This is a genomic window from Marinobacter sp. BW6 (genome assembly GCF_008107725.1).
In the GTDB taxonomy this organism is placed as follows: Bacteria; Pseudomonadota; Gammaproteobacteria; order Pseudomonadales; family Oleiphilaceae; genus Marinobacter.
Window position 1 is genome coordinate 166,527 of the sequence record NZ_VIRN01000037.1, and the last position, 115,343, is coordinate 281,869.

The following is a 115,343-nucleotide window of genomic DNA, read 5'->3' on the forward strand; positions in this document are numbered from 1 at the left end:
TCACCACCAGGGCCGCCACCACGAAAGTAACGATCTTGGCTAAAAACAAACCGTATTCTGTCAGGAACTCCAAAGTGCTTCTCCAACTGGATGTATAAAGGCAAAAGTGTAACTTACCGAATTTAGGGTGATAAGGAGAGGAAAAAAATTAAAACAAGCGTTCGATCAACCTTGACAGAAACGACCACTCACCATAAAGTCGGATTGCGAGGTCGGCTCTACCCGGGCACCCGATCAGGCTCGTGCAGCCAGGGACATCAAGCCGTCGTGATCATGACTAGACAACCACCAAAAGGGTAAAACAATGTCTGTAGCTCAGGTATTTGAACAACTCGAACAGAATTTCAACGCAGACGCAGCTCAAGGCCTGGACCTGGTATTCCAGTTCGACATCGAAGACGACAAGACCTATCACCTTGTCATCAATGACGGCACCTGCAAGAAGCACGAAGGCGCGCATGACGATCCTTCTGTTACCCTGATCATGAACTCCGAAACCCTGCAGGGCATCGTCTCCGGCGAGACGGACGGCATGCAGGCATTCATGGCAGGTCAGCTGCGCGCCGAAGGCGACATGATGCTGGCAACCAAGCTGGGCGAACTGTTCAAGATGGGCTGACTGCCCCCCGCCAAGCGTGATAAAAAACCTGCGTTTCGACGCAGGTTTTTTTATGCCGCACGATTCTACTGATTCCAGAACTCGACAGCCGCCCTCGCCTGTTCATTAACCGGAACGGCCGCCAGACCCGAGGAAGAGAGCTTTATATCGAAAACAGCCCCATCCCGCATGGGCATAAAGGTCATGTTCCCGTCCACGGCCTCCAAAAACGGCAGGTTGAACTCCTGATCGAACTGCCAGAGATCGGGCCAGATGCCTTCGGAAAGCCCAATGGTCGTTCTCGGCGCGGACCGCTCCTGCTCCAGGGAAGTGTAACGTCCGCTCAATTGTTCCAGCCGGTATCCGGGCAAAATATCAAGCCATCGAAATGGCCCGGAAAACCGAAGAATCCTGGCGTCGAGCTGCCACTGATCGCCTTGCAGTGTCCTTACTGTGGACACGCCCGCTTGGCTCTCGAGAGTAACCTGCCAGATCTGCTCAGCCTGTCGCTGCGTGGAGATGGTTGCAACGGTCTTCATGCCAACCAGCGATTGGTAGCTGGTGAGATTGACCGCGATAACGAGGACGTACAGGCCGGCCAGAATAACGCCAAACACCAACGTTCCTTTCAGCCAGGTAAGCAACCACCCGGGATGCCTGAAAAACAGCAGGCCCGCGATAACCATTACGACGCCTGCAGCGGCCAGTACAATGGTAGCGAGCGTATGGGACATGAAACTACAAACCTACATCGTCCAGCGACGATTCAGCCAATTTCAAAAGGTCTACGTTACGGTCTTCACTCTTGCCGATACTCTCGATGTAGTATTCCAGCGAGGTGAGCGCGTCGGCGAGTGCTTCAAGTACCTGGACTGCAGGCGCCTCCTTGGCATCCAGCAAACGCTCCTGGATGGAGGCTGCCACGCGTTCAAGAACTCCTGCCGCCGCCGGGTCGTTGACCATTTGCAGGCCACCCCAGATGCTGTGCAGGGTTGCTGGCAGGTTCGCCAGGTGAAGTTTGTCGTAGTCGGACTCTATGAAGGCGGTAATCGCACGTTTTGCCAGGGTGAGCGCACCACGGGCTTCATCAGCAACGACATAGAGCGCCTCGCGGAGATACACAGACTCCTCCCGCTTCCGCTCACCGCCAGCCAGGGCGTCGGTTTCCGACGTGATGCCTCGGGTCACAATCTGCATCACGGCATCTTCAATGCCGAGCACGGAATCAGCCAGACGATATAGCTCCTCATCACCGGGCAGCCGAGACTCTTCTTCCCATCCTCGCAGTTTACTCGCCTCTTCGCGCGAAATACCCGCCAGCTTGTTCAGGTCCAGCATGACAAGCGTATTGGCCAGACGCTCCAGGGCATCAGCGATGGAAGACAGCTCGGCTAAATCCGGCTCGATACCGCGTTCAATAATGTCCAGCTTGTCTTTCAACTGGTTCAGCTCATCCTGCAGGGCTTCTGACAGGGATTTGAGAACATCGCTGCCTGGGCCATATAGCCTGCGCGCATGAGCCTCAAGCATGGAATCCGGGAAAACGGCCGGAGCGAGATGATAAGCGGATAGCACCCGGGTCACTTCAGGGTTGGCGGAACCACTGCGGTACAGCAAGTAGACAAGATCCCGGATCAGCGAATCCGGCGCGTCTTTGCCGGTGGCCACCTTGCCCACGTAAACCACTTCCCGCGCGTATTTCTCAATCCGCATGAACATGCGCTTGCGGGCCTTGGTAAAGGCCATGGCACGATCAAGCATGGTGTCCGCAACAATGCCAACGAGACACCACATCTGCCCCATAGGCGCCCCCTGGCACAGACGTGAAAACCCCCGAGCGGCACGCCCAATCAACTTCTTGTTCACCACATCGTTGCGATCGCGCAGCATGCCAAGGAGCGCAACCTGAAAGGTCAGACGCATGCGGCGAGCCATGATTTCGTAATCAGCTTCGTTGCCTTCAAAGGCCTGCAAAGTCAGCCCGGCACAGAAATCGGGGCGTTCCTTGACATCGACATCGAAAAAACAGGATTCGGGATAGGGTTTCTCCCGCCGGGCCTCTCTAAGATCATTGATAACAGGAAGCAGAAGCTCGGGATGGTCTTCCCGTTGCTGGTGGTAATACTCTACATACCTGCGGAGGATAAACAGCGCACTGTTGAGCGTGGTTAAGAGGATGTTCTTGTCGTCATTGGCGCCAACGGGTACGTCGTTGGCCATGGTGACCGCCTCCTGGCACAGCAGGGTACCGCCCCGAAGCTCCACCAGGATGAAAATGCCCCGCAACTGGTTGATGAAATCAACACAGTTCTGGAGATCCTCTCCCCTTTCGCGGTTTTCCTGAAAGCGTTCAAGGCTGGATTCTGCCTGCTTGATCGTCTGTTCTATTTCACTTTTGACCAGATCAAACGACTGCGATTTCGTCGCGAGAGACGACTGAACCATAAACGCTTCCCGTTAATGTTGCGGAGACTACCGCATCCTCTTTGGTGGTCACTGGTCTGGCAATAGCGGACCAGGCCTTTTTGTTCTGAGCCGGTTAACCCCTTTTCCGGCCAAAGCAAGTTCGCAAAAAACTGGCGAACTAATCATTACTTATAACATAAAACTCAAGTACCTCAAGAAAGGCCGAATGTAACATTTGGTACAGGCCGACCCAGTTCTCATTTCACTGTCTGGAGTTTTCCCCACACGGTTTCGCCTGCCTGTTTTTCCAAAAGGGACATGAACTCATCGTGGGCGTCTTTCTCTGCGCTGGAAGCGCGGACCACCGAGAGCGGTGCCCTGTCAGCGGGAAGCCTCCTGATTCCGCCATTGCCGCCACCATTCTCGGATCCGGCATCCAGTGACAGCGCGGTCTGGCCACCGGTTAGCAGCAGATATACGTCGGCCAGGATTTCCGCATCGAGTAAAGCGCCGTGGAGGTCGCGGTTGCTGTTATCGACACCGTAGCGTTTACAGAGCGCGTCCAGGTTGTTCTTCTGGCCTGGGTGGCGGGCCCTTGCAATTGCGAGGGAGTCGACAACCCCGCAGTGGTCCGCGGTTTTCCGTATCGGTTTCAGACGGGCAAATTCCGAGTCCATAAAGCCGACGTCGAACGCGGCATTATGGATAACCAGCTCGGCTCCCTTGATGAACTCGAAGAACTCGTCGGCGATCTCGGCAAAACGGGGTTTGTCAGCCAGGAATTCATTGGTGATCCCGTGAATGGTGATCGCCTCGGCCTCGACCTCACGGTCCGGATTAATGTACACGTGATAGTTGCGCCCGGTGAGTTGGCGCTCCATCAGCTCAACACAGCCTATCTCGATGATCCGATGACCTTCGGCGGGGTCAATGCCCGTGGTTTCTGTATCCAGTACGATCTGTCTCATTACCTGTACCTGATTATCTGCATTTATGCGTTGGAAAGCTCTTCGACACCGCGGTTGGCGAGTTCATCGGCCAACTCATTGTCGGGAACGCCGGAATGCCCCTTTACCCAATGCCAATTGATCTTGTGCCGGGCCACTTCCGAATCGAGCTCGCGCCAGAGATCTTCGTTCTTGACTGGCTTTTTCGCGGAGGTTTTCCAGCCATTGCGTTTCCAGCCCGCCATCCATTCAATAATGCCTTTACGCACGTATTGCGAATCCGTAAACAGCTCCACCTCGCAGGGCCGTTTCAGGGCCTCGAGGCCCCGGATGGCCGCCATGAGCTCCATGCGGTTGTTGGTGGTCTTTGCCTCGCCGCCGTGCAGGGTTTTGCGGTTGTCGCCATAGCGCAAAACCACGCCCCAGCCTCCCGGACCGGGGTTGCCCTTACAGGCGCCATCAGTATAAAGGGTTACCTTACCGGCCATTCAGTCTCCTGGTTCGGTTATCAATGATTCATTTAAGCTTGTTTCCTGGCAAGCCACTCCGGGTGCAGCCCCGAGAGGCGCCAACAGTGCCAGTCCCAGGCAGGGCAATGACCTTGCTTTGTCGCCAGACCGGTCGTCTTGGCAGCCGGGCATGCACGCGTTTTTTGGCAAGGATACAGTAATAGGCCCCTACTGGAAGGAGTCGGTTTCCGGACAGGCGGTTGTCAATCCGGCTCACGGGTTTGCGTCCTGCGCGCTGCAGTGGCGTTCTGAAAAACCGGGTAATGGACGACTCGACATTAAAACCCAACAGGTGAAGCCAGTCTTCCATTCGCCCCCGCAACAAGAAACGGCCGCCCCAGGGGCCTTCGCTACTCCTGGAGATCAGTTTTCGCGCTCCCCAGAGGCTGAGCGGGTTAAAGCCAAACAACGCCATGGTGCCCTCGCCCCGGAGCACCCGCGCAGCCTCCCGGATCACCTGGTGCGGATAGGGCGAGAAGTCGGCGGTATGGTGCAGCACGACGAGATCCATGGAATCACCGGGAAATGCCAGTTCGTCCGCATCGCAAATAGCGACACCGTCAGGTATCTGGGGATACCATCGCGGCGCTGTCATGATCTTCTGGGAAAAATCCGTGCCGGTGGCAAGTGGCAGCCGATGACTGATGCCCACCTGTAACTGCCTGGCACCTGTCAGGCGCTGGAGCTCGGCATCCACAAAGCGTCTCTGGTCCGCCAGGAGTGCCCGGCCCAGCGGGGTCTGGAACCAGCGCTCAAAGCTTTCATGTCGGGTGGAATAATCAACTGCGTCGGATTCGCTCACCAATGCGCCACTCCCGGAGGCCCTAACCTGTGGTTGGGGCCATGTATTTAATGCTCTATCATATCAGTCACATTCGACAAGCACATGTGGGGCCCTATGCTGACCATTTCTGCCATACCCGCCTTCAGTGACAACTATATCTGGTGCCTTTCCGACACCGCCAGCGATAAAGCGCTGATCGTGGATCCGGGCCAGGCCCAGCCGGTTCTGGACCACCTGGCCGAGAACAGCCTGACTCTCGATACCATCCTGGTGACCCATCACCACCCGGATCATGTTGGTGGCGTCAAAGAGCTTGTTTCCCGTTTTCCCGAATGCCGTGTGACCGGGCCCGCTGATTCACCCTATAAAGGTAGCACCAACCTTGTGCACCCCGGCGACGAGGTCATCTGGGAAGACATTACCTTCCAGGTTCTTGGCGTACCCGGTCACACCCTGGACCACATTGCCTACTTCACCGATGTCGAAGTTCAGGGCCGCCCGGTTCTGTTCTGCGGCGACACCCTGTTTGTTTGTGGTTGCGGCCGCCTGTTCGAAGGTTCTCCTGAGCAGATGCGCCAATCTCTCCAGACGCTGAGGGCGCTGCCAGGCAAAACCGCCGTTTATTGCGCCCACGAATACACCCTCGCGAATCTCCGTTTCGCCCGCAGCTGGCTGCCTGAGGATGAGGGGCTAAAGGAATTCGAGCACCAGTGTCAGGCCGCCCGCAATGAAGGAAAGCCAACCGTGCCTTCCGTACTTGAAAACGAGAAGCGACTGAATCCGTTCCTGCGCTGGGATGACCCCACGGTGGTGGATTCCGCCCGTGCCTATTGCGCCAGCCACGGGTTGCCAGCGGATTCGGATAACGCCATCTTTGCAGCTATCCGCCACGGCAAGGATAACTTCTGACGCCCGGCAATACGCACTTAACAAATCCTCTCAGAGCCGTAACGAGAGGTTTCTTGACCCTTTTGAAAGCGGTCCCATAGAATCATTTCAACTTTGTGACCGTAAATTGTTCAATGTGCCGGGTTTTCAGACTCTGAGTCCGGCCTCAACCAGTAACCGGATGCCCTTATGTCGGTCAGACGATTGTCGTTGTTGTTTTTCGCCGGAGCCCTCGCGAGCGGCTGTAGTAGCCTGATCAGCCAGGGCGACGAAAGCCCGCTGAACACTCAGGAAGTCACCGTTGCCGCCGGCGATGAAGGCCTGAAGAAAGCGGTTGAGACCGGAGAGAACGGCGATGCTGCCCGCAACGAGCCACTGGACGAGGCCATTGCACCGGAATTGAAAGATGCCGCGAGGGATGCCCGTGAAAAGCTCGACAATCCGGTTCAGACCCCCCCTGAGCCGGAAGTGGTTGAGCAAGATCTGTGGGCTCGACTGCGTTCAGGGTTTGTGCTCGACCATGATATCGACAACGAACGCGTCCGGGACCAGCTAAACTGGTATGCCCGTCACCCGGGCTATATCGACCGGGTGGTGGAGCGTGGTAGCCGCTACCTTCATTACATTGTTAACGAGACCGAAAAGCGCGGCCTGCCGGCTGAATACGCCCTGCTACCGATTGTTGAAAGCGCGTTTGATCCCTTCGCCTATTCTCATGGCCGGGCTGCAGGCCTCTGGCAGTTTATCCCTTCCACCGGAAAGTACTTCGGCCTGACCCAAAGCTGGTGGCACGATGATCGTCGGGACGTCATCGCCGCCACCGACGCGGCTTTGACTTATCTTGATCGCCTGGCCAACCGATTTGACGGCGACCATACCCTGGCTCTGGCAGCCTACAACAGTGGTGGGGGCACCGTTTCCAGCGCGATGCGCCGCAACCGTAACAGCAACAAGCCGACAGACTTCTGGTCGCTTCATCTGCCCCGGGAAACCCGCCATTACGTCCCCAAACTGATCGCGCTGGCGAAAATATTCGACGATCCCGAGGCCTATGGCATCAAACTGCCATCACTGAAAGACGAACCCTACTTCGAGGTGGTTGATACCGGCTCCCAGCTGGATCTTGCTCAGGCGGCAGAGCTGGCCGGTGTGGATGTGGATGAGATCTACCTGCTCAATCCCTCCTACAACCGGTGGGCAACCTCACCGGAAGGTCCTCATCGGTTGCTCGTGCCGATTCAGAACGCCGAGTCCTTCCGCACGGCGCTGGCGCAAATTCCTGCCGATCAACGGGTTTCATGGCACAACTACAAGGTTAAATCCGGCGACAGCCTCAATTCGATTTCTCGGAAATTTGCCACAACACCATCAGTACTCCAGCAGGTGAACAACCTGAACAGCGATCTGATACGGGTTGGCCAACGCCTGATGATTCCTTCCGCCTCCAAGGGCAGTGACGCCTATGCCCTGAGCGCCTCCCAGCGGCTCGAGCGTAAACAGGAGCGTAAACGGGACGGGAACAAGGTTCGCTACACGGTTCGCAAAGGCGATACGTTCTGGGACATTGCGCGCGAGCATCGGGTTTCCGTGCGTCAAGTGGCTGCCTGGAATGGTATGGCACCCGGCGACCCACTGATACCAGGCAAAGAGCTGGTTATCTGGTCCAAAACCAGTCAACCAACGGTGATGGCAGCCAACAGCGGCCGTGGCAAGGCGATGGTTCGAAAAGTCGGCTACCGGGTACGCAAAGGCGACTCGCTGGCCCGGATTGCCAGCCGGTTTTCTGTGAATGTGCGGGACATCGCAAGCTGGAACGATCTGAATACCGCCCGTTATCTGCAACCCGGGCAAAGTCTGGTACTCTACGTTGATATCCGAAACAGTCCCTGACGTGCGAGACTCATGACAAGAACACGGAAAGCCTCATCCCTTACGTCGTTTTTTTCAGCCCTGGCGCTCATCGCCACACCGCTTATCTCTCCGTTTTCCGTCGCCGAGGAGGCAATGCCAGCACATGGCGTTGCCATGCACGGCGAAACCAAATACCCCGCCGGGTTCAGCCACTTCGATTACGTTAATCCAGACGCCCCAAAAGGCGGAACCCTGAAAATGGCCGTTGTCGCCAACGGCTTCGATTCCTTCAATCCTTTTGATATCCGGGGCGTGGCTGCAGCAGGAATCAGCAACTATCTGTATGACACCTTGCTGGAATCCTCCGACGATGAGCCCTTTTCAGCCTACGGCCTGATTGCCGAATCCCTGGAGACTCCTGAAGATCGAAGCTATGTGGTTTTCAATATCCGGGAGCAGGCGCGGTTCCACGACGGTGAAGCCATTACCGCTGAAGACGTAAAGTTCTCCTTCGACACCCTTACTACCCAGGGGCACCCCTTCTTCCGGAACTACTACGCTGACGTCAAATCGGTGACCATAGAGGGCCCTCGGCGGGTACGTTTTGACTTCAAGGAAACCAGCAATCGGGAGCTACCGCTGATCCTTGGCCAAATGCCCATTTTGCCCCAGCACTACTGGGCTGATCGGGAGTTTGGCAAGAATGGCCTCAACCCACCGTTGGGCAATGGCCCTTACCGTATTGGTGACTTCGAAGCCGGTCGATCGATTACCTACGAACGCGTTGAAGACTATTGGGCTAAGGACCTTGGCGTTCGGAACGGACGGTTCAATTTCGACCAGATTACTTACGACTATTACACCGATGACACCGTGGCGCTGGAAGGCTTCAAGGCCGGCAGTTTTGATTTTCGGTTGGAGTCTTCCGCCAAGAACTGGGCCACGGCCTACACCGGGGAACGGTTCGAAAACGGCACGATTATCAAGGAAGCCATCGAGCACCACCGTCCTTCAGGCATGCAGGGTTTTGCCTTCAACACCCGCAGGAAGGTGTTTTCCGACCCGCTGGTTCGTGAAGCGCTGGCCTATGGTTTCGACTTCCAGTGGGCCAACAAGAACCTCTTTTTCGACCAGTACACCCGCACTGACAGCTACTTCGCAAACAGCGACCTGGCTTCCTCTGGTCTTCCGACCGGCCGTGAACTGGACATACTCGAACCTTACCGGGATCAGCTACCCGATGATGTGTTTACCCAGGAGTACCAGCCACCCACCACAGAAGGACAGCAGGGCCTGCGCGAGAACCTGAGAACCGCTATGGAGCTGCTCAAGTCCGCTGGATATGTCATTCGAGATGGCAAGATGGTACACGGCGAAACTGGCGAACCACTGGCGTTCGAGATCCTGCTGTTCCAGAAGAGCTTCGAGCGTGTGGTTCTGCCCTTCAAGAACAACCTCGGCCGTCTCGGTATCGATGTGACCGTACGCCTCGTGGACAGCAACCAGTACATCCAGCGCCTGAGGGAATTCGATTTCGACATGATCACCCAGGTGTTCGGCCAGTCGGATTCGCCGGGCAATGAACAGCGGGAATACTGGCATTCATCCACCGTGGATGCCAAAGGCTCGCGGAACTACATGGGCGTGAGCAATCCGGTGATCGACGAGCTTGTGAACATGGTAATTCAGGCTCCAAACCGTGAGGAACTGGTTTACCGGGTTCGGGCATTGGACCGGGTTCTGCTGCACCACCACTATGTGATTCCACACTGGCATCTGAGAAGCGACCGCGTCGCCTACTGGAACCATCTGCAACGTCCGGCCGAGACGCCCAAGAACGGCATCGACCTGGACAACTGGTGGGCGAAGCCCTGAGGAACACGCCGCTAAATGGGCATCTATATACTCAGGCGTCTGGCGCTGATCATTCCCACGCTGATCGGAATCATGCTGCTCAACTTTGTCATCGTGCAGGCAGCCCCTGGCGGGCCGGTTGAGCAGCTGATTGCGGAGATGGAAGGCCACGGCGGCAGTGCCCTGGCCCGGGCTTCTGGCGGCGGTACCGGCGGCGAGGTAGCGGATTCCTCCGGGGACACGCGCGGTTCCCGCGGTATTCCCGATGAGCTCCTGAAGGAAATCGAAGTCATGTACGGCTTCGACAAACCGCCCCATGAGCGCTTCTTCAAGATGCTGGGCGATTACGCCACCTTCAACTTCGGCGATTCCTTCTTCCGGGAAAAAAGCGTTATCGACCTGATTCTCGACAAAATGCCCGTATCCATCTCGCTGGGCCTCTGGTCGACACTGATCATCTATTTTATTTCCATCCCCCTGGGCATCCGAAAAGCCGTGACCGATGGCTCTCGCTTCGATGTCTGGACCAGCTCCGCCATTGTGGTGGGCTATGCCATACCGGGCTTCCTGTTCGCCATACTGCTGATCGTGCTGTTTGCCGGCGGCAGTTATTTTGACTGGTTCCCGCTTCGCGGTCTGACTTCATCGAATTTCGACGAACTCACCTGGTATCAGCAAATCGGCGACTACTTCTGGCATCTGGCTTTGCCGGTCACCGCCAATGTCATCGGCGGGTTCGCCACTTTGACATTGCTGACCAAGAACTCGTTCCTGGACGAGATCGGTAAACAGTACGTGGTGACCGCTCGCGCCAAGGGGCTGGACCAGAAAGAAGTGCTATATGGCCACGTTTTCCGTAATGCCATGCTGATCGTAATTGCCAGTCTGCCAGGTGTTCTGGTCGCTCTGTTCTTCACCGGCTCACTGCTCATTGAAGTCATCTTTTCCCTGGACGGGCTTGGATTGTTGGGCTTTGAGGCTGCCCTGAACCGCGATTATCCGGTGATCTTCGGCACCCTGTACATATTCACCCTGATGGGACTTATCCTGAAGCTGATCAGCGACATCACCTATGTCCTGGTCGATCCACGGATCGATTTTGAAAGCCGGGAGGGTGCGTGAATTTCCGATCCCTCACCCCGATCCAGCAGAGGCGTCTGCGAAACTTCCGGAAAAACCGCCGGGGTTTCTGGTCATTGTGGATTTTTCTGGCCCTGTTCGGCCTTTCGTTAGCGGCAGAACTGATTGCCAACAATTCCCCACTGGTCGTGTCCTACAAAAGTGACCTGTATTTCCCGGTTGTCCAGTCGGTCCCGGAAGAAACCTTTGGCGGTTTCCTGCCCACCGAAGCGGATTATCGGGACCCTTTTATCGCTGATGAGATCAGGGCCAACGGCTGGATGATCTGGCCACCTATCCGATTCAGCTACAACACCATCAACTACGATCTTGATGTGCCCTCACCAGCGCCACCGAGCGCCGAAAACTGGCTGGGGACCGACGATCAGGGCCGGGATGTTGCCGCGCGGGTGATTTATGGTTTCCGTATATCGGTGCTGTTTGGCCTTACCCTGACCATTGCCAGCTGCATTGTTGGCGTCGTTGTGGGTGCCATCCAGGGTTTCTACGGCGGCAAAATCGACTTGCTCGGCCAACGCTTTATCGAGATCTGGTCCGGGCTGCCAGTGCTGTACCTGCTGATCATTCTTTCCAGTATTGTCCAACCCAACTTCTGGTGGCTGCTGGGCATCATGCTACTGTTCAGTTGGATGGGTCTGGTAGATGTGGTCCGGGCAGAATTCCTGCGAGCTCGTAACTTTGAGTATGTGAAAGCCGCGAGGGCTCTCGGGCTGGATAATCGAAAAATCATGTTTCGGCATATCCTGCCCAATGCCATGGTGGCCACCCTCACCTTTCTGCCGTTCATCCTCACGGGCGCAATTACGGGCCTGACTTCCCTGGATTTCCTCGGCTTTGGTCTCCCTTCCGGGTCACCATCGCTGGGTGAGCTGATTGCCCAGGGCAAGGCCAATTTGCATGCGCCCTGGCTCGGCATTTCCGCCTTTGTATCGCTGTCGCTCATGCTCACACTGCTGGTATTTGTGGGCGAAGCCGTACGCGACGCCTTTGATCCGAGGAAGAGCTGATATGAACCAACTGCTTCAGATCTCCGACCTCTCCATATGTTTCGATCAAGGGCCCGCAGCGGTTGACCTACTCTCACTGTCTGTTCGCGAAGGCGAGACTCTGGCCCTTGTCGGCGAAAGTGGCTCCGGAAAATCCATTTCCGCGCTTTCGATCCTGCGCCTTCTGGATGCCCGCCACGTCACTTACCCCAGCGGACAGATCCGGTACCGCGGTGAAGACCTGCTAGCCGCCACCGAGAAACGAATGCGCCAGATCCGGGGCCGTGAAATCGGCATGATCTTTCAGGAGCCGATGACCTCCCTGAACCCGTTGCACACGGTGGAAAAGCAGATTGGCGAGACCCTGGAACTGCACAAGGGGATGCGGGGCCCGCAAGCCAGGCAACGGTGTTTGGAGCTGCTGGATCTGGTCGGCATACAGAACCCGGAAACCAAGCTGGGCGCTTATCCCCACCAATTGTCGGGCGGACAGAAACAACGAGTGATGATCGCCATGGCCCTGGCCAACGAGCCAGACCTGCTGATCGCGGATGAGCCCACAACGGCGCTGGACGTCACTGTTCAGAAACAGGTTCTGGAGTTGCTCCGCGATCTCCAGAAGAAGCTGGGCATGGCCATCCTGTTGATCACTCATGACCTGACCATTGTGCGTCGCTATGCGGACCGTGTGGCGGTGATGGAGCACGGAAAGCTCGTGGAAGAAGCCGATACCGACACCCTGTTCGCCAGCCCACAACACGCTTACACCAGAAAGCTACTGGATGCCGAACCTCCGGAAGCGCCCCTGGCCCTCGGAAAACGGGCGGAGCCATTGCTCGCGGTTGAACAGCTGAACGTGCGGTTTCCCATCCGCAAGAGTCTTCTGGGCAAGGTGAAAGAATCCTTTCATGCCGTGCAGAGCGCGGACTTCCAACTCAACCGGGGGGAAACACTCGGCATCGTCGGGGAAAGCGGTAGCGGCAAGACCACTATTGGCCATGCTCTACTCAAGCTGACTGCCAGCACCGGCAGCATACGCCTCGCCGGAGAAGAGCTGGCGTTTCTGAATCAGAAGGAATTCAGACCCTGGCGACGGCGAGTCCAGATTGTCTTCCAGGATCCGTTCGGGAGCCTTAGCCCGCGAATGTCCATTGCGGAAATTGTCCGGGAGGGTCTGGAAATCCATGACTCGGATAACGCCGCCGAACATGACCAGAAGGTGATTCGTGCGCTAACCGATGTTGGTCTGGATCCGGAGGCGCGCCACCGATATCCCCACGAATTTTCCGGCGGCCAGCGCCAGCGCATCGCCATCGCGCGGGCCCTGGTTCTGCAGCCCGATCTGATCATACTGGACGAACCCACCTCAGCTCTGGACCGCACCGTTCAGAAACAGGTCATTGAACTGTTGAGGGATATCCAGACCCGTTATGGTCTAAGCTATATCTTTATTAGCCATGATCTTGCCGTTGTTCGCGCCCTGAGCCATAAACTACTGGTGCTTCAGCATGGCCGGATCGTGGAGTACGGTGACGCGGCTGAAATCTTCCATGCACCACGGGCGGACTACACCCGTGAGCTGCTGAATGCTGCGTTCTTTTACCAAAACACAACTACGACTATTTGAGCGTTACCCCTGCCAGAGCACTCAGGGATAATGCACCCAAATCAGGAACACAGGGAGAACGACCCATGGGAATCCTCAGTGGCAAGAAAGCACTGATCGTTGGCGTAGCCAGCAAACTGTCCATCGCTTACGGCATCGCCGAGGCATTCGCCCGCGAAGGCGCCGAACTGGCGTTTACCTACCAGAACGAAAAGCTTCAGCCACGGGTTGAAAAGTTCGCCGAACAGTGGGGTAGCAAGCTGACCTTCCCGTGCGACGTCGCGAGCGATGAAGAAATTGAAAACGTCTTCAAGGAGCTGGGAAAGCACTGGGATAACATCGACATTATTGTCCATGCAGTTGGCTACGCCCCGGGTCACGAACTTGACGGCAATTATGTGGACGTTACCACCCGTGACGGCTTCCGCATTGCCCACGATATCAGCTCCTACAGCTTTGTTGCCCTGGCCAAGGGAGCACGGGGCATGATGCATGAAGGCAGCTCTTTGATTACCCTGAGCTACCTGGGTGCCGAGAAGGTTCTGCAGAACTACAACGTGATGGGCCTGGCCAAGGCTTCCCTGGAAGCCAACGTTCGCTACATGGCTGCCAGCCTGGGCCGTGACGGCATTCGTGTGAACGGTATTTCGGCAGGCCCGATCAAGACTCTTGCCGCTTCTGGCATAAAGAGCTTCCGGAAGATGCTGGCTGAAAACGCCAGGCGAGCACCGCTGCGTCGAAACGTCACCATCGACGAGGTGGGCAATGCAGCCGCATTCCTCGGCTCTAATCTATCCTCCGGTATTACCGGCGAGATCATGTACGTCGACGGCGGCTTCAACATCACCGGCATGGGTGAACTGGAAGAGTAAGTCTTACCCGATTCCGAAAACAAAAGAGCCGGCGCTATGCCGGCTCTTTTCGTTGGATTGCACCGAAAACATTCAATCCTGGGCCATCGCCGAGGCCACAGCCTCCATCCACTCAACGTAGGCGGTTTCATCGGACTCGATGATTCGCGCCCCTACCAGAAAGCTCGACTCGTTGGGTCGGCACCAGACCACTTCAACGATTAGACTGAACGGTTCCGCATGGTTGCCAAGCAAGACGCTCGCCGGCAGCAGGGCCCCCAGGGAAAGAGGCTCGTCAGCGGTCAGGCAAAGACCACTGGCGGAAATATCGCGAATACCGCAGATAAGCTCCCGCTCCTCGGCCCCGGCTTCTTCCGGCAAGCCGGACTCGAGCTCGAGTATCGCCCTGGCCCGGGCCGTAAGGCGGTAATCGGCCCGATTGTCCTGATCAACGGGCGGTTCATTCCGGGTTCCAAAGCTATAGTCGTTATCTGCCATTGTTGTTTTTCCTGCTTCGGCAATATCAGTTGCGGCCTACGCGGATTCGGCCAACGACCCTGCTGAGGGTGTCGTCGAATTCTGCAGAGGTTCCCAGAACCCGGACCCGCCCTTCGACAATCCCCTCAACCAGGGCGTCCTCAAGGAATTCGCGGCGGTTCAGGCCCAAACGGTCCACAAACACCAGCTTTCTGGACGCATTGATGCGCACGGCCAGTTTCAGACGGGCCGGTTCATCAGACGTTTCATCGGGTTCAACGACAATCCAGCCACCAAGCTTGATGGCATCCACCTGTTTCTCGGCCAGCAGCGTTCTTTCCTTCCGGATCCGTTCCTTTTCAGCCTGTTCATCGGCTAGACGTTGCTCTTCATCGGCTTGCCTCTGGCGCTCAAGCTCGGCTTCACGCTCCGCTTCCTCGGCCCTGCGCCGTTCTTCCGCGACTTCTTTTTCCCGCCTCAATTCCTCGGCGCGTAGCCTGGCAGCTTCCGCCGCCTGTTCCCTCTGCCGACGCTGCTTCTCGCAGACACGAGCAAGCAGTTCCACGGTTTCTGCCAACACCGTTCCGAACGGCGTGAGCTGCGGCAATGGCCGGATCTGCTCCTGCTCAAGTGCCCTCTGAAACTCGCCCCAGGTCTGCAGCCCCAGTTTTACACCGGCGCCGTTGGTCCAGAGGATTTCTGCCGATTCCGGCAAGAACGCATAGAAGTAACGGCGCTGCTCTCCGACACCCTCGCCCTCGACAAACCATTGCCCCTCATACGGTTCAAAAGCTTCTGCAGCGGGCACTTCGAAGCTGAGCCAAGTGCTGTCCCAGTGGAAGCTCCCCGCCGCAGGCAGAGCCTTCACAAGATCCGGCGCCTCTCCTCTTAGCCTGGAAACCATAGCGGATTCGATCCCAGACAGGGACTCCGCAGGCAGTGACTCATTAAAAACCCGTTTCCAAACATCAAGGATGCGATCACCGATCTGTTCGCCCACGTGATAGAGCCGGTTACGGTCCTTGTCGGAAAGCGACGGATCACCAATCCAGACCAGCCATTCCAGCAACTTGCTGCCATGTCGCAGATTCTCTCCCTCGAGACCGGAATCCCAGATCGACTGTTTCAGCAGACCCTGCCAGTGATCAAGGATAAAGCGGACAATCGGAAGCGGCAGCTTGCGCCCCTGGAGAGCCCGACCGATCAATGCCCGGGAAGACTGCTCTGCCTTGCGCTGTTTTGCAGCGCCCTGCTCGGTTTCCAGCAGCCGTTGGCGGAGCTTTCCAACCTGGGCATTCCTCTTCCCGGCGTCTTCCTGCCAGCGATGACAAAATTCGTTCACCGGCTCCGTCTTGCCGGATTCAAAACTTGCGGAAACGGCGATAACCAGCGAATCCAGCTGATCCATCAGAACCTTGGCGGAACGGCCTCCGGAATCACTCCAGCCGCGCCACTCCTGAAGGCTGTCCAGCCACTCCAGTAGCGCCTTGCTGAAGGCTTTCTTGCCCTCCAGATTCATGCGCCAGGCCAGGTAGAAACGCAGCCTGGCCACACGGCGCGCCAGGCTTGGGTGGAGGCCGCTGGTTTTCAGGAAAACATCCATGATGCGGTCGGCCACATAGGCCGCATTTACCTGGCGGGCTGACCACTCCAGATGGACAGAGCGGATTACATGGGTGACGCGTTCGTCGCGCTGTTCGGACCAACAGGAGATAAGCAGCGGGCGCCAGTCGCTGACAGCGTCCGCTTCGAGCTTGCCCGCCGGGTATGGGAGGTCTGGGACGCGGATGCCGGACAGAACATCGTCAATCTTGCCTGAAACCGCTGCAACGGAAGGCACATGCTTCGGTCTCTGCCTGTTTTGCGACATCCGTTCCCCGTACTTAAGAAGCGTTGAAAAGGCCCTGTAAATAACGCAGTATAACCAACTCGCCGGGGTTTACCGCAACCGTGCACCGGCGTTATTCGCGTTAATCTGCAACCTTGTTGGCATAATGAATAGTCCATCAGGGCTGCAACGATCAGAATCGGGGAAGCAGAACAACATGTCGGGCAACAAACTAGAGAATCTGAATGTGGCGAGCCAGGAAGCACTGATCACTCCTGAAGCGCTGAAAAAGGAGATGCCACTCTCCGACAAGGCCGCAGAAACCGTCTCAAAGGGCCGCCAGGCCATCTATGACATCATGGATGGCAAAGACCACCGGCTGTTTGTCGTGGTTGGTCCCTGCTCCATTCACGATGTCGAAGCTGCCAGGGATTACGCAGCGCGTCTCAAGAAGCTTGCCGATGAAGTCAGCGATACGTTGCTGATCGTTATGCGCGTCTATTTCGAGAAGCCCCGCACAACAGTCGGATGGAAAGGTCTGATCAACGATCCGCACCTGAACGACACCTTTGATATTGAACAGGGGCTTCACATTGGTCGTCGCCTGCTGCTTGATATCAACGAGCTTGGCCTGCCCGCAGCTACCGAAGCACTGGACCCGATTTCTCCGCAGTATCTTCAGGACACTATTGCCTGGTCTGCCATCGGCGCCCGTACCACTGAATCCCAGACACACCGGGAAATGAGTAGCGGCCTGTCCATGGCGATCGGTTTCAAGAACGGCACCGACGGCAGTCTTGACGTCGCGGTCAACGCCATGAAATCCGTGTCCCATCCCCACAGCTTTTTGGGTATCGACCAGCAAGGCCAGGTCGCGATTATCCGCACCAAGGGTAATAACTATGGACACGTTGTTCTGCGCGGCGGGGGTGGCAAACCCAACTACGATTCTGTGAGTGTTGCACTGTGTGAACAGGCTCTGGAAAAAGCCGGCCTGAGCAAGTCGATGATGATCGACTGCAGCCACGCCAACTCCAGCAAGGATCCGGCCATTCAGCCGCTGGTCATGCAGGATGTTACCCACCAGATCCTGGAAGGTAATACGTCAATCCAGAGCCTGATGGTGGAGAGCAACATTAACTGGGGTAACCAGTCCATCCCTGAGAATCTGGCAGATCTCAAGTACGGTGTATCGGTGACGGACGCCTGTATCGACTGGCCAACCACGGAAAAGGCAATCCGGGATATGCGCGACAAACTCAAGGACGTACTGCCCAAGCGCAAGATCGGCTGATCAAGGGCAGATATAAAACGGGGAGCCTCAGCTCCCCGTTGTCATAACCCCACCTACCCAGTCCAGCCTTTCCCTAAGGGCCACCACGTGTCCGATAATGACCAACGTTGGCGGCTGGACGGCTTCGGCTTCTACCCTTTCGACAATGTTGCAGAGATTACCTGTTACCACACGCTGATCCCTTGTTGTTCCCTTCGAGACCAACGCCACAGGCATTTCCTGAGACATACCGTGGGCGACCAGCTGCCGGCAGATAATCGGCAGGCCCACCAACCCCATGTAGAACACCAGGGTCTGATTGTTCTGGACGAAGTCTTTCCAGGGCAGATCGCAGGTATCATTCTTGAGATGGCCAGTCACAAGCCTTACAGACTGGGCGTGATCCCGGTGGGTCAGCGGTATACCGGCGTAAGAGGCACAGCCGGAGGCGGCGGTTATCCCCGGCACGACCTGAAACCGGACGCCAGCATCGGCCAGGGTTTCAATCTCTTCCCCACCACGACCGAATATAAACGGATCTCCGCCTTTAAGACGGACAACCTTCCTGCCCTGCCTGGCCAGATCCACCAATCGCTGGTTGATCTGATCCTGAGGCAAGGTGTGGTTGGCCCGCTGCTTGCCAACGTGAATCATTTCCGCGGTGTCCGGGATCATAGCCAGTATTTCCGGCGAAACCAGACGATCGTAGAGCACGACCTCGGCGGATGTAATCAGCCTCCAGGCCTTGAGTGTCAGCAGTTCAGGATCACCCGGCCCGGCCCCGACAAGGGCCACCTCGCCCGAAGATGTGTTCGGGTTCGAGGTAACCGGGTTAACCCTGTACCTTACCGGTGCAGGGGTTGCACCAACGCCCTTTCCTTGTGCGGTTTTTTGCTGATCACTCATTGGATTCTGTCGACGCCTCCCATATACGGCTTGAGAACCTCCGGTACCACAATGCTGCCGTCTGCCTGCTGGTAATTCTCCATGACCGCAATCAATGCGCGACCAACGGCAAGACCCGATCCGTTCAGGGTGTGGACCGGTTCGGGCTTTCCGGTTTCCGGGTTACGCCAACGGGCATGCATGCGGCGTGCCTGGAAATCACGGGTGTTGGAGCAGGAAGAAATCTCACGGAATTTGTCCTGCCCTGGCAACCAGACCTCCAGATCGTAGGTCTTGGCCGCGGAAAAGCCCATGTCGCCCCCACAGAGTGCAACCACGCGATAAGGCAGTTCCAACAACTGAAGTACCTTTTCGGCATGGCCGGTCAGGGCTTCAAGGGCGGCGTCTGAATCGCCGGGACGAACCACCTGCACCAGCTCCACCTTGTCGAACTGATGCTGACGGATCATGCCGCGAGTATCCCGGCCGTAGGAGCCCGCTTCACTGCGGAAGCATGGAGTGTGGCAGACCATCTGCAAGGGCAGCTCAGCGGCATCAAGGATCGAATCCGATACCAGGTTAGTGGCGGGAACTTCCGCAGTGGGAATCAGGTACAGCGGATGCTCGCCTTCCGTTTTGAACAGGTCTTCCTCAAACTTCGGCAGTTGGCCGGTTCCGTAAAGGCTATCGGCATTAACCAGATATGGTACGTAGGTCTCCAGGTAGCCATGTTCCTGTGTGTGCAGATCCAGCATGAACTGGGCCAGAGCCCTGTGCAGCCGTGCCACCGGGCCACGCATGACGGCAAAGCGCGAATGGGCCAGGCGGGTCGCAGTCTCGAAGTCCAGGCCTTTCAGACTCTCACCCAGGGCAACGTGGTCCCTGGGCTCGAAATCAAAGCTCTTGGGCGTACCCCAGGTGCGAATCTGAACGTTATCGTCTTCACTCTCGCCGGCTGGTACATCTTCATCCGGGAGATTCGGGATACCGGCCAGGAAGGCGTTGAGCTCCTCCTGGAGAGTGCGGAGCTCGTCTTCGGCTTCGGACTTCTGTTTCTTCAGGTCCTCCACCTCGTCCAGCAGCGGCTGGATATCCTCACCGGCGGCTTTGGCCTTACCGATGGACTTGGACCGCTTGTTCTGCTCGCTCTGTAGATTTTCCGTGCGCACCTGAAGGGCGCGGCGACGTTCCTCAAGCTGCTCGAAGGTGGCGGTATCGAATTCGAAATTCTTGATGGCCAGCCGACGGGCGATCTCTTCTGTCTGGGTGCGGACACGTTTGGGATCGAGCATGATTATCCTGAATCTTCCGGTTAGCGATGTTTTGAATGACTGGCCATTATACCTGCACTGACGCTCGTGGCTACCGCAGCTATAGGCTCAGGTGTAGCGTTTGCGGGGGCTTTCAGCGTTGAGGGAATCCAGACGCTGGCGTTTTTCGGACAGTTTGATCTCAAGCCCTCGGTTGGCGGGCTCATAATAGCGGCGCTGATGAATGGCCTCGGGAAGGTAGGACTCGCCGGCAGCAAACGCTTCGGGTTCATCATGGGCGTACCGATAGGTATCCCCGTGGCCCATACTCTTCATCAGCTTGGTCGGCGCATTACGCAGGTGCACCGGGACTTCGTAATCCGGGTCCTGACGAATGTCAGCCATGCAACGATTGAAGGCGTTATAAACAGCATTGCTCTTGGGGGATAGGGCCAGATAAGTCACCGCCTGTGCCAGGGCCAGCTCGCCCTCCGGAGACCCGAGGCGTTCCTGCGCGTCCCAGGCATCCATGCTGAGTTGTAGCGCCCGGGGATCCGCATTACCGATGTCCTCACTAGCTATCCGCACCAGACGGCGGGCAACGTAGAGCGGATCACAGCCGCCATCGAGCATCCGGCACAGCCAATACAGCGAGCCGTCCGGATCTGAGCCACGAACGGATTTGTGCAGGGCCGATATCTGGTCGTAAAACACATCACCGCCCTTGTCGAAGCGGCGCAGGCTGGTCTGCATGACCTGCTCAAGCTGATCGGCCGTGACACGGTCTACCCCGGACTCATCCGGCTCCGCCAGATCGGCGGCGACTTCGAGGATATTCAGCGCGCGACGCGCATCGCCACCTGACGCAGCGGCCATCAGGGTCAACACATCGTCATGGACCAGCAAGCGGCCGCCAAATCCTTCATCAGCTATCAACGCGCGGTGTAACAGACGAAGAATGTCTTCTTCTTCGAGATTCTTGAGGACGTAGACCCGAGTTCGGGACAACAACGCACTGTTCAGCTCAAAGGAAGGGTTTTCGGTGGTAGCCCCCACGAAAATGAAGGTGCCGTCTTCGATATGGGGAAGGAACGCGTCTTGCTGGCTTTTGTTGAAGCGATGCACTTCATCCACAAACAGCAGTGTGTCCCGGCCCTGAGACTGCTTCCGATTGCGGGCCCGTTCCACAACCGCCCGAATCTCTTTCACACCGCTCAATACGGCAGAGACAGTTTCGAAGCTGAGGTCGCTGACGTTGGCCAGCAGCTGGGCGAAGGTGGTTTTGCCAACTCCGGGAGGGCCCCAGAGGATCATGGAGTGAAGCTGACCCTGCTCAACCGCTCGTCGCAACGGTTTTCCGGGCCCGACCAGGTGGGCCTGGCCAACATAGTCATCCAGGCTTGCCGGCCGCATTCTTGCGGCCAGCGGCCGGAAACCAGCGGATTCCGCGAACAGGCTGTCCTGCATCAGGCCCCGTCCCGGATAATATCCACACCCTCCGGATAGTCGAGAGTGAATGCACCGGCTTCAACCGGCTCGTTAAGCCTGATCCGGTCAAAACTCAGTACACTCAGTTGCGCGAGGGAATCCTGCATGCGCATCTCCTGTAGCTCACCCTTGTAAAAGGTTAGCCTGAGGGACGTAAACAGAGAATCCGGGCTTCGTGGCTCGAGCGTGAATTCGCGGGTGTCGTCCCCAATCTGACGCCCGGAAACCTCGTAGGTCTCTTCTAGATTATCCACCTCACCACTGAGCAAGAGTGCCGGGGTGGATTGGACGCGATCATCAAGGTTGTGAATAGTGACCTGCTCCAGGTCCGGGTCGTAGACTTCAACCGTCTCGCCATCACTTACGATAAACTGCGACAGGGGCGCGCTGGTTTCCCAGTAAAACAGTCCCGGACGCTTGGCCTTCAAAGAGCCTCGGGTTTCCTGAACCTTGTTGCCATTCTCGTTGACGACAATCTGGATAAAATCCGCCTGATAGGATTCGTAACTTTGCAGCAACGAAGCCAGCTCGTCCGCACCCGTGCCCTCTTCGCCGGCAGTCGCCGCGCTGACAAAGAGCGTTGCCATCAGCAGTGTCGCCAGGCATTTCAGCAAAGCATGTCGCATTTTTCGTTACTCCTAATCTCTGGGTGGCGGCGGCGCCAGAACTTCACGGGCACCGTTGTGGCCTGCGGCGCTTACCACGCCGGACGCTTCCATGGCATCAACCAGGTTTGCCGCCCGGTTGTACCCGATCTTGAATTTTCGCTGTACTGACGAAATCGAAACGCGACGGCCCTCAGTGACGAACGCAACCGCCTCGTCGTAGAGCGCATCACCTTCGCTATCTCCCCCCCCTTCCGACAGGTTGGGCACCCCGGGCAGACTCTCGCCTTCGGCGCCGTTGAGAACATCGTCCACATAAACGGGTTCGCCCCGGGCTTTCCAGGCACTGACCACGCGATGGACCTCATCGTCATCCACAAACGCACCATGCACCCGAACCGGCAGCCCCGACCCCGGCGGCAGGTAGAGCATGTCACCATGCCCCAGGAGCTGCTCAGCTCCGCCCTGATCCAGTACCGTACGCGAATCGATCTTGGACGAGACCTGGAACGACATCCGGGTGGGAATGTTGGCCTTGATCAGGCCGGTTATCACATCCACCGAGGGCCGCTGGGTAGCAAGGATCAAGTGAATACCCGCCGCACGCGCTTTCTGGGCAATCCGGGCAATCAGCTCCTCGACCTTTTTGCCGACGATCATCATCATGTCGGCAAATTCGTCGATCACCACCACGATGAAGGGCAAGGTGTCGAGCTCCGGCCGTTCCTGCTCGTCGTTGGCAAGATACTCATCCGGCTTCCAGAACGGGTCCAGCAGTGGCTCACCAGCAGCCGCAGCGTCTTTGATCTTGCGGTTGTAGCCGGCGAGGTTTCTCACCCCGAGGCTGGCCATGAGTTTGTACCGGCGTTCCATTTCAGCCACACACCAACGAAGGGCATTGGCCGCTTCTTTCATATCGGTGACTACAGGCGCCAACAGGTGCGGGATACCATCATAGATGCTCAGTTCCAGCATCTTGGGATCTACCATGATGAAGCGGACCTCTTCCGGACCCGCTTTCAGCAGCATGCTGAGCAGCATGGCATTAACGCCGACGGATTTACCGGAACCAGTGGTGCCCGCGACCAGCAGGTGCGGCATCTTGGAGAGATTTGCAACCATCGGGTTGCCACCAATATCGTTGCCGAGTGCCAGTGTCAGCGGTGAGCTGGACTCCTGGAAAACCCGCGCGCCGAGCACTTCGCTGAGCCGGACCATTTCCCGTTCTTCGTTCGGAATCTCGATACCGACCACGGACTTGCCTGGGATCACCTCGACAACGCGAACACTCAGTACCGCCAGTGAGCGGGCCAGATCCTTTGCGAGATTGGAAATCTTGCTTACCTTCACCCCCGGGGCCGGCTTGATCTCGAACCGGGTAATGACCGGGCCGGGGTTAACCTCGACAACTTCCACGGATACGCCGAAATCTCCAAGCTTTTCTTCAAGCAGCCGTGACATATGTTCCAGGGATTCTTCGGAATAGCCTCTTTCTTTATGTTCCTCAGGCGGATCCAGCAGAGAAATCGGCGGAATCGGGCTCTCAATATCTTCCAGCAACGAAGACTGCTTGTTGCCCTTGTCTTTCGCCTGGGACGGCTCTTCATTTTTCTTGAAGGGTGAAATCTTCAGCGACCGTCCGGCTGGCTGAGGAGATGGTTCGGGCTTGGTGGGTTTCCCGTTACCGACAGGCGCCTCATCCCGTGAACTGAAGCTTTCGAGCCTCGCTGGTTCCGGGTCAACCTCGGCAGAGAGACCATCCAGTGCGGGCTCTTTTCGAGCGGAGTCTCGCTTTGGAGCGGCCTTCTGGGCCTTCGGCTTCTTCGGACCGAAACCGGGGATCCTCTGCCACCAACGCGGTTTGTTAGGATCGGTTTTTTTCCGTGAGTTGTCCTCGGCCGCCACGCGATCCTTGACCACCGGGGGCTCAGCTTTGGGCTCGGGCTTTTCCGGCTTCGGTTTGTCCGGCTTCGGCTTACCTTTGAACAGGCTCTTGATGGCGAGACCGGTTCTGAGGGTCAAACCACCCACCTGATCCATCAGCCAGAACCAGGAAAGTCCGGTGGTAACGGTCAGTGCGAAGAGGAAGATGGCGATCAGCAAAAGCGTCGTTGCTGGCAGGTTGAAAAACCGCACCATGGCGTCGGCCACGGCTGTTCCCAGTACACCACCTGAGGAGGCCCCGAGACCAAATACGGAATAGAGCGACAACAGGCTGGTTGCAGATAGAAGGATCAGTAGGAAGCCGCCAAACCGCATCATGAACAGGGGCCAGTGCAAATCCAGGGAATCGTTACGCCGACGGATGAGCATCAGCGCGTAGCCGGCGATCATTACGGGGAACAAATAGGCAACGTGGCCAAAGAAATCCATTAACAGACTGGCCAGCCAGGCACCGGTGCGGCCAGCATAGTTCTGCACGCTGGTGTCATGGCCAATGCTGGCCCAGCCCGGGTCCGAAGGGCTGAAGGTGACCAGTGCCATGGAAAGGTATATACACAGGGCTATTAACGCGATAACGGCGCCTTCACGGGCGCCCTGAGTTGCCAGGCGGCGAAAGCGCAGCTGCTTCTCGGTCAGTTCCTGTGGTGCTCTCTTCGCTTTTGCAGATTCGGCCATGAATGCTCAGACGTTATCGGTGCTTGCGTTCCGAAGCGCCTGAAAGCCCCTTTCCAGATCGGTTTTCAGGTCTTCAACAGCTTCGATTCCCACGGAAATCCTGATCAGGTTTTCCGTAATCCCGGCCCGCGCCTTATCCTCCGGGGACAAGCGCCCGTGAGTCGTCGTGGCCGGGTGTGTGATCGTGGTTTTAACGTCACCCAGGTTTGCGGTGATAGAGATCATCCGGGTGCCATCAATAAAGCACCAGGCCTCCTCACGCGCGCCCTTGAGCTGGAACGACAGCACACCACCAAATCCGGTTTGCTGTTTTTTCGCCAGCTCATGTTGGGGGTGACTCTGGAGCCCTGCATAGAAGACACGGTCGACCGCCGGTTGCTGCTCCAGCCACAGGGCCAACTCTAACGCATTGTCACAATGGGCGCGCATACGAATTGGTAAGGTTTCCAATCCCTTCTGGAACACCCAGGCGTTAAAGGGGCTCATGGTAGGACCGGCAGAGCGCAGGAAACCAAAGACCTCTTCCATCATCTTTTCGGACCCGACCACAACGCCGCCCACGCAGCGACCCTGACCGTCCAGGTATTTGGTGGCCGAGTGAATCACGATATCCGCGCCCTGCTCCAACGGGCGTTGAAGTACAGGGGTACAGAAACAATTATCAACCACGAACAGCGCGTCATTATCACGGGCCAGCTGTCCCAGAGCCGCCATATCCGCCACTTCACAGAGGGGATTGGAGGGAGTTTCAATGAACAGCATCCGGGTTTCAGGGCGCACCGACGCCTGCCATTCTTCCATATCGGTCAGGCTGACAAACGTGGTTTCCACTCCGAATCGGGCCATGTATTTCTGGAACAACACGTTGGTGGTGCCAAACACACCACGTGAGCAGATCACATGATCGCCGCTCTGCAGCAGCGCCATGCAGGTACTCAGAATCGCAGACATGCCGGACGCGGTAGCAACAGCCCGCTCTCCACCTTCCATAGCTGCAATCCGGCCTTCAAACGCCTGAACTGTCGGATTGGTAAACCGGGAGTAGATGTTGCCGGGCTCTTCGCCGCCAAATCGCGCCGCCGCCTGCGCCGCGCTGCCATAAACAAAGCTGGACGTGGGAAATATGGCGTCGCTGTGCTCGAGCTGCCCGGTGCGGATCTGCCCTGCCCTCACGGCCAGGGTATCCACGGACATCCCATCCAGATCGGATTCCGGGATCCAGACAGTTTCTTCGCGGCGAAAAGTCATCTACATCTCCTGCCTGAAAGCGGCGTTCAGTCTTCGTCGTTATGCAAGTCAATAATACCGTTGTCCCCGTCGGCGCCGCTGGCACCCTCGGATCGCTTTTCGTCGTTGCGCAAACCGTCGATGCGGCTCAGATACGCTTCATCGATATCACCGGTCACGTAGTTGCCGGTAAAGACCGAGCACTCCCAACCCTCAACGTCATCGTTCACGTCACTGACGCAGGTTATCAGGTCCTCCAGGTCCTGATAGAGCAGCCAGTCGGCACCGATCAGTTCCCGGATTTCCTCTACGGTGCGGCCATGGGCAATCAGCTCACTGGCGGAAGGCATGTCGATCCCATAAACGTTCGGGTAGCGCACGGGGGGCGCCGCGGACGCGAAATAGACCTTGCGGGCGCCGGCATCCCGGGCCATCTGGACAATTTCCTTGCAGGTGGTACCTCGAACGATGGAATCGTCCACCAGCATCACATTTTTACCCCGGAACTCCAGATCGATCGGGTTTAGCTTCTGACGGACCGATTTCTTGCGCATCTTCTGGCCGGGCATGATAAATGTCCGACCGATGTAACGGTTTTTGATGAACCCTTCACGGAACTTCACGCCGAGACGGTGCGCCATCTGCATGGCTGAGGTCCGACTGGTATCGGGAATCGGCATGACCACGTCGATATCGTGATCCGGTGTCTCACGGAGTACTTTCTCTGCCAGGGTTTCCCCCATGCGCAAGCGAGCCTTGTAAACAGACACCTTGTCAATAATGGAGTCAGGCCGGGCAAAATACACGTGTTCGAAAATGCACGGATAGAGATGCGGCTGTTCGGCACACTGACGGGTATACAGGGTACCGTCAGTTTCGATATAGACCGCCTCCCCTGGCGCAATGTCGCGCACCAAGGTGTAGCCCGCCGCGTTCAGGGCGACGCTTTCGGAGGCAATCATGTATTCCTTGCGGCCATTTTCGTCCGTGCGCTCGCCGTAGCAGGCCGGCCGGATACCATTCGGATCCCGGAAGCCGACAATGCCGTAACCGGTAATCATGGCAATAACGGCATAGGCACCGCGACAGCGTTTGTGGACCGCGCTGACCGCCGAGAAAATCTCGTTCTTGGTCGGATCCAGCTTACCGAGTTTCTGCAGCTCGTGGGCAAACACGTTCAACAGAACTTCCGAGTCGGAGTTGGTATTGATATGGCGCAGATCGGTCCGGAAAAGGTCCTTGCTCAGATCATCGGCATTGGTCAGGTTGCCGTTGTGGGCCAGGGTGATGCCGTACGGGCTATTCACATAAAACGGCTGGGCTTCGGCGGAGCTGGAACTGCCCGCTGTCGGATAGCGAACGTGGCCTATGCCGACGTTACCCACCAACCGACGCATGTGCCGGGTGTGGAATACATCCCTTACCAGTCCGTTGTCTTTGCGCAGAAAAAACCGCTCATCCTGAAATGTAACAATGCCCGCCGCGTCCTGGCCCCGGTGCTGAAGTACAGTCAGCGCATCATAGAGCGACTGATTGACGTTGGAAGTACTGACGATGCCGACAATGCCACACATGGATAAGAGTATCTCCGAGTGTTAAAACTGAATGTTAGCGGGACACGGACGCGGGTTCCACGCCTTCCTGCTCTGTAACGGAATCCGGTTCCTGCGCATTATCGGGCGCAGGTCCCAGAAAACGCGCAAATTCATCGCCCAGGGTCCGTCTGGACCAGTCTTCCACCACGGCCAGGCGATCAATAATAATTGAAGTGCGCCACCAGGTATCCTGGGCCAGCGGCGTGTAGCGGGTAAACGCAATGGCCACAATCACAACCACCACACCGCGCAGAAGCCCGAACCCCATACCAAGCACTCTATCGGTGGCCGACAGGCCCGTGGCCCGAATCAGATGTCCGATCATATTATTGATGATGGCACCAACGATGAGCGTTCCGAAGAAGAGTATGGCAAACGCAGCAATAAGCCGGACAAGAGGTGTTTCAACCGTACTTTCCAGCAGAGACTGCATCTGGGGATGGAAGGTTCTGGCCAGGATGAACGCCCCCACCCAGGTCACCAGAGACAAGGCCTCTCTTACAAAGCCCCGCTTCAGACTGATGAGGGTGGAAACTGTAATGAGGGCGATAATGACCCAGTCAATCCAGATCAGCGCTTCCATTGAAAACCCGGTGGAGAAAAGGAAGCGCGAATTCTATCAGGAAACCCCGGCTCGCCAAACCGCCAGACCCACATAAACCGGATCCCGACCGCTATTTTTCGCCGGAGGTGACCAGACTGTTCAGGCCAAAGGCGTCATCCAGGGCTCTCTTGGCGGTTTCGGCTTCCGATTTGGACACAAAAGGCCCGCTGAAGACACGGGTCAATGTGGTGTCGCCACGGACAACCTCCTGCAGATGGGAGCCATAGCCTTTCTCTCGTACCTGATCCCTGAGGCGGCGAGCGTTATCGGAATTGCCGAAGCTCCCCAGCTGGACTACCCAGGCGCCTTCCAGGGAACGTTCATATTCCGCGGCTTCCGTGGGCGAACTCTCTGAGGCTTGATCTTCAGTTTCCGCTGGAGCACTGGCTCGTTCTTCAGAAGAGCCCGCCGACGACTGCTCGGCATCGGACAACGGCTCTGCCACCTCGGGCGTTGCAGCCTCGCCCGGGGACTCCTCAAGAATGCGATAGCCCGGGGAATCAGCACCATCTTCGCTCATCGCTGGCGCTGTAGCATTGCTATCGCTGGACTCGAGCCCGTAAGACGGCGCGGGCGCCAATTCGGATTCGGGCGCTTCCACTTCGGGGAACGGTGGCTCCTCCGGGATCTTGATGGTTGTGGAGGTGCGCTCGGAATGAGGCTCATCGAAGAGCATGGGAACAAAGATAACCGCCAGGGAGACAAGGACCAGCGCCCCGATTATTCTCTGTTTCAGTCCATCCACGTTGCTAGGCTCCCAACTGTTGTGACTGCGCCCCGAGGGGCACCTATGCGCAGATACTAACTGCCCGGAAGCCGGAACTCAAAGTGCTACCCGCCGCCATGGACAAAGTTTAAGGCAGCCTGACTAGCTTCCGGCTGATTTTTCCGCAAGCAGAATTGCCCGACCCTCGGCGACAGTGAAGAAGGAACCGAAAACAACCACAATGTCGCTGGGCTCTGCCGCCGACAACGCCGAATTGAGCGCCTCCTTTACAGACTCGAAAGCGGGCGCGTTAGCGACGCCGACATCGGCCAGTCTTGTCTGCAAATCATGACCAGACAGCCCCCTCGGCACCTTGAGACTGGCCAGATACCAGGCATCAACCACATCGAACATTGCTCTGCCAACTCCTTCTACATCCTTGTCTGCCAAAGCACCGTATACCGCATGTATCCGACTGTCAGAGGACGTGAGGCTGCTCAGCTGCCCGGCTAACCACCCGGCCGCATGGGGATTATGACCAACATCCACAAAAATGTCCGGGGAGGTCCCAAGGCGCTCAAAACGGCCAGGAACGCTCAGGCCTGCAAGCACCTGTTCAATAGCGGAAACCGATAAGTCTGGTTCAAGTTGGCGTACAGCTACAACGGCCGCCGCAATGCTTTTGACCGGCAACGGCCCGGCAGGCAAACGAATTGTCTGATCGTGATAGCTCAGCCGTACGGTGGAAGCACCAGAGGCCGACTGCGGCTCTGCCATCAACGCATAGTCCCGCCCAACCATGGCCATCTGGACTTTCTGGGCGGCCGCCTGCTGAAGCACTGAGCGTGGTGGATCATCGTCCGCATAGACCGCCGGGATACCCGGTCTGAGGATCCCGGCCTTCTCAAAACCGATGACTTCCCGGTTATCGCCGAGGAAGGCAACATGGTCGATGTCCACCGATGTCAATATGGCCAAATCCGCATCCAGGACATTCACCGCATCCAGACGCCCACCAAGACCGACTTCCAGGATCCAGTCGTCCAGATCAGCGTCGGCGAAGGCCACAAAAGCTGCCAGGGTTCCGAATTCGAAATAGGTGAGCGAGACATCGCCACGGGCGGCCTCAACTGCTTCGAACGCCCTCACGAGCGCGTCGTCGGAAATATCCTCGCCATTCAGCCGCACACGCTCGTTATAACGCTGGAGATGCGGTGAGGTATAGGCTCCAGTTCGGCGACCAGCGGCGCACAAAAGCGCTTCTGCAGCGCCGACAGCACTACCCTTGCCATTAGTACCTGCCACCGTGATGATGCGGGCGCCCGGTTTTCGCCGGAAAAGCCGGCGCAAAACCACGAGTACCCGATCCAGGCCGAGGTCAATCTCTTTGGGGTGTATCGCTTCCAGGTAGGCAAGCCACTGATCGACAGTGGCGCCAGCCCCCGGCGAAGCCGGAGACTGGTCAGAACGATTACTCTGCGGGGGCATCGATTTCAGGCTTTTCCGAAACTTCAAACTCGATGGGCTCTTCGGTTCCTGGACGTTCGTGGCCGGTGAACTTGGCGAGCACATGCGCAATACGCTCACGCATCTGGTGGCGATGGAGAATCATGTCGATGGCGCCATGCTCCAGCAGGAACTCACTACGTTGGAACCCTTCTGGCAGCTTTTCGCGGACCGTCTGTTCGATGACCCGGGGACCGGCAAAACCAATCAATGCGTTCGGTTCGGCAATGTTGAGATCACCCAGCATGGCCAGACTGGCCGAAACGCCACCGAACACGGGGTCGGTCATTACCGAGATATAGGGAATCCCCTCAAGCTTCATTCGCTCAAGTACTGCAGCCGTCTTCGACATCTGCATCAGTGACAGGATCGCTTCCTGCATCCGGGCGCCACCACTGGCGGAAAAACAGACCAGGGGAATTCGCTCCTTGAGAGCGACATTGGCAGCCTGGACAAATTTTTCGCCGACAACCTGACCCATGGAGCCGCCCAGGAAGCCGAATTCAAAGGCACAGGCAACAAGAGGAACGCCAAGTGTTGTACCTTTCATCGCCACCAAAGCGTCTTTCTCACCCGTACCTTTCTGGGCCTGGGAAAGGCGATCCTTGTAGCGTTTGCTGTCCTTGAACTTCAGACGATCCCAGGGTTCCAGCTCGGCCGAGATTTCTTCCCGATCCTCTGGATCGAGGAAAACATCCAGACGCCGGCGGGCCGTGACCCTCAGGTGATGATTGCATTTGGGGCAAACATCCAGGTTTTTTTCAAGTTCCGGCTTGTAGAGAAAGGCTCCGCATTTGGGGCATTTCTTCCATAACCCCTCGGGCACACCGGTTCTCTGCTTGGATTCCGAGCGAATCTTGCTCGGCATGATCTTGTCCAGCCAGTTACTCATGGTCTCATCCTGTCCTTTGACGCCTGTTTGCCCTCCTCCCCTTCATCAGGAGGCGAGACTGTCCAGTGCTTCACGCATCGGGTGGAGCAGATCCGTCAACGCCCGTTTAAGCTGGTCGGTATCTGCCTGATTTCTGGCTATTGTATCGACCAGGACGCTGCCAACAATTACACCATCGGATACCCGACCCACCGCTGCAGCAGTTTCCGCATCTCGAATGCCAAAACCAACTCCGACGGGAAGCGCCGTCAGCTCGTGAATATGGCCCACCTTGGCGGCAACCTCGTCCACGTTGATGGAGGCGGATCCTGTCACACCCTTGATAGAAACATAGTACACATAACCGGAAGAGTGCTGACTGATTGCCCTGATCCGGTCATCGGTGGTGGTTGGCGACAACAGAAAGATGGCGTCGAGATCACGCTCGGTAAACAGCGGAGCAACCTCGTCGGCCTCTTCTGGCGGCAGGTCCACGGTCAGGATGCCGTCCACACCAGCATCCTTGGCGGCGTCGGCAAAACGCTCGTAACCCATGGCCTCCATAGGGTTCAGGTACCCCATCAAAACCACGGGGGTATTGTCGTCTGATTTCCGGAACTCCTTAACCATGCCAATCACCTGGCGCAGAGAGGTGCCGTGGACCAGAGCCCTCTCACAAGCCAGCTGGATAACCGGACCGTCTGCCATCGGATCAGAGAACGGCACACCCAGCTCAATGATATCGGCACCCGCTTCCACAAGCGTGTGCATCAGGTCTACCGTGACATCTGGATGGGGGTCACCGGCGGTAATATAGGGTATAAGCGCCTTGCGACCTTGTCCTTTCAGGGCCTTGAGGGCCCCTTCAATTCGGCTCATGCCTGCTCCTGTTGATTCTTCAGATCTCGATGCCTTCAAGCTTGGCAACTGTGTTGATGTCCTTGTCGCCACGCCCGGAAACGTTGATAACGACGGTCTGGTCTTTATCCATGGTTGCCGCCAGTTTGATGGCATAAGCAACTGCATGAGCGGTTTCCAGGGCGGGCATAATGCCCTCCACCCGGGTCAGCTTCCGAAATCCTTCCATGGCTTCATCGTCAGTCACGGACACGTAGTGCGCCCGGCCAATATCTTTCAACCAACTGTGCTCGGGTCCCACACCCGGATAATCCAGGCCGGCACTCACCGAATGGGTGGCCGCGATCTGGCCATTCTCGTCTTCCATCAGATAGGTGCGGTTGCCATGGAGGACCCCCGGACGTCCGGCACACAGTGGCGCCGCGTGTTTGCCGGTATCGATACCCAGACCACCCGCTTCAACACCGTAGAGCTCTACTGACTCATCAGCCAGGAACGGATAGAACATGCCGATGGCATTGGAACCGCCACCCACACAGGCCACCAACGCATCAGGCAATTTGCCGGTTTTTTCCAGAGCCTGGCGGCGGGTTTCTCGCCCGATCACGGACTGGAAATCCCGCACCAGCAGCGGGTATGGATGCGGGCCGGCAACGGTACCAATGATATAAAAGGTGTCGTCTACATTCGCCACCCAGTCACGCATAGCGTCGTTCATGGCATCTTTAAGGGTCTTGGTGCCCCCCTGGACCGCATGCACCGTTGCACCCAGGAGCTTCATGCGGAATACGTTCAGAGACTGGCGCTGAACATCCTCAGCACCCATAAACACATGGCACTCAAGCCCTAAACGCGCACATACAGTGGCAGTGGCAACACCGTGCTGGCCGGCACCGGTTTCGGCAATAATCCGCTTCTTGCCGAGGAAGCTGGCAAGCAAGGCCTGACCGATCGTATTGTTCACCTTGTGAGCGCCGGTGTGGCAGAGATCCTCACGCTTGAGCCAGATCTGTGCGCCGCCAGTTTCACGGCTCAGACGCTCGGCAAAATACAACGGCGTTGGCCGACCAACGTAATCCGCCAGTTCCTTATCAAACCGCGCCTGGAATTCCGGATCTTTCTTCAGACGGGCGTACTCTTTCTCGAGAGTCATCAGGGAATCCATCAGAGTCTCGGAAACAAACCGCCCACCAAAGGCCCCGAAGTGACCCCGCGCGTCCGGCAGTGCGCTCAGCATTTCTTCAGTCAGTTTTACAGACACGGTGAACCTCTTTAATGAAATGAGAAATTTTCTGGATGTCCTTAATGCCTTTGCCCTGCTCCACACCGCCACTGACATCCACAGCCCAGGGTTTCACCTGCTTCACAGCGGCAAACACGTTATCAGATGACAACCCGCCGGCCAATATAATCGGGAGCGGCCGATGGTCGGGGATAAGATCCCAGTTGAAGGACTTTCCGGTACCTCCATACCGTTCCGGATCCCAGGCATCGACCAACAGACCGGATGCATCCCGGAACTCCTCAAACGCGGCTTCAATCTGCCCTGCCTCCCGGACCCGAATGGCCTTGATCCAACGTCGCCCAAAACCGGCACAGAAATCGGCCGACTCGTCGCCGTGGAACTGCAGCAAATCCAGAGGCACCCTCTCCAGAACCGCCTGAACATCCTCGTGACTCGGGTTAACAAACAACCCGACGACCGTTACGAACGCCGGAACGCGGTTAGCCAATTCCACCGCCCGAGCAACGGACACAGATCGAGGACTGGGCTCATAGAACACAAGACCGAGGGCGTCGGCCCCGCATTGAATTGCCCCGTCGATATCCTCGGGACGGGTAAGACCGCAAATCTTAACCCTTGCGCTCATTGGCTCGGAACCCGCTGTTTGACATGGATGTGTGTTGGTGTGAGCGGACTGTTTTCCGCCCGGCTGAACCACGGCCGTAGAAAGCCCGGGCCACATTCGGCTGCGGGAATCCCGAATTCGTCCGGATAGCCCACATCGACCAGATACAAGCCGTGGGGAGGCGCGGTTACACCTGCAACCGTTCGATCTCTGGCGACCAGTATCTCATGAATCCATTCCGGTCGCTGCTTTCCCGAACCGACCGCCATAAGGGCACCGGCGATATTCCGGACCATGTGATGCAAAAACGCATTGGCCTGCACGTCTATTACGACAAAATCCCGCTTCCGGGTTACCGAAATCCGCTCGAGAAACCGAATGGGCGTTCGGGATTGGCAGCCGGCAGCCCGAAACGAAGAAAAATCGTGCTCCCCGGCCAGCACCTGAGCCGCCTGATGCATGCGCTCTGCATCCAGAGGGCGAAACGTCCAGCTTACCTGGCCTCTTTGAATGCCGGGGCGCACGGGGTGGTTGTAGATGATGTAACGATAACGTCGGTAGGTCGCGGAAAATCGAGCGTGAAAATCGCCAATGCCATTCCCTGCCCAATGCACAGAAATGTCTTCGGGCAAGGCAGTGTTGATACCCATCACCCAGGAGCGAAGATTCCGGACAGACGGGGTGTCAAAATGAGCGATCTGATAACTGGCATGAACTCCGGCATCGGTTCGCCCGGCACACACCAAGTCAACCGGATGATCCGCAACCCTTGCCACCGCACGGGTCAGTTCTGCTTCAACCGAGCGGACGCCGGATTTCTGAAGCTGCCAGCCATGGAAGCCGCGACCATCATACTCAAAGGCGAGCGCGACGCGGCCAGACCCTATGGCGTTATCCGTGGTGAGTTGCTGGGTTTCGAGAAACAAGTGCGAATCCGGAAAGAATGGCCCTATAAAAGCAAAGCGCCGGCTTGATGCCGGGATTTCACCCGGCGGCCGGCGCTCGCTACCTGTCAGACCCGATTATAACGGATCAGGACAGATTTTTAAGGAGGTCCTGCGCCTCCGATTTCTGATCTTCGTTTCCTTCCAGTGCGACTTCCTCCAGGATGTCACGGGCTCCGTCGGAATCCCCCATCTCAATGTAAGCCCGAGCAAGATCAAGCTTCGTCGCGGCTTCATCGGTTCCGGCCAGGAAATCGAAGTCATCTTCATCACCGAGTTCATTTTCATCGATATCAGCGATCTGCGACTTATCCGACTTGTCGGAGACCTCATCGGAGGCAACTGGTAAATCGAGATCGTTTTCCGACGTTTCTGACTCTTCCAGCCCGTCGGTCACGCCCTGCTGCTCGAGCTCCTCAGCGTCTTCAACAGTTTGCTCAGGATCAGCTTCTTCCGCATCACCCTCACCGAGCGTGTCTTCAAGACCGAGCTCTTCGTCAAGCGATGATTCTTCGGTCTCTTCAGGGTTGGCTGAATCGGCAGAGTCGGAAAACTCCTCCATCAAAGCCAGATCCTCGTCGGAGACATCGAGTTCCAGATCGTCCAGCGAGGACTCTTCAATCTCGCTACCACCCAGCTCGTCGTCTTCGCCGGCTACCTTGTCCAGTTCGGCATCGAGTTCATCCAGGAAGGACTCATCCAGGGAATCCAGGTCGGCGTCGGTTTCGGCATCCGCCCCGGACCGCTCTTCCGATGGCGATTCCTGCTCAGACGGTGCCTGCTCATCCGCAAGATCATCTTCCGCAAGATCACCCTCTTCCAGATCAAGGTTCAGATCGTCTTCGGATTCGTCGAGCCCCTTCTCATCGCTGGATGGTTTTTCAGAATCCTCCTCGAACTCCGAAGACAGGTCCCAATCACCGGACTCTTCCAGCTCCGAGACGTCTTCAGTCGCAGGTTTCTCTTCATCGGATTCCAGCTCAAGGCCTGACAGGTCGTATTCGATCATGTCGTCCGAGCTTTCCTCTTTTCCGCCCTCTGGCTCGTCATCTACCGAAGACGTCGAAGGCTCTCGATCTTCCAATTCATCAAGCTCGAAATCGGAAAGATCCGTCTCTGACAGGTCCGAATCAAAGTCCCCAAACTCATTCTCGGCGGGCTCTTCCTGCTCGGAATCGAACTGATCGGCCAGAAGCTCTTCGGATTCCGGTTTATCCTGCTTGTCAGTTGGCTCGTCGCCGGCGTCTTCGGAATCATAAGAGGATGCAAAGGAGTCTGAACGCAACTGTGATTCGAGATCATCAATGCTGGGCATAGACTCTGCCTCTTCCAACCTTGCGCGCAGCTCGTTCGCGGTTGTCAGCGCGTCTTCATCCTCAAGAGCCTCGATTTCACCAAATTGTTTCTCAAACGAGTCGCGATCCTGATTATCCGCGTAAACACCGAGCAATTTCAGTCGCAGATCGCTGCGGCTTGGCTCCCGAGAGATTGCGGTTTCCAGAGTTTGCGCGGCCTGATCGTGACGACCGTAGGCGATGTAGGTGTCGGCCTCTTCCAGAGCATCGCCCGCAGCCGATTCCTGATCTTCCTCGTCCAGGCTCAGATCAAACGAGTCTGTTCCTTCATCGGTCTCACTGTTGAGCTGCTCATAGAACGCCTTTTCCCGATTTGCATTGCGGCGGGCAAGCAAGAGAAGCAACAACAGAAGGACAACCAAACCACCACCGAGGGCAATCTGATACATAGGGTTACCGGTGATGGCGTCGATGACGTTACCCGGGAAACCCTTATCGGCTGCAGGTGCCGGCTTGGGAGCCGATTCCTCAGCCTGGCTTGGCTCCGATGCCGCTGGCGCTGGGGCTGCCGCCTTCTCACCAGCCTCGGCAGCGTCCGAACCGGCCGGTTCCTCCGCTGTTGGCACGCCGGATTCCTCAGGTGCTCCACCGGCATCGGTGGAAGCCTGCTCATCAGCCGCCTGACCAGAATCGGCCATTTCGTCAGTCTCATCGACCATGGTCTCAGACTCGGCCATGTCGGTGGATTCGGCTGAAGCTTCAGGATCCTCTGCGCCCGCCTCCACCATGTCACCATCGACGGCTACGACAGCTTCACCTTCAGCTGCTTCACCTTCAGCAGCTTCGTCTGCGGTCGCAGTTTCTTCCGATGCCATATTGGCAACTTCGCCATCCACAGGCGCAGCCTGCTCTGCCGATTCGTCACCTGTTGCCTGCTGCATTTCGGCAAGCTGTGTGTTCTTCAGCTCAAGCAATCGCTGCAGGGTCTGCACCTGATCCTGCAAATCTTCTACGCGACTGTTCAGCTCATCATTTTCGCGACGCGAGCTTTCAAGCTCTTCCATGGCGACCGCTGTGCCGGCATCAACACCGCCCGGCAGTTCACTATCACCACCCGCAGAGCCAGTTTCGCTGGACTCACTGCCGGTCTCGTCAGATACCACCAGCTTCAGCTCATCACCGCCAGTAGCCGCAGATTCCTGGGTCGCCGGCTCAGGCTCCCTGGCAGCTGTCGCGTCGACAGTACGCTGAGGAGACTGGAATTCCTGATTCTGCTGGGCAACCAAACGGGTAGCCTCTGCACGAGTGCGGCTCTGGATCTGATCGAGAGACGGGACCCGCAGAACTTCACCACGCTTCAGGCGGTTGATGTTGTTACCAATAAACGCGTTCGGATTCAGGTCCTGGATTGCCAGCATGACCTGTTGCATCGAGACACTGCTGTCGGGACGTACCCGTGACGCAATGGTCCACAAAGTATCTGAAGCCCCGGTGGGACCGAAGGTTTCAGCCTGATATCCGGTATTGAGGGACCGCTCAGCCTGGGCCTGCCGACGCGAAGACTCTGCACTGCGGGAAGTTGGAGGCTGACTGGTTGATTGGGTGGTGGAAACCGTCGGAGCACTGACCTGTTCCTGAACACCAGACTCTTCCGCGTAAACGGGCGGATCAACAAGCACGGCGTATTCCCGCATCAACCGGCCACTTGGCCAGGTCAACTCGAGCAGGAAGTTGAGGTACGGCTCCCTGAGTGGTTCACGCGAGGAAACATTGACAATGAGACGGCCGTCATTGCCGGTAACCACCTGGAACCTGAGCTTGCTGAGAAACTGGTTACGATCCAGCCCCACCCGCTCATATGACTGTTCCGAGGCAATGTTGACGAACACGTCCGCTGGATTGACGCCACGGCTTTGGGGCAGAACAATCTCTGCGTCCAGTGGCTCATTCAGATAGGACTGAAGTTCAATTTCACCCAGCCCCAGGGCCTGTGCGACGCCGGATCCGAGCCCTCCCGCCAGAGCCAGGGCAACCGCAAGCTTGCGTACCTTCATGCTTTTTCCTTTCCAGTCTCCGTTATTCGTTACTGCTCTCTTTCAAACAGAATCGGACGAGGTTGGATGACTTCCGTCTGGATAATTCTAGTTATTATGTGTTCTTTTTAATTTTCAGTCCGGCAAGTATTGTTGATAAAACCTCTTTTATCAATCAATCAGCCGCAATCCTTGGACCATTTTTTTATCTATCGCGCGGAACTGCCTAGCGCTCTTGAAAATAACAGGGGCGGAGACTGAAATCAGCCTCCGCCCCCTTACCGGTTTACCGAAACCGGACACAGTTGGCATTTATTGCCTCTGTGTAACAATTTTTAACGCTCCTGAAGGATCCGGAGCATACGGCGCAGTGGCTCGGCGGCACCCCACAGCAGCTGATCGCCCACAGTAAACGCGGAAATATATTCCGGCCCCATGGTCAGCTTCCGGATACGGCCAATCGGCACGCTCAATGTGCCAGTCACCTTCGCAGGGGTCAGTTCCTCAATGCTTGCATCGCGGTCATTGGGGATTACCTTCACCCAGTCATTGGCCTTGGCCAGGATCGCCTCGATTTCCGATACCGGCAGATCCTTCTTGAGCTTGATGGTGAGAGCCTGACTGTGTGAGCGCATGGCGCCGATCCGCACACAGATACCGTCGATCGGAATCGGGTTATCGGAGCGACCAAGAATCTTGTTGGTCTCAACACCCGCCTTCCACTCTTCCTTGCTCATGCCGTTATCGAGCTGCTTGTCGATGAACGGGATAAGACTGCCGGCCAGGGGCACCTGGAAGTGCTCGGTCGGGAAACCATCCGAACGCATGGTTTCGGTTACCTTTCGATCGATTTCCAGAATCGCGGAGGAGGGATCGTCCAGCTCGGTCTTGACGCTCTTGTTCAGATCGCCCATCTGGTTCAACAGCTCGCGCATGTTCTGAGCCCCAGAACCGGAAGCCGCCTGATAGGTCATGGGTGACACCCACTCGATCAGATCCTGTTCCAGCAGACCACCAAGCGCAAGCATCATCAGGCTCACGGTGCAGTTGCCACCGATGTAATCCTTGACGCCTTTCTCAAGCGCAGCATCAATCACGTTGCGGTTGACCGGATCCAGAACAATCACGGAGTGGTCTACCATCCGCAGCGTGGACGCTGCATCGATCCAGTAGCCTTCCCAGCCCGCGTCCCGGAGCTTCTGATAAACCGCACCTGTGTAATCGCCACCCTGACAGGTCACGATTACATCCATGGTTTTCAGAATCTCGACGTCAAACGCGTCCTGCAGAGGCGGAACGTCGTCTTTTCCCACGTCCGGCGCAGGCTTGCCAGCCTGGGATGTGGTGAAAAACACAGGTTCGATATCGGCGAAATCGTTTTCTTCACGCATGCGCTGCATGAGGACCGAGCCCACCATGCCACGCCAACCTACAAGTCCAACTCGCTTCATGTGCGATCTTTAGACCTCGTTTTATGCCCGCCCTCTACCTTTATCGCTGGCAGGGACAGGATGGATGATCCCGCGGCAACTGCGTCGCGTTGCCGTCGGGTCTCAAATTCGCTGGTCAGGGCCTGACGATTAAAGCGCAGCCAGAACCGCCTCACCCATTTCCCGGGTGGAAACTTTCTTTGCGCCCTCAGACATGATATCTGCTGTTCGCAGCCCCTGATCCAGGACCTTGCTGACCGCCGCTTCAATGGCTTCGGCGGCTTTTTCCTCATTCAGACTGTACCGCAGCATCATGGCGGCACTGAGAATGGTGGCCAGCGGATTGGCAATGCCCTGCCCGGCAATATCCGGCGCAGACCCGTGGCAGGGCTCATACATGCCCCGCTTTTCCGAGTTCAGCGAAGCCGATGGCAACATGCCAATGGAGCCGGTGAGCATAGCCGCTTCGTCCGAAAGAATATCACCAAACATGTTGCCAGTCACAATCACGTCAAACTGCTTGGGTGCACGGACCAGCTGCATGGCGGCATTGTCCACGTACATATGGGACAACTCCACATCGGGATATTCCCGGCGCAGATCGTTCATAATTTCCCGCCACAGAACAGTCACTTCCAGCACATTGGCCTTGTCCACTGAGCACAACTTCTTGCCCCGCTGCTGGGCGGCCTCAAAAGCGACCCGACCAATTCGACGAATTTCCGATTCGGTATAAGCGTAGGTGTTGTAACCCTGTCGCTCCCCGCTCTCCAGTTCTCGCACACCGCGCGGCTGACCAAAATAGATGCCGCCAGTCAGTTCACGGACAATCATGATATCCAGCCCGGAAACAACTTCCGGCTTCAGGGAAGAGGCGGAGGCCAGTTGCGGGTACAGAATTGCCGGGCGCAGGTTGGCGAACAATTCAAGGTTGGAGCGCAGCCCAAGCAACCCTTTCTCCGGGCGCTTTGCCATGGGCAGGCTGTCCCACTGAGGACCGCCAACGGCCCCCAGCAGAATTGCATCGGCCTTGGTCGCCTTCTCAAGAGTTTCATCCGGGAGCGGCGTGTCAGCTTCATCAATCGCCGCGCCGCCCACGAGGCCGGACTCGAAACTCAGGTCGAGATTGAACTTATCGTTGATCTTGCGAAGCACTTTTTCCGCTTCAGCGACGATTTCCGGGCCGATACCGTCGCCGGGAAGCATCAGGATTGTTCTGGACATGTTGTTTCCTTAATTCCATTCCTTTGCGTCGGATTAGCGCCAGCGTAATCCGACACCAAAATCAGCTACCAGCGCCAAACAACCAGGGTGCGGTCTTTCGGCGGCTTTCTTCGTAGGCGGTGATCAACTCCGCGTCTTCCAGAGTGACCCCGATATCGTCCAGGCCGTTCAGCAAACAATGACGACGGAAATCGTCCACCTCGAAGGTGAAAGTGTCACCAGACGGTGTGGTCACGGTTTTGGCTTCCAGATCCACTGCTAACTGATAGCCTTCCGCCTGGTCCACTTCCTGGAACAATCGGTCGACAATATCCTCTGGAAGAACAATGGGTAACAAGCCATTCTTAAAGCAGTTGTTATAGAAAATATCGGCGAAACTCGGGGCGATAATCACCCGGAACCCGAAATCCTCCAGCGCCCAGGGCGCGTGCTCCCGGCTTGACCCGCAGCCAAAATTACGACGCGCCAAGAGTACACTGGCGTTCTTGTACCGATCCTGATTCAGGACAAAATCCGGATTTATCGGCCGACTGGAGCAATCCTGATCGGGTTTGCCTTCGTCCGTATAACGCAGTTCATCAAACAGGTTTGGTCCAAAGCCGGTCCGTTTGATGGACTTCAGAAACTGTTTGGGAATAATCATGTCCGTATCCACGTTGGAACGGTCCATGGGGGCGACAACGCCCTGGTGTTGCGTAAATGCGCGCATGGTTCTCTCCTGTGGATCAGTTCATCAGCTCACGGACATCAACGAAATGGCCTGTTACCGCGGCAGCGGCCGCCATGGCCGGGCTTACCAGGTGAGTGCGCCCACCAAAGCCCTGCCGACCCTCGAAGTTCCGGTTTGAGGTGGAAGCACAATGCTCACCCTGGCCCAGCTTGTCGGCGTTCATCGCCAGACACATGGAGCAGCCCGGATCACGCCATTCCAGACCGGCTTCGATAAAGATCTTGTCCAGGCCTTCCTGCTCTGCCTGGATTTTGACCAGCCCGGAACCCGGCACTACCATCGCCTGTTTCAGGATCGGCGATACCTTTCGCCCTTTCACCACGGCAGCCGCCTCACGCAGATCCTCGATACGGCTGTTGGTACATGAGCCAATAAACACCCGGTCCAGCTTGATATCGGTAATCGCCATGTTCGGCTGCAAACCCATGTACTTCAGAGCGCGAACAATGCCCTCACGTTTGATGGGATCAGCTTCCTGCTCGGGGTCGGGCACCTTGCCATCGATTCCTGCAACCATCTCCGGTGACGTACCCCAACTAACCTGAGGCTGGATTTCCGAGCCTTCCAGCTCTACAACCTTATCGAAGACGGCATCGCTATCGCTGTGCAGGGTCCGCCAGTAGTCAACCGCAGCGTCCCACTGCTCACCCTTGGGGCCGAACGGACGATTGCGAACATATTCGATGGTGGTGTCATCAACTGCCACCATACCAACCCGCGCACCAGCCTCGATGGACATATTGCAGATGGTCATACGCCCTTCCATGCTCAAGCCCTGGATGGCTTCGCCGCCAAACTCAATGGCGTGCCCGGTGCCACCGGCAGTCCCGATCTTGCCAATGATGGCCAGCACAACATCCTTACCGGTAACGCCTGGACCGAGCTTGCCGTTCACCTTCACCAGCATGTTTTTCATTTTCTTCTGAACCAGGCACTGGGTCGCGAGCACATGTTCCACTTCGCTGGTGCCAATACCGTGAGCGAGGCAGCCAAAGGCACCGTGAGTAGAGGTGTGGGAATCCCCACAAACAATGCTCATGCCCGGCAGCGTCGCGCCCTGCTCAGGCCCGATCACGTGCACGATGCCCTGGCGTTGATCCTTGATCTTGAACTCAAGAATCCCGAACTCATCGCAGTTCTTGTCCAGTGTTTCCACCTGGATCCGGGAAACCGGGTCAACAATGCCTTCAACACCCCGGTCACGGTCCGTGGTGGGAACGTTATGGTCCGGCGTCGCAATATTCGCATCGATGCGCCAGGGCTTACGCCCAGCCAGACGCAGGCCTTCAAATGCCTGGGGCGATGTCACTTCGTGCAGCAACTGGCGATCAATGTAAATCAGCGCGGAGCCGTCATCGCGCTGCTTGACGAGATGATCGTCCCACAATTTGTCGTATAAGGTTTTGCCCGCCATGGTTCTCTCTCACTCTCTGGGGGTTTCTGGTTTTCACGTTTGATACAGCTATTTTACCGCCTGCGACCGGATAACCTCAATTCATGTTTTTTATCTTTGGCATCCGTTTTGGTTATACTTTGGTGAAGGTCCCGGGTTGGGAGAGCACTTTCAAAACACGCCGACAAGCACATCCATGTGGGCTCGAATCGGGCCATCCCTGGCCCTCTACGGTTTTGAAAGTGCTCTCCCAACCCGCTCCCCAGACAATTGAGCAGCCCTCAATGCTGCCCGGGGCGCCTGGAGGGCCGAACCTCCCAAAACCGTGGAGCGCCAGGGATGGCGCGACCGAGCCCTACAGGGATGTATTTACGGGCGTGTTTTGGGAGGTTTGGCCCTCCAGGCACCCTGCACCCAAGTTCCAGGGCAAAGAGAATCATTCTGTGGACACAAACGCATTAAAAGCTTTTCTGACCATTGTCGACCAGGGCTCCTTTTCAGAAGCCGCGGAAACTCTGCATCTGACGCAGCCGGCCATCTCGAAGCGCCTGGCCGCCCTGGAAAACCAGCTTGGCACCAGCCTGATCGACCGGAGCCACCGCCAGATTCGCCTGACCGATGCCGGCAGCCGTCTACTGCCACATGCGCGCAGAATCCTGGATGAAATCCACAATGCCCGAGTGGCGTTGTCGCCGGACTCCGGGCAAGTCGAAGGCGAGCTTCAAATTATCGCCAGCCACCACATAGGCCTGCACCATTTGCCGAATTGGCTGAGGCGGTTCAAAAGGGAATACCCTCAGGTGTCCATCAACCTTCAGTTCATGGATTCAGACGCCGCATACGAACAGATGCGCAAACGGAACGCGGAGTTGGCATTCGTGACACTGAGTGACAGCATGGAACCGAGCTTTAATGTTTTCGCCCAATGGCCGGACCAGATGGTGTTTGTGGCCGGCGCGGAACATCCTCTGGCGTCCCTGGAGCATCCTGCGTTACCAGATCTCGCGGACCACCCCGCCCTGCTTCCGGATACCACCACCGCGACATACCGGGTTGTAAGCCGACTGTTCTTGGAAGCGAATCTGCACCTGAATCCACAAATGCCGACCAACTATCTGGAAACCATCAAAATGATGACCAGTGTGGGCCTGGGCTGGAGTGTCCTGCCCCTGCGCATGATTGACGACAGCCTGAGGGTGCTGGATGTGGGCAAGCCGGTTACTCGGGTGCTCGGTGGGATCGGACTATCCGGGCGGCAGCTCAGCAACGCGGCCAAAGCCCTGCTCACCATCGTGCAGGAACAAGAAGTCGCCTGAGCTTTAACCCTCGCTATGCGCTGGCGGCGGCCTAAGCCCCCGCCAGGTGACCACGATTGCGACGGCCATGGCGGCAGCACCACCCCAGAAAGCCGCCGAAGTGCTGAAACCATCCACCAGAAAGCCCGACAACCAGGCCCCCAGCGCACCGCCAGCGCCGAAGGTAAGACCGCTGTATAGGGCCTGACCCTGACCATGATGGTGTTTGCCAAAAAAGCCCTGAATGTACTGGACGGAGATAGCGTGCAGCGCACCGTAAGATGCCGCGTGAAGAAGCTGCGCAAACAGCAGAACGGCGACAATATCCGTCAGTTCTGCAATCAGTACCCAACGGATCATAGTGAGCATAAGCGCGCCAATTGCAATCTGGCGGACCGTGAAATTACGCGTTAACCGGTGCATCACCAGAAACAGTGCGATCTCAGCAAACACGCCCAGCGACCACAGCAGGCCAATCGACAGTTTGCTGTACCCATGCTGCTCCAGATGGATACTGAAGAACGTGTAATAGGCCCCGTGCGAAACCTGAAGCAGGAAATTCATCAGAAAGAACGTCACCACCGCCGGGTGCGTGACAATGGCCTTCAAACTGCCCTTCGGCGCCGTCGGCTTTCGCTCTCCTCGCTCCGCAGGTACCAGAAACGCTGATACGGCGATGCCCGCAAATACCGGCAACAACAACCAGGGCAGATTCTGAATCGGTACCAGCTCCAGCAAACCGCCCACCAGCGCTACCGCCCCGATAAACCCCACAGAGCCCCAGAGCCGGACCCGGCCGTATTTCTCCTTCTGCTCGCCCAGGGTACGGAGCGTGATTACCTCATAAAGCGGCAGAATTGCATTCCAGAAAAATGTAAATGCCAGCATTACCAACAGCAGGCCATAAAACCCCGGCTCCATGAATACGCTGGCAAAAAACAGGGACCCCGTAATGGCGCCAAACCGCACCAGACGAACCCGCTGGCCGGTTTTGTCCCCTAACCAGCCCCATACGCTTGGAGCAACAATTTTGGTGAGCTGGATCGTCGCCATCAGCGTGGCTATCTGAAGGTAGGAAAAGCCCTGGCCTTCGAGGTAAAGAGACCAGTACGGCAGGAGCCCACCGAGGAGGGCGAAGAACCAGAAATAGAGGTTGGAGAGTCGCCAGTAGATAACAAGACCTCATTCATAGGTATCAGAGAAGCCGGGTTGTTTATTGACAGTCACTGAGTGTTGTCGGATTACGCCTTTGGCTAATCCGACCTACAGGGCTGCAACCGAACCTTCAGAGCCGAACAGGAGGGCATCGCTAGAGTCTGGCTGTTGTGGTGGGGCTTGCTGACCAAAAATGTGAAGCGCCAGGGATGGCGCGACCAAGCCCTACAAGGACGTATTCACGGGCGTTTTTTGGGCGGTAAGCCCCACCACAACAGCTCCACCAAGGCTGAAAACAAGTATCAGAGCTGACCAATCACCGGTGTGGACACAGAAACATCGGCATTCTGCCCACGATGCCGCAGATAATGGTCCATCAACACAATAGCCATCATCGCCTCTGCAATTGGCGTCGCCCGAATCCCGACACAGGGATCGTGCCGCCCCGTGGTAATCACTTCGCAGGGATCGCCGTTCACATCGATGCTTCGGCCCGGCAACCGCAAACTTGAGGTGGGCTTCAACGCAATACTGGCAACAATCGGCTGCCCTGACGAAATGCCACCCAACACACCACCCGCATTGTTCGAGAGGAAACCCTCCGGTGTCATTTCATCCCGGTGCTCTGTGCCCTTCTGATCGACACAATCAAATCCGGCGCCAATCTCGACACCCTTGACGGCATTGATACTCATAAGCGCGTGAGCCAGATCTGCATCCAGGCGATCAAAGATCGGCTCGCCCAGCCCAGGCGGTACACCGTCAGCAACCACGTTAATCCGAGCACCGATGGAATCACCCTCCTTTCGGAGTGCATCCATATAGGCTTCCATCTCGGCAACCTTGTCCGCATCCGGGCAGAAAAACGGGTTCTGGTGAACCTGATCCCAGTCCAACTTTTCAGCCTTGATCGGACCGAGCTGGGACAGGTACCCGCGAATCCGGATGCCCAGGCGTTGCTCAAGGAATTTTCTCGCAACCGCACCGGCGGCAACCCGCATCGCAGTTTCCCGCGCAGAGGAGCGACCGCCACCCCGATAATCCCGGACGCCGTACTTGTGCATGTAGGTGTAATCGGCGTGAGCCGGTCGGAACTGTTCGGAGATCTTGGAATAATCCTTGGAGCGCTGATCGGTGTTCTCGATCAGCAGCCCAATCGGTGTGCCTGTGGTCTTGCCTTCAAAAACACCGGACAGGATTCTTACCTCGTCGGCTTCGCGGCGCTGGGTCGTATGCCGGGAGGTGCCCGGTTTACGGCGATCCAGATCCCGCTGCATGTCGGCTTCAGACAGCTCAAGCCCTGGGGGACAGCCATCAATGATGCAACCCAGCGCAGCCCCGTGACTTTCGCCAAATGAGGTAACCGTAAACAGTTTTCCGAAAGAGTTTCCCGACATAATTCAGTATCTTGTTCAGCTTTTTTAAGAATTCAGATTAAACGGAAGCCTGCCACTGACGCAGGTCCGGTTCGGTAATCAGAAAGACGCCATCGCCACCATTTTCGAATTCCAACCACGTCAGCGGCAGATCCGGATAGGCTTCATCCATTGCAACCCAGCTGTTACCAACCTCTACGACCAGAAGCCCACCAGGGGTGAGATGATCAGCCGCACTCGCAATAATCCTGTGGACGATGTCCAGACCGTCTTTTCCAGCGGCCAGACCGAGTTCCGGTTCGTGGCGGTATTCGTCCGGCATGCTGGAAAGATCTTCCGCATCCACATAAGGCGGATTGCTCACGATAACATCGTAGCGGCCTTCAATATTTTGAAAGACATCCGATTGTACGGTATGAACCCGCCCGCGGACTGCGTGCAACTCGATATTCGATTCAGCAACCTCCAGAGCATCCGCAGAGATGTCCGAGAGGTCCACCTCCGCCTCAGTAAACACAGACGCGGCGCCAATACCAATACAACCGCTTCCGGTACAGAGATCGAGGATGCGCTCTACCGGCTTGTCACCCAGCCACGGCTGAAAGCCATTCTCGATCAGCTCGCCAATGGGAGAGCGCGGCACAAGCACACGCTCGTCCACGTGGAATGGCATCCCCATGAACCAAGCTTCACCCAACAGATAAGCCAGGGGTACCCGTTCGTCCACGCGCCGGCGGATTCTTTCAATAACCAACTCCCGCTCCTGCCGGGTGAGACGGGCATCCAGGAATAGGGTGTTGTTTTCCAGAGGAAGGTTCAGACTTCGCATGACCAGCTGCACCGCTTCATCCCAGACGTTGTCCGTGCCGTGGCCGAAAAACAGTGGCGAAGCGGCAAACTGCGATGAGGCGAAACGGAGGTAATCCCTAACACTGAGAAGGTCGTCAATAGGGCTGGTCACAAACGTAAATCCTGTGCGAGAGCGTGTCAGCGCAGGATTATACGCTGTTTATCCACTCGACTGCAGCCCACAGACTTCAGATGCCGCCAAATCCCTCAGATCGCCAGCGGGCCGGAACTGTTACGGCTTTCCTCAAACCGGTCCAGGGCAGCTTCCATCCGCTCCCTGCCTAGCTGAATGAGTTCGGGCGCCTTGTGGTAATCGTAACTCCGACAGGCATTCTTGGGCACATTGACCAGCAAATCCGGCGGGTACCCGGCAATCTTGTACTGCACAAGCGCACTCTGCATGGTTTCGATGGTAAGGTTCATTACATCGAATTTTCCGATACCAAGCTTGTCCCAGTCGATGGTTTCGTGCTCTTCCTGATTTTTCTTGTCGGCCGGCTTTTTCTCGGCGTGCTTCTGATGCTCTTTCTTGTGCATAGCCCGGCTGATTTTTTCTTCCGGGCTGTCTCCATTATCCGGTTTTCGTGCCGTCAGTGATTTCAGGGCGTCCCAATCGAACCAGCGCGACGCTTTCTCGCGGATCGTATCAACCCATTCGTCCATGTCAGTGTTTTCGTCGTCACCCAGAGAGAAGGCAGCATCCTGAATACGTCGCCTTCGGTCATCCTCACCACTGAGGTTAACCGCGACAATCATGTCAGCGTGGGAAGAAATGGTCGGGATAATCGGTAGCGGGTTGAGCAAGGCACCATCTACCAGAACCCGACCATTGAGAACCAGCGGGGTTACAACGCTTGGGATCGCCACCGAGGCGCGGATGGCCTGGTCCAGTGGACCTTCCTGGAACCAGATTTCCTTGTGGGCGAGCAGATCGGTGGCCACGGCAGTATATGCAATAGGCAGGTTTTCGATCCGGGTATCTCCCAGCATCTCCCTGACCACCGAAAAGATCTTCTCGCCGCGGATGGCTCCAACCGAATTGAAGGTAACATCCAGCAGTTTCAGGACATCAAACTGGCCCAGTCCGGTGACCCAGTCCTTGTAATCCTGCATCTTGCCGGCCCCAAACATGCCGCCAATCAGCGCCCCCATGGAGCAGCCAGAGATGGCAACAATGTCGTAGCCCCGCTCGACCAGCACTTCAATCGCGCCAATATGGGCATACCCCCTGGCTCCGCCGCTACCAAGCGTCAGCGCGACGGTCTTCCGTGGCTTTTTCCGGTTACCCCCTTCTTGCGGGTTTGCCGCTGCATGCGTGGCGGAAACATCCGAACTTCTAAGGACCGTGGACAACTTATCCCGGGGCTCGTTCTCGGGGGGCTTGTCTTTTTGATCCTTATCATCGTCCTTTGATGTGCCCATATTCATTACCTCGAAATCACTACCACTTCGACCCGGTCGCCTTGCCTGTCTGGATCACCGAAGACGCCTGCCGGTCCAACCACAATAATTTTCTGCTGGTCAGGTGAAACTCCGGTTTTGGACAATACCTCTGACAGTGACTCCGCAGCCCGGCGAGCGCGTTCCATTGCGCCACTGAAGGATTCGTCGGTCTGGAGTACAGAGTAGCCTACCAGGGCAACCACCGTGCCCTCTTCACGAGCCAGATCGCTAACCCGTCTACGATCCGTCGCCTGCCAGTCAAACCGGTAGGTTACCCCGCCTTGCCAGGGAACAATGATCGGCCCCTCAACTCGATTGGCCACAGTACCAAACCCCGGAATCGTCGCCCCGGATTCGACCCGCAGGTGCTCCACCCAGACATATTCCCGGAGATTTCCGCGTGTCACCGTGTAAATCAGGGTCAGCCAGCGAGAGCCATCCTCAGCAACGGTTCCGGCAACCAGATAATCCTGTGTCGCATCGCGACCATAAAGAACAGCCTGATTGAAAATCTGGTTTGCCCAAACGTTGCTTCTCCCACACCGGATACTGGAGCATTCGAAGAGAATCTGGGCATTCCTCTGGCGCAACAAACCACGGTAGTGGTCCCGCGCCTCTTCTCGGCTGGAGTCCTGGGCAATCCGATACAGCCGCCCTTCGCCATTCACGGGTAAGCGAGCCCGAGATTCGGAGCGGATTTCGTTATTAACCTCCCGCACGGGGCTGAACAGCACGAGGTGCCCGGAAGAACGAATTGAAACCGTGTCTTCGAGCGTCGATTGCTCGAACGCTGCGGGCACATCCTCTGGAGCAGATTGCACCACCGACGTAAACGCCAATAAGCCGAGGGTCGGGATCAAGAAACGTGTGAACAGTGATTTCAGCAAGCGATTACTCTTTTTCCAGGAATTGTCTAATGGCTGTAACAACCGGCCGGGTCTCTCCATCAAGATGGCAATGGTGACCGCCCGGTACTTTCACAATCTGGAGGTTGGCGATAGCTTCTGCCCGTCTATCCAGATCCTTTCTGTACGACAAAAGACCCTGATCGGCTCTGACAAAAAGTACACGGGTTTCGATAGCGGCGAGAGACGCCAACACCTGCTCTTCGGTCATCATCAGCGGTGACGGGTGCCGCAGCCGGGGATCGGTCTGCCAGACAAAGCCATCCCCCTGAGGCTTCATATTGCGTGGAATAAGCGTCAGCGCTGCTTCAGGGCTGAGCGGGCTCAGTCCGCCCTCTCGCGCCTTGGCTGCAGTGGGTATGTCCGGATAGACAACTTGACGACCGGAGCCGGCAATGCGTTTTTTAATGGCCTTTCGAAGCTGGGGAATGGTTTCCTTGACCGGACGACTCAGGGCGCCCAGGCTGTCGATCATCACCAGATTTCGAATTCGCTCAGGAAAAGCCGCCGCGTAGAGGGCGCCGACAATACCCCCGAGCGAGTGGCCTACCAGATTAATCCTGCCATCCGGCGTTTCCTGGAAATAGCGCTCAACCAGCTCGGCCAAGTCCGCAACATAATCCATTAAAAGATAGCTCTGGCCCTCGGGTCGATGGCCGGAGTGGCCATGGCCAGCAAAATCCAGTGCATAAACGGGCCCCAGAGGCGTCAGTTCCGGTGCCAGCCTTACAAACGTCAGGCTATTATCAAGCCAGCCATGCAGCATGATGATCGGAGTGTTGTCCTGGCTACCAGAAGCCGCTGGCCAACTGAGTCCGGCCAGGGTGATGTGGCGGAGCTTCCAATCGGACTCCCGGAATGACGGCGCGGCCCCATCGATGCCACCGCCTTCTATCCCACTCCCTGAAGCCTCCGTAGGCATCGACATATCGTTCATCCAGGCTCCACCTTCACATGGTGTGGGTTGGGCGATCGGAACTCAGCGAGCCTGCCAGGTAGGATTCAATCTTGGTACGTGCGGTTTCATCGTCACCATTGAACTGGACGCCGATACCCGCTGCGCGGTTGCCTTGAGCACCCTTGGGTGTTATCCATATCACCTTGCCGGCAACCGGAATCTTCTCCGGTTCGTCCATCAGGTTAAGAAGCAGGAAAACCTCGTCGCCCAGTTGGTACTGTTTCTGCGTCGGGATGAACAGGCCACCCTGGCGGATATAAGGCATGTATGCAGCGTAGAGCACTGCTTTGTCCTTGATTGTCAGGGTGAGTATGCCACTGCGCGCACCAAATCCTGGCCCCATAACTGACACCTTTCTCTTAGATCGTTTTGAACGTTTTTCGGGATCTGAAAATCCCTTTCATTCCGGAATCATAGCAGCTGTTGGCACCAAAGGCTCAATCCCGCGGGCAACGGCCACCTATGCCGCCGGACGTTTGACTGGCATCAGCTTTTGCCAGGCGATCAGAAGCCGACTCGCCTCCAGCTCCGGACTGGCATTGTAAACGCCCGCTGCCCTTGAATCCTTTACCATATCGAGCAGTTCATGGGCCCGCCAGGCGGGGGTGGTTCTGGCCAGGAAACCGAGCATATCCGAGGCTTCGGTGTCCTGGGCATTGCCGCCCGCTATCAGGCGCGCCAGATCCGCCGCCCAGGTTTCAAACAACCAAAGGGTATCTTCCAAACCTATCGACTTGAACGCCTTGGCGGCTTCACCCACCGGAATTCTGGATTTCATGAATTCCTTGAAGCGCTCCAGAGCCGTATCCCGCAGACCGATAAAGTCGCCGGTTGCATAGTCCAGAGCCAGCCTCGGCGCGTTCCCTGCCAGCATCAAGGCTTTGGCCAGAACATCCGCAGACGGTTGCGCGTCTTCGGGAAGATCCCGAACACGACTCGTGAGCCACTGATTGGCCTCGTTGTTGGCGGGCACCGGAACAGTCAATGTCTGGCAGCGGGACCGAATGGTGGGCAGGACCGGACGCCCGCTTTCCTGTAACAGGATCAGGGTTACATCGGCCAGCGGCTCTTCCAGAGTCTTGAGCAACGCATTCGCCGCATTGATATTCAATTGATCCGCACGGTCAATGATCGCCACCTTGTGGTGTGCCACCTGCGGAGAAGCCACAGCGAAAGACGATAGCGCCCTCACCTGATCAACCTTAACCATGCGAGATTTTTCCGGCGAATAAACCCGGATATCGGGGTGGCTGGCAGCCGCCAGGAGTTCGCACTGCTTACAATGGCCACAGGCGATTGGCTGGCCAGAATCCCGGTTCAGACGATTATCACACAGCAACAATCCGCCGACTGCCTCCGCCCAGGCACGCTTACCCACACCACGCTCCCCCGCAAGGATAAGGGCGTGCGGGAGCCTGTCTTCTGCTACCCGGCTCTGGACGGTTTGCCAGGCGCGGCTGAGCCAGGGCATATCTTGGGCAATATCAGTCACTGGATTTTCCTGTCCGGGTCCTGGATCTTCGCATTTGGCGCTTCCGTAGTTGACGCTTCATAGTGGCGAGCAGGCGGCGCATTCGCTTCACCTGTTCACCGCCTTCTTCGTCTTGACCAGCGCTATAGTAATGGCTGTTAACCATACGGGCAAAAAGCCTGGCCGAATCTGCAGCATCCGGTTCCGCTTTCGCCAGGCGTGACGCCAGCACCGAAGGCGTTTCACCATGACGCACAGGCACCCCGGCACTGGCACACAGCCGGTGCCAGGTATCCACCACTCTCCGGAACGCGTCTCGCCTTTCTCCCCGCCGCATCTGGAAGGCGGAAATCAGCCCGGCAATCAGTAAGCCGGCACCAACGATACCAGCTGTCATGTACCCCAGCTCACGCATGCCGAAACCACCGGGCAGCCTGGACATCAGATCCATCTGACTCTGACCCTGGTAGCCCACGACCCAACGCTGCCACTGGTAATTGATGCGATCCAACTGGAGGCTGGCCCATTGCACAAGGGGCACATCGGCATAACGCTGCGGCGAGGCCCAGTTGTTCTCCAGAAAGGATCCCTCCTCGGCCACTGCGTCTCTGAGCCCTGACTCAATCCGGTCCGGCGCGATGGCCGCCGTGGGATCGATCCTCACCCACCCTCGCCCATCAATATAGGCTTCTACCCACGCATGGGCGTCATACTGGCGCACGATCAGGTAATCGCCCCCTGCACCGCTTTCTCCACCCTGGTAGCCGACCACGACCCGCGAGGGAATACCGGCAGCCCGTAAAACGAACGTGGTTGCACCCGCGTAGTGGGCGCAGAAACCGCGTTTTGCGTCGAACAACAGGGAATCAATGCCATCATCGGGCATGGCCGGCGGCCTGAGCGTGTAGAAATATTCCTGCTCGCGAAATCGCTCTAACAGCGTCCGAATTACCTGTTCGTCGCCCATGGTGCGGCGAAGCTCCCGGGCCAACTCCCGGGCTCTCGGGTTGCCTTCCCGGGGCAACTGCAGGTACCTCCGCAATTCAGCGGGGCTTTGTCTTTCAGCGGCTAAGGCCGCTTCCTCCAGCGCCAATCTATAACGCACAGGGCTGTCAGCCGGACGGCGAAAACGGAAAAGGTCGGCACTGTCTTCGAATACGTTATCCGAAACTGCCCTGGAGTTCTCAAGCGCGAACGCCCAGCGCTGATCGGTTGGCTCCAGAAGGATGTCGTACTGATTCGGTTCGAGCTCTCCTATGCCTCCGTCAACCGCAACCCGGCCCAGAGCGCGAAAACCCTCTCGCTGACCCTGGCGCCAGGTTTCCCCATCCAGATAGTCGAGAATCAGGCCTCGCCAATACCGGTCACGATAGGCAGGCATCTCGCCTCCGAACGTTACCCGGAAGGCTCGCTCACTGCTTTGGGCAAGATTGGAAATGTCGCCGGGCCTCATGGTGTCGCTGATGCCCGTACGAGCCTCACCTGATACCAGCGGCACGCTCCACAGAGGCGACATCCGCGGGAAAAACACAAACAGCAGGACCACAATCGGCAATGTCTTCAGAAACATCCAACCCAGTCTGCGCCAGCCAGACGCCATTCCCCCGGGTAAATCAGGCGCGTTCAGCACCTGCAAACCCACCAGCAGTAAAGCTATGCCGGTGAAGTTGACCAGTGCCCAGAGAATTTCCTGGTGAAACAGGAAATTCACAGAGGCCAGATAGACAAGGATAAAGAAAAGGACATAGAAATCCCTGACTGACCGGGTTTCCAGCCATTTCAGACCCACCGCCAGCACGAAAAACGAGGCGGCGGTGTCCACCGTAAACCGCCCCTGAACCGTTGCGACATAAACACCAATCAGCACCAGCATGATCCCGGTGCGTAACAAGCGGCCCGGAAGCCTTACCCGCCCGTACTGCGCCAGCCATCGCCATGCGGCCAACACCGCACAGGCGGCGATCAGCCACAGGGGCAGACGGTCCCACTGGGGCGACAGTAACAGGGCAAAACTGGCAATCAGCCAGAGCAAAGCTCGGGAAGGCAGATTGGTCGTTGTTCCTTCGTCCGACTCATTGCCTCTAAGGCGGTCCATTAAACTCAAACCTGCCCCTCCGCAACCCGCGTGGAGTTTGCCTCTCTTGGTTTCTTTCGCGTTCCATGGGGCTCCGCCATCGCATCCCGCGGCCGTTCCTCTCCCCAGGTTGCCAATACCCGGAGGCACCGGGCCGCATGGGCCGGACCGGAATCAGGCTCGATGATCTGCCCGGGAAGATTCAATCCAAAGCGCACTCCGCTGCGGCCGCGTTCGTTCACCAGGAACGCCAGGTAACTCAGCCGCAATTCATGATCCGCGCCCGGATAGGCATTAAAATCCAGCCAGTAGGGACTGCCCTGCTCACCCTCCCAGTCCGCAACCACCATTTGCCCGGTTCGTGCAAATCGCTTCCAGAGAACACGTTGGCTTAAGTCGCCTTCCCGCCACGGCCGGATATCAGCGTGATCATTGCCTTCAACGGATCTTGCATCTGCGGATTCTTCACCGTCCTCGACAGTGCTGAACGCTTCAGGTGCAGGGACCGGCCTTGGGAAGACCACACCGGCTGACACCGGCCGAACCCAGGACCAGGCTTTCAGGAGGCCGAACGGAAAACGGGTTTCAATACGGACCCGATCCGGGCGCAAATAGCCGCGATGAGCAGAATGAACCGGAAGCGTGACATCCAGCGCCTGGCCCGAATGGACGTGCACCGGTGCAAGACCCGATTCTTCGCAGGAAAGGAGGATGGCAATGGCGTCATCCCGGCCTGCCTTCAGACGAAATCGGAAGGGAACATCATCACCGGCAAAGCCCTCTCCCGGCTGAACCAGCGTGAGTTCAAGGCCAGACAGATTTCGATGAGTCTGGTGCATCGCTCCAACAAACACCGCCCCTAGCAGAAAGGTACTCAGGTAAATCAGACTGTTCTGATAATTGATGCCGGTAAGAAGCATGATGACGAGTAACAGCCCGAATACAACGCCAGCGCCGGTCGGCAGAATGAAAATATTCTTCTGACTGAAGACCTGGAGATCGGATCGTGGAATCCGTCGATTAATCCAGCGCCGCCATCGGTTTCTGACCGGATTTTTCATAGTGTCACTGAGGCCCTGCAACGCCAAAAAAGTTCATGGTATTCGAGCATGATTTTGCTGTGATTAGTAACAGTACCGAAAAATCAAAGATTCTGATCACAATCCCGGATCTTCAAGCTTGAATTCCTGTCCTACAAACCGAATACTCGGCTCAGGGAGCGTATTTTTTAAACAACAAGGGTCCAGATTATGAAACGCCGACACCTGCTCACCAGCGCCATCAGCAGTCTTGTTGTTGCTTTACCTGCCTATGCTGGCGTTCAGACCATGACCTCAGACGAAATGGTGGAAACCTACGTTAAGGATTCCGCCGTTATTGTTGTGCCCAAAGAGCGTAAGAAATCCGACGCCGACCGGCAACGCATCCTGCGCTCCCTCACCATATCCCCAGGCGAACCGGTGCTGACCGAAGCGGAAGAAGAAGCCTACCGGGATGCCCTGCAAAGGTACGTTGATGAAGGCAAGACCGATGCTTTGGAAAACGCAGAAGAAGAATTTCTACGGCGCGCCCTGCTGCTGCCCCAGGAAGAAATCGCCCGGGCACAGCCGCCAGCTGAGTTTACCCCAACGATTCCACCGATAATCTTCGGACAGCAGGCACAGATTCCGGAAGAGCCTTTTACACAGACGTTTCTTAACGATCAACTGGGGATTGGGTTTGACGGGCAAAATCTGAATTTCAGCATTGGCAATCCGCCGGGGATTGATCAGATACAGGTTCCACAGGCGATTAATGAAGGGCCGGTTACTCTGACGCCGCGACCTGGTGGCGGGTTTGATCTTTCTATTGCGGTACCGGATCAATAGCGCAGAATTCGTTGATCATATTTGAAAACGGCAGCCAGGATTGGCTGCCGTTTTTTATTGGCGTGAGTTTTCCTCTAACCAATAAAAACGCCCCGCGGAGCGGGGCGTTTCACCAACTTCGGTTTCAGGCCAACTTACTGGTGACCGTAAACACGCATGGTGGTGTTGGTAACGGCGAGGTTGTCCATGCGGAAGGAACCGATAGACTCACCACCGATCTCAACAGCGCCGACACCAATGTCAGCTACGAACTGTGGAATGGTGATTTCGAGAGCATCGCCACCAGTTGCGGCAGATGTTCCTTTGCCAACAGTAATCTGAGCTTGCGCAAAAAGTCCTGCAGGTGTCGGAGCGCCACCACCAGCGGTCTCTTCGTAGAATGCAGCACCCATTACTGTCAAATCACGAACATTTACACCAAGGAAGTCAACATCCATATCCATATCAGTCACGTTGAAGCCAACGTTCATGATCAGGTTATCAGTTGCAGTGTCGACGCGGATGTTAAGCAATCCGAGGTTACCCTCAATACCAATGTTGCTGGCCAACAGAGTAGTATCGCCAGAGCCATCAGTAGCGTTGAGTGAGGCGGAACCCACACCAACGGCGTAGTCAATCGGCGCGCCCGAGATGCTATGAACGTCGATGAACGCATCACCATCCGCTTCCACATCGATGTCGATCTGGAGATCATCCAGAAGACCGGCAACTCCAGTAACGTTGCCATCTACGTCACGCTCAACAGATCCGCCACCAATGTAGATGTCGGAAACTGAGAGGTAACCTTCGTCGGTGTAACGGAATTCGCCGATGCTGACTTCGGTTTCCAGTTCGATGGTCACACCAGCCTGACCGGTCACGTTGCCCATTGCACTGTCGTCCAGTGCCTTCAGGTCAGCGTGAGCTGCAAACGGAGCTGCAGCAACGGCAGTAGCCAGTGCGAGTTTCTTCAGGCCTTTCATAACGTTCTCCTTTACGGAACAAATTGTTTTTATTTCCATGCATGCAGACTGTTTGGTTTACTTTTGTATCTGCACGGCTACAGAGTACTTCAGAGGTAACAAAATGTTCCGTGACCACCTTCACAGTAAACAATAATTAGATTGTCGGACATTAACTTGTTTACTCTGCGGCTTCTTCATCAACGTTTATGTTAAAGATTTGCCTCTTCATATCCACGACGACTTGGTCGCCAAATCTAGCCTTGCCTTCCGTGATTGTGAATGGCACCAGTTGGGCTAGAGTTGGACCGAAAATATGCTCCATCTCGACAACCAGCACCTTTTCGGCATTCGCCTCTTTATTAGGATTGTCAGCCGTGTAGAAAATGGCAGTTGCACCAATCTTCCCTTTCTTCACGAGAGCGATAAGAGAACGACGCAGCACTTCAAGAGCAACATCGGCAGGCATTTCCTCGGCCTGCTTGATACGGATCGCCTTGGTCTTGTCGCCGGTATCCGTCACCACAGCAAACGGCTTTACGCCACCAGACAGTACAATTCGGTCTGAGAGGTTCTCGACGCCTTTTTGATACATTCGCTCAAACTGTTTCTGCACCATCTGTTTGACCTCATCCTCGGTGGCACCTCCACTCTGCGCATACAACTCTCCCAAAGGCAGAATCAGAAAGATCAGAAACATTGTGGCCCGCACTGCCCTCGAAGTATTTTTCATTAGCTTTCTCCCGTCTCATTCAAGGTTCGCCATCGGCTCATAACAGCAAACTCCTGATTTTTTTGTATTAAGAATGGCCGCCAAACTCAGTTAGAATATCGGCTAGCGCCCCAAATTGGCGCCCAACTGGAACAGCCCCTCATTAGAGCAGCGGCTCAGCAAACGCGACAACGCCCGTTTTGTGTGCTGTTTATCATTTCTCGAAGAATCCGGAGGGACCTTGAACCCGGCAACCACGCGTGAACTCAATCAGGATGGCTACCATCGCCTGCTAAGCCATGCCTGCCGGGAAGCGGATTTCGCCTATATCGGGAGTGTCGGTCACGGCCCCGCCCGAGGAGTCTTCAGCGGTTTTTCTGCCAGAGCTCTTGCCACCGAAGTACTGCAATACCCTGTGCCTCCGGATTTCTGCTCCGATCAGCTTGCCCAGAGCATGGAAAGCCTCGTCCGTCAGTACCAGATCGAACAGGAGCCCAACCCGGAATGCCTGTCCGGCGGGTGGATTGGATTCCTTGATTATGAGCTCGGGTATGTCAGGGAAAGCCGTCTCAGGGAGCTCTGCCCATCTGGGGATGCTCCCCTTATGTCTGCAGGATTCTATCTTTGGACGGCCACTCATAATCGCAAGACAGATGAATATTGGCTCTGGATTCATCCGCAGTGCCCTGGTGAGACACGGAATCTACTGGAGCAGTGGCTGGGCTCGGACGAGCCAGCGGCCACTACCGGATGGTCTATGGCTTCCCGATTTCAGCCCAGGCAAACACCGAGTGCCTTCAGGGCCAGCGTAGAAAGGGTTCGCCAATACATTGAGGCCGGAGATTGTTATCAGGCGAACCTCTCACAGGAATTTTCTGGCCATTTCAAAGGTGATCCCTGGCAAGCATTCCAGGCGCTTTCGGATGCGAACCCTACTCCCTATAGCGGCTTCATCCGCGCCGGCGAGGCATCCATTCTGTCAGTTTCCCCCGAGCGATTTCTAGAGATACACAACCGAACTGTCACCACCAGCCCTATTAAGGGCACGCGGCCAAGAGGTGGCACCCCGGAAAGCGATTCAGCCTATGCCTCTGAACTGGAGGGCTCCGAAAAGGACCTCGCCGAAAACCTGATGATCGTCGACCTGCTCCGCAACGATCTGAGCCTGAACGCCAGAACCGGCAGTGTGAAAGTCGACAAGCTTTTTGCACTGGAATCCTATCGCAACGTCCATCATCTGGTAAGCCATATCCGCGCCGAACTGGCAGACGATGTCACCCCAATGAAAGCTCTGTTCGACGCCTTCCCAGGAGGCTCGATCACTGGCGCGCCCAAGATCCGGGCAATGGAAATCATCCGGGAGCTTGAGCCCCACTGGCGTGGCCCTTACTGCGGCTCTATTTTCTATCGCGGACTGGATGGCACGCTGGACAGCAATATCGCGATTCGAACCATGCTCTGTGATGACCAGGGCACCATACGTTGCTGGGGCGGTGGCGGTATTGTTGCGGATTCAGATCCCGAAGCTGAGTATCAGGAGACGCTCGCGAAAGTCGGGCCTTTGATGCGGTTTCTGGAAGAGTTGGTTATTTAGTGAAGTGAACACAGGGTCAGATGAAGTTTTCATCTGACCCCATTTCAGCTACTCAGGCGTTGTGGATCGCGCTGGCCTTGAGAAACTCCTGCCTGAGATCCTCGAAGTTGTGCACCGCAGGGAACTGCGGGAACTCGTCAATCACGTTCTGTGGAGCGTGGAACAGTATGCCGGCTTCGGCCTGTCCCAGCATGGTGGTGTCGTTGTAGGAATCACCGGCCGCAATCACCCGGTAATTCAGCAACTGAAATGCCCTCACGGACTGGCGCTTGGGGTCGCGCTGGCGCAGCAGGTAATTGGTGATCTGGCCGTCGTCTGCGACTTCCAGCTTATGACAAAGCAACGCGGGGTAACCCAGTTTCTTCATCAGGGGCATGGCGAATTCATAGAAGGTGTCGGACAGAATCACCACCTGAAAACGCTCGCGCAGCCAATCCAGGAACTCCCGCGCGCCGGGCAGCGGGTCCAGCTCCCCAATCACTTCCTGAATCTGGGGCAACCCATAGCCGTGCTGATCCAGCAGCTTCAGGCGCTGCTTCATCAACACGTCGTAATCCGGAATATCGCGGGTGGTAGCCTTGAGCTCTTCAATGCCAGTCTTTTCAGCGAACGCGATCCAGATTTCCGGGATCAATACTCCTTCAAGGTCAAGGCATGCCAGTTCCACAACGATCTCCTGCTTCAATTGGTTAAGGGCGACTACGGTTTGTCCGTCTGCCTCTATTCGCAGCGTATGATAAGAAAAACCGGGCGGGATTGCATCGTAGAAGTGTAAAGCCAGGCCCTTAAACGCGGAATAACCATATAGATTGTCATTCCTTTAGGGTATGAGGCATTTAATGGTAGCCTTTTCGCTCAGTTATATCCTCTTGCACACTCAGATAAGGCAATGCCGGGCCATGACCGATATTCAAACCCTGCGGGAAGAGCTCGAAGGCCAGAGCCCCCGTTCGATTCTCAAAGCCGCACTCAAACAGTACGACAACATCGCCATTTCCTTCAGTGGCGCTGAGGATGTTGTGCTGATTGAAATGGCACACAAACTGACCGACAACCTCAAGGTTTTTACCCTGGATACAGCCCGTCTTCACCCGGAAACCTACGAGTTTGTGGAGCGGGTGCGCAAGCATTACGGAATCGAGATCGAGGTTCTTTTTCCAGACGCCCAGGAAGTTCAGGATCTGGTGAACAAAAAGGGCCTGTTCAGTTTCTATGAGAATGGGCACGGTGAGTGTTGCGGCATTCGCAAGGTCAATCCCCTTCGCCGTAAGCTGGCGACGGTTGACGCCTGGATTACCGGCCAGCGAAAGGATCAGAGCCCTGGCACACGCAACGATGTACCGGTTGTTCAGGAAGACACCGCCTTCTCAACCGATGACAAAACACTGGTGAAGTTCAATCCGCTGGCGAACTGGACATCAAAAGAGGTATGGGATTACATCCGGATGTCCGAGGCGCCCTACAACGAGCTGCATGAGAAAGGTTTCGTAAGCATCGGTTGCCAGCCCTGCACCCGTCCTGTATTGCCTGGGCAGCACGAGCGGGAGGGTCGCTGGTGGTGGGAAGAAGCCACGCAGAAAGAATGCGGTCTTCATGCCGGCAACCTTATCGCCCGGGAGTAACCCGGGCCCATTCCGCCCGCTCACCTTTTAGTGAGTGGGAAGCTCGACATCCCTGAACAGTTCTTCGATTTCAGACCGGCTGCCCTGGTGGGACACGGCCTCGTCCACCTTTTCCTTGGTGAGATGGGGCGCAAAGCGATGAATGAATTCATACATATAGCCCCTCAGGAAAGTGCCCTTCCGGAAACCGATTCGCGTGACACTGGGACGAAACAACTTGCGAGCATCAAGCGCGACCAGATCCGTGTCGGTTTTGGGATCGAATGCCATACTGGCTACAATTCCGACGCCAAGACCCAGCCTTACGTACGTTTTGATAACGTCCGCGTCCGCTGCCGTGAATACCACCTTGGGTGTGAGCCCCTGGGATTGGAAGGCCTCATCAAGTTTTGAGCGTCCGGTAAAGCCGAACACGTAGGTGACCAGCGGGTATTCCGCCAGCTCCGGTAACGTCAGTTCCGGTAGTTTGGCCAGGGGATGATCCTTTGGCACGATGACACTACGGTTCCACTTGTAACAAGGCATCATGATCAGATCGTTAAACAGCTCCATTCCCTCGGTCGCAATAGCAAAATCTACCGCTCCACTGGCTGCCATCTCGGAGATCTGCATGGGTGTGCCCTGATGCATGTGCAAGGAGACGTCGGGGTACTCCTCAATGAAGCCACTGATAATCGGCGGCAAGGCATAACGGGCCTGGGTGTGGGTGGTGGCAATACTCAGATCACCCTTGCGCTGGTTGCTGAATTCCTGGGCGATTTTCTTGATGCCCTCAACCCGCCGCAGGATCTCTCCCGCCTCCCGGATAATGATTTCACCGCCCGGTGTGATGCGGGTGAGATGCTTGCCGCTGCGGGCAAACACTTCCAGCCCCAGTTCGTCCTCCAGCAGGCGGATCTGTTTGGAGATACCCGGCTGTGACGTAAACAGACTTTGAGCGGTTGCTGACACATTCAGATCGTGATGCGCAACTTCCCAGATATAGCGCAACTGTTGTAGTTTCATTGAATCTGCTGCTCCCTGGAGATCGAAGGACCCTGTCGAAGAATACGCATAAAAATACAGGTTTTCATTCTTTTTTAATATAGGCAACTACTTTCACACAGTTTAGACCAAAATTGCATTTACGCAGCCCTGATAAAACCCTGGAGTGATTAAAGTGGCGCCGTAGCCCTTGACTTGGCCATTACAAAGGACACAATCCTTAGTGCCCTGTCTGGGCAATTCACCATTCGAGCTTTCAGGGAATCCATGCTTCTCACCACCAAGTTTCTCAGGCCAACGTCAGACTCGCGCGCGGTCAAACGTGATCGGTTGAGCGCCCTGCTTGAGCCCCAAAGCCCCAAAAGGCTGAACCTGGTGGTTGCCCCAGCGGGATTCGGGAAAACGACGTTGGTGGCCCAATGGTGTTCACGGGTTTCCTCACCCACCGCCTGGCTCTCCCTGGATGAACACGACGATGAACCTAGGCGATTCTGGCAGTACGTTATCGGCGCCTTCGAACAGGCCGGGCTGGCCGGTGCAACTGACGTGCGCAAACAACTGGCCAACCAATCCGACGAAACGTTTACCGAAGCCATCACCGGCCTGATCAACACCCTGGCTCAGGATGGCAGTCCCTGGTCGTTAGTGCTGGATGATTTTCACTTCATCGGAAACCCGGCCATCCATAGGCAGTTCGCCTATTTCATCGACTACCTGCCGCCGGGTGTCCTGATCACCCTGGCGTCCCGAACGGAGCCCCCGCTCCCACTGGCACGCTGGCGGGTCCGCCGCTGGGTTCAGGACATCCACCCTGGCCTGCTGGCCTTTTCCGAAGACGAATGCCGGCAGTTTTTCCGCGACACCATGGGGCTGGCTATCACAGACGACGACGTCCAGGCCATTTTCCGGAAAACCGAAGGCTGGGTGGCCGCTATGCAACTCTCGGCACTCTCCGGGAACGACGCTTCCACAAGCGGAAACCAGCTAAATCTGGACGAACGCCATATCAGCGATTATGTCCTCAGCGAAGTGCTCGAACAGCAACCTCGGGATATTGCCGACTTCCTGCTTGAGACTGCCTGCTGCCCCCGCCTCTGCGCGTCCCTTTGCGACTCGATCCGGGCGACCAGCGACAGTCAGGAAATGCTCGAGACACTCCTGAGTCAGAACCTGTTCCTGATTCCACTGGATACCCGGAACGAGTGGTTCCGCTATCACGATCTGTTCCGGGATGCGCTGCGGCTGAGGATCAGTCACACAGAGCCTGAGAAAGCAACGCGTCTCTGGCAGCGTACTGTAAAGTGGTTATTGGCCCATGGCCATGTTCAGGAAGCCATTGCCCAGATCTTCCGTCAGGAAGACTGGCCATGGCTTGCCCGCGTACTGGCCGAGCATGGCAACAACCTGATCCATGGTGGCTATCACCTTCCCGTGCTGAACTGGCTCGATGCCCTGCCACAGAATCTGGTAACCGATAATCCGCAACTCCAGATGCTCCGAATCTGGGGGCTGTTCTTCGCCAACCGTGTGGACGCTCTGGAGCCGCTGCTGTCCGGACTCGAGGATGTGCTGGACCGGCAGGTTGCGGATTCACATCCGGATGCCGAGGGTGCTCTTGGTCTCCAGAGCGAGATCTCGCTGATGCGGTCATACCTGGCCAGAACCCGGAGTGACGACAAAAGCGCCGCTGATCTCACCCGACAGGTGCTGAGGGAGATCGACCACACCCGCATTCCGTTGAAGTCAGTAACCTATTACGGGCTGGGTCTGGATTACTATGGCAAGGGTGAGCTCACCGAGGCCGAGGACGCGCTCCAGTCAGCCGTTCGGTACGGGCAGGTCGAGCATAAACCAAGCACCGTGCTCTCCAGCGGCGGCCTGCTGGCGTGGATTCAGTATAATCGGGGCGATATCGATCTGGCGTTGGAAACCTGCACCGACATCCGTCAATGGGTGGACCGGCACTACTCAGACCCCAGCCAACCAAGGCTCATCTCCTGCTGGCAAAACAGCACCCTCTGTGAACTCCACCGGGAGCGCAACCATCTCCAGCTTGCCGCCACGCATCTGCAACCTTTGCTGGAGCACGTCGAACGGGGCACGGAACCTGGCCAGCACGTGATCATTCAATACGTTCGTGGTCACCTGGCCTTCAGCGAAGGCAGGCTCCAGGACGCGATCGAAGCCCTGGAAGACGCTTCCCAGACCGGCCGAAAGCGACGCGAGCAGATTGTTTTTGAGCCACCTGCCAGCACCGCCCTTCTGGCCCGCTGCTATCTTGCCGCCGGTCACCCGGAAAAAGCCAGCGCCAGCCTGGAATCCCGGGCCGATACCGAATTCACCAACCCGCTTCACCTTGAACAGAGCCGGATCAGCGAAGCCCGAGTACTGGTGGCACTGGATCAGCCGGAGCGTGCCCAGGAGATACTCAGCGCCTTACTGAAACCGGCTGAACGCAATGCCCACAACAGGCACCTGGTAGAGATACTGTTGGTTTATGGAGAGGCGCTGGCACTACAAGAGAGGAGCGGCGAATCGGAACAGATGCTGACCCGGGCAATAACCCTGGCCGCCGAGGCTGGATTCATGCGGCTATTTGCCGAAGAGAGCCCGAATCTTCGCTCCTTGCTGCTTGATCTGCCCGCCCTGAACGCCCCCGGCAGCTGGAACGCCAATGTCAGGAAAATGCTTGTTGATCAAAGAGAATCGGGTCGGATAAATCCCCAAAGCAGCACGAACTCAGGGTCCAGTGCGCCTGATCGGCCTTCAATTAAACCGGAAGCGTTACCCGAACCACTCAGCCAGCGAGAGCTGGAGGTGCTGGCGTTGATTCATGAGGGGCATGCCAACAAGGAAATCGCATCGAAAATGAAGGTCGCGCCGGCTACCGTAAAGGCCCACATCCGCAACCTCTACGGCAAACTGGGCGTCGGCCGCAGGACCGAAGCACTGGCCCGGGCCCGGGACCTGGGGCTGCTGGAGGCCTGATATCGAAGCAACCAAAACGTGCTCCGCGTCACACTTTGCATCAACAATCTAAGCCCGCTACGCCCTTTGGACGATCCGGCTACGCCCTCTAATCCCCTATTATTATTTCAACGGTGAGGGAAACCCCACCAGGAATTCTGAAACTTCAGGCCTTCAGATTTCTTGTTCCGCGTTGTTTCGACGCCCGGGTTCGAAAGAACCCCTTGATGAGAGCCACCCCGAAAGGGCTGGCTCTTTTTTTATGGCTGAATGGTTTAGGGGTGGGATTCAGCGTTCGATAATTCGACGGAATGGCGGTAAGGCATCCAGCAACAGCTGACCATACCGCCGGGCAATGATCCGGCGATCCAGGATCGTGACCCTACCGGTATCCTGCTCGGTCCGAAGTAGCCGACCCACCGCCTGAACCAGTTTGATTGAAGCGTCCGGTACCGTAATTTCCATAAAGGGATTACCGCCCCGTTGGGTTACCCACTCGGCCAGGCTTGCCTCGATGGGGTCATCGGGCACTGAAAACGGCAGACGGGTAATCACCACGTGATGCAGGTACTTGCCCGGCAAATCGATGCCCTCGGCAAAACTGGCCACGCCAAACAGGACACTGGAACGGCCCTCATCCACCCGGCTGCAATGCTGGCGAAGCACCTCACCCTTGGCCATATCGTCCTGGGTAATAATCAGGTCCGGATACTCCGGAGCCAGTGCATCCCGCACCTGCTGCATCTGGCGCCGGGAAGTGAACAATACCAGAGTTGCCTTCTCGCCCGCCCAGAGGTCCGGCAGTCGTTTAACAAGTTCATCAGCAAAGCCGTCATCCGTGGGCATGGCGGACATCGCAGGCACCTCTACCGTCGCCATCTCGCCATACCGGAAAGAACTGGGGACCACGAGGAAGCGACTACCCTGCGGCAAACCCGCCCGAGCGTTCAGGCGATCAAATCGTCCAAGTGCGGTCAGGGTGGCACTGGTGAGAACGGCCCCGTAGGCCCGGGACCAGAGCCTGGAGTACAGCAGGTTATCCGCCAATACCGGGGAACTGTACAGGGTGATGTCTTCCGCGTGATCCCAGCGCTGGCGAACTGCCCAACGGGCTGGTGGCGGGCTTTTTGAGGTCCGTGGCCTGGTTTCAGCCTCGTCACCGGCTTCGGGGTCAGCTTCTGGCTCACTGGCGGGCTTCGCGTTGCCCTGGTCGCACCAGGCTGTCCAGAGTCGTAGTTGGTCCTCAGCCCTGGCGTGAAACGAACCGATCACGGGATACCAGGCTTCTGCGGTTTCCCTGTCAATCTCATGTTCCTTACGTTCGTCGAAGGCGCCCTGCAGCTCGTCAGCCAGAACACCCAGTTGGCGGACCATGTTGGCTGTGGCAATGCGACTCTCTGCCGCAAGCTCGGCCATGGCCTCCGGCAGCTCACCTTCCGGGTAGCGCCACTGGGCCGTCCGGCGCTCCTCATTGAACTCCCATCCGGTATTCTGCTCGGCCTCTTCGTAAACCCGATTCAGAACAAGATCAACTTCTCTCGACGCAGAGCTGATGCGGTCCAGCGACTTGGCGGCCTGCGTACCAGCTGCCAGGTACGGCTGCATTTTCACCAGCGCCTGGGAAAGCTGTTTTAGCCATTGGCGGGTGGCATTAAGCGGGAGCGACGCCGCAAAGTGGTTCAGCGCCTTGTCCGGAAGATGATGAGCCTCATCGAAAATGTACAGGGCATTCTCCGGCTCCGGTAAAATCGCCCCGCCGCCGAGCGCCAGGTCTGCCAGCACCAGATCGTGGTTGGCAACCACAATATCGGCATCGTCGAGGTCTTTGCGGGCATCGAAAAACGCGCAACTGTCGAAGTAGCTGCAGTGACGGTTGGTACATTGGCGATGGTCCGTGGTCACCTGGCGCCAGACATCATCCGGGATTTGCTCCGGCCAATGGTCCCGATCACCGTCCCATTCCCTTGACCCGTAACTGGCCAGCATCTCTTCGAAGAACGCCCGGGTACCGGGTTCTTCATTCTTGGGGCCATCCAACAGGAACAGCGGCATGGTGTCACTGTCGGTATTGCCCTCATCGTGCAGGCGGGCTTCGAGCCTGGACATACACAGGTACCGGCCCCGGCCTTTGGCCAGTGTCCAGTTGAAATCCATCTTGCTGTGCTTTTTCAGGTCCGGGAGGTCCTTCAGTACAATCTGGTCCTGAAGAGCGACGGTAGCAGTAGAGATAACCAGTGTTTTCCCCAGGGCTTTTGCCACCGGAATAGCAGCGATCAGGTAGGCGAGGGTTTTGCCCGTCCCGGTGCCGGCTTCTACCACGCAGGCCGAGGACGGGGAGGTTCTCTGACCATCGTTCTCTGTGATGTCGCCCATGTACCTGGCAATTTCGGCAATCATCAGGCGCTGACCATAGCGTGCCCGGATGTTTTTGCCAGCAAGCACATCGCGATAACCTTGCTGAATTGATTGCTTGATGTCGTCAGTCAGTGCCATCAGCGGGGGCTCACCCAGTCCCGCACAACGCCAACCCGGAAGCGTCGCCCGTCACGACTCAGCACCACGCCCTCTTCGGTGATGTCATCCACCCGCAGGCCCTCAAAGGAATCACCCACTCTCAGGTAGGTGTCGTTGATCATCACCCGGCGAGATGCGGGGGATGAAGAGTAGATGTGGCTGTTGAAGGTCAAATCGGGAACGCTCTTCTGAAATGAAAGCGGCAACTCTACCAGATGTGGCACTCTGCCTGCCTGCTCAGGCTGCAACATTGGTGCAGCAGTTTCGGAATTCGCGGATGAGGGAACGATAACGGTCGCCCGCTCCCGGCTTTCCGATGGGGAAGGTTCCGAAGCGATCGGCGCCGGCGTCGCCTCGCCCACATCGGGCTCCGGGATGGTCCCCGTTTGTGCAACGGGATCTTCCAATGCCGGCGCTGGTTCTGTCGCAGGCGACACCGCATCAGGTTCAGGAGCTGTCGTTCTGGCCGAGGCCGCAGATGTCTCGGATTGCGACTCGGAAACCCAGGGCAACGGCGCTCCCGGCCAGAAGACAAAGGCCAGGACGCCGGCATTGACCATGAGTGCAAGAGACACCCAGACAGCCGGCGACCAACGCTTTTTCTTCGGGCGATGTATCAGCTGTACCTGCTGACCAAGATCCGGAACGCGACCCTGCCGCCGCTCGGTTTCAGATTTTCGCAATGCGTCAAGAATGTACGACATAGTTACTCTCGACCTTCGGACTGCAGGGGCTTAAGGCGAGGGATGGAAGCCTCCAGATCATTGTTGATCTGGATGATGGTCATGGCGCCAGCAATGCCATCCACAGTGAGACCTCGTAGTGCCTGATACCAGCGAATCTGATCTTCCGCGTTCATCCGTTTAACGCGGTCGCTCTCGGCACGGGAGTTACTGCGCTGGTCCGCCAAATCCATCATTCGGGCTCCAATCCAGAGTTGCTCGCCGCCACCATTGCTATAGAAACCATCTCCCGTGAGATATTCCGGTAAACGCCACAAGACGCGATATTCGCCAAACCAGTGGCGCTCAATGCTGGCAAAGGAAACGGTCTGAGCGCCAGACGGCAAGGCAATCTCTGCCGTATCGTCCTTGAGATGGCGTAGGACGACGAACCCCGTGTTGCCTGCCTCATCCTGAAGCTGGAGCATTGCCGGCCGATCAAGAAACTCCAGACTTCGACGACTGCCCTGGCGGTCCAGGCATCCAAGCCCGTTCTCTCTGGCCCATTCGCAGGCCACGGGTGCCTCCGACGGCAGATAGTCCCGCCCCCAGATCCCAAAAAGCACCTGGAACGCAGAGACTGAGTCCAGAAGCTGATCCGGTACAGCCAGGTCAGCCGGGCCTGGAGGTTCTTCAGACCTGGTTTCTGATGACTTCTCCTCTTGCGCTGTCTGCTGCCCTGCCACCCGATCAATGGCACCCTGAAGAGGGTCTACCAACGACTGTTCAGTGAGTGCCGAATCATCGGGCGACCAGCGGTCGAACAACCAGGCGGTTCCGATGATGGCGAGCAGAATGGAGGCCGCAACGATCAGGTATTGCGACTTGTCGGGCGACTGGCTTGATCGTGAGGATGAAGGGCCGAGTGATTGTCCGCGAACTTCCTTGGCCGCATGGCGGATATGAGCGGGCGTGATCTCATGTTCCCCTTCGGCATAAGCGCCCAATAAGGCCCGATCACTGATCAGGTTGATCAAGCGGGGAATGCCCTGGCTTTCGCGATAGAGACGATTTACCGCCCGCTGCGAAAAGATGTCTCCTCGCATGCCGGCGACGCTGAGTCGGTAACGCAGGTAGGCAGGCAGCTCTTCCCGACCGATGGCATCCAGGTGGTAGCGCGCAGTAACCCGCTGATTCAACTGACGCAGCTCCGGAAGTGCCAGCATCTCCTGCAATTCGGGCTGGCCGAGCAGGACAATCTGAAGCAGCTTCTTCTCTGCCGTCTCCAGGTTGGTCAGAAGCCGAAGCTGTTCCAGCACTTCCGCCGACAGGTTCTGGGCCTCATCAATCATCAGAACCTTGTGGCGACCGGCCGCATGGGCCTTAAGCAAGTCCTGGTTAATCAGGTCCACCAGTTCCTTGATGGTTGCACTGATCTCGTGGGAGATCTCCAGCTCGTCGCAGATGGAGGATAACAATTCCCGCGCAGAGAGCCTTGGATTCAGGATCAGCGCAATATCCACATTATCCGGAACGTTCTCAATAAAGCAGCGGGAAACGGTCGTTTTGCCGGTTCCCACTTCACCGGTTATCACGATGAAGCCGCCCTGCCCCTGAACCCCATACATCAGGTGCGCCAGCGCCTCCTTGTGACGATCACTGAGATACAGGTAACGAGGGTCTGGAGCAATCGAAAACGGCGGTTCGCGAAAGCCGAAAAAGTCGTAATACATATCAGGACGTACCGGAATCCGCGTTGCTGATCAGCCTGAGCTCGGCGGTGCGCCGATTCTGTTGCTTGAGCCGGCGCACACAACGCTCAAGGGTTTTCGAGATGCGGGCGTGGGAGCGGATCATGGAGATTTTCGGCCAGGTGGCCCGCTCGCCGGCCAGAATCATCTGCCGCACGTAGGCCGGATCAGGATTGGCCAGCATTCTGCGATAGTCCTTGAACGAATATGAGGGCGCTATGGTGACGTCTCCCGAATAACGCTGGGCCATAATGGTGTAAAACTGGCCGGACATTTGCCGGAGGAGTTCCGGCCTGAGCCGTTTACGCAGGTAATCGAACACCCCCTGGCCGTGGAACTGAATTTCGGATTTCAACAAATGCATGGGCAGGTTGCCAAGGGACAGCTTTTCATCCCTCCCCCGCTGGCTCAGGAACGGCACGACGTGGGGATTGGTCTGGCTCACAATGGTATAATTCACATCGTACAGGTGCATCAAACGTTCAATCGGCAGATCGCTTACAACCGAGCCATCCACAAACTTCAGGCGTGGCATATAAGGCAGCGTGTTGCCCTCAATGTCTTTTTTCATCAGGGTAACCGGCGGGAAAATACCGGGTACTGCTGCGCTGGCGAGAACCGCACTCCAGACCATAAGGTATGGAGAGGTGTATCCGCACAACAAACGAGCCTTCTGGTGCGCCTGAATCGGCGACACACTCACATTGATCGATCGGCCGGTCCGCTGAAAGGCTTCTTCAAAGGTATATTCGCCAACATTGCCGCGCAGGCAATTGCGTAGTTCTTCCTGATCCATCAGCCCGTCTCCGCGCACCGCACTGAGCAGGCCCCGCCATTTCCAGGCGTTCAGATTGTGATTTTCCGGAACCAGCATTTCGGGGATTTCAGCATCCGTGTGAACACCAAGCATACCCGCGATAATGGCGCCGATACTCGAACCGGCGATGACCTGTGGCAAAAGACCCTTTTCCCAGAGGGCCTTGATCACCCCGAAATGAAACACCCCCAGGGTGGCACCGCCACTGAGCAAGAGCGCTGGCCGGCCATAACTTGTTAGGGTGTCACGGAAGAACTGAAGCTTGTCCGCAACCGGAAAGCCGGGCACCGGTTGATCGCATAGATAATCCAGCGATTCACAAACCTGGGTAATGTATTCCTCAATAAGATGTTTGGTGCCGACTCGCGAGCGTGTATAAAGCGCCGGGTTACCCATATTCCCCAGATCATGGTGCAGTCCTTCCCGGAGAGCGCGCTTGAGGCGTTCTACATCGTTCTGCTGGCGATACTGTTTGAGGTTGCTTAACCGATCGTAGATGACTTCGTAATGGTAGAGGTCGGAGGCGAAATCCTCTTTCCATTCGGCGTTGCCCTCCAGAAAGTCCAGCTCCAGAGCCGCGGCCTTCCAGACCTCGTAATTCGGCGCCTCAGCCAGCATTTTCCGGAATTTGGTTATTCTTGGATCCTTGAGCACCGCTGACCTCCTTTCAATCCGGATGACACTCAGAAATCATCCAGCATCAGATCTTCATCGTCGCCGCTGGAAAACGGATCGTTAACGACCTTCCCGTCATTAATCAGGAACTCACGACGCTGCAAAAAGGCGTTTCGAACGAATACATAGCTATCACCGGATATGAAGCTTTCCGCAGGAATCAGATCCGCACGCTTATCAACAATCTGAAGAGCCCGGGCGTAATAGACTTCGGGACTGTCCACAGTATCCCACGCCGATGGTAGCGCAAAGCCGTCGGTTACAAACCCGGTAAAGTGCCTGGGTGTAGAAGGCCCGAGAAACGGGAGCATGAGATAAGGCCCCGAGCCGGCACCCCAGTACCCCAGAGTCTGGGCAAAATCCTCGGGCCGTTCCGGCAGGTCAAAAGCGGTTGCCACATCAATCAGGCCGCCCAGACCGAAAGTCGTGTTATAGGTAAACCGACCGACAGCCACTATGGCAGACTCCCCTTTCAACTGCAGCAGGCTGTTGGTGAAGTTCCGGAGTTCAGTCAGGTTGTTGAAAAAATTGGTAACGCCTCGATCCACAATTTGCGGGGTAAAGGTCCGATAGGTTTGGGCCACCGGTTTCAGGAACCACCGGTCGATGGTCTCATTGAACGTGTACACCTTGCGATTCCAGTTTTCCCAGGGATCTTTGGGATCAACCGGCACAGAACCCTCGGGAGCGGGCTCCTGCATATTCTGGGCTATAGCCTGACCTGCTGGCAGAATTACAGCCAGGCACAACAACATGGTGAGCGTAATCAGCCGGCGCCGGATAAAAATGTGTTTCATCATCTGCTCTTGGGTTGTTTAATTCGTTTCAATTCGTCGAAAATACCGGCGCTATTTTTTCTTATTGAACCGTTGTTCCGGAGAAACCGATGTCAGTACCGGGAAATCTTGTAAGCACGATTACCATGCCGCTCCGCTGGGGAGACATGGATGCATATGGCCATGCCAACAATACAGTCTACTTCCGATTCTTTGAGGAAGCGCGCATTGTCTGGCTGGCCTCACTGGAGCTGGGCGGTCCCGAAGAGCCGACCGGCCCCGTTATTATAAAGACCAGTGCCACCTTTCTAAAGGAATTGAACCACCCGGCAACGGTTGAGGTGAAAACATACGCCGACAAGGCGGGTAACACCAGCCTCGACACCTATCATTTGCTGACAGATGCCGACACCGGCGCTGTTTATGCGGAAGGCTATGCGAAAATCGTGTGGTTCGACCGGGAAACACGCTCCTCGGCCCCGCTGCCAGATACCCTCCGGGCCCTGGCAACGGCTTGAACCAGAGAACTCCTATCGGCGGCGCACTACCACGCTGCCGATGGAATAACCTGCCCCGAACGAACAGATTACCCCGAGATCACCACTGACAAGGTCATCCTTGTGTTTGTGGAAAGCGATGATCGAACCGGCGGAGCTGGTGTTGGCGTATTCATCCAGAATGACCGGCGCCTCTTCCTCGGTGGCATCCCTACCAAGCACCTTACGGGCAATCAACTGGTTCATGTTCAGGTTGGCCTGGTGGAGCCACATGCGACGGAGATCATCTGGTGCGAGAGACAGGCTTTGCAGCTGTTTCTGGATGGTCTCGGCAACCAGAGGCGACACCTCCTTGAACACCTTTCGGCCTTGCTGGACGAAGAGCTTGTCCGGCTTGCCGACACCGGAATCGTCGGCGCGATTCAAGAATCCGAAATTGTTCCGAATGTTATTCGAGAACTTGGTTTTCAGGCTGGTACCGAGAATCTCGAACCCCTGTCCCCCACGGGTATCCTCTTCACGCTCAACCAGGATAGCCGTACAGGCGTCACCGAAGATGAAGTGACTGTCCCGGTCGCGGAAGTTCAGGTGGCCGGAACAGATTTCCGGGCTGACGACCAGAACGGAACGAGCACTGCCATTCTCGACGGAATTAACTGCCGCCTGGAGGCCAAACGTAGCTGAGCTACAGGCAACGTTCATATCGTAGGCAAACCCGTCGATACCAAGCGCTTCCTGAACTTCGATAGAAACGGCTGGATAGGCTCGCTGCAGGTTGGAACAGGCAACAATCACAGCATCGACATCCTGTGCCGACTTGCCCGCTTGCTCGAGGGCCTCGCGGCAGGCTGTAACGGCCATGTCGCATTGCACCGAGGGCTCATCGTTGCTGCGATCGGGGATGTAGGGTTTCATGCGTTTGGGATCAAGAATGCCATCCTTGTCGATAACATGGCGGCGCTTGATGCCGGAAGCTTTCTCGATAAACGCAGAGGACGATGGCTGCAGAGGCGTTACATCGCCGCTGGCGATGGCATCTGCGTTCTCGGCGTTGAACAGTTCGACGTACTGGTTGAAAGCTTCGACCAGTTCGTCATTATCAATGGTTGCTGGCGGTGTGTAGAGACCGGTCCCGCTAATAACGGCTTTAATCACGCTAACCCCACGTCATGATTGTAAAAACGGGATGTATGATGTCCCGTCTGGTTAATTCGTTGACCTACTGCCAGAAATACTAACACAGTATCGGGGTTTTGCCCGTCGGCTATCGGTCAGTAGCACCGGATTGGTGCAGCCGGCTTTCCTCAGACCCGGGTTTTCTCCCACTGCCGGTCCAACCGTTTCACGGATACAGTCATTATCGTGCCCAGCTGCTGGGCAAAGAATGACACCCGGTACTCCTCCAGCATCCACCGGTACAGCGCCAGCTCGGGATCCCGGATTCCCTGCCGCTGTTGTTCGTCCCACTTAACCGCATACCGGGACCAGAGCGGCTCAATGGTGTGAAGAAACTCGCGTTCCCGCCCCATTTCCCGGGACATCTTTTCAAGACGAATCAGGGCCGCCTCGAGGTAACGACCGAATTCCGCCAGCCACTCAGGCGGCGTTTCCACCAGAAACCCCGGATACACCAGGTTCTGTAGCTGAAACTTGAGATCTGCCATGCTGTTGGCGAGCGCCAGGTTGATTTTGCCTTTCAACTGTTTTGCCACTTTCTGGTAACCGGCCATCGCCTGATACAGCCGCTCGTCCGCTTGCTCCAGTGCCGGAATGAAATCACCCCGGTGAGCGTCAAACAACTTGTCGAAGCCCTCTGCTGTCCTTGGAATTTCGTCCGCAAGAAAGTGCTGCATGGCGGTCGCCAACAGCAGATCATCCAGCAACACTTTCGACTGGCCCACCGGAGCAAACATCAGCGCAGACTGTTTGAAACGGGGCAGCTTGCGCTCAAGATCGTCAAGGGTTCGGCCAAACCGGTTAATGATCAATCGGGCAATAGCCTTTCGAGTCGTATCTTCAGCGGTCAGCCGATCCAGACAGCGTATCTGGCGCACCTGCTTGCCCAGATCCTCCAGAGCGGGATACACAGTAACCTGCATACCGCCTTTTTCTGTCTGTACCTGTTCAGGCAGTGCACCGAACTGCCATTCCATGTACTCACCACTCGGTTCCGTTGCCGAATCATCCTGAGTTGCCGACGCCAGCGCCTGCTCGGCCTGACCCTCAAGTTGGTGTTGCAGGTCAGCAGTCTCACGACTCTCGGCAATGGTGCGACCGCCTTCCCCCATAACGCGAAGGTTCATCCGCAGGTGCTTTGGCAATTCGGTGTCGGACCAGGCCTCAGGATCAATCTGCACACCGGTCATGCGGCGCAACTGCTCGCCCAGTTGAAGCGTTAGCGGTTCGTTGGAGGGCTGCAGGTTCTCGAGGGCCGCGTCCACAAAATCAGGCACCGGCACAAAATTACGGCGCAACGCCTTGGGCAGAGACTTGACCAGGGCAATGCACTTTTCCCTCAACAGACCCGGTACCAGCCATTCCAGACGACGGGACGGAATCTGTTTGAGAGCCATCAAAGGAACCTGAAGCGTGACGCCGTCCTTTTCACTGGTGGGCTCGAACTCGTAGCTCAGCGGGTAGCGAACCCCCTCCCACTCCAGATAATCGGGATACAGAGCCGCGGCCTGGGCATCCACCGGGCGCTGGAGAATGTCGGCTTCAGTGAGCTCCAGCTCTTTCAGTTGCTCCGCTGAGAGTCCCTTCCACCAGGTCTCGAAATGCCGGCCACTGATGATGTCCGCTGGCAAACGCTCATCGTAGAAGGCTACAAGTACTTCGTCGTCAACCAGGAGATCTCGTCGACGGGTTTTCTTTTCGAGATTCTCAACCGTGTCGAGCATCTCCCGGTTTCGGGCAATAAACGGCGCCTTTGACCGGTAATCTCCCTCCACCAGCGCTCGCCGGATAAACAGGTTACGGCATTCCACCGGATCCACTTTGGCATAGGGAATCCGACGTTTCGCGACAATATCAAGGCCGTAGAGGGTCACCTTCTCATAGCCCATTACCTGGGCGCGCTTCTGCTCCCAATGGGGCTCAAAATAGTGTTGCTTGACGATATGACCCGCCAGGGGTTCAATCCATTCTGGTTGAATGGAGGCCACCACCCGCGCAAACACCCGACTGGTCTCCACAATCTCGGTGGCAACGATCCACTTCGGGCCGGTCTTTGCCACCTTTGAGCCGGGAAAGATCAGCACCTTACGGTTTCGCGTCGCCAGATATTCCTTCTTCTCAACTTTCACCGCTACCTGGCCCAGAAGACCGGCCAGTATCGCCTTGTGCAGGGCCTCATAACTCGCAGCATCCTTGTTGACCGCCAGCTTTTGCTCACGGCAGATCAAGGTTAGCTGGCGATGGATATCCCGCCATTCGCGCATTCGCATCCAGCTCAGGAAACTCTTCTGGCAGACCTTCTTGAGCTGATTCTGGGACAACTCCTGACGCTGCTCTTCGTAGAAGTTCCAGACGTTCAGCAGCGTAAGGAAATCCGATTCCTTGTCATTGAACGGTGCATGGGCCTGATCTGCGGCCTGCTGTTTTTCCTGGGGCCGCTCCCGAGGGTCCTGAATACTCAGCCCGGCAATGATCACCAGTGTTTCAGCCAGACTGCCAAGTTCGGCGGCAGTGACGAGCATTCTGGCCAGGCGCGGATCGAGGGGCAGCCGGGCCATGGTTCGACCAAGCCGGGTAACGCTGCGCTTGTCATCCACCGCACCCAACTCTTCCAGGAGCTTGTAGCCATCGTTCACCTGGCGTTTATCTGGCGCCTCGAGAAACGGGAACTGGCGAATCTCCCCAAGACCGGAGGTCGCCATCTGCAGAATGACGGACGCCAGGTTGGTTCGCAGGATTTCCGGATCGGTGTATTCCGGTCGGTTGATGAAATCGGTTTCGTCGTATAGCCGGAAACAGATGCCAGGTGCCACCCGGCCGCAACGGCCTGCCCTCTGGTTGGCGCTCGCCTGGGAAATGGGCTCCACCGGTAAGCGCTGGATCTTCGAGCGCACACTGTAGCGGCTGATCCGGGCAACCCCGGTATCGATCACATAACGAATTCCCGGAACCGTCAGAGAGGTCTCCGCCACATTGGTGGAGAGCACAATCCGGCGGCCCTTGTGGGATTGGAACACCCGGTTCTGCTCGGCATTGCTCAACCGGGAATAAAGCGGCAGCACCTCTGTGTGACGCAGATCGACATGACGCAGAACCTTGCTGAGACTGCGAATCTCCCGCTCTCCGGGCAGGAACACCAGCACATCCCCAGGTGGCTGCTTCTCGCTGCGTTCGTGCTGTTCGATTTCGTCGAGGGCGCCCAGCACGCCATCCGTCCAGCCCTGGTCCCGATCATCTTCATCCCCGGTCAGCGGCCGGTAACGCACATCCACCGGATAGGTCCGGCCACTCACTTCAATCACCGGCGCCTTGTCGAAGAATTCGCTGAACCGTTCAACCTCGATGGTTGCCGAGGTAATAATGACCTTCAGATCCGGGCGCTTGGGCAGGAGCTGGCGCAGGTAGCCCAGCAGGAAATCGATGTTGAGACTGCGTTCGTGAGCCTCGTCGATGATGATCGTATCGTAGCGATCCAGAAACCGGTCGTGCTGAACCTCCGCCAGCAGAATCCCGTCGGTCATCACCTTTAGCCGGGACTGTTCGGAGGTGTTGTCGGTAAAACGGACCTGATACCCGATCTGCTGGCCTGTTTGCTCGCCGATTTCCTCGGCAATCCGGGCCGCCACGCTGCGTGCAGCGATACGACGGGGCTGGGTATGACCAATCAGACCCCGGATACCCCGGCCGCTGTTCATGCAGATTTTTGGGATCTGTGTGGTCTTACCGGAACCGGTTTCGCCGGCAATGATCACCACCTGGTGGTTTTCGATGGCCTCACGGATATCGTCCACCCGTTCGGAAACAGGCAAGCCCTCAGGGAAGCTGGCCGGCTTGTGCAAGGCGTGGCGCTGCTGAACCTTTTCCAGCCCACGCTCCAGCCACTTGGCCATTTTCTCCAGGTCTTTCTGGCCCGGCTTTCCTTTGGTACGGGCAACCGTTTTAACAATGCGGGCCGCTTCCAGCTGGTTGCAGGCGTCCAGCTGTTCCATCATCGCTTTGACGGCCGCTTCGCCATCGGGTTTGGGTGTCGGTGTGCTCGGAGTATCGGAACGGGTGTCTGTCATTGAAATGCCGGAATAGCGCTCACTCGGATTCGATTGGGCGACAGTCTATCGGGAAAGTCGGTTTCTTAAAAACGGAAAAACCCCGCCGAAGCGGGGTTTTTCTTGATCAACTGGCAGACAGGCTTACTTGTTGTTCGCCTCGTCCCGCAGTTCACGGCGCAGGATCTTGCCCACGTTGGTCTTGGGCAGTTCGTCACGGAACTCGAACTTCTTGGGTACCTTGTAGGCGGTGAGCCGCTCGCGACAGAATTCCTTGAGCTCGTTTTCCGTCACACCTTCAGCCGTCGGTACCAGGTAAACCTTGACGGCTTCACCGCTCTTCGCGTCAGGCACGCCAACGGCAGCACACTCAACCACCTTCGGATGACTGCTGACCACGTCTTCAATTTCGTTCGGGAACACGTTGAAACCCGAAACGATGATCATGTCCTTCTTGCGATCCACAATGCGGATGTAGCCGTCTTCCTGGATCAGGGCGATATCGCCGGTGCGCAGGTAGCCGTCCTCGGTGAAGGACTTCTGGGTGTCTTCCGGGCGCTGCCAGTAACCACGCATGACCTGCGGGCCTTTCACACACAGCTCGCCAGGCTCGCCCAGGGGCGTCTCATTACCTTCTTCATCGAGGGTTATGACCTGCGTGGACGGAATCGGCAGGCCAATAGTACCAATCTGAATGGCGCTATGCGGATTGAAGGTGACCACCGGGGAGGTTTCAGTCATGCCGAAGCCTTCGCAGATCTCACAGCCGGTGACTCGCTCCCACATCTTGGCGGTATCACTGGTCAGCGCCATACCGCCTGACGAGGTCAGCTTCAGGTTGCTGAAGTCCAGGTCCTGGAATTCTTCGTTGTTGCAAAGCGCAACAAACAGCGTATTCAGGCCAAGAAACGCGGTGAACTTGTGGTTCTTCAGTTCCTTCACGAAGCCCGGAATATCCCGCGGGTTTGGAATCAATACGTTGTGGGCGCCCGCCTCAAGCATAATGCCGCAGTTCAGGGTAAAGGAATAAATGTGATACAGCGGCAGCGGTGCAATCACCACTTCCTGCCCCTCAACCACCATGTCTTCCATCATCGGACGGGTCTGCAGGAGGTTGGCCACCAGGTTACCGTGAGTCAGCATCGCGCCTTTCGCCACACCGGTCGTACCACCGGTGTACTGGAGCACAGCAATGTCGTCCTGCTTGCACTCAACCGGGGTGAACTTCTCACGGGCGCCGGCACTCAGGACGGCCGGGAGTTTGTGCGCCTGGGGAATATTGAACGGCGGCACCATCTTTTTGACGTGCTTGACCACCGCATTCATCAGGGTACGCTTGAGCGGCGAATGCATGTCCGCGATTTCGGTAACAATCACGTGCTCAATGCCGGTATGGGGCAGTACCTTCTCTGCGTTCTCGGCCATGTTGGCCAGAACCACCAGGGCTTTGGCACCTGAATCGTTGAACTGGTGTTCCATTTCCCGCGTGGTGTACAGCGGGTTGGTATTCACTACAATCAGTCCAGCCCGCATGGCGCCAAAAACAACGACCGGGTACTGGCTGACATTGGGCATCTGCACGGCAATACGGTCGCCGGGTTTCAGGTCGGTCTTGTTCTGAAGCCAGGCCGCAAAGTTACGGCTCTGAGTGTCGAGGTCACGGTAAGTGAGAGTTGCGCCAACAGCACTGAATGCGGGACGGTCGGCAAATTTTTTGACCGACTGCTCGAACACATCCACCATGCTTTTGTATTTGTTCAGGTCCACCTCGCGGGGCACGCCGGCGGGGTATTTATCCTGATAGAACTGCTCAAAATCCATCACCATCTCCTGTTTGGCGCTTATGATTGTAATGATTTACCGATGTCAGGTTGTTCAAAAAATCAACCCTACAAAAGTATCAGCCTCAAAAAAGTGGGGAGAGAATAGCAGTTTTGTAACCGATGAGGTAGTTTTCGAGACCTTGACCAGAACACCTGTACTCAATTGACTATAGTGCGGAGCACTCGATGAGCGACACCCTTGATACCCTGGAAAATATCACTTACGACGAGCTGAACGAGGGCGATACCGCCACGTTTACACGCACCCTATCGGAAGACGAACTGGTCCTGTTTGCGGCGGTCTCCGGTGATGTAAACCCGGTACACCTGGACTCCGAATTTGCAGCAGGCTCCATGTTCAAGGAACGGATCGCCCACGGTATGTGGAGCGGTTCCCTGATCTCGGCGGCGCTTGCTACGGTGATGCCTGGTCCTGGCACCATCTACCTGGAGCAGAGCCTGTCCTTCAAGCGCCCGGTGAAACTGGAAGACACCCTTACCGTCCAGTTGAAGGTCCTTCGCAAAGAACCCAAAGGCCGGATCGTGGTCGAGTGCGACGTACGCAACCAGAACGATCAGCAGGTGGTCATCGGGGAAGCAAAAGTGATCGCACCAAAGGAAAAAGTGTCTCTGCACAAACCCAGGCTGCCGAAAATCACCATCGAGAACTGAGAACCAGGCATCGGGCAGCCCTCGCTGGCTGTCCGATTGTTTTCTTCAGCCGGGCAGGAAGTCTATCGGGAACCGCACCCTACGAGCCTCAACATTGTCAGCCCCGAAATTGAAAAGCCGAACCCGCATGGCAATCCGCTGCTCCAGCGTAGGATGCTCAAGCTCAGAGCTGACCACCTGACAGGCGGAAACTGAGCCATCCGGCTCAATCACCAGTTCCAGCAATACCTTGCCCTCGAGGGTGGGGTCCTGCCGCAGTTCCCGCCGGTACATCGAATAGAGTGCCGTTTTCTGGGCATCGAATACTTTTCGAATGTTACTCATTGTCCGTTCACCAACCGACGGCGCAGCCTCCGCCGGCTTGGCGGCCACTTCTCGGAATTCTTCCGCCGGGGCATCAACCGCCTTGACCTGGTGTTCAGCCAACGCGACGGTGGTTTCCGGCGCCGGAGCGTCTTCGACACCGCCACTTCCACTGAGGACTTGCTGAGAATCCTCGGGCGATTGGGTTACTTCAGTCGCGTCCGCCTGCGTATTGACCGCAAACTTCCGGGCTGGGGTCGTTTCGGGCGACCTGAGTGAAGCCAGTTTGTCTCTCATAGCCAGCAGCCCGGAGCGGGACGCTTTCTCCCGGGCTTGCTCGGTGGTCTGTTTCGGCTTTGGTAGGACCTGAGGTTCGGCTTCTGGTTTCGGGGCAGGCGCAGGGTCAGGCTCTACCTCGGCCACTTTCGGTTCCGGCTGCTTTGGTTTCTCTTTCGTCACTTCCGGTTCTGACTCAGGCTCAGGTTCTGGATCGGGCTGGGCCGGCTCCGGTGGCACCACCGGTTTCGGCTTCTCCACCAGGCGCGCCAGCCGGGGAGGAACCTTCTCCGCCTCGCTTCGCTCAATCTCCGGGACCTCCAGCATTGGGATCAGGAACGCCGGGGGCAAAAACAGCGTAAGCATCACCAGTACGATAGCCGAGAATCTTCGACCCTCGCCGAGATCACGACTCCATGGCAGCCCCGAACCACCCACAGAGGAATATCCGTTATCAGCCATTGCGGACCTCCCCTTCAACAGCCAGCCGCACCTGCCGATATTGCTCATCCACACAGGTCTGCATGACCTTCCGAAGCAACCGGTAATCGGTATCCCGACCCGCCATAATGGTCACCTCAAGCCCCTCCTCGGGAATTTGGGACCAGCGGTTTCGGCGCCATGAAAGCTCTTCAGACAGGCCAGCGATATAGGTGTCGCTCGTCTCAATGCCCTCCAGTCTTGCCACTTCACTGCCCTGGACCAGAATGGCATTGCCCGTCACCTGGACTGTCAGGCTCTCAACAGCCTCCTGTTGAGCCGTGGACTTTGGCAGTGGCACGTCCGCGGTGTTCTGCATCACTTTCACATCCGAGGAATTCACCATCAGGAAAAACACCAGGATGGTAAAGATGTCCATCAGCGAAACCAGGTTCAGGCCCCCTGGCTTGTGCATCCGGCCGTAATGCCGACGTATTCTTTTTGCCTTGCGAGACGTTTTCATGCGCCCTCCGCTCGTTCGGCGCTGCTGCTTGCTGCAAGCTGTCTGTCCTCGGGCGCATCCATCAGGGAGACATCAGGAAACAGCTCCCCTTCAACCACGCTGGCCGCAACCACCGCCGGATAAGAACGGACGGTATCCATCGCCGTGACCAGCGTCTGGTAATCAATGTCCGGTCCGACTTCCAACACGACGTCGGTTTTCTCCGGCACCCGGTTTTTTATCTGCCGTAGTACCTGACGAAGGTTCGCGAAATCCTGCCCATGCTGGCCCACCGGCAGCACCCGGATCAGGCCGCGGTCGCTGTCGGCAATCTCGATACCTTCGGGAATCAAAGTAACCACGAGCCGGAACTCCTCTGGCTCCGGCGCCTGCCCGGATTGCATACCCGGAAAATTCAGCTCAATCATCCGGACCTGGCTGAATACCATGCCAAGCAACAGGACGGGTACCAGCACAATCATGAGGTTGAGAAAGGCGGTGATATCCAGCTCCGGCGATGCATTTAACCTGCGGTGACGGCGTCTCATGGCATGGACTCAGGCGGCGGATGAGCGGGCGACGTTGCCCGCAACAGGGCTGGAACCGGGATCAGACACAATGTTCAGCAATTTCACCCCGGCCATTTCAAAACTATCCACAATCTCGTTGGTCCGGGTCTGCAGTACCGCATGAAACATGAGCAACGGAATGGCCGACATCAGGCCGAAGGCCGTGGTGTTCATCGCCACGGAAATACTTTCGGACAACAGGCTGGCTTTCTGGGAGGGGTCTGCCGCCGCTACGGCGGTAAAAGCGGCAATAAGACCAATAATGGTTCCCAAAAGGCCGAGCAGTGTGGCGATATTGGCCAGGGTCGCCAGGTACTGGGTGCGTTTTTCCAGGCGCGGCAGCACTTCCATCAGGCCCTCTTCCATGGCGTATTCAATATCCTCCCGCCGGCTGTTGCTAAGCAGCCGGCCAATGCCGGCTCCCATGATCGAGGCAATGGCACTGTCGGAGTTGGTGGCAGCTTTCATGGCCCGCTGATAATCGCGTTTCCGAAGCAGCGGCAGGATGCCTCGCTCAAAGGCAATCCGGTTACGCCGTCTCACGGCAGAGAGATAAAAGAACCGCTCCAGAGTAATGGCCAAACCCAACGCCAATACGACAGCGATGGGGTACATGAAGGGCCCGCCTTCCTGGAAAAAACGTACGATGGTATCCAGCATGATTGTTCTCCGGTTATTGCTGCTCAGTGACGGCTGAGTCTCCGAAGGGACTCAGGATCAGAGGATTAAGGTTTTCGCGAAACAGACGATGGCGCTCCAGGGCGACCGGATCAGCCGGCCGGACCAATTCCGGCGCCCGGTCATTCAGATCTGCCCTTGGTCGTCTTGGCAGGGTCGGCGCTTGCCAGGGCAGTATGTAAAGTACCCGGGGCTCGTCTTCGCCAAGACTTGCAGACAGGCCCTCAACACTGAGTCGGACAGTGTCGCCCTGATCCGCGTGGGCCTGGTTGAGGAACAGCACCTGAAGGCCCACGAACATCAGTGCGTTAACAATAACTCTGGCGAATTTCCGCGTATCAACCATTTACTCCAGCCTCCGTTCCAGGTCCGCAATCCAGCCGGCCACCTGCTGGTCGTCTTCTTCCGTCAGCTCCCGGTAGCGGTGGTAATGCTCAAGGGCGATTTCCAGGTCAAGCAGATAAAGCTCGGCGATCACGGCCAGGTTGAAATGCAATTCCGCCACCTCCGGTGAATGGCTGATACCTGTTTCCAATAGTTTGGCCGCTTCGGCAAACCGGTACTGGTCCTTCAAGACCAGCGCAAGATTGTTCACGGTCACGGCATTGGTCGGGTCCAACTCCACGGCTTTGCGCCAGGCTTTCACAGCGGCACCTTTGCGACCTTCTTCAAAAGCCGCCCGGCCTTCCTTTTCATAGTTTGCCGCCAGTTCCGGATCGGTCTGGACCGGTGCCTCTGGCTGTCGGACTTCCTGCCCGGCACAACCGGCCAGGAACACCAACAGCAGTGCCCAGAGCAGCCCTGTCCTCAGCAACGGTTTACACGCCATCGTTAGACTCCATGTTCCAGCTGAGCCACTTGACACTCCGCTCGTAACGTCCCGGGTGCAGTTCCGCAAGAACGCCAAGGCTTCGCCCGATCCAGGCGTCATAGCCCTCAGATGTGATCCGGCGGTGGTTTGCAGTGTGCAGTTCAATGGCCTTCTCTTCGAACGGATAAGCCTCTTCCTCCAGCAGCATCTGGTACTGCATGGCCTCGAGCTCATTCAGGTCCGCAGGTGCGGCTGAGGACATCAGGTCCTTGGCCAGCCCACGGTAGAGCTCTGCCCTGCGGAACAACGACTCAGACAAAACGCGCTCGCCGCCCAGGGCTTCGGCATCCAGGAATCTCTGTCGCGCGGTCTCCAGCGCCTTCTGCTTGCGGTCCAGTGATTGCGCCAGGGGCTGACTCAGGCTGATGCTGGTAAACGCTGCAGCGGCACGGGCACCAAGCACCAGCGAAGACCGGGATGCCCACTCAAGTGTTGCGGCACTGTGCCAGGCGCTGTCGAGCTCTGCCTGGACCAGCGCTTGCCGCCAGCCATCCGGATCGTCACCGGTTTCTACCAGGCGATAGCGAAATATCTGGAGCTGCTCATGCTCAGATCCGTCGCCGGCCTTTGGGCCGGTTGCAAGGTAATCCCTGTACAGAGCATTCCGCTCTGCTAGATTTCCGGCTTCACTCAACAGTTCCGCAGCACGTAGCTTAAGTTGCCAGGGATTGGCATGATTATCAGCGGCCTGGAGCAATTCTGATGCCGCCTGGGTCGGTTGATCGGACTGCATCCAGGCGTGTACCAGCTTCTCACTGATACCCGCCGCCAGCTCATGCTGAGGATGGTCGGTGCGGAACTCCTGCAGATCGACAACAGCGGCTGTCCAGTCTGATGCCTTGAGCAACGTGTTGGCGGCGTCATAGCGTGCCCGGATGGCGATTTCCGAGCCGGGTAGCACTGAGTCAACCCGCCGGAAATGGCCCACAGCCTCTGCGAGCCTGCCATTCGATGCTGCCACTTCCCCCTGGCGATAGACAGCCGTCGCCAGTTGCCCGCGAATGGCAGCTAGCTGCTCGCCTGTAACGCCTTTGATCTGATCGCTTTCGGCCAGATCCAGCGCCTGATTCCAGGCACGTTCCGCCAGGCCATAGTCGCCTTCTTTCTGACGGATCCGCGCCGTTACCTGCCATGCCGCGTATTGCTCTTCCGGCGATGCCACCCGGGCGGTAAGAACCTGCGAGGCGTAATGCAGTGCCAGCTCATGATCGCCGGCCGTCAGCCACCGAGCTGCCAGATCTGCCATCAAGCCAGAACTTCGGGTATCACCCGAAAATCGCCCGGTAAAACGATTGGCTTCGTCTGAAAGGTCCTGCAGTGCAGGTCTGAATGCGGGCGTCTTCGGCTGTTGGTTGACGCCATCCCTCAACAGGGTGACGGCAGCCCAGGCAGCATCAGCCGCCTCACTGTAACCGGGCGCTTCATAGGCTGCCTTGCGAAAGTTCGCCAACGCGTTCCCAGCATCCCCTGCCTGCAGGCGGGCATCACCGGCCAGGCGCAAGACCTCCCCAGTCCGACCGACACGCGACGCCAGCCCTTCATAGTAAACGGCCGCCCGTGCAAAGGCAGACTCGGCACTTGCCACCCGGCCCCGTTCTACAGAGCGGGTGCCGAGGTCGTAGTGATAATCTGCCAGACGCCTGCTGTAACTACGCCACTTGTCCTGCTGGTCCGCATTCAAGTTAGCGTAGGCGGAATCCTCGCTATAGCTCTCGACGAATCGGGCGCGGGCAGCACGAACCCGTTCAGCGTCACCCGCCGCTTGCCAGACATCCACCACCTGCAAGCGGAAGGCGGGGATGGAATGATGATTGGGGGAATACTCAATGAACGCTCGATTGGCGGCGACACTCGATTTGGTCTCGCCCAGAATGGCGTAGTAGTCCGCGAGCCGGTCGAACAGAAGGTGCTCCCAGGGGCGCGGGCGCTCAATATCCAGCCACGAAATGAGGGTTTGCGGCCCACTATTTCGGGCCGCCATCAATGCCAGAACCCGGAAGGTGTCGTCGATGGTATCAACACTGGATTCCCTGACTGACTCGAGGCTTTGCTCCTGTGGCAGGAACTCATCAAGAACCTCGACAAAGGTTGCTGAAGCCCGGTCCCACGCAGACGGCCCCTGTTTGAACTGGCTCCAACCAAGCATGTATCTGGCTTTGGCGCTGAATTCTCCGCTGTCGTCGGATTCAATCAGTTGCCGGTAGCCGCTCTCCGCCTCAGCGTATTGACCAGCGGCAAAGGCGGATTCCGCCAACCGGAACCGGGCCTCCGGTACCAGAGGCGATTCCGGGTACAGCCCCACCAGCTGTTTCAACCTCTGGATAGAAGGTTCCTGCTGCCCGGTCAGGGCATGAGCCTTGGCCATCTGGTAAAGCAGCTCATCCAGCCGCCCGCCGTAAGAGCCCCGCGCCAGAATGGACTCGTAACTGCTGATTGCTTCGCTGTAGACCTGCTCTTCTTCAGCCGGAGACAATCCAACATCTTCCCCTGACCGGTCCCGGATATTGCTGAGGCGATTGAGGGCATCAATCCGCACCTCCGGCTCGTCGGACGTCCTGAACAGGCGGTGATAACGGCGGGCAACTTCCGAAGGCGAGATTGCCGGCATAGGCCTGCTTTCAAAGGTCAGGAAAACCGGACGCATATCTCCGATGGTTTCGCCGTCCCGGCCGAGCTCCACACGGAAGGATTCCTGGGCCATGGCCGGCGCAACCATGAGTAAGCAAAGACAAAGGCTGTTTATCGACCGGATCATGGCTGTGCTTCCTCCAGGTTCTGAAGGGCGAGATACTCATACAGGTGGGCAATCTGCTGCTCGGTTTTGTCCAGTGCGAAGGCCATCTGCTGGTCCCTGGCTTCGACATAATTCAGTGCCAGGTCGTCCAGCGCCGCCTCAGACGCTCCAAGCAACTGACGAACAGACGCTGACAGCGCATCGTTGCGCTCTTTCAGTGCCATGACTGAGCGACGTAACCGTTCCAGGGTTCCCGATTGCCCTGAAACGTTACTCCGGACCTGACTCAATCGGGTCTGGGCGTCTTTGAGGGTTATCTGGAGAGCCTCGATAGGGGCTTGCTGGCCAGGCGCTGCCTTATCCGCAACGCTTTGCAACCGTGTAGCAAGCTCTTCCCCCCGCAAAGAAAGGTCGGCGGTGCTTTGCTCGGTGTCCTGCTGATGGATGCCGATCAGCTGTTCTGTCAGAGCTTCCTGAAATACCTCCAGATCGTGACCGTAGCGTTCAAGTTTTACCGCCATAGAGCGAAGGGCTGCCACCCTCCCCGTGGCTCTCTGGGCATTCGGGTCTTCCATAAAACCCAGAAGGTAGGCCATCCGCGGCTGGGTCAGTGTACGGCTGTCGGCCAAGAACCAGTCGATTCCGGTTTCCCGGGCATCTTCCACCAGGGTTTTATAGGCCCCCTGTTCCCGAATCTTTCCGGCCAGTTTGCGAAGGGTGACCCGCTCACTCTCGAACGCAGCGTTGGCGGCAAGGTAGGCTTCTCCGGCCTGTCCGAGGTAGCCGGAAAGATCGTAGCCACGCCCCATGCCAATCCAGGCGTCGGCAACCCCGGGATACGCCAACGGATACTTCCTGGCCCGGTGCCAGCTCTGCATGGCGGCCCGGTGATTGCCCTTCTCTGCCAGGGCCAGGCCATGAAGGTAAAGCGCCCTTGGCGTGTTAAAGCTATCGAGATCGACCTTCTCCAGAAAACTAATCGCCTTATCGAACTCTTCGTGCCCGTACGCAAGGTAGCCCGCGCGCACCAGCAGATTATTCTTCAGGTGCTGACTGCGCTCGGAGTCGGCATCACCGTCTGACATGGCTAACGCCACCCGCAGAGCAACCAGCGCCCTGGCCGGGTTGAGATCGGTTTTCGCATAATCGCTGGCAAGATTGAGGTAACCCAGGGCCGCCCAGTAGCCCTCTTTCATGCCGGCCAGGATTCGCCCGGCCTCATCAGTACGGCCCGCGGTTCGTGCCTTTTCGGCATCTTCATAAAGCGCTTGCTGTCGGCCATCCCCAAGATCGACGCCGACTTCTCCGGCCTGCCGGAATTGCTTGAGACCAGAAAGCACATCCTCCGGCGTGGCCGCCACGGATAAACCGGAAACAGTCAGAGGCAACACAAATAGCAGGACCCGCAAAATCATGGCGGCCTACTCCCACTCCACGAAAGAAACCCGAGGCTCGTAATCGGGCGCCCGGGCTTCAAGGCTCATCTGCAAACGGAGCTCGCCGGGGCGTTTTCTGAACCGATGGGTGGATTCCCTCCGCACAAAATCATCATCGGCAGAGCGGGCAGTAATAACCGTTTTCAACTCGTGCTCGCCGTTTTCCAGGTTTCCGGTGAACAACTGCTGGATTCCGCCGCGCTCAAGCGATGCCCGCTCTCTATCTGAATACAGGTGGGAAGCCACGGGCTGGCCATTGACGAACAGCTCGACGGAATCAAGATCCAGGGCATCCCGGCTTTGAAGTGTCAGAAAAACTGCCAGACGGGTATTGGCTGGATGCAGAACCTTCTGTTCCAGGGCGAATACGCGCTCGGAATGGCTGGCGACCTCGGCCCTCAGGCGTTCGAGGTCCTCGTCAAGATCGGCGGCGGCTGTAGACGCAGCAGCCAGCAATGCCAGAACCAGTGACCCGATGGCGAATACCCTGCGGTGTTTTATCCGGCGCCTTTGTGGTTGTTGTGTGCCGAACATAAGCCTCCTGCCCTTTTGCTTCTGTAACCCTTGCAAACTTCTGTAACAGAACGGCAGAAAGCGTAACACTTGGTAACCGCCAAGAACGGTATCCAGGTCACCAAATGAGAAACGCGAGTCGGGCAGGTGAAGAAAGTTAAAAGTGTCGAGTTATTTGACGGAATTCAGGGCGGGAGACAGTTTGCAGTTCAGGATTCGCACCATCGGATTTTTAAACGACTGTTTTAACAGCTTTTAATCCAACTGGCCCTGTATTTGCTCACTGGAAAGCGGCGGGAGTGCCTTCAGGCAACCCCGCTTGATATGCCGAGCTTTGCCGATGCCCTCAACCGCATCGGCTTTTTTTATTTACTCAGCTGCTTCATGGCCGATTCAAGACCTTCGACGGTCAACGGGTACATGTGATCATTGACCAGTTGCTTGGTCATGCCCAAGGAACCGCCATTACCCCAGTAACTCTCCGGCAACGGATTGATCCACACAACCTTGCGGAAGTGTTCCGATATGCGCTGGAACCAGGTGGCGCCGGCTTCCTCGTTCCAGTGCTCGATTGAACCGCCGGGATGGGAAATTTCATAGGGCGCCATCGTCGCGTCGCCGACAAAGATCACTTTATAGTCGGGAGTGTACTTGTGAAGAATATCCCAGGTGCTGGTGGTTTCATTCATCCGGCGGATATTATTCTTCCAGACACTTTCATAGACGAAGTTGTGGAAGTAAAAATATTCCATGTGCTTGAACTCAAGCCGTGCGGCCGAGAACAGCTCCTCACAGACACGAACGTGTGGGTCCATGGAACCGCCCACATCGAAGAAGATCAGCACCTTCACGGCGTTATGTCGTTCGGGCACCATCTTCAGATCCAGATACCCGGCATTGCGAGCCGTCGAACGGATCGTATCGTCCATATCCAGCTGGTCCGCCGCACCCTGGCGGGCGAACTTCCGCAGCCGGCGCAACGCCACTTTGATGTTGCGGATGCCCAGGGTCACGCTGTCGTCCAGATCCTTGAACTCGCGCTTTTCCCAGACTTTTACGGCCCTGCCGTGGCGACCTTTCTTCTGGCCGATCCGGAAACCCTCCGGGTTGTAGCCGTTGGCGCCGAATGGTGAGGTGCCGCCGGTTCCAATCCATTTATTGCCGCCGGCATGACGCTCTTCCTGCTCCTCCATTCGCTTCTTGAAGGTCTCGATCAGCTCCTCTAGGCCTCCCAGAGAATCGATCTTGGCCTTCTCTTCCTCAGACAGGTGCTTCTCGAACTCCGCCCTCAACCAGTCGTCCGGAATCAGGGCTTCCAGCAGATCGTCGAGGTTTTCGATGCCTTCAAAGTAGGCCTGGAAGGCACGGTCAAACTTGTCGAAGTGGCGCTCGTCCTTGACCAGGCAAAGACGGGAGAGGTAATAGAACTCCTCCATATCCGCAAAGGCGAGCCGCTTCTGCAGAGCCTCCAGAAGATCCAGAAACTCCCTCAGACTGGCAGGCACCTTCGCGCGCCGGACTTCAAGAAAAAAATCAATCAACATAAAACGTGACTCTTGCCAATGATCTTGCCGAGAATCAGCTGCGGCGACGGGCCATGAATGCGAGCTTCTGCAACAGGTGCACATCCTGCTCATTCTTCACCAGGGCACCGTACAGAGGTGGCAACGCCGAGCTGGTATCTTTCTCCTGCAACATTTTTGCCGACAGCTCGTCAGCCATCAGCAGTTTCAGCCAGTCAATCAACTCCGAGGTGGACGGCTTCTTCTTCAGGCCCGGGACCTTGCGCACATCAAAGAAGACTTCCAGGGCATCGCGAACGATTTCCTGCTGCAAACCCGGGAAGTGCACATCCACGATATTCTGCATGGTGTCGTGGTCCGGGAAGCTGATGTAGTGGAAGAAGCAACGGCGCAGGAATGCATCCGGCAGCTCTTTCTCGTTGTTACTGGTGATCACCACGATCGGGCGCTTCTTTGCCTTAACCAGCTTCTGAGTCTCATAGACAAAGAACTCCATCCGATCGAGTTCCAGCAGGAGATCGTTGGGGAACTCGATGTCCGCCTTGTCGATCTCATCGATCAGCAGAACCACCTGCTCGTCGGCCTCAAAAGCCTCCCAGAGCTTGCCCTTTACGATGTAGTTGCCGATGTCCTTGACCTTTTCATCACCCAACTGGGAGTCCCTCAAACGGGAAACTGCATCGTATTCGTACAGCCCCTGCTGGGCCTTGGTAGTGGACTTGATATGCCATGGAATCAGTCTCATACCCAGGCCGGCGGCCATTTCCTCCGCCAGCAGGGTTTTCCCGGTGCCCGGCTCGCCCTTGATCAACAGCGGGCGCTGAAGCGCAATTGCTGCGTTGACGGCCATTTGCAGGTCATCGGTGGCTACGTATTTCTCGGTACCGGTAAACTTCATGCTCTGGTTCCTGTTGGTTACTTTTTCTGGTCTTTCTGATCAGGCTTCTTCTTCGGATCGTCTTCGGGCAATCCGGACTCGCCCTGATCATAATCGGGTAAATCGTCGAACTCGGACAGATCGAAATCCTCAAGCCCGAACTCTTCCTCGTCATCATCTTCCAGCGCGTCAGCGTCGGAGGGGTCGGCGACATCCTCAAGCTCCGGGATCTCTTCGTCTATATCCTCGGGCTCCTCCTCCACAGGCGTATCCGCTACCGGAATATCCTCTTCCGACTCTTCGGCCGATTCAACCTCGGGTTCCGCAAGCGCTTCATCTTCCGCTTTCAGAGTGGCCTCATGCTCATCAATGACAGCCTCCAGTTCAGACATATCGTCCTCTGGTGCCTCTTCGGTGACCTCCGGAATCTCCTCGACTTCGTCACTCTCGTCAAGCTCAAGGCTGTCATCTGGCTCAAGGCTGTCATTCGGTTCGAGACTCGCCTCAGCGTCCGGTTCAGTCGTTTCCTCCAGCTCGGCGACAGGCTCTGGTTCGGGCTCCTCCTGCAGATCCTCCAGCGTTTCGCGCTCGGCGGCGGCATCCGCCTGCTCCTGCTGGCGTTGTTTCCGCTGGCGAAGTGCAAACCACACCAGGCCTCCTATCACCACGAGACCACCGCCTGCTGCGCCATACATCCACAAAGGCATGGCGGAGGCAGTTGAAGCTTCTTCCGGCTCCTCCGTTACCGGTGCGGGCTCCTCGGCCTGACTCACATCGATGGGCGATGCAATCGCCGGTTCAGGCTCGGATTGCACCGGCTCGGACACTGGCGATTCCGGCTCAGACTGCTCGGGGGCCGGTTCCGGCTCGGTTACCTCAGGCTCCAGCGACTCCGCTGGCTGCACAACCGGCTCTGTGCCCTCAGGTACCGTAAACCCGACGGTAGCGCTGAACTTTCGGCTAAAGGTCTGGCCATCGGCGACCACATCAAAGGTGTAGAGGCCTGCAGCTGGCAAACCACTTACGGCATCCCGGTAGGTGCCATCTTCCGGCGGCTGCTCACCGGACAATACCTTGGTTCCGCTCCTGCCATCTTCCGAGGTGATGCTGAGGCTGACCTCAATCACACCCAAGAAGTCCGGATTGGTAATTTTCTCCTGCTCCTCGAAAAAGCCAACCCTGATATTGAGCGGCTCCTCCGACGTAAACGTGGGCGGCAAAGGATTGACCACCATCCGGAGATCACTGACCACCGTTACCCGGCTGCCCTCACCCAGTTCGCCATTGATACGCCACTGCCCGGCCAACGGCTCATTGACCGTAATCAAGTCATAACCGGCTTCCCTTGCCCACCGGACATTATTGGGGAATTGAGAGAGATTCACGACCTGTTCGTCCGGGCGAACCACTGAGAGCTCACGGGTCGCAGAGGTTTCTGACTCGCCCCAAAAAATCAGGGCGGTAAATTCTCGAACGCCCTCATCGACAGTGAAGCCGTTGCCCTCAATAGGAATCTGCTCCTGGGGTACGGCCGTGTTTAATGCCTGCAGGAACGCCAGATTCAGTGCATCTGCCGTATCGGCCACCTGGAAACGGCCGCCGGATTCAGTCGCCAGGGCTTTCAGAAAGTCGGTATCGGCAGCTTCGGACAGAGCTACCGGGTGGAACGTGGCGCCCCGTTCTATGAGGTCCGCAACAATCGTGTCCAGAATCCGATTTTCCTCTGCCGTATTGGCCGCCGGATCCTCGGAGATATCGACCTTGCCATCAGTCAGCAGTATAAAGTGGGTGCGACTCAGATCGCCGTCAGTGAAATAGTCATCGCTTGCGGTCTCAATCGCCGCACCAAGGTTGGTTCTGAGGGCGACCGAATTGATCTGCGCTGAGCGCTGGATGGCCATATCCCGCCATTCATCGGTCACCTCCCGGTGTGGCACCAGCATGTTGACGTACTGCCCAAAGGTCCAGACACCAGCCGTGGCACCCTCCGGCAACAGCCGGGCCAGCAGACGGACGGCGGGCTGGCGCAGGTTTTCCGGATCGGTGTCTTTCATGGATCCCGAGATATCGACAATGATCCGCACGTCCGACTGCGCTGGCAGTTGAACGTCATCACTCTCCTGGGCGTTAAGCCCGGCTGGCAGGCTGAGCGCGACGCAAAGTGCAAACAGGCCGAACCATCTCGATGTAATCTCTCTCAAGGCATCCATCCTTTTCTTCTTTTAGTTTTTCACATTACTTGCGAACGAGACGATACCGAACAAGATCCAGCACCCAGACCAGCAGCATCACCAATCCTGCCAGACCGAGATTGAACAGCGCCCGGCCTGAGGCGTCCGCATCGCCAAGAATCATTTCGTAGCCGCCAAACAGCCAGGCCGGTATCCACCAACCGGCGAGGTCCGGTGATTCTACCGGGGTAAGCAGCAAAGCCACGAGAGCAGCAAGAATCAGGGTCCGGACCCCATAGAAAGGAAGGAAACGAATCAAGCTCTTCATCATGTAAAAGAACACGACAAAAGCAATGGCGTAGGCGGCCCAGAAAATCCCGTAGGCCAGTTGTGCATCAGTATCAATCATTACAGGATCCAGTGAATGATGTGTTCTTCCCAGTCTTCTTCCGGCACCCGGTCCTCTAAAACCACCTTGTGACGGATCGAAAAGCCTGCCTCGTGCACCGAGTTCGGATCTCCGCTTCTCAGAGGATGCCAGTCGGCCAGCGGCCTGTCTTCAGCCAACGTCCGGTAGGCGCAGGTATACGGCAACCAATGGTAGTCGCTGACGGTATCCGGTGTCAGCACTGTGCAGCCCGGCACTTTCTTCAGCCGTTCTTCATAGACGGTGCATTGGCAGGTTTCCTCGTCCATGTAACGACACACCAGGTCGGTGTGGTAAACCTCACCGGTGTCTTCGTCTTCCAGTTTGTTCAGACAACACTTCCCACAACCGTCGCAGAGGGATTCCCATTCCGCCGGCGTCATTTCATGCAGGCGCTTACGCTGCCAGAACGGAACCTGGGCAATCATTGATTGCGACGATCCAGCGTGCGCTTGAAGTCCACCACGTAACCCTCCTGCTCTTCCGGCATCTGCAGAAAAAAGTCTTTCTCACCGATGGCTTCCAGAACCTGTTTTCCAGTGGTTCTTGCCAACCTCCGATCCGGTGTCAGCACCAGATCCATGGAATGAACCGGTTGGCCGAAAATACCCCGAAGGCTTTCGGGAAGCTCTTCCCACTTCTGTCCGCGGCGAACAAAAAGATAGGTATCATTCTTTTTGCTGCTCCGGAAAACAGAGACAAATTCCCGCTCTTTCATGACTTCAATAATTCCTCGATATCAGCGCGAACCGGCGCGAGAATCTGCGCCCGCCAGCCCTGGAAAAATTCGTGTTGCGCCAGGTCCGGATGCTGCACAACCTTTTCAAGACGCTTTCTCGGCGCGAGCATTTCCATTGGAATATCAGCATCTTCTGCGGCCTTCCTGAAAAGCCGCTTTAATTGCTTGAAGAACCCCTGCTGATCCCGGGACAGTGGCGGTGCAATCCTCTCAAGGGAGGAATTATCCGCGGTCGATCCCCGGCTAACAAGCTCAATCAGGGTATCGCCGTAACGACGAACCGCACCCGACGGCAGCCCCTGAATGTTGGAAAGCTCCTTTGGGGAGCCTGGCAGCCTTTCCGCAATGGCGATCAATAAAGCATCGGCCAACACGCGGTTTCGGGGCCGGTCCCGCCGCTGGCATTCCAGCTCCCGCCAGCGCACCAGTTCCCTGAGCACCCCCTGTTGCTGAGCCGAAAGGGTCCATCCACCCCGAAGTTTGAGGTAGTGGTTCTCCGGATCTTCCTGCCCCGCCAGCTCATGGGCAAAACGTGCCGATTCCTCAACCAGCGCCGCCTCCAGTCCGCGATGGCGCAATAATTCGCTGACCCATTGGTACATGGGCTCAAGAAAACGGATATCGTCAATCGCGTAGCGCTGCTGGGCATCGCTTAACGGCCTTGCCAGCCAGTCAGAACGGGTGGCGGACTTGTCCAGGGTCTCGCCGAACAGGGTTTCCACCAGTCTCGCGTAACCCAGGGAAAACCCGGCTCCAGCCATCGCGGCGCCGATTTGAAGATCGATCACACCGGCAGGCTGGAGATTGAGCCACTGGCGAAACAGTTCCAGGTCTTCGCTCATTGCGTAAAGGAGCTTTGGCGTATCCGGGTCCGCCAGGACTTCCCGGAAACGTCGGGATTGTTCGGCAACGACAGGGTCCACCAGGCAAAAGTCACCATTAAGGCCCAGTTGAACCAATCCGGGTATCGGGTAAAAGGTGTTTACCCGCTCAAATTCAGTGTCCAGAGCCAGAGGCTTGCCCGGTGCGCGATCCAGCCATTGGTCCAGCGCTTCCGGCTCGCGGATCCAGTGAATGCTGGCCGGGGCCGGGGGAACGTCAACAGCCGCAGCGGACTGGGCGGAAATATCCATAAACGGGCCTGGTAGGGTTATTCGGTCAGGTTCAGTCGGACAGCGGCTTACGGCCGCGGAATGCGTGAGTCAGGGTAAATCCGTCAACATAGCCCAACTCTCCACCAACGGGAATGCCGTGGGCCAGCCGGGTAATCAGGATTCCCTGGCCATCAAGACGATCGGCGATGTAGTGGGCCGTCGCCTCGCCTTCCACGGTCGGGTTAGTCGCCAGGATCAGTTCCGTTACACCCTCATCGCGGATACGCTTCAGCAGGCGTTCGATACCAATTTCTTCCGGCCCCACGCCATCAATGGGTGAAAGGTGCCCCATCAAAACGAAGTAGCTTCCCCGATAGTCACCAGCCTGCTCAATGGCCAGAAGATCCGAGGGACTTTCTACCACACAAAGGGTGCCGGTGCGCCTTTGAGGATTTTCACAGATGCCGCAGATTTCGGTGTCCGCGAAGTTCTGACAGCTTTCGCAGCGCCGGACACCGTTCATGGCCCGGCTCAGCGCCTCGGAAAGCCGGGTGCCGCCGGAACGGCCACGTTCCAGCAAATGGAAAGCCATGCGCTGGGCAGTCTTCTGGCCAACTCCAGGAAGGCAACGAAGGGATTCTACAAGCTCATCAACCAAGGGGCTGAACGCCATGAAAGGTCCTCAAACGACTGCAGGATAAAATTCAGAACGGCATCTTGAAACCGGGCGGCAGGCCCATGCCCGACATCATACCGGACATCTTCTCTTTCTGATTTTCCTCAACGCGCCTTACGGCATCGTTCACCGCGGCTGCCAGAAGATCTTCGAGAATATCCTTTTCCTCAGACATCAGAGATGGGTCGATGTCCACTTTACGAACGTCGTGACGGCCATTCATGGTGACTTTGACCAGCCCGGCACCGGCTTCGCCCGTCACTTCTGCCTTGGCGATTTCTTCCTGGGCCTTCTGCATTTCTTCCTGCATCTGCTGGGCTTTTTTCATCATGTCGCCCATATTGTTCATCATATCTTATCTCCTGCTTGTTTCTGCCGGCCGGATACTTTCTTCGACTACCCGGGCCTCGAATCGTTCAACAATAGACTTTACGACCGGATCCTGGTGAATGGACGCCTCCGCCGCTTTCTGGCGCGCCTTTCGCTGTCGCTCCTCGTAGGCAGCCGGGGTGTGCGGCCCGGGATCGCCCTGCTCTGTACGTAACTGAATGGAGTCGCCAAAGCGGTTTCTCAAGGCAGCCAGAATTTTTTCCTCATGCCGGCTGTTCAACAGCCTGGCGTGCCCCTCATCGATGGTCAGAGTGATCACATCGCCGTCCCGCGCCATGGCGCCGTGACTTGCGAGATTACCGGGCATACCAACAATGCCAAGACTCCGGAAGTCGCGGTGCCAGACAAACTCGCCCTCCGGTTCAGCAGTAGAGTCGGCCACTGAATCTCGCTCTGGCTCAAGCTCTGCAAAAGCTGGTTCCGGAGCCGGCGCGGGCTGGACAGCCGGCTCGGCGGCAACCTCAGGCGCTGGCTCTTCTGTAACAGAGGCCTCATCACTTAAAGGATAGCTCTCTTCATACTCTCCAGCCGCCTCAGCCTGGGCATCCAGACTTGCCAGCCAGGATGCGTCCTCTTCCACCAAGGGCGGAGCCTCCTGGGGCTCCGGTTCAGGTTCAGGTTCAGGCTCTGGCTCTGGCTCTGCGGGAACGTCGATGGTCTCTTGAGCCTGCTGCGCCGCCGCTTCCGGTGCCGGCTCAGAGCGTGGCGGCTGCGGTTCGGGCTGTTTCAGTGCTGTCTGCGGTGTCGGCGCCGGGTCGGGCTCATCCCGAGGCTCCGAGGCAGTCGTCTGTCCACCCGAGCTTATTGCGGGCGGCTCGCGCCGGTCAGCCCCGGGGCGGAAGGCAAGCATCCGGAGCAGGGTCATTTCGAAACCCATCCGGGCATCGGGCGTAATGGTAAGGTCTTTCCGACCGATCAGCGCAGACTGATAGAAAAGCTGGGCATCCTCGGCGCTGAGCTTGCGTGCCAGGGCCTGGACCTGCTCTGCATCACCAAGGGCGTTATCGGCACTGCCCGGAACCACCTGCTCCATGGTAACCCTGTGAAAGAGCGATAGCAGATCGGCAAGGATCACACTGTAATCGGGCGCAAAGTCTGAAATCCGGCTGATCTCCGCCAGCAAGGCCGGGCCGTCGCCTTCAGCGAGGGCATTCACAATGCGCTCAATATCCCGCTGATCGATCGTGCCCAGCATATTGCTGACATCACTGGCCGACAGCTTCTGGTTGCCAAAGGCGATGGCCTGGTCGGTCAGGCTCAAGGCATCGCGCATACTGCCATCGGCGGCGCGGGCCAGAAGCCACAGAGCCGGTTCCTCGAACGGAATCTCCTCGACACCCAGCACATGCCGGAGATGACCTGCGATGTGCTCTGGGGTCATACGTTTGAGGTTAAACTGCAGACACCGGGAAAGCACAGTCACCGGCAGCTTCTGCGGATCGGTGGTGGCCAACAGGAACTTGACGTGTTCCGGTGGCTCTTCAAGGGTCTTCAGGAAGGCATTGAACGACTGATTGGTCAGCATATGCACCTCGTCAATGAGGTACACCTTGTAGCGGCCACGAGTGGGCGAGTACTGGACGTTATCGGTCAGTTCACGCATATCATCGACGCCCGTCCGGGACGCGGCGTCGATCTCGATCAGGTCCACAAACCGGCCTTCCTGTATCTCCTGACAGCTGGAGCATTCACCGCAGGGATTGGGAGTAACACCGGTTTCGCAGTTCAGGCAGCGGGCAAGCAGCCGGCCAATCGTCGTCTTGCCTACCCCACGGGTCCCCGTGAACAGATAAGCGTGATGGAGACGCTGGCTTTCCAGGGCGTGAATCAACGCCTGGAGCACGTGTTCCTGGCCCACCATGTCCTCGAAGGTGCGTGGGCGCCATTTACGGGCAAGTACCTGGTAGCTCATGTTCCGCCAACTGCAGTGAAAAACGGGTTTAACCTTAGCATGGACACAGAGTTATAAGAAGCAGAGTTGATCCCGAATCAGAGAGGAAAAGGTAGCTCTATCAGCGAGGTATCGGAAGAAAATGAGGATGTGCATTGCGGGAGAGGAAAACTGGGGGTGACTCCATCAGCGACACCCCGGCACACAATTCCACCGCTGCGGCTGCTCCCTTCCGGGCCTGACCGGGTTCACGGTTTCATGTTGCGGAGGCACCAATGGAGCCACCATAACGGCGCTTCAGGACAATTCCCTGAAAGCGGCGCGCATATTAGCAAAAGGGTTTGCACACTACAATGACAAATCAGCACGCCCGCCGGTATCCGCCTTACAAGGGCAGCGGCACCTCATCCTGGCGGAACCAACAGGCCAGACTGTAACGGGTTCGGTTTGCCGGCAACACCTCGTGAGGAACCTCTTCGCTCATGAACAAAGCCATGCGCCCTGCCTCGGGCAACACGGTCCCGCATACTTCATGGTCGTTGTCTCGATTAAACACCTGAAGGGCTCCGCCGTCGGAGGACTGCCAATCTTCGTTCAGATACAACACCAGGCTCACCACTCGAGACGCCCTGCCCCGAAAGCTGTCCAGGTGCTGTTTGTAGAAATCACCGGAGTGGTAGGTCGCATAATGGGTTTCGAATCGCTTCAGGCCCAGAAACAGCCTCTGGTTCAGCCCCTCGCGAATCACTTCGAAGAATTCGAACAACGCAGCCTGAGGCGCCGTGACACCCTGCAACCAGGCGATCTTGTCGCGCCGCACCGAGCGGTCGCGCACCAGATCATTGCCGCGCCCGATGCCGGCTTTTTTCATGGCATCGGTACGATCCAGAATCTGCACTTCCTGCTTCAATGCCGCCAGCAGGTTATCGCCCAGCCTGGCCCGGACGTCCAGCGACATCCAGCCATGCTCGCTCAACCCCAAAGCCAGTTCATCCAGCCAGGCCTCGGACACAGGTTCGCATCGATCCTGCGCCTGGCCCATTGACTCCACATCACTACCCGCTACAGCGTCCTGCGCCTTATGCAAAGGCATGACCAGGGGATCATGAACAGACGTCTTCAACGGATTATGAAGAAGCGCAATTACCGGCGTTTCCATGGGCGGACCTCGTACGCAATTTGAGCGTATTTTAGGCGTAATTCTCGCCCGAGCGGCAGTTTTAATTTACTCTCTGTGTAGGCAAATACACTTAACCGGTTTCACTCAGTAGATAACCATGTCAGAAAGCAGTAACAGGCCACCGCTCTCACTTTCGCCGGGCCAATGGTCCTTCACGCGCTGGAAAACGATCGGGCAACTGGAAGCCCTTGAGGTACACCACCCTTTGTTCCAGGCCACCCTGTTTCTCCAGGGCGCCCACCTGGCAAGCTTCAAGCCCCAGGACGAATCTGACTGGCTTTGGATGAGCCCAACCGCTCGATACGAACCTGGCCGCGCCATCCGGGGCGGCATTCCGGTCTGCTGGCCCTGGTTCGGCGATCCCGCCCGCAATGCACCGGAAGTGCGGAAACGGATCCAAACCGACAAAGCCCACGGATTTGCCCGCACTGCGCTCTGGAAACTGGAGGATGTCCGGGAAAACGCACACGAAGTGGAAATCAGCCTTTCCCTGGATGCCAATGAAGATTTCAGCGATATCTGGCTCGGCCATGCGCTCGCCCTGCTCACTTTCAGCTTTTCCATCCGGGGCTGCCAGCTAGCGCTGACCACCACAAACCTGGGCAACGATCCCCTCGCCTTCACCCAGGCACTACACACGTACTTGCCCACCAGCGACATAACCCGCACTCGAGTGCTGGGCCTCGGAAACAGCCAGTACATCGACACGCTGGATAATTGGGAATACCGCAACCAGGAAGGCCCCGTGTATTTCGCCGGGGAAACTGACCGGATCTACGAAAGTGGCGAAACCCTCTCCATTGTAACACCCCAAACTGGCCGCAAGCTCTCCGCCGTGGGCAGCGACTCGACCGTCGTCTGGAACCCTGGTCCTGCGAAAGCGGCAAAGCTGTCGGATTTTCCGGATACGGCCTGGCAGTCCATGCTGTGCGTCGAAACCGCCAATGCCGCCAGCGATTATCGGGTGCTCAATAACGGGCAAAGCCACACATTAGGCGTATTCATCGGAAGGAAATCATGAGCCTGGCATCGTTTCTCAAAACCCGACTGGTTCCCGCGGAACTGAACGAACACATCAACCGCATTCGCAAACCCATCGGGAGCCTGGGCTACGACCCCTGGGGCTACAACAACGAAGCCATGAAATACGGGCTTTCGCTCACCAAACAGATTTACGAGAAGTATTTCCGTGTACAGGCGCACGGCGTCGAGAACATCCCCGCGGATGGGCCAGTGCTGATTATCGCCAATCACAGCGGGCAGCTACCCATCGACGGTCTGCTGATTGGCTATGCCCTCGCCTCGCGGGAAAAAGACGCCCGTATTCCAAGGGCGATGATTGAACGCTTTTTTCCGACCGTGCCCTGGCTGGGCAACTTGTTGAATGAAGTGGGCGCTGTGCTCGGAGACCCGGTGAACTGCGCCAAGATGCTCGCCAACGATGAAGCCGTCATCGTGTTCCCCGAGGGCGTGCGCGGCTCCGGAAAACTCTACCAGGACCGCTACCAGCTCAAACGTTTCGGTAACGGCTTCATGCATCTGGCCATGAAGTACAAGGCACCGATCGTGCCCGTCGGCGTGGTGGGCTGCGAGGAGACCATCCCGGCCATCGCCAACATCAAGCCCCTGGCAAAGGCCCTGGGCATCCCCTACGCGCCGGTGGCCATGCCCGTGGTGCTGCCGGCAAAGGTACACCTGAACTTCGGAGCGCCGATGTACTTTGACGATCTGGAAATCCCGGAAGAACAGGTCACCGAACGGGTGGAGAAGGTCAAGGCGGAGATCAGCCGGCTGATCGACAAGGGACTGAGCGAAAGGAAAAGGCTTTTCTGATGACCGAACAACGCAGACCACACATCCTGATTACCGGCGCCGCCGGCGCCCTCGCCCAACAGGTCATCGAACAGCTTCGGGATACCTGCGACCTGGTCGCTGTGGATTTCCGGGAACAGGTCTACCTTGGGGACGACATTCCCAGCTACTGCATCGATTTCAACAAGCGGGTATTTGAGGATCTGTTCCGGCGTTACCAGTTTGATGGCGTGATTCATATGGGCCGGATCATGTCCAGCCAGCTCACCCGTATGCGGCGCTATAACGCCAATGTACTGGGCACCCAGAAACTACTGGACCTGAGCCACAAATATGGCATCAAGCGGGTGGTGGTGCTCTCGACGTTTCACGTCTACGGAGCCGTGGCCTACAACCCCGCACTCATTGATGAAGCAGCCCCGCTCAAGAGCGCCGGACTCAGCGCCGATCTGATTGACTCCGTGGAACTGGAGAACCTCGCTAACATCTACCTTTGGCGCTACCCGGAACTGAATATCACCATTTTGCGACCCTGCAATATCGTGGGCCCGGGCGTGCGCAACACCATCAGTACCCTGCTGGCCAGCGAACGCGCTCCGGTGTTGGCGGGCTTCTCTCCGATGATGCAGTTTATCCATATCGATGACATGGCCGATGCCATTGTCCTGGCGTATAAAAAACCGACACGTGGCGTATACAACGTGGCGCCGCAGGACTGGGTGGCCTATCAGCACGCGCTCAAGCTTTGTGGCTGCAAACGAATTCAGGTGCCCTCTATTCCACCAATGGTTCCGAAGATGATACTCGGCACATTGAAGTTGAAGAGTTTTCCGTCTTACCTGATGGCATTCTTCAAATACCCGGTGGTGATTGACGGGCGGGCGTTTGTTAATGAATTCGGGTTTGAGCCGAAGCGGCCGCTGAAGGAGATATTTCGGTTTTATCGGGAGAATAAGAGGCCGGTTTGATTCAAGCTGTTAAGTTTTCAATACAGCACCCTTAAAAAGCGTCCATATTTTTTACACAGGTGAAATCAGCCGCATATTTTATATCAGAACTTCAACAGCTTAACAATCATGGAACGAGCTGTGCTTAAACCCTTCCGTACGACTATTTGTTAAACCAAAAAGGAAGGTATGGATCATGTCCAATTTTAGAAGTATCGGGACTGCTGTTGGTCTGACAGCTCTGCTTGCTGCTCCAATGATGGCATCAGGCAACCTGCTTACAAACGGAGGCTTTGAAACCTCCCCGGCACTCACGCAGGCGTCGGGCGGATGGGGGTTTTTCACCCCTGACCAAGTCGCAGGCTGGGACAGCGAAACCAATAATATCGAGATCTGGAAGTCGGGCTTCAATGGCGTCAATGCCAACGAGGGCGGGCAGTTTGCAGAGCTTAATGCGCACCCCGAAACAGGCAATGCGTTCACTCTGTTTCAGGATATCGTTACCAACATCGGCCAAAGCTATGAGCTGACTTTTGCTTATAGAGCCAGGTCAGGTTCTGGCGCAGAATCTTTTAACGTTACTGCAGGGGACATCAATGAGGGCGGCCTGAATCAGGATATCGCCAACACAAGCGCAAGTGACTGGACCATTTTCTCCAGCATGTTCACAGCTTCAGGAGAATTGACCAGGCTTATGTTCACCTCTGTCAATCCGGAAACCCAAACCCTGGGTAACTTCCTTGACAGCGTCTCTGTTATTGCAAAGGTTCCAGAGCCAGGTTCTCTTGCCCTTCTCGGTCTCGGGCTGGCTGGACTCGGTCTCTCACGCAGACGCAAGAGCTAATTAATGTCATAAAGAACAAATAGCCAGCGCCTGAAGAACGCTGGCTTTTTTGTAAATGAGTTACCCTCATTTCAAAACAAAGCTATTCTTGCCAAAGAGTTTTTTATTTTTTGGGGCAATGAAGCATGTTCAGCAACATGGACGTACTCAGCTACTCGCTGGCAGCTATTACGTTCGGGCTACTAGGTACATTGGTCGCCTCGCGCTACCTGCGACGGGGTGTCGACCGGGCACTGGCACTTGCCGCAGCCGTGAGCATGATTTGGGCTGCAACAATCGTCAGCCAAAGCCTCTGGGGACTGCCTGGCTTCAACATTCGTTATCTTGTCGAACTGCTGCGGGACGCCTCCTGGATCTACCTGCTGTTTGCTCTACTTAAAGACGGACTTAAAGAAAACAGGCTTACAAGCAAAGTAAAACGAATCCTTGGGGCCACTACGGTGATCCTTCTGACGCTGTTGGTTGGCATCGCGCTAATCGAAAATTTCAGTAGCGTCGGTATATCCACTGGAAAAGCCAAACTGCTGGGCCAAATCGGCCTCTCCCTTCTTGGCCTCTCAATGGTTGAGCAGATCTGGCGCAACTCCCCAAGCTTCGGCCGGTCAAGTATCAAATACATCTGCATTGGCATTGCCACCATCTTCGCTTTCGATTTCTTCATGTATGCCGATGCTCTTCTCTTCGGCCAGGTGTCAGACTCGTTCTGGAATGCCAGGGGATTTGTAAATGCCCTGCTTACCCCGCTGTTCGCCATTAACGTTATCAATACTCGCAAGCAGCCGGTAGATTTCCAGCTATCACGTTCTGCATTTTTTCACGCAGGGACTCTGGTGTTTGCCGGCGGTTATCTGCTTTTTCTGGCCCTCGGCGGATATTATGTGCGGGTGCTTGGAGGTGAATGGGGGGATGCCCTTCAGGTCCTTTTCTTCACCATTTCACTGGTATTCCTGACAACACTCCTGCTTTCCCGGCGTATCCGCTCAAAACTGATGGTCTTGATCAGCCAGAATTTCTTCGATTACAAGTACGATTACCGGGAAGAATGGCTAAAAATGACCCGGGAACTGGCAGATCTCAGCGACGACCCTCCTCTCCCCGAGCGAGTGATCAGAATGTTGGCGGCACTTGTTGAAAGCAACGCCGGCGCCATCTGGCTTATAGGGGAGCAGGATGCATACGTACTCAAGGCCGCCATCAACCTTTCGACCCCCAAACACACCATAGTGGATGGCGACTCGGAGTTGGTCCGGTTCTTCCGGGACCGTGAGTGGATTGTCGACTTAAACGAGTACCAATCAGACCCTGTCAGCTACAACCTTCTCGAAATTCCCGACGCCATTACCAAAACACCTGATGGCTGGCTGATCATTCCTTTGTACCTCGGCAATGAACTCTATGGCTTGGCGCTTGTAGGTAACCCCTATGCTCGCGTCGAACTGAATTGGGAGAACTTTGATCTCATAAAGGTTGTGGCCAGGCAAACATGCAACCTGCTGGCTCAGGCTGATGCCCAGAATCGCCTATCCAGGGCAATGCAGTTTGAAGCCGTCAGCAAGGCTTCCGCTTTTATGGTGCACGACCTCAAAACCGTTATTGCCCAGCTTTCACTGCTTGTAAAAAATGCGCCGAAACACCGAAACAACCCAGCCTTTATTGACGACATGATCAATACCACAGAGCATGCTGTTCGCAAAATGTCCAACCTCGTTGAACACATTCGGAAACCCTCTCTTGATGATGACAGCAAGCTCGCGCCGTTAAACCTGACAGAGCTGGTTATTGAAATCATTGCAGGCCACCAGCACAGGGCACCTTTTCCGCATTTGGAGGGCACGCCTCCCAATGCCAGAATCAAAGCCGATCCCGATCAGCTGCAGAGCGTTCTGGGTCATTTAATCCAGAACGCCCAGGATGCGACTGCGCCCGATGGTGAGGTGGTTCTGTCTTTAAAGCTCGCAAAAGGCAATGTAGTTCTGTTCATTCAGGATACCGGTTGCGGAATGACCGAGGAATTTATCAACGGCCAACTCTTTAAGCCTTTTGAGAGCACAAAGGGCCTCACCGGTATGGGCATCGGCGCCTACCAGGCTCGTGAATACATCCAGAAACTTGGCGGCAACATTGATGTCACAAGTGAACCAGGAATAGGTTCATGCTTTTCAGTGCGCGTTCCACTGGCTGACTCCGATGCGGTAAAAACGCCTGAAACGGACAACCAAGTGAACGCCAACACCATTGAAGACACCAGAGAGAGCGCCAATTAACTGACATTTTCTTGCATCAGGAAAGACCAGCATTGCAAAGTGTCAATGTTCAGTTAAGAATCAGGGTTAAGGACACATACTAAAAAAGGATTTACTGCTGTTGTGACCAGACGACTGTTAATCGTAGAAGATGATCCGGGCCTTCAAAGCCAGATGCGCTGGTGTTTCAGTGAAGACCTGGAAGTAACCGTAGCATCCGATCGGGATTCCGCGTTGGCGGCGCTCAGGCGTGAGGAGCCCGAAGTTGTCACTCTCGACCTCGGCCTTCCGCCAGATCCGGGTGGTGCATCGGAAGGCTTCAATCTGCTTGAAGAAATCCTTCGCCTCGCCCCAATGACCAAAGTTATCGTAGTGACCGGGCGAGAAGACAAAGACAATGCCGTTAAGGCCGTAGGCATGGGCGCTTCCGATTTCTATCAAAAGCCCCTGGATGCAGACATTCTTACCTTTGTGGTTAACCGGGCCTTTCGGCTAGCGGAATTAGAACACGAAAACCTTGAACTTTCCCGGGCTGGCAACGGCACCAATATCAAGGGCATTGTTGCTGCAAGCCCTCAAATGTTGGCGGTTTGCCGAACACTGGAAAAAGTTGCACCTACTGACGTGACCACGCTGATTACCGGCGAGACCGGTACCGGTAAGGAACTGCTTGCACGAGCCCTTCACGACCTGAGTCCCCGCTCAAGCAAACCTTTTGCCGCCATTAATTGCGCAGCTATTCCCGAGAACTTACTGGAGAGCGAGCTGTTTGGCTTCGAAAAGGGGTCATTCACCGGAGCAACCCAATCCAAAAAAGGGAAGATAGAAAGCGCTAACGGTGGAACCCTATTTCTGGATGAAATCGGCGACATGCCCATGGCGCTCCAGGCCAAACTGCTGCGCTTCCTGCAAGAACGCGTGATCGACCGGGTGGGCTCGGTAAATGCCATATCCGTTGATGTTCGGGTGGTCTGCGCGACCCACCGGGATGTCAGGCAATTGATCGACAGCGGTGATTTCAGGGAAGATCTGTACTACCGGATCAGCGAAATCACCCTTGATGTGCCCGCGGTTCGGGAGCGTGAGGGTGACGCGCTGGTGATAGCGCAATCCCTGCTTAAATCACTGGGCAAACATATGGACCGCCCTAACCTCTCGTTCAGCGAGGAGGCAATCAACGCCATCAGCAACTACCCGTGGCCGGGCAACGTTCGAGAGATGATTAACAAAGTAAAACGAGCCATCATTATGGCAGATAGCAAGCGCGTTACAGCTGAAGACCTGGAGCTAGACGGGGGGCAACAACGCCAGGACCAGCAACTTAACCTGCGGCAAGTGCGTGAGAATGCCGAGCGAGCGGCAATCTTACAGGCTCTTCAGTCCTGCAGTTTCAATATGGCGCAAGCATCGAGGGTTTTGGGCATCACTCGTCCAACACTTTACAACCTGACCGATAAATACCGGATACAAACGTCATCCGAATCATCAAGTGCCTGAGTAGCAAGCAAGGAATCCAAAATAAGACTCTAAAGGGATAGGAACAGGGCCATGAAACCATTTCCAACATTACTTGCCACCCTCCTTATGGGTGCCATTTCTCTCACTCTTGCAGGTTGCAGCGAAGAGGAGAAAGAAATGAGCCAAGAAGACATCCAGTATCTTAGTCATATGGATCAGTCGCGCTTTTTCCAGCGCCAAGGGGAGCTCAAAGCCAGCACTCTGGAGGCGCGTAGTGCCATTGAGCTGCAGCCGGAGCGGGTAGAGCCACATCTTGTTATCATCAACAATCTTCTTACGGCGGGCGATGCCAGAAATGCTGAGCGCATGCTTGATCAATTCCTTTCCGATATTGGCGAAGCATCCATCAGCCAACAGAATGCAAACGACGCAGCGCTGATTCGTGCAGAAGCCCGCTTGATGCAACGTGAGTATGAACAAGCGCTGGCGGCCGTTGATTCGCTTCAAAACCCGGACCGCGTTCAACAGCTGGAAGGTGCATTGCTCAGAGGGGAGATTCACCTGGCTGCGGGCCGTATTGATCAGGCGGAAGAAGCGTATTCCGCTGCCAAGAGCACCGACCCGAATGCGGTCCGGCCCTTGATCGGTCTGGCAAGGGCGGCTTACCGTCAGAACAAGCCAGGTGAAGCTGATGAATATGTTGCTCAAGCCGAAGAACTTGATCCGAACCACGTCGAACTATGGCTCCTCAAGGCCAGCGTTGCACAAGACAGAAAGGATTGGCCAGAAGCCGAACAAGGATTGATAAATGCGCTGGAGACGATCGGTCAGTACGACATTATGACCTACCAGAAGTTCGAAAGTATGTCGGCCCTGGTCAACGTCTTGCGGGAACAGGGCAAATCGTCGGAAGCCTTTGTTTACGAGGAGATTCTTGCCAAGTCGGCTCCGGGAACAATGATGAGCAACCTGAACGCTGCCCAGGAAGCCTTCAACAACGGCGAACTGGATAACGCGGCCCGCTATCTTGAGGAAGTTCTGACGCAGGCGCCAGGACACGAACAGGCCTCACTGATGCTTGGCTTGGTCCGCTTTCGTCAAGGCCAGGCCGAAGAAGCTGAGGCTCTGCTCGCGCCAGTTGCCGATATGGGCAATTCCGATCAGGCTCGGAAGCTCCTCGCCGCTACCCGCCTGCAAATGCGTAACCCGGAGGGCGCGCGGGAAGTTCTCGCCAACATGGACAATCAGGATTCGGACCCGGATATCCTGGCGCTCGTAGGTATCGCGTCACTGATCAGCGGAGACACCGAAAGTGGCGAACAATTCATCCAGAAATCCCTGGAACTTGCGCCTGACAACGACAGCCTCAGGCTGAGGTATGCCACCTATCTGGTGCGGACAGGAGAGACCGTGCGTGCGATCGAACAGGCTAATCAGGTTCTTGAGAATAATCCCGAATCGGAACAGGCAAGGTTGCTGATCGTTCAGGCGCATGTATCGTCTAATGACAACGATGCGGCAATCGCAGCGGCTTCCGACTGGGTAGACGCACAACCGCAAAGTGCGGCCGCCCTGGTGACGCGCGGCAATGTTGCCGCCAACGCAGAGAAAATCGAAGAGGCAAAACAGTATTACCAAAGAGCTGTAGAAGCGGACACCGCAAACCCCACTGGTTTTAATGCTCTTGGCAACCTCGCGCTGCTACGCGGTGAAACGCAGCAGGCAAAAGACTACTACCGCAGCGCCATTGAGCTGGCTCCTGACAACCGTCAGGCACTACAGGGCATCTCGGCAGTAATGCCAAGGGAGGAACTGACAGCCCTTATGGAACGCATCCAGGCGGAAAACCCGGACGCTTATGGTCCCAGGTTGATATTGCTGGAATCGGCGCTGATCAACCAGAACACTCAGCGAGCCGATGAACTAACAGCAAGTCTTCTAGAGCGTGAAGACGAATCACGCCCTGCCCCGGCCGAATCAACGGTCGCTTCCATATACCACGGCATTGCGACTCAGATGGCCCAGCGGGAACAATTTGAGCAGGCATCCGATGTGTTGCGCCGGGGGCGCATCCTCTTCCCGGAAAGCGAGGAAATCGGTATTCAGGCCGCCGCTATCCAGTTCATCGAGGGCAATACCAAGGAGGCCCGGGACACCCTGAGAGACGTCAAACAACAACATCCCGAATCTTCGGCCCCCTTCCTGGTAGAAGCCCGTTATTTTGAACGGCAAGGAGAGTTTAGGGAAGCGGCCGAGCTCTATCAGCTTGGCCTTGAGCTGGATCAAACCGCCGAACTGGAAGTGGCCCATGCCCGAGCCCTCGTCCAGTCCGGGCAGCGCACCAAAGCCGTCGAAGCACTCGAGAGCGCTCGCCAGGAGTTCCCTCGGAACCCTCAGATTCTGATGAATCTGGCGATGCTTCATCAGGAAAACGAGGCACCTGAAAAAGCGATACCGCCGTATGAAGAATTGCTGGAGGTCGCCCCCCAGAACGTGGTCGCTCTTAACAACCTGGCGTGGATCTACCACGAGAAAGGTGATGGCCGCGCTATTGATCTTGCCAGACAAGCATTCGAACTGAATCCCGATAACGCGGCTATTGCCGACACCTATGGCTGGATTCTGCTACAGGGCGGGCAGACAGAGGAAAGCGTTCCAGTTCTGGAAAAAGCCCACAAACTGCAACCTAATTCTGAGGAAATTGCCATGCATCTGGCAGAGGCCTATCGCGCTAACGGGCGCGATGCCGATGCAAAAAGAGTGCTCGAGCAGTTTAGTGAGCGGGGGTAACGCGAAGCCAGAAATAAATAATATAACCACCGCAACAACATACCGAAACGTTCCTACCGCACGGTGGCGAGCTCCCGCCTTCGCAACAATACTTTACACATCGTATTGTTGCGCAAGGAAGGTGTGTCATGGCCAGGCTACGACTGCTCGGGCTTTGGGTTGTGGTTATCGGGGTCAGCGGCTGCCAAAGCTGGCAGATTGGCAACGTCGAATCTTTGCCACCAACCGCGTCTTTACCAGCTACCAGCAAACCGGGAATAGTCGAATTACGTTATTACGACGATATACCCGGACGCAGAGTTACAGATCTTCTCGAAAGCCCTAAGTTCCCTGACAACCCTGACGAAATCGTCGAACTGACTTCCCTGGAGGTGGCCCCATACCGCGGGGATAATTACGGGGCTTTGGTAAGAGGATATATTATAGCTCCGGTGAGTGGAGACTATACTCTTTTTGTCAGCGGCGACGATGAAACACAGCTATGGCTCTCCACAGACGGTACGAAGGAGAACTTGTCACTGATCGCTGCTGTCACCGGGTATACCAGTGGTCAGCAATATACAAAGTACAGCTCCCAAACTTCTCCGATTCAACCCCTATCCCAGGGAAAACGCTATTACTTTGAAATTCGGTTTAAGGAGGCAACTGGTGGCGACCATTTCAGTGTGGCCTGGCAAGGACCGGGAATCATCCAACAGGTAATCGGAAGCGACTATATCTATTCTTTGGGTAAGCCGCCGTCCAACGACAACTTGACCACCGCCGAAGCCTATTCACTCGGATATCGTGTCGGCTTTCTTGATAGCGCAGAGGCACTTACATTCAACCCGGAATTCCCTCCTCAGGATGCGGACCAGGATGGCATCTACGACAACTGGGAAGTAGTTCATGGCCTGGACCCGACAAGCCCTGCCGATGCCCTGTCAGACCCAGACAATGACCTCATCGTTGCAGCCGATGAATTCCTTATCGGAACTGCCGAAAACAACCCGGACACTGACGGAGACGGCATACCCGACGGTATGGAATACGCAGCCGGTCTCGATCCACTTGATCCGGGCGACGCTAGTGAGGATCTTGATGGTGACAACTTCACCAACCTGGAAGAATATCTTGCCGGCACCGCAATGGACGATCCAAATAGCATACCTGAGGCCCAACTCGTTTATTCCGCAGGTTTTGTAGGCCAGTATTTTACCGGCACGAACTTCGATCAATTTGTAGCGGCGCGCCAGGAACCCACTCTCGACTTTGACTGGCGTTACGGTAGGCCCATGACCTCAATGCCAGAGGACACATTCAGTATAAGGTGGAGTGGGGAGTTCACTGCCCCTCACGACAACGGTACCCGCATGTATCGCTTCACCCTCCGAACAGACGACGGCAATCGACTTTACCTGAATCGCGACCTAGCCATTAATGATTGGAGTGATCATGGGCCGGCGAATTTCAACCACACCGCAATTTTTCAGCCTGGAGAATCTGTCCCGGTTACAGTTGAGTATTACGAAGACCGGGGCGGAGCTGTTGCACAACTATCAATCACCGATCTTTCAACCGGTGAAGCTGTCTCAGTAGAAGGCACTGTTAGGGCTCCAAATCTGGAGTATAGCCATTCACTGGATTCTGACGTGGACGGTATCCCGGATACGTGGGAGCTCAAGCATGGTCTCAACCCATGGAGCAACGACGCGTCTCAGGCTTTTAACACCGATGGGGTCTCCAACCTGGAAGCCTACAACAATGGCCTTCATCCATGGACACTGGAACCGATCACTACCGATGGAACCTCGGAGATTACCGCCCCCGAATCCAGCGAACCAGAGCTACCCGCTGTAGGCACCGCAAACCTGTCGTGGACAGCGCCGGGTACACGCTTGGACGGGACATCTATTTTGCTGAGCGAAATAGACTACTACGAGGTCCGGTATGGTCAAGACCCGGAAAGCCTCACCGAAATTCAGCGCATTGATGGCGCAGAAACGACCTACGAGTTCGATAATCTCTCCCCTGGAACCTGGTACTTTACAATTAGAGTAGTCGATACCGATGGTCTGGAAAGCCCACCCTCAGAGATCGTCTCTCACGAAGTAGGAAAATAACCCGGAGTCACGCAATTTACCCTATCGCTGAAAATACTGATCAACCTGATTAACAATCGCTGGCATAGCGTCGCTTACCAGATCACTCACCGCAGCCTCACCATCACAGGCCTCACACGTAGTGCCGAAAACAATGAGAGATGCGTCCATCCGAGAGCGGAAAAAGCTTACTACCTGAGCCAACTTTGCCCTCCATTGATCTGTCTCCCACACGCCCGCGACATAATAGCCGTATGCAAGATGCACGTGTTTGCCAGATGACAAGCTTCGCAGGGTCAAACCCTGGAGGGGGAAGCCAGATGGCGATGTCACTTTAAAGAATCTTTCTGGTAACCACTCATCGCGGTCATAGATACGATTGTAGTATTGAACGAGCTCCGCTCTGTGGCGTTGATACTCGTAACTGTACACTCCCACAAATAACTGCTGCTCAGGTCCCGACTCACCGGTAACAGCCTCCCGGTCAAACATTGTTTGGACAAAGACCAGATCAGGGTTACGCACCTGTGGTTTCCAGCCACTCAACCGATTCCCGAACAGCGGCCCAAAACGCTCGGTGCCCAAAACAAAATCAAACGATTCTGGTGTGGCCTTAATTTCCCCGGCAGAGGAAGGTAAAAGCGCCAGCAGCAAAACAGGTAGTGCCGAGGTGGCTGCAACTCCCGACCATAATCGGCGGCTCCCGCCTCTGCCAGTAATGAGCATCTCGCGTTCGGGCACCGGTGACTGTTCCGCCCTGGACATTTCCATTTTGCGTCCAATGAAAAACAATGGCACCAGAGTAGCTGCAAATACCCACCAGCCAAAGTTATCGTGGTCCTGAATCAGACTCGTCTCCATATTGGTTTCGTAACCCATGTAAATGATCACAAAAACCCGAATCCAGTTCGCTACTAACGCAAAGCCCACTGCTGTGAGGAAAAACACGATCCTCGAACGCAGACACCTGAAATTAAGTTCTCCATACAACGCGGCCAAGGACTGTCCAACCAACAGATACCGCAAGCCAGAACACCCATGCGCGACCTCAAAGGTGCCGACACCAATCAGGTATACGAAGACTCCCTCTACTTCGAAATCAATCTCGAATAACCCCAGCAGAAGCCGGTTTATCTCAACCGTAATGACTTGAAGGGTCCAGGACAGGTAATCCCATACCGGCACTGTAAAGAAAAGAATGCCGACTGGAATAATAAAAGCTTTCACCTGTTGCCAACCCAGCAAAATCGCAAGCGCACCCAATAACAGTGGAACTACGGTTAACTCTCGCAAAGCTTGCACGCGCAGGATATCGCCAAGGCCGTATGCAATTAACGCCAGGGCAAAGGGCACCAGCCACAAGGGGTAAAACCCGGGAACAGGCGAATCTCTTTTTACCGTTCGTACAACGAGAACAACGGAAACCAATAGAAGCAACAAGCCATGGGAGTAGGATTCGTCAAACTTGAACCAGCGACTGACAATCCCTTCGACGGTGGGCCAGATAAGCAGGAAAAGGGCGCCAAATATTATAAGGAACGGAAGTACTGTCTGAACCAAACTGCGATCACGAATCCTTTCAATCGTCATACGTCCACTTCCCATACATGTAAACCAGTCCTGGGGATATTGTGCCTGTGCGCAGAGTTTTTTGCCACGACAGGACTACAAACCTACCCTGCGACTGAATGCCCGCGCAATTAACGGGGGGCTAGCCGCCTGGATACGATACAGAGCCTTGAGCAGAGGGCTACGAACGACTTGGAACGTAGAGAAATGTACAGGTTCCCCATGAAAGTGCGATTTATAGAACTGCTTCTTACCAGTACCTGCAAGTAGATCATACGCGCTTGTTGTTCCGTGGTTGAAAGCAGACTCAATGGCGAACCCCAGGTGGAGATAACCCAGTGAGACTTTCGCATCGAAACCTTCCTCATATCCGGCCTGGAGATTGTACCGGCAACCTCTGACCACCAGATCGTATAAAACGGAAACACAACGCTCATTGTAAAGGATCACGCTCATAGCCGACTCACCGCCACATAGATGCAGCCTCTCAAGGAACAGGCGGTGAAACCTGAGCGCCTCCCCGTCGAACGCCGGTTTCCCCCATCGATTCATATGAAAAGCATTGAGGCGCTCAAAAAAGTCCCCGTCACGACATTGATTGTGGTCCAGAAAAGCAAGTTCACCCTGCTTCTTCAGATACGCCCTGCGGTTATAGGCTTTCAGCCGGGTATGCTTTCCAAGCCCTCCCAACCAGTCATCAAAAGCGCCTGAGGTATCGATGCGAATCCCCGTATCGTCGGTACGGCGAATAATCCGGTAGCCCCTTTGCTCATTAACCCCGCCGGTTGTGAGATTCTCCAGCTGATCCACGGGCACATCGCTACAGATCAGCTCATCCCATTCCAGCTGTTCCAGCGCCGAAACAAGCGCCGCCCTGACCGGATGCTCAAAACCACGGCGGGCAATGATTCCGTAGTACTCCGTTCGCACCGTCGGCGCAAGCCGCCAGGCATTGCCAATCATGTAAAGGCGGGCAACCCGAATTCCTGCGGGCGTCATCAATACCCGGCGGCAAAAAGGGCCGATACCAACAAGCTCATCCCGCTGATCGAAAACACCCAACAGGACCAGCTCCATGCCCAGAATCTGAGACCAGGTTTCCCACCAACTATAGAGCCAGGGCCAGCTCATGAAGAGAGGGTTAGCGTCTGATACTTCAAGGCACGCCTGCCATTCGTCCGCCATACTGGCAAATCCGGCCTCGGAAACCGGTTTGATCGTCAGCATGATGCACGCTCCAGTGCGGACACACCCGGCACGGTTTCCGTGGTGTAAAAATCACTGGCCGCCTGAAGGAACTCTCCATCGGAGTCACCAGCCATAATGAACCAGGCCGACGAATCTGCAGAGCTATCCCTACCCGGTTCATAGATATAGAAACGAGGCCGGCCCCGGAGCTGAACAAATCCCTCGGCAAGAAACGTCTCAGCAAGTTCCGGATCCGAAGTAACTGACACTACCTGATTGGCATGCGGCCAGTGCTTGATTGCAGCTCCAACAAGGGCGCGCTTAAGCGGCTGATTTTGGGCGGGACCACAATAATCGATAATGCGCAGGGTGCGCCGGCCGAAACGGGTTACCAGTAATCCTGCCAACTC

At 56.6% G+C, this 115,343-nt stretch carries 97 protein-coding genes and 1 other RNA gene (2 of these 98 cut by a window edge); 24 read left to right on the forward strand and 74 right to left on the reverse strand.

The annotated features are described in order from the left end of the window. Nucleotides 1-73, reverse strand: partial view of a protease SohB gene (gene sohB / locus FMN52_RS02350; RefSeq protein ID WP_148607115.1) — the 5' end (the start) only. 989 nt of this gene lie to the left of the window's left edge; only the first 73 of its 1,062 coding nucleotides appear in the window; the start codon lies at nt 71-73; its stop codon lies beyond the left edge, outside the window. A 231-nt stretch (nt 74-304) separates the two neighbouring features. Between sohB and FMN52_RS02355 the strand changes: the two genes are divergently transcribed. After that, complete coding sequence (locus FMN52_RS02355) at nt 305-619, forward strand: SCP2 sterol-binding domain-containing protein (RefSeq protein WP_088557218.1); 315 nt, start codon at nt 305-307, stop codon at nt 617-619. Nucleotides 620-684: 65 nt separating this feature from the next. Here the strand turns inward: FMN52_RS02355 and FMN52_RS02360 are convergent, their stop codons facing one another. The 5 genes from FMN52_RS02360 to FMN52_RS02380 form a co-directional block, all read right to left on the reverse strand. Further along, on the reverse strand, nt 685-1,332 hold the full coding sequence (locus tag FMN52_RS02360; RefSeq protein WP_148607116.1) for a multidrug transporter: 648 nt from the start codon (nt 1,330-1,332) through the stop codon (nt 685-687). 4 nt (nt 1,333-1,336) lie between these two features. After that, complete coding sequence (locus tag FMN52_RS02365; protein ID WP_148607117.1) at nt 1,337-3,043, reverse strand: chemotaxis protein; 1,707 nt, start codon at nt 3,041-3,043, stop codon at nt 1,337-1,339. 218 nt (nt 3,044-3,261) lie between these two features. Then, nucleotides 3,262-3,972: a DNA polymerase III subunit epsilon gene (dnaQ, locus tag FMN52_RS02370; RefSeq protein WP_148607118.1), complete on the reverse strand. Its 711-nt coding sequence runs from the start codon at nt 3,970-3,972 to the stop codon at nt 3,262-3,264. Between the two features lie 23 nt (nt 3,973-3,995). Next, nucleotides 3,996-4,439: a ribonuclease HI gene (gene rnhA, locus FMN52_RS02375; protein WP_148607119.1), complete on the reverse strand. Its 444-nt coding sequence runs from the start codon at nt 4,437-4,439 to the stop codon at nt 3,996-3,998. Nucleotides 4,440-4,467: 28 nt separating this feature from the next. Next, a complete protein-coding gene (locus FMN52_RS02380) occupies nt 4,468-5,262 on the reverse strand; it encodes a class I SAM-dependent methyltransferase (RefSeq protein ID WP_148607120.1) in 795 nt (264 codons plus the stop codon). Nucleotides 5,263-5,358: 96 nt separating this feature from the next. Here FMN52_RS02380 and gloB point away from each other — a divergent pair, with 96 nt between their 5' ends. The 7 genes from gloB to FMN52_RS02415 all read left to right on the forward strand — a co-directional run bounded on the left by gloB (nt 5,359) and on the right by FMN52_RS02415 (nt 14,441). Beyond that, the gene (gloB, locus tag FMN52_RS02385) at nt 5,359-6,153 is read left to right on the forward strand and encodes a hydroxyacylglutathione hydrolase (protein WP_148607121.1); all 795 of its coding nucleotides are present in this window, start codon (nt 5,359-5,361) and stop codon (nt 6,151-6,153) included. 168 nt (nt 6,154-6,321) lie between these two features. Beyond that, nucleotides 6,322-8,022 (forward strand): LysM peptidoglycan-binding domain-containing protein, encoded by a 1,701-nt coding sequence (locus FMN52_RS02390; protein WP_148607122.1) that lies wholly within the window; start codon nt 6,322-6,324, stop codon nt 8,020-8,022. 12 nt (nt 8,023-8,034) lie between these two features. After that, complete coding sequence (locus FMN52_RS02395; protein ID WP_148607123.1) at nt 8,035-9,858, forward strand: extracellular solute-binding protein; 1,824 nt, start codon at nt 8,035-8,037, stop codon at nt 9,856-9,858. Between the two features lie 15 nt (nt 9,859-9,873). Continuing rightward, complete coding sequence (locus tag FMN52_RS02400) at nt 9,874-10,959, forward strand: microcin C ABC transporter permease YejB (RefSeq protein WP_148607124.1); 1,086 nt, start codon at nt 9,874-9,876, stop codon at nt 10,957-10,959. Next, entirely contained in the window at nt 10,956-11,984 is a 1,029-nt protein-coding gene (locus tag FMN52_RS02405) for an ABC transporter permease (RefSeq protein ID WP_148607125.1), read from the forward strand. Before FMN52_RS02400 ends, FMN52_RS02405 begins: the two co-directional genes overlap by 4 nt. 1 nt (nt 11,985) lies before the next feature. Then, entirely contained in the window at nt 11,986-13,590 is a 1,605-nt protein-coding gene (locus FMN52_RS02410; RefSeq protein WP_148607126.1) for an ABC transporter ATP-binding protein, read from the forward strand. 65 nt (nt 13,591-13,655) lie between these two features. Continuing rightward, nucleotides 13,656-14,441, forward strand: a complete 786-nt coding sequence (locus FMN52_RS02415; RefSeq protein WP_148607127.1) for an enoyl-ACP reductase — start codon at nt 13,656-13,658, stop codon at nt 14,439-14,441. A 72-nt stretch (nt 14,442-14,513) separates the two neighbouring features. Here FMN52_RS02415 and FMN52_RS02420 read toward each other — a convergent pair whose 3' ends face one another. Beyond that, nucleotides 14,514-14,918, reverse strand: coding sequence for a PilZ domain-containing protein (locus FMN52_RS02420; RefSeq protein ID WP_148607128.1), 405 nt, complete (start codon nt 14,916-14,918; stop codon nt 14,514-14,516). A 25-nt stretch (nt 14,919-14,943) separates the two neighbouring features. Next, nucleotides 14,944-16,737 carry a DUF1631 family protein gene (locus FMN52_RS02425; protein ID WP_240339371.1) on the reverse strand — a complete coding sequence of 598 codons (1,794 nt, stop codon included), beginning with the start codon at nt 16,735-16,737 and terminating at the stop codon, nt 14,944-14,946. A gap of 205 nt (nt 16,738-16,942) precedes the next feature. Here FMN52_RS02425 and FMN52_RS02430 point away from each other — a divergent pair, with 205 nt between their 5' ends. Then, nucleotides 16,943-18,019: a 3-deoxy-7-phosphoheptulonate synthase gene (locus FMN52_RS02430; protein WP_148607130.1), complete on the forward strand. Its 1,077-nt coding sequence runs from the start codon at nt 16,943-16,945 to the stop codon at nt 18,017-18,019. 27 nt (nt 18,020-18,046) lie between these two features. On the opposite strand, the gene cobA is transcribed toward FMN52_RS02430, so the two are convergent. From cobA to leuC, 20 genes are all read right to left on the reverse strand, one after another. Next, nucleotides 18,047-18,904, reverse strand: coding sequence for a uroporphyrinogen-III C-methyltransferase (gene cobA / locus FMN52_RS02435; RefSeq protein WP_148607131.1), 858 nt, complete (start codon nt 18,902-18,904; stop codon nt 18,047-18,049). Next, on the reverse strand, nt 18,901-20,175 hold the full coding sequence (serS, locus tag FMN52_RS02440) for a serine--tRNA ligase (protein ID WP_148607132.1): 1,275 nt from the start codon (nt 20,173-20,175) through the stop codon (nt 18,901-18,903). Before serS ends, cobA begins: the two co-directional genes overlap by 4 nt. Before the next feature lie 87 nt (nt 20,176-20,262). Beyond that, nucleotides 20,263-21,600: a replication-associated recombination protein A gene (locus FMN52_RS02445; RefSeq protein ID WP_148607133.1), complete on the reverse strand. Its 1,338-nt coding sequence runs from the start codon at nt 21,598-21,600 to the stop codon at nt 20,263-20,265. Then, on the reverse strand, nt 21,600-22,247 hold the full coding sequence (lolA, locus tag FMN52_RS02450; protein WP_148607134.1) for an outer membrane lipoprotein chaperone LolA: 648 nt from the start codon (nt 22,245-22,247) through the stop codon (nt 21,600-21,602). Before lolA ends, FMN52_RS02445 begins: the two co-directional genes overlap by 1 nt. A gap of 12 nt (nt 22,248-22,259) precedes the next feature. Further along, entirely contained in the window at nt 22,260-24,845 is a 2,586-nt protein-coding gene (locus tag FMN52_RS02455; RefSeq protein WP_148607135.1) for a DNA translocase FtsK, read from the reverse strand. Nucleotides 24,846-24,851: 6 nt separating this feature from the next. Next, a complete protein-coding gene (locus FMN52_RS02460) occupies nt 24,852-26,093 on the reverse strand; it encodes an O-succinylhomoserine sulfhydrylase (RefSeq protein WP_148607136.1) in 1,242 nt (413 codons plus the stop codon). Between the two features lie 26 nt (nt 26,094-26,119). Beyond that, on the reverse strand, nt 26,120-27,646 hold the full coding sequence (gene purF / locus FMN52_RS02465) for an amidophosphoribosyltransferase (protein WP_148607137.1): 1,527 nt from the start codon (nt 27,644-27,646) through the stop codon (nt 26,120-26,122). A gap of 34 nt (nt 27,647-27,680) precedes the next feature. Beyond that, nucleotides 27,681-28,250 (reverse strand): CvpA family protein, encoded by a 570-nt coding sequence (locus FMN52_RS02470; protein WP_148607138.1) that lies wholly within the window; start codon nt 28,248-28,250, stop codon nt 27,681-27,683. Between the two features lie 91 nt (nt 28,251-28,341). Beyond that, nucleotides 28,342-29,016: an SPOR domain-containing protein gene (locus FMN52_RS02475; RefSeq protein WP_148607139.1), complete on the reverse strand. Its 675-nt coding sequence runs from the start codon at nt 29,014-29,016 to the stop codon at nt 28,342-28,344. A gap of 123 nt (nt 29,017-29,139) precedes the next feature. Further along, the gene (gene folC, locus FMN52_RS02480) at nt 29,140-30,465 is read right to left on the reverse strand and encodes a bifunctional tetrahydrofolate synthase/dihydrofolate synthase (RefSeq protein ID WP_148607140.1); all 1,326 of its coding nucleotides are present in this window, start codon (nt 30,463-30,465) and stop codon (nt 29,140-29,142) included. Next, nucleotides 30,449-31,375 carry an acetyl-CoA carboxylase, carboxyltransferase subunit beta gene (gene accD, locus FMN52_RS02485; RefSeq protein ID WP_148607141.1) on the reverse strand — a complete coding sequence of 309 codons (927 nt, stop codon included), beginning with the start codon at nt 31,373-31,375 and terminating at the stop codon, nt 30,449-30,451. Before accD ends, folC begins: the two co-directional genes overlap by 17 nt. A 45-nt stretch (nt 31,376-31,420) precedes the next feature. Further along, nucleotides 31,421-32,233: a tryptophan synthase subunit alpha gene (gene trpA, locus FMN52_RS02490; protein WP_148607142.1), complete on the reverse strand. Its 813-nt coding sequence runs from the start codon at nt 32,231-32,233 to the stop codon at nt 31,421-31,423. 19 nt (nt 32,234-32,252) lie between these two features. Beyond that, nucleotides 32,253-33,449, reverse strand: coding sequence for a tryptophan synthase subunit beta (gene trpB / locus FMN52_RS02495; protein ID WP_162851853.1), 1,197 nt, complete (start codon nt 33,447-33,449; stop codon nt 32,253-32,255). 4 nt (nt 33,450-33,453) lie between these two features. Continuing rightward, the gene (locus FMN52_RS02500) at nt 33,454-34,083 is read right to left on the reverse strand and encodes a phosphoribosylanthranilate isomerase (protein WP_148607144.1); all 630 of its coding nucleotides are present in this window, start codon (nt 34,081-34,083) and stop codon (nt 33,454-33,456) included. Beyond that, nucleotides 34,080-34,988: a tRNA pseudouridine(38-40) synthase TruA gene (gene truA / locus FMN52_RS02505; RefSeq protein WP_148607145.1), complete on the reverse strand. Its 909-nt coding sequence runs from the start codon at nt 34,986-34,988 to the stop codon at nt 34,080-34,082. Before truA ends, FMN52_RS02500 begins: the two co-directional genes overlap by 4 nt. A 106-nt stretch (nt 34,989-35,094) precedes the next feature. Then, nucleotides 35,095-38,355 carry a FimV/HubP family polar landmark protein gene (locus FMN52_RS02510; protein ID WP_148607146.1) on the reverse strand — a complete coding sequence of 1,087 codons (3,261 nt, stop codon included), beginning with the start codon at nt 38,353-38,355 and terminating at the stop codon, nt 35,095-35,097. Between the two features lie 314 nt (nt 38,356-38,669). Beyond that, nucleotides 38,670-39,785, reverse strand: a complete 1,116-nt coding sequence (gene asd / locus FMN52_RS02515; protein ID WP_148607147.1) for an aspartate-semialdehyde dehydrogenase — start codon at nt 39,783-39,785, stop codon at nt 38,670-38,672. Nucleotides 39,786-39,914: 129 nt separating this feature from the next. Next, nucleotides 39,915-40,988, reverse strand: a complete 1,074-nt coding sequence (leuB, locus tag FMN52_RS02520; protein WP_148607148.1) for a 3-isopropylmalate dehydrogenase — start codon at nt 40,986-40,988, stop codon at nt 39,915-39,917. Between the two features lie 61 nt (nt 40,989-41,049). Continuing rightward, the gene (leuD, locus tag FMN52_RS02525) at nt 41,050-41,697 is read right to left on the reverse strand and encodes a 3-isopropylmalate dehydratase small subunit (RefSeq protein WP_148607149.1); all 648 of its coding nucleotides are present in this window, start codon (nt 41,695-41,697) and stop codon (nt 41,050-41,052) included. A 16-nt stretch (nt 41,698-41,713) separates the two neighbouring features. After that, nucleotides 41,714-43,132: a 3-isopropylmalate dehydratase large subunit gene (gene leuC / locus FMN52_RS02530; RefSeq protein ID WP_148607150.1), complete on the reverse strand. Its 1,419-nt coding sequence runs from the start codon at nt 43,130-43,132 to the stop codon at nt 41,714-41,716. Between the two features lie 422 nt (nt 43,133-43,554). Between leuC and FMN52_RS02535 the strand changes: the two genes are divergently transcribed. Further along, entirely contained in the window at nt 43,555-44,427 is an 873-nt protein-coding gene (locus tag FMN52_RS02535; protein ID WP_148607151.1) for a LysR family transcriptional regulator, read from the forward strand. A gap of 3 nt (nt 44,428-44,430) precedes the next feature. Here FMN52_RS02535 and FMN52_RS02540 read toward each other — a convergent pair whose 3' ends face one another. The 10 genes from FMN52_RS02540 to FMN52_RS02585 all read right to left on the reverse strand — a co-directional run bounded on the left by FMN52_RS02540 (nt 44,431) and on the right by FMN52_RS02585 (nt 55,698). Continuing rightward, nucleotides 44,431-45,579, reverse strand: a complete 1,149-nt coding sequence (locus FMN52_RS02540; protein ID WP_148607152.1) for an MFS transporter — start codon at nt 45,577-45,579, stop codon at nt 44,431-44,433. Between the two features lie 284 nt (nt 45,580-45,863). Next, nucleotides 45,864-46,958: a chorismate synthase gene (aroC, locus tag FMN52_RS02545; RefSeq protein ID WP_148607153.1), complete on the reverse strand. Its 1,095-nt coding sequence runs from the start codon at nt 46,956-46,958 to the stop codon at nt 45,864-45,866. 37 nt (nt 46,959-46,995) lie between these two features. Further along, entirely contained in the window at nt 46,996-47,898 is a 903-nt protein-coding gene (gene prmB / locus FMN52_RS02550; RefSeq protein ID WP_148607154.1) for a 50S ribosomal protein L3 N(5)-glutamine methyltransferase, read from the reverse strand. 95 nt (nt 47,899-47,993) lie between these two features. Continuing rightward, a complete protein-coding gene (locus FMN52_RS02555; protein WP_148607155.1) occupies nt 47,994-49,208 on the reverse strand; it encodes a patatin-like phospholipase family protein in 1,215 nt (404 codons plus the stop codon). A 5-nt stretch (nt 49,209-49,213) separates the two neighbouring features. Continuing rightward, nucleotides 49,214-50,116 carry a DUF4892 domain-containing protein gene (locus FMN52_RS02560; RefSeq protein ID WP_148607156.1) on the reverse strand — a complete coding sequence of 301 codons (903 nt, stop codon included), beginning with the start codon at nt 50,114-50,116 and terminating at the stop codon, nt 49,214-49,216. A gap of 4 nt (nt 50,117-50,120) precedes the next feature. Further along, on the reverse strand, nt 50,121-51,071 hold the full coding sequence (locus tag FMN52_RS02565; protein ID WP_148607157.1) for an alpha/beta hydrolase: 951 nt from the start codon (nt 51,069-51,071) through the stop codon (nt 50,121-50,123). Nucleotides 51,072-51,084: 13 nt separating this feature from the next. Further along, the gene (locus FMN52_RS02570) at nt 51,085-51,435 is read right to left on the reverse strand and encodes a PilZ domain-containing protein (RefSeq protein WP_008171779.1); all 351 of its coding nucleotides are present in this window, start codon (nt 51,433-51,435) and stop codon (nt 51,085-51,087) included. A gap of 117 nt (nt 51,436-51,552) precedes the next feature. After that, on the reverse strand, nt 51,553-52,584 hold the full coding sequence (locus tag FMN52_RS02575; RefSeq protein ID WP_148607158.1) for a DNA polymerase III subunit delta': 1,032 nt from the start codon (nt 52,582-52,584) through the stop codon (nt 51,553-51,555). Further along, nucleotides 52,577-54,658 (reverse strand): DUF3488 and transglutaminase-like domain-containing protein, encoded by a 2,082-nt coding sequence (locus FMN52_RS02580; protein ID WP_148607159.1) that lies wholly within the window; start codon nt 54,656-54,658, stop codon nt 52,577-52,579. Before FMN52_RS02580 ends, FMN52_RS02575 begins: the two co-directional genes overlap by 8 nt. A 5-nt stretch (nt 54,659-54,663) precedes the next feature. Continuing rightward, nucleotides 54,664-55,698 carry a DUF58 domain-containing protein gene (locus FMN52_RS02585; protein ID WP_148607160.1) on the reverse strand — a complete coding sequence of 345 codons (1,035 nt, stop codon included), beginning with the start codon at nt 55,696-55,698 and terminating at the stop codon, nt 54,664-54,666. 189 nt (nt 55,699-55,887) lie between these two features. On the opposite strand from FMN52_RS02585, the gene FMN52_RS02590 reads away from it, so the two are divergent. Further along, nucleotides 55,888-56,505, forward strand: coding sequence for a hypothetical protein (locus FMN52_RS02590; protein ID WP_053115377.1), 618 nt, complete (start codon nt 55,888-55,890; stop codon nt 56,503-56,505). 134 nt (nt 56,506-56,639) lie between these two features. Here the strand turns inward: FMN52_RS02590 and FMN52_RS02595 are convergent, their stop codons facing one another. Both FMN52_RS02595 and FMN52_RS02600 read right to left on the reverse strand, forming a co-directional pair. Continuing rightward, nucleotides 56,640-57,467 (reverse strand): DUF6160 family protein, encoded by an 828-nt coding sequence (locus FMN52_RS02595; RefSeq protein WP_148607161.1) that lies wholly within the window; start codon nt 57,465-57,467, stop codon nt 56,640-56,642. 160 nt (nt 57,468-57,627) lie between these two features. After that, nucleotides 57,628-58,179, reverse strand: coding sequence for a hypothetical protein (locus tag FMN52_RS02600; protein WP_148607162.1), 552 nt, complete (start codon nt 58,177-58,179; stop codon nt 57,628-57,630). Nucleotides 58,180-58,399: 220 nt separating this feature from the next. Between FMN52_RS02600 and pabB the strand changes: the two genes are divergently transcribed. Then, nucleotides 58,400-59,752 carry an aminodeoxychorismate synthase component I gene (gene pabB / locus FMN52_RS02605; protein ID WP_148607163.1) on the forward strand — a complete coding sequence of 451 codons (1,353 nt, stop codon included), beginning with the start codon at nt 58,400-58,402 and terminating at the stop codon, nt 59,750-59,752. Nucleotides 59,753-59,804: 52 nt separating this feature from the next. Here pabB and thrH read toward each other — a convergent pair whose 3' ends face one another. Beyond that, nucleotides 59,805-60,419, reverse strand: coding sequence for a bifunctional phosphoserine phosphatase/homoserine phosphotransferase ThrH (gene thrH, locus FMN52_RS02610; protein WP_230706516.1), 615 nt, complete (start codon nt 60,417-60,419; stop codon nt 59,805-59,807). A gap of 172 nt (nt 60,420-60,591) precedes the next feature. Here thrH and FMN52_RS02615 point away from each other — a divergent pair, with 172 nt between their 5' ends. Continuing rightward, a complete protein-coding gene (locus tag FMN52_RS02615; protein WP_275898161.1) occupies nt 60,592-61,374 on the forward strand; it encodes a phosphoadenylyl-sulfate reductase in 783 nt (260 codons plus the stop codon). A 27-nt stretch (nt 61,375-61,401) separates the two neighbouring features. Here FMN52_RS02615 and cysB read toward each other — a convergent pair whose 3' ends face one another. After that, nucleotides 61,402-62,379: an HTH-type transcriptional regulator CysB gene (cysB, locus tag FMN52_RS02620; protein ID WP_148607166.1), complete on the reverse strand. Its 978-nt coding sequence runs from the start codon at nt 62,377-62,379 to the stop codon at nt 61,402-61,404. 246 nt (nt 62,380-62,625) lie between these two features. On the opposite strand from cysB, the gene FMN52_RS02625 reads away from it, so the two are divergent. Next, on the forward strand, nt 62,626-65,346 hold the full coding sequence (locus FMN52_RS02625; protein WP_148607167.1) for a LuxR C-terminal-related transcriptional regulator: 2,721 nt from the start codon (nt 62,626-62,628) through the stop codon (nt 65,344-65,346). Between the two features lie 267 nt (nt 65,347-65,613). Here the strand turns inward: FMN52_RS02625 and dinG are convergent, their stop codons facing one another. The 5 genes from dinG to FMN52_RS02650 are packed head-to-tail and all read right to left on the reverse strand — an operon-like array spanning nt 65,614 to nt 72,541. Continuing rightward, nucleotides 65,614-67,818, reverse strand: coding sequence for an ATP-dependent DNA helicase DinG (dinG, locus tag FMN52_RS02630; RefSeq protein ID WP_148607168.1), 2,205 nt, complete (start codon nt 67,816-67,818; stop codon nt 65,614-65,616). Further along, complete coding sequence (locus FMN52_RS02635) at nt 67,818-68,543, reverse strand: general secretion pathway protein GspB (protein ID WP_148607169.1); 726 nt, start codon at nt 68,541-68,543, stop codon at nt 67,818-67,820. The genes dinG and FMN52_RS02635 overlap by 1 nt, the downstream gene beginning before the upstream one ends. 2 nt (nt 68,544-68,545) lie before the next feature. After that, on the reverse strand, nt 68,546-70,234 hold the full coding sequence (locus FMN52_RS02640) for an AAA family ATPase (RefSeq protein ID WP_148607170.1): 1,689 nt from the start codon (nt 70,232-70,234) through the stop codon (nt 68,546-68,548). A gap of 1 nt (nt 70,235) precedes the next feature. Next, on the reverse strand, nt 70,236-71,723 hold the full coding sequence (locus tag FMN52_RS02645) for a DUF3336 domain-containing protein (protein WP_148607171.1): 1,488 nt from the start codon (nt 71,721-71,723) through the stop codon (nt 70,236-70,238). Nucleotides 71,724-71,752: 29 nt separating this feature from the next. Continuing rightward, a complete protein-coding gene (locus FMN52_RS02650; protein WP_148607172.1) occupies nt 71,753-72,541 on the reverse strand; it encodes a VacJ family lipoprotein in 789 nt (262 codons plus the stop codon). Nucleotides 72,542-72,630: 89 nt separating this feature from the next. Here FMN52_RS02650 and FMN52_RS02655 point away from each other — a divergent pair, with 89 nt between their 5' ends. Then, nucleotides 72,631-73,038, forward strand: a complete 408-nt coding sequence (locus tag FMN52_RS02655) for a thioesterase family protein (RefSeq protein ID WP_148607173.1) — start codon at nt 72,631-72,633, stop codon at nt 73,036-73,038. A 12-nt stretch (nt 73,039-73,050) separates the two neighbouring features. Here FMN52_RS02655 and FMN52_RS02660 read toward each other — a convergent pair whose 3' ends face one another. The 3 genes from FMN52_RS02660 to FMN52_RS02670 all read right to left on the reverse strand — a co-directional run bounded on the left by FMN52_RS02660 (nt 73,051) and on the right by FMN52_RS02670 (nt 80,057). Beyond that, nucleotides 73,051-74,172 carry a beta-ketoacyl-ACP synthase III gene (locus FMN52_RS02660; RefSeq protein ID WP_148607174.1) on the reverse strand — a complete coding sequence of 374 codons (1,122 nt, stop codon included), beginning with the start codon at nt 74,170-74,172 and terminating at the stop codon, nt 73,051-73,053. A 149-nt stretch (nt 74,173-74,321) separates the two neighbouring features. Beyond that, entirely contained in the window at nt 74,322-78,257 is a 3,936-nt protein-coding gene (gene hrpA / locus FMN52_RS02665; RefSeq protein ID WP_240339372.1) for an ATP-dependent RNA helicase HrpA, read from the reverse strand. Nucleotides 78,258-78,380: 123 nt separating this feature from the next. Continuing rightward, a complete protein-coding gene (locus FMN52_RS02670; RefSeq protein WP_148607175.1) occupies nt 78,381-80,057 on the reverse strand; it encodes a long-chain fatty acid--CoA ligase in 1,677 nt (558 codons plus the stop codon). Between the two features lie 188 nt (nt 80,058-80,245). Between FMN52_RS02670 and FMN52_RS02675 the strand changes: the two genes are divergently transcribed. Next, nucleotides 80,246-80,731 (forward strand): MaoC/PaaZ C-terminal domain-containing protein, encoded by a 486-nt coding sequence (locus FMN52_RS02675; protein WP_148607176.1) that lies wholly within the window; start codon nt 80,246-80,248, stop codon nt 80,729-80,731. A 45-nt stretch (nt 80,732-80,776) separates the two neighbouring features. Here FMN52_RS02675 and FMN52_RS02680 read toward each other — a convergent pair whose 3' ends face one another. The 21 genes from FMN52_RS02680 to FMN52_RS02780 all read right to left on the reverse strand — a co-directional run bounded on the left by FMN52_RS02680 (nt 80,777) and on the right by FMN52_RS02780 (nt 99,980). Further along, nucleotides 80,777-81,772: an AgmX/PglI C-terminal domain-containing protein gene (locus FMN52_RS02680; RefSeq protein ID WP_148607177.1), complete on the reverse strand. Its 996-nt coding sequence runs from the start codon at nt 81,770-81,772 to the stop codon at nt 80,777-80,779. After that, nucleotides 81,765-82,253 carry a biopolymer transporter ExbD gene (locus FMN52_RS02685; protein ID WP_148607178.1) on the reverse strand — a complete coding sequence of 163 codons (489 nt, stop codon included), beginning with the start codon at nt 82,251-82,253 and terminating at the stop codon, nt 81,765-81,767. The genes FMN52_RS02680 and FMN52_RS02685 overlap by 8 nt, the downstream gene beginning before the upstream one ends. Next, nucleotides 82,250-82,780 carry a biopolymer transporter ExbD gene (locus FMN52_RS02690; RefSeq protein WP_148607179.1) on the reverse strand — a complete coding sequence of 177 codons (531 nt, stop codon included), beginning with the start codon at nt 82,778-82,780 and terminating at the stop codon, nt 82,250-82,252. Before FMN52_RS02690 ends, FMN52_RS02685 begins: the two co-directional genes overlap by 4 nt. A 9-nt stretch (nt 82,781-82,789) precedes the next feature. Beyond that, complete coding sequence (locus FMN52_RS02695; protein ID WP_148607180.1) at nt 82,790-83,461, reverse strand: MotA/TolQ/ExbB proton channel family protein; 672 nt, start codon at nt 83,459-83,461, stop codon at nt 82,790-82,792. A 13-nt stretch (nt 83,462-83,474) separates the two neighbouring features. Continuing rightward, nucleotides 83,475-83,825, reverse strand: a complete 351-nt coding sequence (locus tag FMN52_RS02700) for a hypothetical protein (RefSeq protein WP_148607181.1) — start codon at nt 83,823-83,825, stop codon at nt 83,475-83,477. Continuing rightward, a complete protein-coding gene (locus FMN52_RS02705) occupies nt 83,826-84,308 on the reverse strand; it encodes a hypothetical protein (RefSeq protein WP_148607182.1) in 483 nt (160 codons plus the stop codon). Next, nucleotides 84,298-87,105: an outer membrane protein assembly factor BamD gene (gene bamD / locus FMN52_RS02710; RefSeq protein ID WP_148607183.1), complete on the reverse strand. Its 2,808-nt coding sequence runs from the start codon at nt 87,103-87,105 to the stop codon at nt 84,298-84,300. Before bamD ends, FMN52_RS02705 begins: the two co-directional genes overlap by 11 nt. Continuing rightward, nucleotides 87,102-88,499, reverse strand: a complete 1,398-nt coding sequence (locus tag FMN52_RS02715; RefSeq protein ID WP_148607184.1) for a hypothetical protein — start codon at nt 88,497-88,499, stop codon at nt 87,102-87,104. Before FMN52_RS02715 ends, bamD begins: the two co-directional genes overlap by 4 nt. A 6-nt stretch (nt 88,500-88,505) precedes the next feature. Further along, entirely contained in the window at nt 88,506-89,054 is a 549-nt protein-coding gene (locus FMN52_RS02720) for an AraC family transcriptional regulator (protein WP_240339373.1), read from the reverse strand. 344 nt (nt 89,055-89,398) lie between these two features. Further along, on the reverse strand, nt 89,399-90,577 hold the full coding sequence (locus FMN52_RS02725; RefSeq protein ID WP_148607185.1) for a VWA domain-containing protein: 1,179 nt from the start codon (nt 90,575-90,577) through the stop codon (nt 89,399-89,401). A gap of 34 nt (nt 90,578-90,611) precedes the next feature. Then, nucleotides 90,612-91,454 carry a MoxR family ATPase gene (locus tag FMN52_RS02730; RefSeq protein WP_148607186.1) on the reverse strand — a complete coding sequence of 281 codons (843 nt, stop codon included), beginning with the start codon at nt 91,452-91,454 and terminating at the stop codon, nt 90,612-90,614. 17 nt (nt 91,455-91,471) lie between these two features. Then, the gene (locus FMN52_RS02735; protein WP_148607187.1) at nt 91,472-93,643 is read right to left on the reverse strand and encodes a VWA domain-containing protein; all 2,172 of its coding nucleotides are present in this window, start codon (nt 93,641-93,643) and stop codon (nt 91,472-91,474) included. 25 nt (nt 93,644-93,668) lie between these two features. Beyond that, nucleotides 93,669-94,013, reverse strand: coding sequence for a hypothetical protein (locus FMN52_RS02740; RefSeq protein ID WP_148607188.1), 345 nt, complete (start codon nt 94,011-94,013; stop codon nt 93,669-93,671). Next, a complete protein-coding gene (locus FMN52_RS02745; RefSeq protein ID WP_148607189.1) occupies nt 94,013-94,459 on the reverse strand; it encodes a YcgN family cysteine cluster protein in 447 nt (148 codons plus the stop codon). Before FMN52_RS02745 ends, FMN52_RS02740 begins: the two co-directional genes overlap by 1 nt. Next, the gene (locus FMN52_RS02750; RefSeq protein ID WP_148607190.1) at nt 94,456-94,749 is read right to left on the reverse strand and encodes a YcgL domain-containing protein; all 294 of its coding nucleotides are present in this window, start codon (nt 94,747-94,749) and stop codon (nt 94,456-94,458) included. Before FMN52_RS02750 ends, FMN52_RS02745 begins: the two co-directional genes overlap by 4 nt. After that, nucleotides 94,746-95,903 (reverse strand): HRDC domain-containing protein, encoded by a 1,158-nt coding sequence (locus tag FMN52_RS02755; RefSeq protein ID WP_148607191.1) that lies wholly within the window; start codon nt 95,901-95,903, stop codon nt 94,746-94,748. The genes FMN52_RS02750 and FMN52_RS02755 overlap by 4 nt, the downstream gene beginning before the upstream one ends. A gap of 31 nt (nt 95,904-95,934) precedes the next feature. Next, nucleotides 95,935-96,537 carry a recombination mediator RecR gene (gene recR, locus FMN52_RS02760; RefSeq protein ID WP_148607192.1) on the reverse strand — a complete coding sequence of 201 codons (603 nt, stop codon included), beginning with the start codon at nt 96,535-96,537 and terminating at the stop codon, nt 95,935-95,937. 31 nt (nt 96,538-96,568) lie between these two features. After that, a complete protein-coding gene (locus FMN52_RS02765) occupies nt 96,569-96,892 on the reverse strand; it encodes a YbaB/EbfC family nucleoid-associated protein (protein ID WP_148607193.1) in 324 nt (107 codons plus the stop codon). 3 nt (nt 96,893-96,895) lie between these two features. Next, entirely contained in the window at nt 96,896-98,842 is a 1,947-nt protein-coding gene (gene dnaX, locus FMN52_RS02770) for a DNA polymerase III subunit gamma/tau (RefSeq protein WP_148607194.1), read from the reverse strand. A gap of 160 nt (nt 98,843-99,002) precedes the next feature. Next, an RNA gene (gene ffs, locus FMN52_RS02775) (signal recognition particle sRNA small type) lies at nt 99,003-99,099 on the reverse strand. A gap of 107 nt (nt 99,100-99,206) precedes the next feature. Continuing rightward, nucleotides 99,207-99,980, reverse strand: a complete 774-nt coding sequence (locus tag FMN52_RS02780) for a 2OG-Fe(II) oxygenase (protein ID WP_148607195.1) — start codon at nt 99,978-99,980, stop codon at nt 99,207-99,209. A 118-nt stretch (nt 99,981-100,098) separates the two neighbouring features. Between FMN52_RS02780 and FMN52_RS02785 the strand changes: the two genes are divergently transcribed. The 8 genes from FMN52_RS02785 (at nt 100,099) to FMN52_RS02820 (ending at nt 112,197) form a co-directional block, all read left to right on the forward strand. Then, the gene (locus FMN52_RS02785) at nt 100,099-101,022 is read left to right on the forward strand and encodes a D-hexose-6-phosphate mutarotase (protein ID WP_148607196.1); all 924 of its coding nucleotides are present in this window, start codon (nt 100,099-100,101) and stop codon (nt 101,020-101,022) included. Further along, nucleotides 101,019-101,834 (forward strand): lysophospholipid acyltransferase family protein, encoded by an 816-nt coding sequence (locus tag FMN52_RS02790; protein WP_148607197.1) that lies wholly within the window; start codon nt 101,019-101,021, stop codon nt 101,832-101,834. The genes FMN52_RS02785 and FMN52_RS02790 overlap by 4 nt, the downstream gene beginning before the upstream one ends. Next, nucleotides 101,834-102,781, forward strand: a complete 948-nt coding sequence (locus FMN52_RS02795; protein ID WP_148607198.1) for an SDR family oxidoreductase — start codon at nt 101,834-101,836, stop codon at nt 102,779-102,781. Before FMN52_RS02790 ends, FMN52_RS02795 begins: the two co-directional genes overlap by 1 nt. 238 nt (nt 102,782-103,019) lie before the next feature. After that, a complete protein-coding gene (locus tag FMN52_RS19940; RefSeq protein WP_162525016.1) occupies nt 103,020-103,604 on the forward strand; it encodes a DUF642 domain-containing protein in 585 nt (194 codons plus the stop codon). Nucleotides 103,605-103,729: 125 nt separating this feature from the next. Further along, entirely contained in the window at nt 103,730-105,868 is a 2,139-nt protein-coding gene (gene prsK / locus FMN52_RS02805; protein ID WP_148607200.1) for an XrtA/PEP-CTERM system histidine kinase PrsK, read from the forward strand. A 102-nt stretch (nt 105,869-105,970) separates the two neighbouring features. Then, entirely contained in the window at nt 105,971-107,344 is a 1,374-nt protein-coding gene (prsR, locus tag FMN52_RS02810) for a PEP-CTERM-box response regulator transcription factor (protein WP_148607201.1), read from the forward strand. A gap of 138 nt (nt 107,345-107,482) precedes the next feature. Continuing rightward, nucleotides 107,483-110,095: a tetratricopeptide repeat protein gene (locus FMN52_RS02815; protein WP_240339374.1), complete on the forward strand. Its 2,613-nt coding sequence runs from the start codon at nt 107,483-107,485 to the stop codon at nt 110,093-110,095. Nucleotides 110,096-110,223: 128 nt separating this feature from the next. Further along, the gene (locus tag FMN52_RS02820; protein ID WP_148607203.1) at nt 110,224-112,197 is read left to right on the forward strand and encodes a PA14 domain-containing protein; all 1,974 of its coding nucleotides are present in this window, start codon (nt 110,224-110,226) and stop codon (nt 112,195-112,197) included. A 21-nt stretch (nt 112,198-112,218) separates the two neighbouring features. Here FMN52_RS02820 and xrt read toward each other — a convergent pair whose 3' ends face one another. From xrt to FMN52_RS02835, 3 genes are all read right to left on the reverse strand, one after another. Then, nucleotides 112,219-113,766, reverse strand: a complete 1,548-nt coding sequence (gene xrt, locus FMN52_RS02825) for an exosortase (protein WP_148607204.1) — start codon at nt 113,764-113,766, stop codon at nt 112,219-112,221. Nucleotides 113,767-113,841: 75 nt separating this feature from the next. Continuing rightward, a complete protein-coding gene (locus FMN52_RS02830) occupies nt 113,842-114,972 on the reverse strand; it encodes a GNAT family N-acetyltransferase (protein ID WP_148607205.1) in 1,131 nt (376 codons plus the stop codon). Beyond that, a protein-coding gene (locus tag FMN52_RS02835) for a GNAT family N-acetyltransferase (RefSeq protein WP_148607206.1) crosses the window boundary here: on the reverse strand, nt 114,966-115,343 show its 3' end. Its footprint extends 723 nt past the window's final position; 378 of the gene's 1,101 nt are visible here — the last part of the coding sequence; its start codon lies beyond the right edge, outside the window; the stop codon is at nt 114,966-114,968. The genes FMN52_RS02830 and FMN52_RS02835 overlap by 7 nt, the downstream gene beginning before the upstream one ends.

Coding starts and splice junctions, on each gene's coding strand:
- FMN52_RS02355 (WP_088557218.1), top strand. CDS start 305: ATGTCTGTAGCTCAGGTATTTGAACAACTCGAACAGAATTTCAACGCA.
- FMN52_RS02360 (WP_148607116.1), bottom strand. CDS start 1,332: ATGTCCCATACGCTCGCTACCATTGTACTGGCCGCTGCAGGCGTCGTA.
- FMN52_RS02365 (WP_148607117.1), bottom strand. CDS start 3,043: ATGGTTCAGTCGTCTCTCGCGACGAAATCGCAGTCGTTTGATCTGGTC.
- dnaQ (WP_148607118.1), bottom strand. CDS start 3,972: ATGAGACAGATCGTACTGGATACAGAAACCACGGGCATTGACCCCGCC.
- rnhA (WP_148607119.1), bottom strand. CDS start 4,439: ATGGCCGGTAAGGTAACCCTTTATACTGATGGCGCCTGTAAGGGCAAC.
- gloB (WP_148607121.1), top strand. CDS start 5,359: ATGCTGACCATTTCTGCCATACCCGCCTTCAGTGACAACTATATCTGG.
- FMN52_RS02390 (WP_148607122.1), top strand. CDS start 6,322: ATGTCGGTCAGACGATTGTCGTTGTTGTTTTTCGCCGGAGCCCTCGCG.
- FMN52_RS02395 (WP_148607123.1), top strand. CDS start 8,035: ATGACAAGAACACGGAAAGCCTCATCCCTTACGTCGTTTTTTTCAGCC.
- FMN52_RS02400 (WP_148607124.1), top strand. CDS start 9,874: ATGGGCATCTATATACTCAGGCGTCTGGCGCTGATCATTCCCACGCTG.
- FMN52_RS02410 (WP_148607126.1), top strand. CDS start 11,986: ATGAACCAACTGCTTCAGATCTCCGACCTCTCCATATGTTTCGATCAA.
- FMN52_RS02415 (WP_148607127.1), top strand. CDS start 13,656: ATGGGAATCCTCAGTGGCAAGAAAGCACTGATCGTTGGCGTAGCCAGC.
- FMN52_RS02420 (WP_148607128.1), bottom strand. CDS start 14,918: ATGGCAGATAACGACTATAGCTTTGGAACCCGGAATGAACCGCCCGTT.
- FMN52_RS02430 (WP_148607130.1), top strand. CDS start 16,943: ATGTCGGGCAACAAACTAGAGAATCTGAATGTGGCGAGCCAGGAAGCA.
- cobA (WP_148607131.1), bottom strand. CDS start 18,904: ATGAGTGATCAGCAAAAAACCGCACAAGGAAAGGGCGTTGGTGCAACC.
- serS (WP_148607132.1), bottom strand. CDS start 20,175: ATGCTCGATCCCAAACGTGTCCGCACCCAGACAGAAGAGATCGCCCGT.
- FMN52_RS02445 (WP_148607133.1), bottom strand. CDS start 21,600: ATGCAGGACAGCCTGTTCGCGGAATCCGCTGGTTTCCGGCCGCTGGCC.
- lolA (WP_148607134.1), bottom strand. CDS start 22,247: ATGCGACATGCTTTGCTGAAATGCCTGGCGACACTGCTGATGGCAACG.
- FMN52_RS02455 (WP_148607135.1), bottom strand. CDS start 24,845: ATGGCCGAATCTGCAAAAGCGAAGAGAGCACCACAGGAACTGACCGAG.
- FMN52_RS02460 (WP_148607136.1), bottom strand. CDS start 26,093: ATGACTTTTCGCCGCGAAGAAACTGTCTGGATCCCGGAATCCGATCTG.
- purF (WP_148607137.1), bottom strand. CDS start 27,646: ATGTGTGGCATTGTCGGCATCGTCAGTACTTCCAACGTCAATCAGTCG.
- FMN52_RS02470 (WP_148607138.1), bottom strand. CDS start 28,250: ATGGAAGCGCTGATCTGGATTGACTGGGTCATTATCGCCCTCATTACA.
- folC (WP_148607140.1), bottom strand. CDS start 30,465: ATGCCCCCGCAGAGTAATCGTTCTGACCAGTCTCCGGCTTCGCCGGGG.
- accD (WP_148607141.1), bottom strand. CDS start 31,375: ATGAGTAACTGGCTGGACAAGATCATGCCGAGCAAGATTCGCTCGGAA.
- trpA (WP_148607142.1), bottom strand. CDS start 32,233: ATGAGCCGAATTGAAGGGGCCCTCAAGGCCCTGAAAGGACAAGGTCGC.
- trpB (WP_162851853.1), bottom strand. CDS start 33,449: ATGCTGAGCGCACTGCCGGACGCGCGGGGTCACTTCGGGGCCTTTGGT.
- FMN52_RS02500 (WP_148607144.1), bottom strand. CDS start 34,083: ATGAGCGCAAGGGTTAAGATTTGCGGTCTTACCCGTCCCGAGGATATC.
- FMN52_RS02510 (WP_148607146.1), bottom strand. CDS start 38,355: ATGAAGGTACGCAAGCTTGCGGTTGCCCTGGCTCTGGCGGGAGGGCTC.
- asd (WP_148607147.1), bottom strand. CDS start 39,785: ATGAAGCGAGTTGGACTTGTAGGTTGGCGTGGCATGGTGGGCTCGGTC.
- leuB (WP_148607148.1), bottom strand. CDS start 40,988: ATGTCCAGAACAATCCTGATGCTTCCCGGCGACGGTATCGGCCCGGAA.
- leuD (WP_148607149.1), bottom strand. CDS start 41,697: ATGCGCGCATTTACGCAACACCAGGGCGTTGTCGCCCCCATGGACCGT.
- leuC (WP_148607150.1), bottom strand. CDS start 43,132: ATGGCGGGCAAAACCTTATACGACAAATTGTGGGACGATCATCTCGTC.
- aroC (WP_148607153.1), bottom strand. CDS start 46,958: ATGTCGGGAAACTCTTTCGGAAAACTGTTTACGGTTACCTCATTTGGC.
- FMN52_RS02555 (WP_148607155.1), bottom strand. CDS start 49,208: ATGGGCACATCAAAGGACGATGATAAGGATCAAAAAGACAAGCCCCCC.
- FMN52_RS02565 (WP_148607157.1), bottom strand. CDS start 51,071: ATGAACGATATGTCGATGCCTACGGAGGCTTCAGGGAGTGGGATAGAA.
- FMN52_RS02570 (WP_008171779.1), bottom strand. CDS start 51,435: ATGGGGCCAGGATTTGGTGCGCGCAGTGGCATACTCACCCTGACAATC.
- FMN52_RS02580 (WP_148607159.1), bottom strand. CDS start 54,658: ATGGACCGCCTTAGAGGCAATGAGTCGGACGAAGGAACAACGACCAAT.
- FMN52_RS02585 (WP_148607160.1), bottom strand. CDS start 55,698: ATGAAAAATCCGGTCAGAAACCGATGGCGGCGCTGGATTAATCGACGG.
- FMN52_RS02590 (WP_053115377.1), top strand. CDS start 55,888: ATGAAACGCCGACACCTGCTCACCAGCGCCATCAGCAGTCTTGTTGTT.
- FMN52_RS02595 (WP_148607161.1), bottom strand. CDS start 57,467: ATGAAAGGCCTGAAGAAACTCGCACTGGCTACTGCCGTTGCTGCAGCT.
- FMN52_RS02600 (WP_148607162.1), bottom strand. CDS start 58,179: ATGAAAAATACTTCGAGGGCAGTGCGGGCCACAATGTTTCTGATCTTT.
- FMN52_RS02615 (WP_275898161.1), top strand. CDS start 60,592: ATGGTAGCCTTTTCGCTCAGTTATATCCTCTTGCACACTCAGATAAGG.
- cysB (WP_148607166.1), bottom strand. CDS start 62,379: ATGAAACTACAACAGTTGCGCTATATCTGGGAAGTTGCGCATCACGAT.
- FMN52_RS02625 (WP_148607167.1), top strand. CDS start 62,626: ATGCTTCTCACCACCAAGTTTCTCAGGCCAACGTCAGACTCGCGCGCG.
- dinG (WP_148607168.1), bottom strand. CDS start 67,818: ATGGCACTGACTGACGACATCAAGCAATCAATTCAGCAAGGTTATCGC.
- FMN52_RS02635 (WP_148607169.1), bottom strand. CDS start 68,543: ATGTCGTACATTCTTGACGCATTGCGAAAATCTGAAACCGAGCGGCGG.
- FMN52_RS02640 (WP_148607170.1), bottom strand. CDS start 70,234: ATGTATTACGACTTTTTCGGCTTTCGCGAACCGCCGTTTTCGATTGCT.
- FMN52_RS02650 (WP_148607172.1), bottom strand. CDS start 72,541: ATGAAACACATTTTTATCCGGCGCCGGCTGATTACGCTCACCATGTTG.
- FMN52_RS02655 (WP_148607173.1), top strand. CDS start 72,631: ATGTCAGTACCGGGAAATCTTGTAAGCACGATTACCATGCCGCTCCGC.
- hrpA (WP_240339372.1), bottom strand. CDS start 78,257: ATGACAGACACCCGTTCCGATACTCCGAGCACACCGACACCCAAACCC.
- FMN52_RS02670 (WP_148607175.1), bottom strand. CDS start 80,057: ATGGATTTTGAGCAGTTCTATCAGGATAAATACCCCGCCGGCGTGCCC.
- FMN52_RS02675 (WP_148607176.1), top strand. CDS start 80,246: ATGAGCGACACCCTTGATACCCTGGAAAATATCACTTACGACGAGCTG.
- FMN52_RS02680 (WP_148607177.1), bottom strand. CDS start 81,772: ATGGCTGATAACGGATATTCCTCTGTGGGTGGTTCGGGGCTGCCATGG.
- FMN52_RS02685 (WP_148607178.1), bottom strand. CDS start 82,253: ATGAAAACGTCTCGCAAGGCAAAAAGAATACGTCGGCATTACGGCCGG.
- FMN52_RS02690 (WP_148607179.1), bottom strand. CDS start 82,780: ATGAGACGCCGTCACCGCAGGTTAAATGCATCGCCGGAGCTGGATATC.
- FMN52_RS02695 (WP_148607180.1), bottom strand. CDS start 83,461: ATGCTGGATACCATCGTACGTTTTTTCCAGGAAGGCGGGCCCTTCATG.
- FMN52_RS02700 (WP_148607181.1), bottom strand. CDS start 83,825: ATGGTTGATACGCGGAAATTCGCCAGAGTTATTGTTAACGCACTGATG.
- FMN52_RS02705 (WP_148607182.1), bottom strand. CDS start 84,308: ATGGCGTGTAAACCGTTGCTGAGGACAGGGCTGCTCTGGGCACTGCTG.
- bamD (WP_148607183.1), bottom strand. CDS start 87,105: ATGATCCGGTCGATAAACAGCCTTTGTCTTTGCTTACTCATGGTTGCG.
- FMN52_RS02715 (WP_148607184.1), bottom strand. CDS start 88,499: ATGATTTTGCGGGTCCTGCTATTTGTGTTGCCTCTGACTGTTTCCGGT.
- FMN52_RS02720 (WP_240339373.1), bottom strand. CDS start 89,054: ATGTTCGGCACACAACAACCACAAAGGCGCCGGATAAAACACCGCAGG.
- FMN52_RS02725 (WP_148607185.1), bottom strand. CDS start 90,577: ATGTTGATTGATTTTTTTCTTGAAGTCCGGCGCGCGAAGGTGCCTGCC.
- FMN52_RS02730 (WP_148607186.1), bottom strand. CDS start 91,454: ATGAAGTTTACCGGTACCGAGAAATACGTAGCCACCGATGACCTGCAA.
- FMN52_RS02735 (WP_148607187.1), bottom strand. CDS start 93,643: ATGGATGCCTTGAGAGAGATTACATCGAGATGGTTCGGCCTGTTTGCA.
- FMN52_RS02740 (WP_148607188.1), bottom strand. CDS start 94,013: ATGATTGATACTGATGCACAACTGGCCTACGGGATTTTCTGGGCCGCC.
- FMN52_RS02745 (WP_148607189.1), bottom strand. CDS start 94,459: ATGATTGCCCAGGTTCCGTTCTGGCAGCGTAAGCGCCTGCATGAAATG.
- FMN52_RS02750 (WP_148607190.1), bottom strand. CDS start 94,749: ATGAAAGAGCGGGAATTTGTCTCTGTTTTCCGGAGCAGCAAAAAGAAT.
- FMN52_RS02755 (WP_148607191.1), bottom strand. CDS start 95,903: ATGGATATTTCCGCCCAGTCCGCTGCGGCTGTTGACGTTCCCCCGGCC.
- recR (WP_148607192.1), bottom strand. CDS start 96,537: ATGGCGTTCAGCCCCTTGGTTGATGAGCTTGTAGAATCCCTTCGTTGC.
- FMN52_RS02765 (WP_148607193.1), bottom strand. CDS start 96,892: ATGATGAACAATATGGGCGACATGATGAAAAAAGCCCAGCAGATGCAG.
- dnaX (WP_148607194.1), bottom strand. CDS start 98,842: ATGAGCTACCAGGTACTTGCCCGTAAATGGCGCCCACGCACCTTCGAG.
- FMN52_RS02780 (WP_148607195.1), bottom strand. CDS start 99,980: ATGGAAACGCCGGTAATTGCGCTTCTTCATAATCCGTTGAAGACGTCT.
- FMN52_RS02785 (WP_148607196.1), top strand. CDS start 100,099: ATGTCAGAAAGCAGTAACAGGCCACCGCTCTCACTTTCGCCGGGCCAA.
- FMN52_RS02790 (WP_148607197.1), top strand. CDS start 101,019: ATGAGCCTGGCATCGTTTCTCAAAACCCGACTGGTTCCCGCGGAACTG.
- FMN52_RS02795 (WP_148607198.1), top strand. CDS start 101,834: ATGACCGAACAACGCAGACCACACATCCTGATTACCGGCGCCGCCGGC.
- FMN52_RS19940 (WP_162525016.1), top strand. CDS start 103,020: ATGGCATCAGGCAACCTGCTTACAAACGGAGGCTTTGAAACCTCCCCG.
- prsK (WP_148607200.1), top strand. CDS start 103,730: ATGTTCAGCAACATGGACGTACTCAGCTACTCGCTGGCAGCTATTACG.
- FMN52_RS02815 (WP_240339374.1), top strand. CDS start 107,483: ATGAGCCAAGAAGACATCCAGTATCTTAGTCATATGGATCAGTCGCGC.
- FMN52_RS02820 (WP_148607203.1), top strand. CDS start 110,224: ATGGCCAGGCTACGACTGCTCGGGCTTTGGGTTGTGGTTATCGGGGTC.
- xrt (WP_148607204.1), bottom strand. CDS start 113,766: ATGACGATTGAAAGGATTCGTGATCGCAGTTTGGTTCAGACAGTACTT.
- FMN52_RS02830 (WP_148607205.1), bottom strand. CDS start 114,972: ATGCTGACGATCAAACCGGTTTCCGAGGCCGGATTTGCCAGTATGGCG.